Origin of the sequence: Pantoea sp. RIT413 (assembly GCF_003057675.2) — a bacterium.
Lineage (GTDB): Bacteria > Pseudomonadota > Gammaproteobacteria > Enterobacterales > Enterobacteriaceae > Pantoea > Pantoea eucrina.
Genome location: NZ_QBJB02000001.1, coordinates 516,434 through 628,853 on the forward strand (window position 1 = coordinate 516,434; position 112,420 = coordinate 628,853).

The 112,420-nt window shown below is 56.5% G+C and carries 120 protein-coding genes (1 of these 120 only partly in view); 52 read left to right on the top strand and 68 right to left on the bottom strand.

The features are described 5' to 3' along the window. The 6 genes from motB to otsB form a co-directional block, all read right to left on the bottom strand. Positions 1 to 72: the 5' end (the start) of a flagellar motor protein MotB gene (gene motB, locus DBY66_RS02370; RefSeq protein ID WP_039383998.1), read on the bottom strand. The gene continues 945 nt to the left of window position 1, outside the view; the window shows 72 of its 1,017 coding nt (coding positions 1–72); the start codon lies at positions 70 to 72; its stop codon lies off the left edge, out of view. Next, positions 69 to 956 carry a flagellar motor stator protein MotA gene (gene motA / locus DBY66_RS02375; RefSeq protein WP_039383995.1) on the bottom strand — a complete coding sequence of 296 codons (888 nt, stop codon included), beginning with the start codon at positions 954 to 956 and terminating at the stop codon, positions 69 to 71. The genes motB and motA overlap by 4 nt, the downstream gene beginning before the upstream one ends. Before the next feature lie 133 nt (positions 957 to 1,089). Then, positions 1,090 to 1,668: a flagellar transcriptional regulator FlhC gene (gene flhC, locus DBY66_RS02380; RefSeq protein ID WP_071668763.1), complete on the bottom strand. Its 579-nt coding sequence runs from the start codon at positions 1,666 to 1,668 to the stop codon at positions 1,090 to 1,092. Next, a complete protein-coding gene (flhD, locus tag DBY66_RS02385; protein ID WP_065649518.1) occupies positions 1,668 to 2,018 on the bottom strand; it encodes a flagellar transcriptional regulator FlhD in 351 nt (116 codons plus the stop codon). The genes flhC and flhD overlap by 1 nt, the downstream gene beginning before the upstream one ends. A gap of 1,081 nt (positions 2,019 to 3,099) precedes the next feature. Then, complete coding sequence (otsA, locus tag DBY66_RS02390; protein ID WP_108569269.1) at positions 3,100 to 4,536, bottom strand: alpha,alpha-trehalose-phosphate synthase; 1,437 nt, start codon at positions 4,534 to 4,536, stop codon at positions 3,100 to 3,102. Next, positions 4,533 to 5,321 (bottom strand): trehalose-phosphatase, encoded by a 789-nt coding sequence (otsB, locus tag DBY66_RS02395; RefSeq protein WP_108569268.1) that lies wholly within the window; start codon positions 5,319 to 5,321, stop codon positions 4,533 to 4,535. Before otsB ends, otsA begins: the two co-directional genes overlap by 4 nt. Before the next feature lie 530 nt (positions 5,322 to 5,851). On the opposite strand from otsB, the gene DBY66_RS02400 reads away from it, so the two are divergent. The 5 genes from DBY66_RS02400 (at position 5,852) to DBY66_RS02420 (ending at position 8,677) form a co-directional block, all read left to right on the top strand. Continuing rightward, positions 5,852 to 6,142: a DUF2913 family protein gene (locus DBY66_RS02400; protein ID WP_039383983.1), complete on the top strand. Its 291-nt coding sequence runs from the start codon at positions 5,852 to 5,854 to the stop codon at positions 6,140 to 6,142. Positions 6,143 to 6,475: 333 nt separating this feature from the next. Continuing rightward, positions 6,476 to 6,988, top strand: a complete 513-nt coding sequence (locus DBY66_RS02405) for a GNAT family N-acetyltransferase (RefSeq protein WP_094111794.1) — start codon at positions 6,476 to 6,478, stop codon at positions 6,986 to 6,988. Positions 6,989 to 7,329: 341 nt separating this feature from the next. Continuing rightward, positions 7,330 to 7,509: a KGG domain-containing protein gene (locus DBY66_RS02410; RefSeq protein ID WP_039383978.1), complete on the top strand. Its 180-nt coding sequence runs from the start codon at positions 7,330 to 7,332 to the stop codon at positions 7,507 to 7,509. 178 nt (positions 7,510 to 7,687) lie between these two features. Continuing rightward, positions 7,688 to 7,885 (top strand): hypothetical protein, encoded by a 198-nt coding sequence (locus tag DBY66_RS02415; protein ID WP_039383975.1) that lies wholly within the window; start codon positions 7,688 to 7,690, stop codon positions 7,883 to 7,885. Next, on the top strand, positions 7,886 to 8,677 hold the full coding sequence (locus DBY66_RS02420; protein WP_108569267.1) for a hypothetical protein: 792 nt from the start codon (positions 7,886 to 7,888) through the stop codon (positions 8,675 to 8,677). It abuts the gene before it with no gap. Here DBY66_RS02420 and DBY66_RS02425 read toward each other — a convergent pair. After that, on the bottom strand, positions 8,664 to 11,048 hold the full coding sequence (locus tag DBY66_RS02425; protein WP_108569266.1) for a phosphoketolase family protein: 2,385 nt from the start codon (positions 11,046 to 11,048) through the stop codon (positions 8,664 to 8,666). The genes DBY66_RS02420 and DBY66_RS02425 overlap by 14 nt on opposite strands. Positions 11,049 to 11,377: 329 nt before the next feature. On the opposite strand from DBY66_RS02425, the gene DBY66_RS02430 reads away from it, so the two are divergent. From DBY66_RS02430 to DBY66_RS02445, 4 genes are all read left to right on the top strand, one after another. Beyond that, entirely contained in the window at positions 11,378 to 11,545 is a 168-nt protein-coding gene (locus DBY66_RS02430; protein WP_108569265.1) for a general stress protein, read from the top strand. 165 nt (positions 11,546 to 11,710) lie between these two features. After that, positions 11,711 to 12,184 (top strand): ferritin-like domain-containing protein, encoded by a 474-nt coding sequence (locus tag DBY66_RS02435; RefSeq protein ID WP_039383968.1) that lies wholly within the window; start codon positions 11,711 to 11,713, stop codon positions 12,182 to 12,184. 54 nt (positions 12,185 to 12,238) lie between these two features. After that, on the top strand, positions 12,239 to 13,111 hold the full coding sequence (locus tag DBY66_RS02440; protein ID WP_039383967.1) for a manganese catalase family protein: 873 nt from the start codon (positions 12,239 to 12,241) through the stop codon (positions 13,109 to 13,111). 377 nt (positions 13,112 to 13,488) lie between these two features. Continuing rightward, positions 13,489 to 13,782: a hypothetical protein gene (locus DBY66_RS02445; protein ID WP_052246483.1), complete on the top strand. Its 294-nt coding sequence runs from the start codon at positions 13,489 to 13,491 to the stop codon at positions 13,780 to 13,782. A 191-nt stretch (positions 13,783 to 13,973) separates the two neighbouring features. On the opposite strand, the gene DBY66_RS02450 is transcribed toward DBY66_RS02445, so the two are convergent. The 4 genes from DBY66_RS02450 to DBY66_RS02465 form a co-directional block, all read right to left on the bottom strand. Beyond that, a complete protein-coding gene (locus DBY66_RS02450) occupies positions 13,974 to 14,240 on the bottom strand; it encodes a biofilm development regulator YmgB/AriR family protein (protein ID WP_039383965.1) in 267 nt (88 codons plus the stop codon). A gap of 54 nt (positions 14,241 to 14,294) precedes the next feature. After that, the gene (locus tag DBY66_RS02455) at positions 14,295 to 14,582 is read right to left on the bottom strand and encodes a hypothetical protein (protein ID WP_108569264.1); all 288 of its coding nucleotides are present in this window, start codon (positions 14,580 to 14,582) and stop codon (positions 14,295 to 14,297) included. A 157-nt stretch (positions 14,583 to 14,739) separates the two neighbouring features. Continuing rightward, on the bottom strand, positions 14,740 to 14,985 hold the full coding sequence (gene ycgZ / locus DBY66_RS02460; RefSeq protein WP_039383960.1) for a regulatory protein YcgZ: 246 nt from the start codon (positions 14,983 to 14,985) through the stop codon (positions 14,740 to 14,742). A gap of 226 nt (positions 14,986 to 15,211) precedes the next feature. Then, entirely contained in the window at positions 15,212 to 15,487 is a 276-nt protein-coding gene (locus DBY66_RS02465; protein ID WP_104084789.1) for a hypothetical protein, read from the bottom strand. A 389-nt stretch (positions 15,488 to 15,876) separates the two neighbouring features. Between DBY66_RS02465 and DBY66_RS02470 the strand changes: the two genes are divergently transcribed. From DBY66_RS02470 to dcuR, 4 genes are all read left to right on the top strand, one after another. After that, on the top strand, positions 15,877 to 16,392 hold the full coding sequence (locus DBY66_RS02470) for a nicotinamide-nucleotide amidohydrolase family protein (protein WP_104084788.1): 516 nt from the start codon (positions 15,877 to 15,879) through the stop codon (positions 16,390 to 16,392). A gap of 102 nt (positions 16,393 to 16,494) precedes the next feature. Then, positions 16,495 to 17,031: a peptide-methionine (S)-S-oxide reductase MsrA gene (gene msrA, locus DBY66_RS02475; protein WP_039383953.1), complete on the top strand. Its 537-nt coding sequence runs from the start codon at positions 16,495 to 16,497 to the stop codon at positions 17,029 to 17,031. A 158-nt stretch (positions 17,032 to 17,189) separates the two neighbouring features. Then, complete coding sequence (locus DBY66_RS02480) at positions 17,190 to 18,773, top strand: sensor histidine kinase (RefSeq protein ID WP_211049170.1); 1,584 nt, start codon at positions 17,190 to 17,192, stop codon at positions 18,771 to 18,773. Positions 18,774 to 18,778: 5 nt separating this feature from the next. Then, positions 18,779 to 19,498 (top strand): two-component system response regulator DcuR, encoded by a 720-nt coding sequence (gene dcuR, locus DBY66_RS02485; protein ID WP_039383949.1) that lies wholly within the window; start codon positions 18,779 to 18,781, stop codon positions 19,496 to 19,498. Here the strand turns inward: dcuR and DBY66_RS02490 are convergent. Together DBY66_RS02490 and DBY66_RS02495 are read right to left on the bottom strand one after the other, a co-directional pair. After that, complete coding sequence (locus DBY66_RS02490; RefSeq protein WP_104084786.1) at positions 19,492 to 20,457, bottom strand: FAD:protein FMN transferase; 966 nt, start codon at positions 20,455 to 20,457, stop codon at positions 19,492 to 19,494. The genes dcuR and DBY66_RS02490 overlap by 7 nt on opposite strands. Positions 20,458 to 20,505: 48 nt before the next feature. Then, positions 20,506 to 23,286, bottom strand: a complete 2,781-nt coding sequence (locus tag DBY66_RS02495) for a flavocytochrome c (protein WP_108569263.1) — start codon at positions 23,284 to 23,286, stop codon at positions 20,506 to 20,508. Positions 23,287 to 23,874: 588 nt separating this feature from the next. Here DBY66_RS02495 and DBY66_RS02500 point away from each other — a divergent pair. Both DBY66_RS02500 and fumA read left to right on the top strand, forming a co-directional pair. Beyond that, positions 23,875 to 25,386 carry an anion permease gene (locus tag DBY66_RS02500; RefSeq protein WP_039383942.1) on the top strand — a complete coding sequence of 504 codons (1,512 nt, stop codon included), beginning with the start codon at positions 23,875 to 23,877 and terminating at the stop codon, positions 25,384 to 25,386. A 165-nt stretch (positions 25,387 to 25,551) separates the two neighbouring features. Continuing rightward, positions 25,552 to 27,195, top strand: coding sequence for a class I fumarate hydratase FumA (gene fumA / locus DBY66_RS02505; RefSeq protein ID WP_071668755.1), 1,644 nt, complete (start codon positions 25,552 to 25,554; stop codon positions 27,193 to 27,195). A gap of 79 nt (positions 27,196 to 27,274) precedes the next feature. Here the strand turns inward: fumA and DBY66_RS17840 are convergent, their stop codons facing one another. Continuing rightward, positions 27,275 to 27,436, bottom strand: a complete 162-nt coding sequence (locus tag DBY66_RS17840) for a hypothetical protein (protein WP_158086449.1) — start codon at positions 27,434 to 27,436, stop codon at positions 27,275 to 27,277. Positions 27,437 to 27,533: 97 nt separating this feature from the next. Next, positions 27,534 to 29,054, bottom strand: coding sequence for an aldehyde dehydrogenase family protein (locus DBY66_RS02510; RefSeq protein WP_039383936.1), 1,521 nt, complete (start codon positions 29,052 to 29,054; stop codon positions 27,534 to 27,536). Positions 29,055 to 29,302: 248 nt separating this feature from the next. On the opposite strand from DBY66_RS02510, the gene DBY66_RS02515 reads away from it, so the two are divergent. Beyond that, on the top strand, positions 29,303 to 29,866 hold the full coding sequence (locus DBY66_RS02515; protein WP_039383934.1) for a methyltransferase domain-containing protein: 564 nt from the start codon (positions 29,303 to 29,305) through the stop codon (positions 29,864 to 29,866). On the opposite strand, the gene DBY66_RS02520 is transcribed toward DBY66_RS02515, so the two are convergent. Further along, on the bottom strand, positions 29,845 to 30,558 hold the full coding sequence (locus DBY66_RS02520) for a glutamine amidotransferase (RefSeq protein ID WP_039385809.1): 714 nt from the start codon (positions 30,556 to 30,558) through the stop codon (positions 29,845 to 29,847). The two genes, DBY66_RS02515 and DBY66_RS02520, sit on opposite strands and share 22 nt — an antisense overlap. 251 nt (positions 30,559 to 30,809) lie before the next feature. On the opposite strand from DBY66_RS02520, the gene DBY66_RS02525 reads away from it, so the two are divergent. Further along, positions 30,810 to 31,694, top strand: coding sequence for an EamA family transporter (locus tag DBY66_RS02525; protein ID WP_039385807.1), 885 nt, complete (start codon positions 30,810 to 30,812; stop codon positions 31,692 to 31,694). A gap of 114 nt (positions 31,695 to 31,808) precedes the next feature. Here the strand turns inward: DBY66_RS02525 and DBY66_RS02530 are convergent, their stop codons facing one another. From DBY66_RS02530 to ghrA, 3 genes are read right to left on the bottom strand one after another with little or no spacing between them, the layout of a single operon-like run. Then, on the bottom strand, positions 31,809 to 32,369 hold the full coding sequence (locus DBY66_RS02530; RefSeq protein ID WP_039383933.1) for a molecular chaperone: 561 nt from the start codon (positions 32,367 to 32,369) through the stop codon (positions 31,809 to 31,811). A 24-nt stretch (positions 32,370 to 32,393) separates the two neighbouring features. Continuing rightward, entirely contained in the window at positions 32,394 to 33,131 is a 738-nt protein-coding gene (locus DBY66_RS02535; RefSeq protein ID WP_094111804.1) for a phosphatase, read from the bottom strand. A 21-nt stretch (positions 33,132 to 33,152) separates the two neighbouring features. Next, entirely contained in the window at positions 33,153 to 34,091 is a 939-nt protein-coding gene (gene ghrA / locus DBY66_RS02540; protein WP_108569262.1) for a glyoxylate/hydroxypyruvate reductase GhrA, read from the bottom strand. A gap of 204 nt (positions 34,092 to 34,295) precedes the next feature. Between ghrA and treA the strand changes: the two genes are divergently transcribed. Beyond that, the gene (gene treA / locus DBY66_RS02545; RefSeq protein WP_108569261.1) at positions 34,296 to 35,975 is read left to right on the top strand and encodes an alpha,alpha-trehalase TreA; all 1,680 of its coding nucleotides are present in this window, start codon (positions 34,296 to 34,298) and stop codon (positions 35,973 to 35,975) included. A gap of 68 nt (positions 35,976 to 36,043) precedes the next feature. On the opposite strand, the gene DBY66_RS02550 is transcribed toward treA, so the two are convergent. After that, the gene (locus DBY66_RS02550; RefSeq protein WP_039383925.1) at positions 36,044 to 36,292 is read right to left on the bottom strand and encodes a GlsB/YeaQ/YmgE family stress response membrane protein; all 249 of its coding nucleotides are present in this window, start codon (positions 36,290 to 36,292) and stop codon (positions 36,044 to 36,046) included. A 171-nt stretch (positions 36,293 to 36,463) separates the two neighbouring features. Here DBY66_RS02550 and DBY66_RS02555 point away from each other — a divergent pair, with 171 nt between their 5' ends. Both DBY66_RS02555 and DBY66_RS02560 read left to right on the top strand, forming a co-directional pair. Beyond that, a complete protein-coding gene (locus tag DBY66_RS02555; RefSeq protein WP_071668912.1) occupies positions 36,464 to 37,195 on the top strand; it encodes a flagellar brake protein in 732 nt (243 codons plus the stop codon). Between the two features lie 89 nt (positions 37,196 to 37,284). Next, entirely contained in the window at positions 37,285 to 38,412 is a 1,128-nt protein-coding gene (locus tag DBY66_RS02560; protein ID WP_039383923.1) for a mechanosensitive ion channel family protein, read from the top strand. A gap of 15 nt (positions 38,413 to 38,427) precedes the next feature. On the opposite strand, the gene emtA is transcribed toward DBY66_RS02560, so the two are convergent. Then, positions 38,428 to 39,057 (bottom strand): membrane-bound lytic murein transglycosylase EmtA, encoded by a 630-nt coding sequence (gene emtA / locus DBY66_RS02565; RefSeq protein ID WP_082032656.1) that lies wholly within the window; start codon positions 39,055 to 39,057, stop codon positions 38,428 to 38,430. 164 nt (positions 39,058 to 39,221) lie between these two features. On the opposite strand from emtA, the gene ldcA reads away from it, so the two are divergent. Together ldcA and DBY66_RS02575 are read left to right on the top strand one after the other, a co-directional pair. Next, complete coding sequence (gene ldcA / locus DBY66_RS02570) at positions 39,222 to 40,145, top strand: muramoyltetrapeptide carboxypeptidase (protein ID WP_104084781.1); 924 nt, start codon at positions 39,222 to 39,224, stop codon at positions 40,143 to 40,145. A 23-nt stretch (positions 40,146 to 40,168) separates the two neighbouring features. Beyond that, complete coding sequence (locus DBY66_RS02575) at positions 40,169 to 40,831, top strand: MBL fold metallo-hydrolase (protein ID WP_094111809.1); 663 nt, start codon at positions 40,169 to 40,171, stop codon at positions 40,829 to 40,831. On the opposite strand, the gene DBY66_RS02580 is transcribed toward DBY66_RS02575, so the two are convergent. From DBY66_RS02580 to DBY66_RS02590, 3 genes are all read right to left on the bottom strand, one after another. Then, the gene (locus tag DBY66_RS02580) at positions 40,832 to 41,245 is read right to left on the bottom strand and encodes a GNAT family N-acetyltransferase (protein ID WP_108569260.1); all 414 of its coding nucleotides are present in this window, start codon (positions 41,243 to 41,245) and stop codon (positions 40,832 to 40,834) included. Positions 41,246 to 41,264: 19 nt separating this feature from the next. After that, positions 41,265 to 41,648, bottom strand: coding sequence for a hypothetical protein (locus DBY66_RS02585; RefSeq protein WP_039383917.1), 384 nt, complete (start codon positions 41,646 to 41,648; stop codon positions 41,265 to 41,267). A 152-nt stretch (positions 41,649 to 41,800) separates the two neighbouring features. Then, positions 41,801 to 41,980, bottom strand: a complete 180-nt coding sequence (locus tag DBY66_RS02590; protein WP_094111811.1) for a hypothetical protein — start codon at positions 41,978 to 41,980, stop codon at positions 41,801 to 41,803. 204 nt (positions 41,981 to 42,184) lie between these two features. Between DBY66_RS02590 and DBY66_RS02595 the strand changes: the two genes are divergently transcribed. The 3 genes from DBY66_RS02595 (at position 42,185) to DBY66_RS02605 (ending at position 43,499) form a co-directional block, all read left to right on the top strand. Next, complete coding sequence (locus DBY66_RS02595; RefSeq protein WP_039383913.1) at positions 42,185 to 42,514, top strand: hypothetical protein; 330 nt, start codon at positions 42,185 to 42,187, stop codon at positions 42,512 to 42,514. Positions 42,515 to 42,576: 62 nt separating this feature from the next. Then, a complete protein-coding gene (locus DBY66_RS02600) occupies positions 42,577 to 43,128 on the top strand; it encodes a hypothetical protein (protein ID WP_071668751.1) in 552 nt (183 codons plus the stop codon). A gap of 122 nt (positions 43,129 to 43,250) precedes the next feature. Next, positions 43,251 to 43,499, top strand: a complete 249-nt coding sequence (locus tag DBY66_RS02605) for a CsbD family protein (RefSeq protein WP_065649559.1) — start codon at positions 43,251 to 43,253, stop codon at positions 43,497 to 43,499. Between the two features lie 39 nt (positions 43,500 to 43,538). Here the strand turns inward: DBY66_RS02605 and DBY66_RS02610 are convergent, their stop codons facing one another. Next, positions 43,539 to 43,736: a DUF6404 family protein gene (locus DBY66_RS02610; protein ID WP_039383907.1), complete on the bottom strand. Its 198-nt coding sequence runs from the start codon at positions 43,734 to 43,736 to the stop codon at positions 43,539 to 43,541. Positions 43,737 to 44,029: 293 nt separating this feature from the next. Between DBY66_RS02610 and DBY66_RS02615 the strand changes: the two genes are divergently transcribed. Continuing rightward, positions 44,030 to 45,286 carry a mechanosensitive ion channel domain-containing protein gene (locus DBY66_RS02615; RefSeq protein WP_039383905.1) on the top strand — a complete coding sequence of 419 codons (1,257 nt, stop codon included), beginning with the start codon at positions 44,030 to 44,032 and terminating at the stop codon, positions 45,284 to 45,286. Positions 45,287 to 45,332: 46 nt separating this feature from the next. Here the strand turns inward: DBY66_RS02615 and icd are convergent, their stop codons facing one another. Next, positions 45,333 to 46,583, bottom strand: a complete 1,251-nt coding sequence (gene icd / locus DBY66_RS02620; protein WP_039383903.1) for an NADP-dependent isocitrate dehydrogenase — start codon at positions 46,581 to 46,583, stop codon at positions 45,333 to 45,335. Between the two features lie 110 nt (positions 46,584 to 46,693). Between icd and rluE the strand changes: the two genes are divergently transcribed. From rluE to DBY66_RS02660, 8 genes are all read left to right on the top strand, one after another. Further along, positions 46,694 to 47,353, top strand: coding sequence for a 23S rRNA pseudouridine(2457) synthase RluE (rluE, locus tag DBY66_RS02625; RefSeq protein WP_113049438.1), 660 nt, complete (start codon positions 46,694 to 46,696; stop codon positions 47,351 to 47,353). 27 nt (positions 47,354 to 47,380) lie between these two features. Beyond that, complete coding sequence (locus DBY66_RS02630; RefSeq protein WP_039383899.1) at positions 47,381 to 47,854, top strand: NUDIX hydrolase; 474 nt, start codon at positions 47,381 to 47,383, stop codon at positions 47,852 to 47,854. A 40-nt stretch (positions 47,855 to 47,894) separates the two neighbouring features. Beyond that, entirely contained in the window at positions 47,895 to 49,007 is a 1,113-nt protein-coding gene (mnmA, locus tag DBY66_RS02635) for a tRNA 2-thiouridine(34) synthase MnmA (protein ID WP_039385800.1), read from the top strand. A 34-nt stretch (positions 49,008 to 49,041) separates the two neighbouring features. Then, positions 49,042 to 49,683: a high frequency lysogenization protein HflD gene (gene hflD / locus DBY66_RS02640; protein WP_108569259.1), complete on the top strand. Its 642-nt coding sequence runs from the start codon at positions 49,042 to 49,044 to the stop codon at positions 49,681 to 49,683. Between the two features lie 44 nt (positions 49,684 to 49,727). After that, positions 49,728 to 51,098 (top strand): adenylosuccinate lyase, encoded by a 1,371-nt coding sequence (gene purB, locus DBY66_RS02645; RefSeq protein WP_039383895.1) that lies wholly within the window; start codon positions 49,728 to 49,730, stop codon positions 51,096 to 51,098. A gap of 108 nt (positions 51,099 to 51,206) precedes the next feature. Further along, positions 51,207 to 51,875 carry a two-component system response regulator PhoP gene (phoP, locus tag DBY66_RS02650; protein WP_039383893.1) on the top strand — a complete coding sequence of 223 codons (669 nt, stop codon included), beginning with the start codon at positions 51,207 to 51,209 and terminating at the stop codon, positions 51,873 to 51,875. 4 nt (positions 51,876 to 51,879) lie between these two features. Beyond that, positions 51,880 to 53,340, top strand: a complete 1,461-nt coding sequence (gene phoQ, locus DBY66_RS02655) for a two-component system sensor histidine kinase PhoQ (RefSeq protein ID WP_071668747.1) — start codon at positions 51,880 to 51,882, stop codon at positions 53,338 to 53,340. Between the two features lie 58 nt (positions 53,341 to 53,398). Then, entirely contained in the window at positions 53,399 to 54,520 is a 1,122-nt protein-coding gene (locus DBY66_RS02660; RefSeq protein WP_094112135.1) for a cupin domain-containing protein, read from the top strand. Positions 54,521 to 54,563: 43 nt separating this feature from the next. Here the strand turns inward: DBY66_RS02660 and pepT are convergent, their stop codons facing one another. Then, positions 54,564 to 55,793, bottom strand: a complete 1,230-nt coding sequence (gene pepT, locus DBY66_RS02665; protein WP_108569258.1) for a peptidase T — start codon at positions 55,791 to 55,793, stop codon at positions 54,564 to 54,566. Positions 55,794 to 56,079: 286 nt separating this feature from the next. Between pepT and potA the strand changes: the two genes are divergently transcribed. Genes potA through potD form a run of 4 tightly spaced genes read left to right on the top strand, consistent with a single transcriptional unit; the run spans position 56,080 to position 59,860 of the window. Next, positions 56,080 to 57,195: a spermidine/putrescine ABC transporter ATP-binding protein PotA gene (potA, locus tag DBY66_RS02670; protein WP_039383885.1), complete on the top strand. Its 1,116-nt coding sequence runs from the start codon at positions 56,080 to 56,082 to the stop codon at positions 57,193 to 57,195. After that, positions 57,179 to 58,039 (top strand): spermidine/putrescine ABC transporter permease PotB, encoded by an 861-nt coding sequence (potB, locus tag DBY66_RS02675; protein ID WP_108569257.1) that lies wholly within the window; start codon positions 57,179 to 57,181, stop codon positions 58,037 to 58,039. Before potA ends, potB begins: the two co-directional genes overlap by 17 nt. Further along, complete coding sequence (gene potC / locus DBY66_RS02680; RefSeq protein WP_108569256.1) at positions 58,036 to 58,809, top strand: spermidine/putrescine ABC transporter permease PotC; 774 nt, start codon at positions 58,036 to 58,038, stop codon at positions 58,807 to 58,809. The genes potB and potC overlap by 4 nt, the downstream gene beginning before the upstream one ends. 10 nt (positions 58,810 to 58,819) lie before the next feature. Further along, complete coding sequence (gene potD / locus DBY66_RS02685) at positions 58,820 to 59,860, top strand: spermidine/putrescine ABC transporter substrate-binding protein PotD (protein WP_071668744.1); 1,041 nt, start codon at positions 58,820 to 58,822, stop codon at positions 59,858 to 59,860. Positions 59,861 to 59,892: 32 nt separating this feature from the next. Here potD and cobB read toward each other — a convergent pair whose 3' ends face one another. The 4 genes from cobB to lolC form a co-directional block, all read right to left on the bottom strand. Further along, positions 59,893 to 60,726: a Sir2 family NAD+-dependent deacetylase gene (gene cobB, locus DBY66_RS02690; RefSeq protein ID WP_071668743.1), complete on the bottom strand. Its 834-nt coding sequence runs from the start codon at positions 60,724 to 60,726 to the stop codon at positions 59,893 to 59,895. A gap of 147 nt (positions 60,727 to 60,873) precedes the next feature. Next, the gene (gene lolE, locus DBY66_RS02695) at positions 60,874 to 62,118 is read right to left on the bottom strand and encodes a lipoprotein-releasing ABC transporter permease subunit LolE (protein ID WP_039383878.1); all 1,245 of its coding nucleotides are present in this window, start codon (positions 62,116 to 62,118) and stop codon (positions 60,874 to 60,876) included. Further along, positions 62,115 to 62,819, bottom strand: a complete 705-nt coding sequence (gene lolD, locus DBY66_RS02700) for a lipoprotein-releasing ABC transporter ATP-binding protein LolD (RefSeq protein WP_039383877.1) — start codon at positions 62,817 to 62,819, stop codon at positions 62,115 to 62,117. The genes lolE and lolD overlap by 4 nt, the downstream gene beginning before the upstream one ends. Beyond that, positions 62,812 to 64,011: a lipoprotein-releasing ABC transporter permease subunit LolC gene (lolC, locus tag DBY66_RS02705; protein WP_039383875.1), complete on the bottom strand. Its 1,200-nt coding sequence runs from the start codon at positions 64,009 to 64,011 to the stop codon at positions 62,812 to 62,814. Before lolC ends, lolD begins: the two co-directional genes overlap by 8 nt. Before the next feature lie 378 nt (positions 64,012 to 64,389). On the opposite strand from lolC, the gene mfd reads away from it, so the two are divergent. After that, positions 64,390 to 67,842 (top strand): transcription-repair coupling factor, encoded by a 3,453-nt coding sequence (gene mfd, locus DBY66_RS02710; RefSeq protein ID WP_108569255.1) that lies wholly within the window; start codon positions 64,390 to 64,392, stop codon positions 67,840 to 67,842. A gap of 65 nt (positions 67,843 to 67,907) precedes the next feature. On the opposite strand, the gene DBY66_RS02715 is transcribed toward mfd, so the two are convergent. The 21 genes from DBY66_RS02715 to yceD form a co-directional block, all read right to left on the bottom strand. Further along, complete coding sequence (locus tag DBY66_RS02715) at positions 67,908 to 68,450, bottom strand: glycine zipper 2TM domain-containing protein (protein ID WP_039383872.1); 543 nt, start codon at positions 68,448 to 68,450, stop codon at positions 67,908 to 67,910. Between the two features lie 289 nt (positions 68,451 to 68,739). Further along, entirely contained in the window at positions 68,740 to 70,044 is a 1,305-nt protein-coding gene (locus tag DBY66_RS02720) for an NAD(P)/FAD-dependent oxidoreductase (RefSeq protein WP_071668742.1), read from the bottom strand. 243 nt (positions 70,045 to 70,287) lie between these two features. Further along, on the bottom strand, positions 70,288 to 71,328 hold the full coding sequence (gene nagZ, locus DBY66_RS02725) for a beta-N-acetylhexosaminidase (protein WP_108569254.1): 1,041 nt from the start codon (positions 71,326 to 71,328) through the stop codon (positions 70,288 to 70,290). A 15-nt stretch (positions 71,329 to 71,343) separates the two neighbouring features. Next, positions 71,344 to 72,165 carry a thiamine kinase gene (gene thiK / locus DBY66_RS02730; protein WP_108569253.1) on the bottom strand — a complete coding sequence of 274 codons (822 nt, stop codon included), beginning with the start codon at positions 72,163 to 72,165 and terminating at the stop codon, positions 71,344 to 71,346. Next, on the bottom strand, positions 72,146 to 72,733 hold the full coding sequence (lpoB, locus tag DBY66_RS02735) for a penicillin-binding protein activator LpoB (protein ID WP_108569252.1): 588 nt from the start codon (positions 72,731 to 72,733) through the stop codon (positions 72,146 to 72,148). Before lpoB ends, thiK begins: the two co-directional genes overlap by 20 nt. Before the next feature lie 11 nt (positions 72,734 to 72,744). Continuing rightward, on the bottom strand, positions 72,745 to 73,110 hold the full coding sequence (locus DBY66_RS02740; protein WP_039383863.1) for a YcfL family protein: 366 nt from the start codon (positions 73,108 to 73,110) through the stop codon (positions 72,745 to 72,747). A 17-nt stretch (positions 73,111 to 73,127) separates the two neighbouring features. Beyond that, positions 73,128 to 73,478 carry a purine nucleoside phosphoramidase gene (gene hinT / locus DBY66_RS02745; RefSeq protein WP_039383861.1) on the bottom strand — a complete coding sequence of 117 codons (351 nt, stop codon included), beginning with the start codon at positions 73,476 to 73,478 and terminating at the stop codon, positions 73,128 to 73,130. 179 nt (positions 73,479 to 73,657) lie between these two features. Beyond that, complete coding sequence (gene ptsG, locus DBY66_RS02750; protein ID WP_039383858.1) at positions 73,658 to 75,091, bottom strand: PTS glucose transporter subunit IIBC; 1,434 nt, start codon at positions 75,089 to 75,091, stop codon at positions 73,658 to 73,660. A 280-nt stretch (positions 75,092 to 75,371) separates the two neighbouring features. Further along, positions 75,372 to 76,163 carry a metal-dependent hydrolase gene (locus DBY66_RS02755; protein WP_108569251.1) on the bottom strand — a complete coding sequence of 264 codons (792 nt, stop codon included), beginning with the start codon at positions 76,161 to 76,163 and terminating at the stop codon, positions 75,372 to 75,374. A 15-nt stretch (positions 76,164 to 76,178) separates the two neighbouring features. Beyond that, entirely contained in the window at positions 76,179 to 77,171 is a 993-nt protein-coding gene (holB, locus tag DBY66_RS02760) for a DNA polymerase III subunit delta' (RefSeq protein ID WP_108569250.1), read from the bottom strand. Beyond that, positions 77,168 to 77,803, bottom strand: coding sequence for a dTMP kinase (gene tmk / locus DBY66_RS02765; protein WP_039383850.1), 636 nt, complete (start codon positions 77,801 to 77,803; stop codon positions 77,168 to 77,170). The genes holB and tmk overlap by 4 nt, the downstream gene beginning before the upstream one ends. Next, positions 77,793 to 78,812: an endolytic transglycosylase MltG gene (gene mltG, locus DBY66_RS02770; protein ID WP_104084773.1), complete on the bottom strand. Its 1,020-nt coding sequence runs from the start codon at positions 78,810 to 78,812 to the stop codon at positions 77,793 to 77,795. The genes tmk and mltG overlap by 11 nt, the downstream gene beginning before the upstream one ends. Next, positions 78,809 to 79,621: an aminodeoxychorismate lyase gene (gene pabC, locus DBY66_RS02775; RefSeq protein ID WP_094111376.1), complete on the bottom strand. Its 813-nt coding sequence runs from the start codon at positions 79,619 to 79,621 to the stop codon at positions 78,809 to 78,811. Before pabC ends, mltG begins: the two co-directional genes overlap by 4 nt. Before the next feature lie 115 nt (positions 79,622 to 79,736). After that, complete coding sequence (fabF, locus tag DBY66_RS02780) at positions 79,737 to 80,978, bottom strand: beta-ketoacyl-ACP synthase II (RefSeq protein ID WP_039383844.1); 1,242 nt, start codon at positions 80,976 to 80,978, stop codon at positions 79,737 to 79,739. 84 nt (positions 80,979 to 81,062) lie between these two features. Then, the gene (gene acpP, locus DBY66_RS02785) at positions 81,063 to 81,299 is read right to left on the bottom strand and encodes an acyl carrier protein (protein ID WP_039383843.1); all 237 of its coding nucleotides are present in this window, start codon (positions 81,297 to 81,299) and stop codon (positions 81,063 to 81,065) included. Between the two features lie 153 nt (positions 81,300 to 81,452). Continuing rightward, on the bottom strand, positions 81,453 to 82,187 hold the full coding sequence (gene fabG, locus DBY66_RS02790; RefSeq protein ID WP_039383840.1) for a 3-oxoacyl-ACP reductase FabG: 735 nt from the start codon (positions 82,185 to 82,187) through the stop codon (positions 81,453 to 81,455). A 10-nt stretch (positions 82,188 to 82,197) separates the two neighbouring features. Continuing rightward, positions 82,198 to 83,130 carry an ACP S-malonyltransferase gene (gene fabD, locus DBY66_RS02795; protein WP_071668737.1) on the bottom strand — a complete coding sequence of 311 codons (933 nt, stop codon included), beginning with the start codon at positions 83,128 to 83,130 and terminating at the stop codon, positions 82,198 to 82,200. A 16-nt stretch (positions 83,131 to 83,146) separates the two neighbouring features. Continuing rightward, a complete protein-coding gene (locus tag DBY66_RS02800; RefSeq protein ID WP_039383834.1) occupies positions 83,147 to 84,100 on the bottom strand; it encodes a beta-ketoacyl-ACP synthase III in 954 nt (317 codons plus the stop codon). After that, a complete protein-coding gene (gene plsX, locus DBY66_RS02805; protein WP_108569249.1) occupies positions 84,101 to 85,147 on the bottom strand; it encodes a phosphate acyltransferase PlsX in 1,047 nt (348 codons plus the stop codon). Positions 85,148 to 85,174: 27 nt separating this feature from the next. Then, positions 85,175 to 85,345: a 50S ribosomal protein L32 gene (gene rpmF, locus DBY66_RS02810; protein ID WP_007885783.1), complete on the bottom strand. Its 171-nt coding sequence runs from the start codon at positions 85,343 to 85,345 to the stop codon at positions 85,175 to 85,177. A 14-nt stretch (positions 85,346 to 85,359) separates the two neighbouring features. Continuing rightward, entirely contained in the window at positions 85,360 to 85,881 is a 522-nt protein-coding gene (gene yceD, locus DBY66_RS02815) for a 23S rRNA accumulation protein YceD (protein ID WP_039383829.1), read from the bottom strand. Positions 85,882 to 86,021: 140 nt separating this feature from the next. Here yceD and DBY66_RS02820 point away from each other — a divergent pair, with 140 nt between their 5' ends. Further along, a complete protein-coding gene (locus tag DBY66_RS02820; RefSeq protein ID WP_039383826.1) occupies positions 86,022 to 86,606 on the top strand; it encodes a nucleoside triphosphate pyrophosphatase in 585 nt (194 codons plus the stop codon). Between the two features lie 11 nt (positions 86,607 to 86,617). On the opposite strand, the gene rluC is transcribed toward DBY66_RS02820, so the two are convergent. Further along, the gene (gene rluC, locus DBY66_RS02825; RefSeq protein ID WP_104084769.1) at positions 86,618 to 87,574 is read right to left on the bottom strand and encodes a 23S rRNA pseudouridine(955/2504/2580) synthase RluC; all 957 of its coding nucleotides are present in this window, start codon (positions 87,572 to 87,574) and stop codon (positions 86,618 to 86,620) included. A 299-nt stretch (positions 87,575 to 87,873) separates the two neighbouring features. Here rluC and DBY66_RS17780 point away from each other — a divergent pair, with 299 nt between their 5' ends. After that, a complete protein-coding gene (locus DBY66_RS17780) occupies positions 87,874 to 88,083 on the top strand; it encodes a hypothetical protein (RefSeq protein ID WP_139074200.1) in 210 nt (69 codons plus the stop codon). A 64-nt stretch (positions 88,084 to 88,147) separates the two neighbouring features. After that, on the top strand, positions 88,148 to 91,489 hold the full coding sequence (gene rne / locus DBY66_RS02835; protein WP_108569248.1) for a ribonuclease E: 3,342 nt from the start codon (positions 88,148 to 88,150) through the stop codon (positions 91,487 to 91,489). Positions 91,490 to 91,650: 161 nt separating this feature from the next. On the opposite strand, the gene flgL is transcribed toward rne, so the two are convergent. The 11 genes from flgL to flgB form a co-directional block, all read right to left on the bottom strand. Continuing rightward, positions 91,651 to 92,613 (bottom strand): flagellar hook-associated protein FlgL, encoded by a 963-nt coding sequence (gene flgL, locus DBY66_RS02840; protein WP_039383815.1) that lies wholly within the window; start codon positions 92,611 to 92,613, stop codon positions 91,651 to 91,653. A gap of 17 nt (positions 92,614 to 92,630) precedes the next feature. Beyond that, a complete protein-coding gene (flgK, locus tag DBY66_RS02845) occupies positions 92,631 to 94,265 on the bottom strand; it encodes a flagellar hook-associated protein FlgK (protein ID WP_108569247.1) in 1,635 nt (544 codons plus the stop codon). A 120-nt stretch (positions 94,266 to 94,385) separates the two neighbouring features. Then, positions 94,386 to 95,333, bottom strand: coding sequence for a flagellar assembly peptidoglycan hydrolase FlgJ (gene flgJ / locus DBY66_RS02850; protein WP_108569246.1), 948 nt, complete (start codon positions 95,331 to 95,333; stop codon positions 94,386 to 94,388). Continuing rightward, positions 95,333 to 96,382: a flagellar basal body P-ring protein FlgI gene (locus DBY66_RS02855; RefSeq protein ID WP_233499559.1), complete on the bottom strand. Its 1,050-nt coding sequence runs from the start codon at positions 96,380 to 96,382 to the stop codon at positions 95,333 to 95,335. Before DBY66_RS02855 ends, flgJ begins: the two co-directional genes overlap by 1 nt. A 69-nt stretch (positions 96,383 to 96,451) precedes the next feature. Next, positions 96,452 to 97,162 carry a flagellar basal body L-ring protein FlgH gene (locus DBY66_RS02860; RefSeq protein WP_039383804.1) on the bottom strand — a complete coding sequence of 237 codons (711 nt, stop codon included), beginning with the start codon at positions 97,160 to 97,162 and terminating at the stop codon, positions 96,452 to 96,454. A gap of 61 nt (positions 97,163 to 97,223) precedes the next feature. Then, positions 97,224 to 98,006 (bottom strand): flagellar basal-body rod protein FlgG, encoded by a 783-nt coding sequence (gene flgG, locus DBY66_RS02865; RefSeq protein ID WP_039383803.1) that lies wholly within the window; start codon positions 98,004 to 98,006, stop codon positions 97,224 to 97,226. A gap of 17 nt (positions 98,007 to 98,023) precedes the next feature. After that, positions 98,024 to 98,782, bottom strand: coding sequence for a flagellar basal body rod protein FlgF (locus DBY66_RS02870; RefSeq protein WP_108569244.1), 759 nt, complete (start codon positions 98,780 to 98,782; stop codon positions 98,024 to 98,026). 20 nt (positions 98,783 to 98,802) lie between these two features. Then, positions 98,803 to 100,005 carry a flagellar hook protein FlgE gene (gene flgE / locus DBY66_RS02875; protein ID WP_039383799.1) on the bottom strand — a complete coding sequence of 401 codons (1,203 nt, stop codon included), beginning with the start codon at positions 100,003 to 100,005 and terminating at the stop codon, positions 98,803 to 98,805. Between the two features lie 25 nt (positions 100,006 to 100,030). Then, complete coding sequence (gene flgD / locus DBY66_RS02880) at positions 100,031 to 100,702, bottom strand: flagellar hook assembly protein FlgD (protein WP_071668728.1); 672 nt, start codon at positions 100,700 to 100,702, stop codon at positions 100,031 to 100,033. Positions 100,703 to 100,714: 12 nt separating this feature from the next. Then, a complete protein-coding gene (gene flgC, locus DBY66_RS02885) occupies positions 100,715 to 101,119 on the bottom strand; it encodes a flagellar basal body rod protein FlgC (RefSeq protein ID WP_108569243.1) in 405 nt (134 codons plus the stop codon). Positions 101,120 to 101,121: 2 nt separating this feature from the next. After that, the gene (gene flgB, locus DBY66_RS02890; RefSeq protein ID WP_039383791.1) at positions 101,122 to 101,535 is read right to left on the bottom strand and encodes a flagellar basal body rod protein FlgB; all 414 of its coding nucleotides are present in this window, start codon (positions 101,533 to 101,535) and stop codon (positions 101,122 to 101,124) included. Between the two features lie 152 nt (positions 101,536 to 101,687). Between flgB and flgA the strand changes: the two genes are divergently transcribed. The 3 genes from flgA (at position 101,688) to flgN (ending at position 103,193) form a co-directional block, all read left to right on the top strand. Beyond that, entirely contained in the window at positions 101,688 to 102,347 is a 660-nt protein-coding gene (gene flgA / locus DBY66_RS02895) for a flagellar basal body P-ring formation chaperone FlgA (RefSeq protein ID WP_039383788.1), read from the top strand. Positions 102,348 to 102,450: 103 nt separating this feature from the next. Beyond that, the gene (gene flgM, locus DBY66_RS02900; RefSeq protein ID WP_108569242.1) at positions 102,451 to 102,756 is read left to right on the top strand and encodes a flagellar biosynthesis anti-sigma factor FlgM; all 306 of its coding nucleotides are present in this window, start codon (positions 102,451 to 102,453) and stop codon (positions 102,754 to 102,756) included. 5 nt (positions 102,757 to 102,761) lie between these two features. Continuing rightward, a complete protein-coding gene (gene flgN, locus DBY66_RS02905) occupies positions 102,762 to 103,193 on the top strand; it encodes a flagellar export chaperone FlgN (protein WP_108569241.1) in 432 nt (143 codons plus the stop codon). Positions 103,194 to 103,240: 47 nt separating this feature from the next. On the opposite strand, the gene murJ is transcribed toward flgN, so the two are convergent. The 4 genes from murJ to rimJ form a co-directional block, all read right to left on the bottom strand. Then, on the bottom strand, positions 103,241 to 104,779 hold the full coding sequence (gene murJ, locus DBY66_RS02910; protein WP_108569240.1) for a murein biosynthesis integral membrane protein MurJ: 1,539 nt from the start codon (positions 104,777 to 104,779) through the stop codon (positions 103,241 to 103,243). A gap of 118 nt (positions 104,780 to 104,897) precedes the next feature. Beyond that, positions 104,898 to 105,818: a Gfo/Idh/MocA family oxidoreductase gene (locus DBY66_RS02915; protein ID WP_108569239.1), complete on the bottom strand. Its 921-nt coding sequence runs from the start codon at positions 105,816 to 105,818 to the stop codon at positions 104,898 to 104,900. A gap of 1 nt (position 105,819) precedes the next feature. Beyond that, on the bottom strand, positions 105,820 to 106,455 hold the full coding sequence (locus DBY66_RS02920; protein ID WP_108569238.1) for a DUF480 domain-containing protein: 636 nt from the start codon (positions 106,453 to 106,455) through the stop codon (positions 105,820 to 105,822). Between the two features lie 14 nt (positions 106,456 to 106,469). After that, positions 106,470 to 107,066, bottom strand: a complete 597-nt coding sequence (rimJ, locus tag DBY66_RS02925; RefSeq protein ID WP_108569237.1) for a ribosomal protein S5-alanine N-acetyltransferase — start codon at positions 107,064 to 107,066, stop codon at positions 106,470 to 106,472. Between the two features lie 194 nt (positions 107,067 to 107,260). Between rimJ and grxB the strand changes: the two genes are divergently transcribed. The 7 genes from grxB to solA all read left to right on the top strand — a co-directional run bounded on the left by grxB (position 107,261) and on the right by solA (position 112,261). Next, positions 107,261 to 107,908: a glutaredoxin 2 gene (gene grxB / locus DBY66_RS02930; protein WP_108569236.1), complete on the top strand. Its 648-nt coding sequence runs from the start codon at positions 107,261 to 107,263 to the stop codon at positions 107,906 to 107,908. A 108-nt stretch (positions 107,909 to 108,016) separates the two neighbouring features. After that, positions 108,017 to 108,580, top strand: coding sequence for a lipoprotein (locus tag DBY66_RS02935; RefSeq protein ID WP_108569235.1), 564 nt, complete (start codon positions 108,017 to 108,019; stop codon positions 108,578 to 108,580). Between the two features lie 147 nt (positions 108,581 to 108,727). Continuing rightward, on the top strand, positions 108,728 to 109,774 hold the full coding sequence (gene pyrC, locus DBY66_RS02940; protein ID WP_108569234.1) for a dihydroorotase: 1,047 nt from the start codon (positions 108,728 to 108,730) through the stop codon (positions 109,772 to 109,774). 68 nt (positions 109,775 to 109,842) lie between these two features. Next, on the top strand, positions 109,843 to 110,088 hold the full coding sequence (gene dinI, locus DBY66_RS02945; protein WP_039383767.1) for a DNA damage-inducible protein I: 246 nt from the start codon (positions 109,843 to 109,845) through the stop codon (positions 110,086 to 110,088). Between the two features lie 142 nt (positions 110,089 to 110,230). After that, positions 110,231 to 110,500, top strand: a complete 270-nt coding sequence (locus DBY66_RS02950) for a hypothetical protein (protein WP_108569233.1) — start codon at positions 110,231 to 110,233, stop codon at positions 110,498 to 110,500. A gap of 283 nt (positions 110,501 to 110,783) precedes the next feature. Further along, a complete protein-coding gene (gene bssS, locus DBY66_RS02955; RefSeq protein ID WP_039383762.1) occupies positions 110,784 to 111,038 on the top strand; it encodes a biofilm formation regulator BssS in 255 nt (84 codons plus the stop codon). A 107-nt stretch (positions 111,039 to 111,145) separates the two neighbouring features. Continuing rightward, a complete protein-coding gene (gene solA, locus DBY66_RS02960; RefSeq protein ID WP_039383761.1) occupies positions 111,146 to 112,261 on the top strand; it encodes an N-methyl-L-tryptophan oxidase in 1,116 nt (371 codons plus the stop codon). Positions 112,262 to 112,420: the final 159 nt, after the last annotated feature.

The following is a 112,420-nucleotide window of genomic DNA, read 5'->3' on the forward strand; positions in this document are numbered from 1 at the left end:
GCCGTGGCTGCCTTCATGCTTTTTATGTTTGCGCCGTTTAACCAGCACAATCGGGCGATTGTCGTGCTTCATGAACTCTGGTCCGAAGTCTGTTTAGCCGGGTTTTTAGCGTTGCGCACGTGCTCTTCCAGTTCAGTAAACGAAGGACGCTCTGTGGAATAAAGCGTTTTACGTCCAAACTCGACGGCGATCTGCGGGGCATACCCGTTCAGGCTGGAAAGCAGCGTAACCTTCACGCACTGCATCATCTTGGTGGTCTCGGCGCACTTCTGACGCAATACCGACGCGAGCGGTGAAATAAAGCCGTAGGCCAGCAGGATGCCGAGGAAGGTGCCCACCATGGCGTGCGCAATTAGCGCGCCCAGCTCTGCCGCCGGACGATCGGCTGACGCCAGCGCATGCACGACCCCCATTACCGCTGCAACAATGCCGAATGCCGGCAAGCCATCGCCGATGGCAGATAAACTTTGCGCGGGTACTTCGCACTCATGCTCATAGGTCTCGATCTCTTCATCCATCAGCGCTTCAATTTCAAAGGCATTCATGTTTCCGCTGACCATCAGACGCAAATAGTCGGTAATAAAATCCACTAACTGTTTATCGGTTAAAATACGCGGATAATTAGCAAAAATTTCGCTCTGCGAGGGATCTTCAATATCGCGTTCCAGCGACAGCATGCCCTGCTGACGGGATTTCGCCATCAGCCGATAAAGCAGCGCCATCAAATCCATATAGACCGCTTTATTATATTTAGAGCCGCGCATCAGCAGCGGCAGCGCCTTAAGCGTCTTCTTAATAGACTTACCGTTATTACCGACCAGAAATGCGCCGATCCCTGCCCCGCCAATGATCAGCAGTTCAGATGGCTGATAAAGCGCCCCTAAATGGCCGCCGACCATCAGATAACCGCCCAGCACGGAACCAAGGACCACGATATAACCCAGAATAATCAGCACAAAAACATCCTTACGTCCGTAACGTGTTGGTGGAAGTTAAGCCAGAGGGCCGCAGGCGATATTCACAAATCGGAGGCAAAAAAAAGCAGCGGGGGTAACCCGCTGCTGGATGGCTTCCACAATGCGAACATACTTAAACGGCGCGTTTAACCTGTTCATCCAGCAGTTGTGGAAAGGTATCGGCAGTATCTGCAGAAAGTTTACGTCTTTTTACGGCACGTGAAGGCGGCTGGCACAGGCTGCAGACAAAGCTGCCCGCGGGCTGATGTGCATGATTGATAAAGCTGCCGTGACAGCTTTTGCAGTCAGAGAGTTCCAGCATCCCACTTTCAACGAATCGCACCAGGGTCCAGGCGCGCGTCAGCGCCAACAGCGGGCCCTCGTCCGATTGCGGACACTGCTCAAGGTAGAGACGGTAGGCCTGGATAACAGCCTCCACGCCGCTGCTTAAGCCGGTTTTGAGTAAAAACTGCCAGGCGTTACAGAACATCGAGGCGTGAATATTCTGTTCCCACGTCATGAACCAGTCGGTAGAGAATGGCAGCATACCTTTTGGCGGCGGCGCACCGCGCAGCTCTTTATATAATTTAATTAAGCGACCACGACTTAATTGCGTTTCACTCTCCAGCATCTGCAGACGGGCACCCAGCGTGATCAGCTCCATAGCCAGCTGAATATCACGCGCTTCCTGAACGATACTTTTATCGCTCATTATACTGCCCTCTTTTTGGTGCTGGTTTCAGTTTTTGAAACGCTGCGCAGCAGACGGCTGGATAACAGGATCCCGGTGTGAATTTGCTGCAGATCGTCGACACGTGATTCCTGCGTGAGACGATTAATTAAATTGTGATCGGTAAAGCGGAACTGACATACCAGCTGATTCGTTTCAGCCAGCTTTACCATTTCAGGTAAGGTTAACTGAGCGAGTGCATCTGCCATTGCTTCATCAATACCCAGACGAAACATAGCTGAAGGTTTTTCCTGGTTAATTAAGCGCTGCGCGAGCAGTAAATATGACAGATTGATGTCATATATATGTTTTAGTAATTCTGATGTTCCCATTTTTTCCATCCTGATAGACGCGGCATATATACGGCCACAGAATTTAATCTCTATGGTTCGGGTTGCTGGTTGGTAAATCTAAAGATGGCAAAAAATAAAATCAGGCATAAGCCAACATATATTTAATTGTTTCATTTCCTACCGGGACATTCAGTAGTAGCAGTCAAAATTCCAGGCCATTTTTTCCTGAGTCTTAACCTTCTTCCCTGATGTCTTTTTATCGTTTTTTAAGACTAATCTGAAAACAACGCAAATCTATATGGTCTCCATCCGACATACAACGTGACCGGACCGGAATTTTAGATAAAGTGTGATCTGAGTCACACTTTTAAGGCAAATTTTTTAACCGAAGCTTCAGGGATGCTTGCGTTTTGTCTGTTTTTTGCTCAATTTTCAAATTTTCCGCTAATATTTCCTAAGGAATTTCTCATATTTCCGTTTAGTCGACACAAGTCACGTTATGCCGATCCTTTTGTTGCCATGTTGCGGTTATCTCATCACAACCCACTACGCCGGACCTCTGTTGCAGCACAAAACACCAGAAACACCCTTATTTTATAAGTTTTAAATTAATCACTTACAGGGAATATTGCCGGGAGGCATCACTCCCGCATCGTAAACAGCATGTAAAACGTGATGGCGCCTGACAAATGAAGTGTCAAGACAACGTCAGCAAAGGTGAGAAAACGGGTATGGATGTAACTGGCTGTTACATTAGCAAAATGAATGGGTGGTACAGAAAACGCACTGATGTATAACTATCATCGGCATGACCAGAGAAAACTTTAGCTCTGATAACAAAACTTACAAAATCACGGCTGTTTTTGCGCCAGATCCCGCATATTGCTCGCTCATCAACCGGTTAGCGGCATGACGTATGAAATCGATTTCTTCTCAATTGCCGCTTCGGTTTCATCGCTTTTTACCGGAGCGCATGCGGATAAGCCGATCGGTAACAGTGAACGGGATGACAAATATGCTTAGCCGGGTTTCTCTTTTTAATAACGCTTTTTGGCGGGCGCACGGCAATAAAAAAGGGAGTGCATTAATGCACTCCCCCATAATCGCTTTCAGCTACCGGTTATGCCAGCTTCTGAAACGTGGCAACTTTATTTGCCGTCCCGTGATCGTCGCCGCGCGCGGGCAGCGCATTGAGATCGTGCAGGAACGTTTCGCGCCAGTGTGAAATATCCTGTTTACGCAGCACCGCCATCATATCGTTATAGCGGGTAATGCGTTCCGTACGTGACATGGTGAGCGCCTTATCCAGCGCCGCAGCCACTTCGTCACGATCGTAAGGATTCACAATAAGCGCCGAGGTCAGCTCGTTCGCTGCACCGGCAAAGCGTGACAGAACCAGCACGCCCGGGTCATCCGGATCCTGTGCCGCCACATACTCTTTCGCAACCAGATTCATCCCGTCACGCAGAGGTGTCACGAGGCCGACATCGGTGAGACGGAAAATTTTCATCAGCAGACGGCGATCAAAATGCTGGTTGAGATAGTAGAGAGGCGTCCACCCCAGCGTGCCATATTTACCGTTGATGCGGCCCGCTTCGGTCTCCAGCTGGTGGCGGATATCCTGGTAGGCCTGCACATCGCCGCGTGAAGTTGGTGCAATCTGCGAGTAGCGTATTTTCCCGCGATGCTGCGGGAAGTTCTCCAGCAGCGCTTCATATGCCAGAAAACGCTCGGGCAGGCCTTTGGAATAATCGAGGCGCTCACAGGCGATGATGTTTTTGGCATCGCCCAGTTCACGCTTCATCGCAGCCATCTTAGGCGGCAGCGGCCCTTCCGCCATCTCTTTGATCGCGTCAGGTTCAATACCGATCGGATAGACTTCGGTCATAAAGGTGTTGCCGAAAGCCCGATGCTTTTTCTCGCCTTTGTTTTGCAGCTGCGTCTGCTGACTGAGGCTGTCGAGAAACGCAACCCGGTCAGATTCGGTCTGGAAGCCCAGCAGATCGTAATCGCTCAGCATCTCCAGCAGTTCCTGATGCGGCGGCAGCGCATTGAAGATTTCCGGCGTCGGGAAAGGAATATGTAAAAAGAAACCGATTCTGTTCGTCACGCCCAGCTTGCGCAGCTCGGCGGCAAACGGCAGCAGATGATAATCATGGATCCACAGCACGTCGTCAGACTGAATCAGCGGTTTGAGACGATGAGCCAGCGCCGTATTTACCCGGCAGTACCCTTCCCACGCTTCACGCTGGTATTGCACCAGATCGAGCCGGTAGTGGAAAGCGGGCCAGATCACTGTGTTAGAGAACTGGCAGTAGTATTGATCGTAATCGTTCTGGTTGAGCGGGAATGAAGCGTAGGTGATCCCGTCGTGCTCCAGTTTTGCCAGCGGCTCTTCCTCTTCACCCGAATATTCGCTGATCTCTCCGTTCCAGCCAAACCATAAACCCCCGGTGTTTTTTAGCGCATCAAGAATACCCACGGCCAGGCCGCCTGCGCTGCTTTTGCTTCCGTCGGGGATAGCAATACGGTTAGATACCACGACTAAACGACTCATAACCTGAACTCCTTACCAATATTGTCATGCTCTAATTGTAATAATAGTTGCTCCAGCCACTGCCAGACAGCGTCGGTGTCCGGCAGCCGGTAGCGCGCTTCACTGGGGCCCTCGCCAACTTTGACAGAGATGCCCTGTAGCGCGTTTACCGCAAGAAAGCCTTTTTCATCGGTGAGATCGTCACCCACAAACACCGGAATACGTCCTGCAAAAGGCGCTTCCTGCATAAAGGTGTTGATGGCCGCACCCTTATCGATTCCCTGAGGTTTGATTTCGACCACGCATTTGCCCGGCTGCAGCGTGAGCTCAGGGAAGCGGCTAACAATCTGTTCCGCCAGCTGCATAATCGCCTGTTCATGCTCAGGGGCGTTGCGGAAATGCAGCGCAAACGCCATGCCTTTTGCCTCCAGCACTGCCCCTGGCCACTGGCTGAATGCCTGTTCCAGCTCATCATGCAGCGCTGAGGCAACCATATCCGGCAACGCATGACGATGAATCTGACCGGTTGCATCGCGGCGTTCTGCGCCGTGCACGCCCGCCGCCGGTGCTTCAAGCGGCGCTGCCAGTTTATCCAGCTGGGATATTGGTCGTCCGGAGACCAGCGCCAGCGCACCGTGGCTGAGATTAGAGATCTGCTGCAGATGCTGACGAACGCGGGCGGGAATGGTGACCTGATCGGGCTGTGCTTCAATGGCTGCCAGCGTGCCGTCAACGTCAAAAAAGAAGGCGTAAAGGCCGCCGCTTAACGACGGCAGGGTATTGATCTCGCTTACCACAGATGTCACGTCTCCTCCTTTTAAGGGTAAAAATCAGGATGTTCAGAGGCGTGCTGCAGATAAAACGCTTAGGGTAAACCACTAATAAATGCGCAACCTTTCCGGGTTAACGCCATGTATAACTGCATAACCTGACGCACAATGAACATCGGCAGCAATAAGTGTAGACCTTATTACGCTTTTTGCCATAAAAGTTGCTGGCCGGAGAAAATAGCATCCGGTTTACCGCTCTGCCCTGCATTTTAATAATCAAAGAAACGATAATAAAAAAATAATAAATGTGTACAGCAGCGGTAAATATGTATGACTTTTTCCTCTTCACTAATTCAGATTATTCCTGTAGCCAGCAGCGGCGTCCTGTAAAAATTAAAACAAGAATGAATCCCGGAATGAGAACCGCTTCATCCCGCATAAAGAAATTCTTAAAAAGAGCTGCGCGTCCCGTTTTTTTACCGCTTCAGTTGCAGCGGAATTGACCTGAATGATGCATTTATGCACACTGACGCGGGTCAACGATATCGATGATAAAGAGCGATATAATGGTGCAAAACTACAGTCAGCGCGTCCATTTTTACTACTGCATTCTGGTTGCGCTTAAAATCCATGCTCAATCCAAAAAAAGCGCGCATCTGCGGGGGAAAAATAATTTCCTGCTGAAGTGGCTGCGTAATGCGCAGAACAATACGATTTTCCATCCGGATATTACCAGCGAAATTGAGTGGCTGCGTAGCAAGATCATCAGCGCCGGACCCGATGCCGATCTGGAGCCGATGCTGCAATACGTATATGAAACGGCGAAACGCGCGGAAAGTTTACGTTACGGCCTCTGAGGCCGCCTCCGGCCTGCGTTAAGATAGACGCAATTTAATGAGTTTATTTGCCTGCAGAAGCTTATTCACCCGCGATAAAAACGCAGGCGAATAAAAGCGGTTTCAATATTTACGTCACTCCCTGTTTTGCGCTACCGCAGCGCTGACCAGCTACTCCTGCCAGTCATTATTTTCAGCCTGCCGTCGTGCAAAAAGTGATACCGCTTAAACCCTTATTGCGCGGTTTCAGCAGATCGCTATCACATCCCGCACGCCATTCGCGTATTATCGCCCGTCAGGAGTGTGTACCACTCTGCGTCGCACGTGGCGCAGACTTCATGGAGAATCCGCATAATGGCATTGACTATTCGCCACGCCCGGCCGGAAGACGCCGGCTTACTGCAGCAGCTGGGGCGTATGACCTACAGCGCGCACTTTAAACACCTGTGGGTCTCTGCAGATGAAATGGATGCGTTTATCAGCAAAGAGTACGGCATGGATGCGCTTGCCAGCAGCCTGACCGATGCCAGTGAAAGCTGGCTGATTGCTGAGTCAGCGCAGCCTATCGGTTTTGCCAAAGTAAAGTGGAGTGTGCCGGTGCCCGATTCCGGGATGCGGGGTGCTCAGCTTTGCAAGCTCTATCTCGATCCGCAGGAAACAGGCAAAAACGTCGGAAGACGGATGTTTGAGAGCATCATTGCCAGCGCGCGCAGCCGGCAGGAAGGCTACCTGTGGCTGGAAGTGATGGACGCTAATGTCAGAGCCAGAAAATTCTATGAGGCGTTTGGCATGCAGCATATTAAAGATATTCCTTTTGTCACCGCCTCACAGCAGAGCGTGCTGCAGATTCTGGGGATGCTGATTTGATCCGCCTGCCCTGCGTATCTGACTCAGGGCGAAAAGCCTCTCTGGCTCACATATCTGATTAATTTTGCCAATTATTCCGGATAACCGCCTTAAACCGCTCCGACATCACTGGCCTGTTTAATTCGCTATGCTGCTAATTTAATGACGCTTTTTAATTCTGGCTGCAGCTTTTATATTTTGTGCGCCATAAAAAAATCTTTAAAAGTGCTTTAAAACAATTACTTAATTATATTTTCCGCTTCGCTTGCAGAGACTGCATTCACCATTATTCTTTAAAACGTACCACGCACATAACTGCAATGATTCATCATGTTATTAAACACTCTTCAAGAGGCTATATCATGACTCAGCACAGAGGCGGTTCAGGTAACTTCGCAGACGATAAGCAGAAAGCATCTGACGCGGGCAAAAAAGGTGGACAGAAAAGCGGCAGCGGAAGCGGCGGCAGCTTTAAAGATGACCCTAAAAAAGCATCTGAAGCAGGCAAAAAAGGTGGCCAGAGCAGCCGTAAAGGTTCCTGATTAGCCAGCAGCACAGGGATGTGCTGCAGTTCATCTCTTCGTTCTCTTTTCCCTCTCCTCGCTTTAATCTGCCGTTACGCTTGCTGTTTCTCCTGCCGCAGACAACTCTTAAAGTCGTTTTACTTTCCCGGTTTTGCTCCAGACTTAACTTTTAATACTGAAAGGATTTACGCCCGTCATGAAACGTTTTTTATGCTCGCTGTTCAGCAGCCCTGAATCCTTACTGCAGGTCATGACACAACAGGATGTCACTGAGTCGATGGAGGATGGTGACAGAATTATCATCGATGAAGATGGCAACGCCTCGGTCAACCCGCTCAGTCCTGAAGTCCATAAAGATTTTGCTGAACACGTTTCAACTCTGAAGGAAATTTAAATGGGCACGGCGATTTTCATGGTTCTCATGGTATGCGGTTACTGGTATACCAGCCGCGATATGTCCAGCCGGCTAAAAATAAAGCGCTCATTCGGCTGGGACGTCTATTTTCTGATTGCCCTTTACGGCTGCATTTTTGTTGTACAAGGGGTGCTGGCAACGGCTATTGTCTGGCTCCTGCTGCTGGGCGCCTCGTTTGCGAATAACACGTTCGGCCTGAGTGCTGAACATCATGTTAACTGGCACGTCGATTTCATGACCTGGAGCTTTCTGGGCATCCAGGCGCCAGTGGTCATTATGCTGACCTTTGCGGTGATGTTTTGTGTTTACCGCTCCAACTGGGCCGGCAGCGCCCGCCTGACACCCGGCAGCCGCAAAGAGTTATATCAGCGCCTCTCGCGTTCTAACGGTATTGAACAGCTGCTGCTGCACTGCATGGAAGAGGGTGAACTGGCATGGGTTACGCTGAAGTCCCGCCGGATTTACATTGGCATGATCCACGCCGCCACGTTTGAATTTCCCGGCACGGCAAATATCGTGATGATCCCGATGCTGAGCGGCTATCGCGATGCGCGCACGCTGAATCTGGCGATTGAGCACAACTATAGCCGCTGGTATCACGAGCATGAGATCAGTTTCCTCTCCTCACCGAAAAGCGCCCTCGATTTTCGTAAGGTGCTGATGGTTGATCAGATTGAGAGCCTCTCCCTGTTCGATCCGGCCAGCGCTTCCGCGCTGGCTCTGGGGAAAAAACGTTATCAGCGCCGCCGTATGCCGCCTAAACACCCCTGAGAGATGAAGCTGAGGACGCAGCGGCCCGCCAGCGCCAGTTGCGTACCTCAGGCACATCTTCACCATACTCCCGCACCCAGGCGTGATGCGCCGCAAGACGCGCCTGCAGATCGTCCAGCAGATCCGGATGATCTTCAGCCACGCCGGGCACATGCAGCAGCGCAGCCTGCGCCAGATGATAGCGATCGAGCCGGTTCAGCACGGTCATATCAAAAGGCGTGGTGGTGGTGCCCTCTTCGTTGAATCCATGCACGTGAAAATTACGATGGTTATTACGCTGATAAGTCAGACGATGGATCAGCCCCGGATAGCCGTGGAAGGCAAAGATAACCGGCTTGTCAGCGGTAAACAGGTGCTCAAACTCCGCCTCGCTTTTGCCATGCGGATGCTGCTCATCACTCTGCAGCGCCATCAGATCAACAACGTTTACTACGCGCACGCGCAGCGACGGCAGTAACTCCCGCAGCAGATCGACCGCCGCCAGCGTTTCCATAGTCGGTACATCGCCTGCACACGCCATCACCACGTCAGGTTCATCTGTGCAGCTGGCCCACTGCCAGATGCCCATGCCCGCTTCACAGTGCGCAATCGCGCTATCGATATCGAGCCACTGTGGTGAGGGCTGCTTACCCGCCACGATGACATTGATGCGATCCCAGGTGCGCAGACAGTGATCGCCCGTCCAGAGCAGGCAGTTGGCATCAGGCGGCAGCCAGACGCGCACTATGTCTGCCTTTTTGTTCACAACGTGATCGAGAAAACCAGGGTCCTGATGGCTGTAGCCGTTATGATCCTGACGCCAGACGTGAGACGAAAGCAGATAATTCAGGGAAGAGACTGGCTGCCGCCACGGCAGTTTGCGCGACACTTTCAGCCATTTAGCGTGCTGGTTAAACATGGAGTCGACAATATGAATAAACGCTTCATAGCAGTTGAACAGGCCGTGACGCCCGGTAAGCAGATAGCCCTCCAGCCAGCCCTGACACTGATGCTCGCTCAGAATCTCCATCACGCGTCCGTCGCGTCCCAGCTGTTCATCCCACGGCTCCAGCGGCGCCATCCAGCTGCGGCTGGTGGCGTCAAATACCGGCGACAACCGGTTTGAAGCGGTCTCATCCGGACCAAAAAGACGGAAATTATCGCTATTGAGGCGAAAAATTTCGCGCAGATAGAGGCCAAACTGATGCGTCGCTTCGCCCTGCTCTGCACCCGGTGTGCTGAGCCCGAGCGCAAACTGCCGGATATCAGGCGTGGCAAGCGGCCGCCGCAGCCGCCCGCCGTTGGCGTAAGGGGTCGCACTCATCCGTTTATCACCCGCCGGAGCCAGCGCCCGTAGTTCAGCGTTTAAACGTCCACTGGCGTCAAACAGCGTTTCAGGCTGATAACTGCGCAGCCACGCTTCGAGGATCTGCCTGTGCGCCTCATCCTCGCGGCATCCGGCGACCGGCACCTGATGCGCGCGCCAGAATCCTTCGACCCTTTTGCCATCAACCTCTTTAGGTCCTGTCCAGCCTTTTGGCGTGCGCAGCACGATCATCGGCCAGCGCGGTATCTCTTCACTATGGGTGCCACTGCGCGCCCGCTGCTGGATGGATGCGATAGTATCAAAAGCGCGATCCAGCGTAGTGGCCATCTCCTGATGCATGCGCTGTGGATCATCGCCACAGACAAAGAGCGGCTCATAGCCATACCCGCTGAAGAGCTGCTGCAAATCTTCGTCGCTGGTGCGCCCCAGCAGCGTCGGATTAGCGATCTTGTAGCCATTGAGGTGAAGAACAGGCAATACGGCCCCGTCACGCTGCGGATTAAGAAAATGGATCCCGTGCCAGCTGGCGGCCAGCGGACCGGTCTCTGCTTCACCGTCACCAATAACGCAGGGCACAATTAAATCCGGATGATCGAATGCGGCGCCAAAAGCGTGCGAGAGCGAATAGCCCAGCTCTCCCCCTTCATTGATTGAGCCTGGCGTTTCAGGCGCCGCATGGCTCGGAATGCCGCCGGGAAAAGAGAACTGTTTGAACAGACGCTGCATACCCTGCTCATCTTCACTGACCTGCGGGTAGATTTCACTGTAGGTTCCCTCCAGCCAGCTATTGGCCACCATACCGGGGCCGCCATGCCCGGGGCCGCAGACGTAAAGCAGGTCAGCGTTGCGCTGGCGAATAACGCGGTTGAGGTGTGCATAGATAAAGTTGAGTCCGGGCGTGGTCCCCCAGTGTCCCAGCAATCTTGGTTTAATGTGCTCAGGCAGCAACGTTTCACGCAGCAGCGGATTCGCCATCAGGTAGATTTGGCCCACAGACAGATAGTTCGCTGCTCGCCAGTAGCGATCAAGCAGTTCCAGTTCAGCCGTAGTCACAGAGTCGGTCATCACCTCTTCTCCTCGTTACAGGGTAATAACTAACCTTAATCGAGAAAACAACATGCTGCGAATCAGCCCGCCGACAATATTCATCTGATGCTTCAATAAATTAATTGTTAACCGAAGCGCATAATTATATTTAAACGATGCGGTAATTGTCGCTGCGCTTAAATATAATAAAGACTACAAAATCAGACTCTGCAGATAATTCTTATAAGCACATAATCAAACCGTCCCGCTTGCAGATTAAAGAAACGCGATTACTATTAAATACGCAGCTCGCACATGATTGGTCATTCCGATCATGTCATTATCAACTCATGAAGAGGAAATATATTATGACTCAACATCGAGGCGGTTCAGGTAATTTCGCAGACGACAAACAGCGGGCATCTGAAGCGGGTAAAAAAGGCGGACAGAATAGCGGCGGAAGTTTCAGCAACGACCGTGAAAAGGCGTCTGACGCTGGCAAAAAAGGGGGTCAGAGCGGCAATCGCGGCGCCTGACAGCTTATTTCAGGGATAAACTCTGCGGCGCAGTGATTGCGCGTTTAATGACTATTCTGCATCAGAGAACGCTAACCTCTGCTGTCTGAAATCTCATATTAATGAATAAACTGCATACGTCATTTGACGTCTGCTTTGCTGTTTATTACTGCATGGAGAACGCTTATGAAAGTTGAATCTTTGCTCGACCTTTTTATTCACGATCTTTCAGATGTTTATAGTGCAGAAAAACAGATTACCCGCGCGCTGCCCAAAATGGCGCGTGCAGCTTCTGATGAAACGCTTAAAGCAGCTTTTAAACAACATCTGGAAGAGACCCAGGGACAAATTGATCGTCTTGATCAGGCAGTGGAAGCGCACGAAGAATTACGCATTAAACGCATGAAGTGCCATGCGCTGGAAGGTCTGGTAGAGGAAGCGCAGGAGCTGATTGACGCGACCGAAGCGGGCCCGGTGCGTGATGCTGGCCTGATAGGCGCGGCGCAGAAAGTTGAACACTACGAAATTGCCACCTACGGCACGCTGGTGGCCATGGCCAAAAAGCTGGGCCTCGATCAGGCCGCCAGTCTGCTGGCAGAAACGCTGGCTGAAGAAAAATCTACCGATGAAAAACTCACAACCATTGCGGAACAGCAGTAACGCATTATTACAAAGGCCAGCCTATCGGCCTGACTGTTAACACTGAGGTGAGCCATGTTTCGACACGTTAAAAAATTGCAGTACACCGTCAGGGTAAGTGAACCGAATCCCGGACTGGCCAATCTGCTTCTGGAGCAGTTTGGCGGCCCGCAGGGCGAACTGGCAGCTGCCATGCGCTATTTTACTCAGGGTCTGGGAGATGACGATCTCGGACGCCGTGACATGCTGATGGACATTGCGACCGAAGAGCTGAGCCATCTTGAAATTATCGGTTCGCTGGTAGGTATGCTTAATAAAGGGGCCAAAGGCAAGCTGGCTGAAGGCACGGAAGCGGAGGGCGAACTTTATCGCTCTATTACCGGTGCGGGTAATGACAGTCATCTTACCTCTATTCTCTATGGTGGCGGCCCGCCGCTGACAAACTCAGGTGGCGTGCCATGGACCGCAGCGTATATCGATACTATTGGCGAAGTGACGGCGGATTTGCGCTCCAATATCGCCGCGGAGTCACGCGCTAAGATTATTTATGAACGCCTGATTAATGTGACTGATGACGTCGGCGTAAAAGATGCGCTGGGCTTTCTGATGACGCGTGAAGCCGCCCACCAGCTCTCTTTTGAAAAGGCGCTCTACTCTATCCGCAATAACTTTCCGCCGGGTAAACTGCCGCCAATCGAAGAGTATGCGCATACTTATTTCAGTATGTCTGACGGGGATGATGTACGCGGCAGCTGGAATTCAGATGAGAACTTCAACTATGTCGCCGATCCTCAGCCTGCCGTAGATGGCGGCGATGGTCACGCCTCAGTGGTGCTCTCTGCGGATGAAGCGGCAGCGCTGAAGGCTATGGCCACCAGAACCGCCTCGAATCCTGATGTTAATCCGGAAACCGGTGCTGAACTGGGCAGTGAAAAGCCACAGACGTAACCCGTAAGGAGAGATCAATGCATCATAAACCTGTACAGCATGCTCACGCAGGTTATCAGCCTGATAAAGATGAGCCTGAACTGCCTGATGATGATGCGGGCAGTGCGCCAGAATCGGGTGATAAGCAGCCTGAATAGACGCCCCTCCTTCTGACCGCCTTCGGGCGGTTTTTTCATCATAAAAGTAATTTTTTTATTGGCGTAAGCCAGCCTGAGGCGCAGAAAAAATAAGCGAGACGGTAAAAGCACGTTAATTAACGCAGCAAACTCAGCACGTTAAAATTTTTATTTTTTTATTCTGGCGTTTTTCTGATTCTGGTCTATGTTCCTTTAGTCACGTTAGTACCAATAATCACTATAAGAAGTTAAGGAACTTTTATGGATTTCGCTCGATTTAAAACACGGTTACAGCAATGGGAGCATTTGCACTTTACCAGCGTAGAATTACAGCAGCGCGATGGCCGCTTTGAAATCTACGCTACTGCAGCAGAGCATCAGACGCTCAGCCAGCTCTTTATCTGCAATGTCAGCAATGAATCTGCCGCGCAGGAAGAGATAAAACAGCTGCAAAGCTGGCTGCAAAAAATTAAGTCTGGCAGAAGTAAGCGTCTGAATGCGCGCCCGGTTCGTCAGGTCACGGTAAATGTCCCTGGAGTGAGCCTGAGCCGTTAAGCAACCGAATAGCTATTTCAGCGTTAATCAGGCAGATGTACAACTTTAAACTGAATGACGTTAATTAAGTGCGCTGCCTTTAATTAACTGTACAAATCAGCTAAAAGTGTACAGAAAAGAAAGAAACGCCTGAGCAGGATTGAAAGGAAAATGGGAGAAGCTCTTCACGGATGGAAGAGCAGAAAGCGTGGTCAGGCATCATCTGGCGTATAGCCAACAACAATTTCCAGTGTGCGACGCAGAACGTCAGCTTCAGCGCTGCCACTGGCCGATTCCAGCGCCATAATCAGGTAAAGAATAATCGACTTATTAGTCACTCGTCCCTCAGTAGCAAGGATGCTGCGTATTACCCCATCCAGCACCTGTGACTCATCGCTTAACGCATGGCCGGCATCGCGAAAATGCGCAGCCAGCTCATTATCAGGCAGCACATTGTATAAGTTTTGAAAATCTGCCATTTTTCCGTCTCAAACTGTTAAAGATAAGGCCGCAGTATACCTTATCGGGCTGGATTAATGTTTACGGCTATTGCCGGATGACTGGTCATTGCCAAACAGGGGATGAACGTTATCTTTTTCCGGTTCGTTTCGTTGTTGCTGACCAAGAGAAATGCTGGTCCGGACCTCTTTCAGGGCCATGCTGATTGCGGTGCGATACTCTTCATCGGCGGCCTGCATCTGCATATTCTGCAGCTCTGCCATCAGCGCGTGGGTATTAACAGGCCCGGAGCGCTGAAGCAGCGTCAGGGCAGCTTCACCGATGATTTCGTCTATACTCTTCTGGTGTTTGCTCATCTTCATAGTGAATCTCTGTTTGCCGCCACTTCAAGATGAAGTACGACAGTAAAACAGCGCCACGCAGTGCGTGGCGCGATACAGCTGGTCACAGGTTATACATGAGGTTGTGCACTCTTCCCTGTTTACTTAGTCTGAATATAACCCGGTCGTAAATCTGGTATTAGCTTTCCCGCTCAAACAGCAAGCCGATAAGCTGATGATAATGCTGCTCTTCTTCTGCTTCTGTTGCCAGTTCAAGGCGACGTAACAGCTTAGTGCAAATGGATTTGCGATTCAGGTTGCGGCCTTCACGCAGAATCTCCACGACAATCTGTCCCAGCGTTTCCTGCTGAGACGGCAGCGATGCTTTGCTAAAGTAGTTGGCAATCGCCTCAACTGAGTTCGGAGCATATCCGTTCTGGCGCATAAGTGACTCCCGTAAAATGTTAAAATTAACAATAAAAAAGTGGAAATCTAACCTGTTGTACAGGATTCCCAAAAAACTTGTACAGAGAATAATGAATGGTGAGGTAAGTTTTTTTTGCAAAAAGTGCTATCAGATGAGGATTGAGGCAAATTTACGCACATTTTCAGACGGGAGATCAGCGGGAAGTGCGCTCATCGCCGCCACAGGCTGACGATGAGCAGGGAGCTTAATGGCGGCGTGCACCGGTGCCGGCAACGGTAACGCTATCCGATCGCTCTGACAACGCTTTTAACGGCGAATCAGAACGACGGTCGGCCTGCTCTGTAGAGCGATAGTCCAGCAGCCACTGCTGCGCCTCATGGATCTGGCTGTCGCGCACCGCATCTGTTTCGCGGCAAGCCATCTGATGCAGTTCAGCCGTGAGGGATGCCAGAGTCACATCTGCACGGCGCATCATTAACGCCCAGGCGGCTTCCCCAATAACCGGATACTCATTTTTCATACTTTACCTCCTGAGAATGTGAGCTTGCGCCAGGTTCTCAGGTTTCAGTATAGACCACTACTGGCAAATGTCGTCCGTTATAGCTACACGCCCGGCGGCATTGCGCCATACGATATTTATCCCTTTGCCAGATCTGTTATTTATCGCCCTGCCCTTGCCCCGCTACGCTTATATTTCCATGCAGAATCTGTAATTACCATACGACAGAACCCCTGCCTGATTAATAATCAATCCCTTCGGATTGACCCGCCCCGCTTAATATATTCTTCTGCTGAGTTCATATTAACCAGATAAAACGGACTCACCATCTATAATAATTATCATCCGGCAACGTTTGTTTAATCGAAGCGTGGCTGACTGACATTTTAATAATAAATCGGGATGCATATATGGATCGGAAATTAATCGAAACGGCAACTATTCTGGGCGATCTTCTGCTTGAAAGAAAACTGACTGTCACCACCGCAGAATCCTGTACTTCAGGCTGGGTCGGCTCTACCCTCGCGGCCGTCGGCCAGAGCAGCCAGTTTTACAGCAGCGGCTTTATTACTTATACCGATCAGGCGAAACATCGGGTGCTGAACGTCAGTGAAGAGACGCTGGCACGTGACAGCGCCGTCAGCGAAGCCGCCGTGCGTGAAATGGCTGCAGGCGCAAAAGCGCTTTCCGGCGACGATAGCAGCATTGCAGTGAGCGGTTATGCCGGACCAGATGGCGGTGAGGATGGTACACCAGCCGGCACCGTCTGGTTTGCCTGGGGCCTGCCTGATGGCACTATTCAGACCTGTTGTCAGCGTTTTTCCGGCGAAAGCGAAGAGGTCGTCCGGCAGGCAACAAAATATAGTCTTGAGCAGCTGACGGCACGACTCCAGGCTCTGCTCAGCCAGTCCGCCCCGGACAGCTGAGTACGTTTTACCTGAACAGCCTGTGCGGTCTGCGATTATCGGGTTGAATTCCGCTCCGTTCACCCGCACTCTTAAGCTTTCGACCTGACAGGAGTAAATGTAATGGCAACCGAATATGCGATCGTTGCGGGCGGCTGTTTCTGGTGTACCGAAGCCGTTTTTAAAGATGTAATTGGTGTTGAATCGGTTGAAAGCGGCTATACCGGCGGGGAGCGCCCTGATCCGACTTATGAGCAGGTATGCAGCGGGGCAACCGGTCATGCTGAAGCTATCCGTATCGGGTTTGATCCGGCGCAGATAAGCTACGGCGATCTGCTGGATATCAGTTTTGCCACGCACGATCCTACCCAGCTTAATCGTCAGGGAAATGATATCGGAACGCAGTACCGCTCAGCGATTTTCCCTGCTAATGCTGAACAGGAAGCAGAAGCGATTGCAGCCATTGCGCGCGCGCAGGAAGATCATGATGTGCCGGTGGTGACAACCGTAGAACCGCTCAAAACCTGGTATCCGGCGGAAGCCTACCATCAGGACTACTGGGAAGGTGCGGGTCAGCGCAACGGCTACTGCATGGCAGTCATCCCGCCTAAACTGCAGAAGCTGCGTAAAAGCTTCGCCAGTCGTGTGAAAACCGCTTAAGTTCTGCATACCGTCTTATCTGCAGGCCATTATTCAGGGTGGCCTGTTATATTTTCCGCAACCGCGCCGCCATTATCCGTCATAATAGGCCCCTTTTCCGCTAAGTGAACGCCACCATGACGCCTTCAGTCCCTGCTACGCCGATGCGCCGGCGGACAATGAAACTTAATACGCTGGTCACGCTGATGCTGAGCGCCGTGATTGTCCTGGTGCTGTGTACCGTGCATATGTTCTATTTCTTTCAGATTGGTGCCTCTACCCGGTCACAGCTGGAAGATAAAGCGATGGCCGTCGCGCGTACGCTGGCCACATCGCCAGATGTTCAGCGAGCGCTGCTGCTCTCCCCCGCTGAAGCTCATCTGCAGCCGGTCGCAAAAGCGGTTGAGACCAGCAATAATCTGCTGTTTATCACGATCACTAATATGGCGGGCATACGCTACTCCCATCGTAATCCGGAACTGGTTGGTCAGCATTTCATCGGCAACGATATTCAGCCTGCGCTGCGCGGTCAGGAAAATGTCTCTGTCAATCAGGGCTCCCTGGTTCGGGCACTGCGTGTTTTTACCCCGGTGTTCAATGCCCAGCATCAGCAGATTGGGGTGGTGGCTATCGGTATCTCACTGGATGCCGTCACCGATCAGATTAACCAGAGCCGCTGGATCATCCTCTGGACTATTCTTATCGGCGCGCTGGCGGGCGCGCTGGGTACGCTGATCCTGGTGCGCGTGCTGAAACGTATTCTGTTCGGGCTGGAACCTTATGAGATTTCTACCCTGTTTGAGCAGCGTCAGGCCATTCTCAATTCCGTCAAAGAGGGCGTGGTGGCGATGGACGATCGGCATGAAGTGACGCTGATCAATCAGGCTGCCTGCCATCTGCTGAGCGACGCAGCACAGACGCAGCGCGCGCCTGATGAAAGCTGGCGCGCTGACACCACCGCCGTCGAACCGCAGCTGCGCAGCGTGCTGCAGAGCGGACGGGCGCGGCGCGATGAGGAGATTAACGTGAATGGCCGACTGCTGCTGACCAATACCGTTCCGGTACGCACGGCGGAGCGGATTATTGGCGCGGTCTGTACGTTCAGGGATAAAACCGAGATCAGCCAGCTGATGCAGCGCTTAAGCGGCATGGTAAACTATGTCGACGCCCTGCGTGAACGCTCGCACGAGTTTATGAACAAGCTGCATGTGATCCTCGGCCTGCTGCATATGAAAAACTATGCGCAGGTTGAAGCGTATATCCTGAAAACCGCCAATAACTATCAGACAGAGATCGGCTTTTTGCTGGATAAGATCAAATCCCCGGTGATTGCGGGGATCCTGTTAAGTAAAATCAATCGCGCCTCAGACTGCGGGCACCGGCTCACTATCAGCGACGCCAGCTACCTGCCAGACAGCGGCAGCGAAGCGCAGATGGCGGCGCTGATTACCGTAACCGGCAATCTGGTCGAGAACGCGCTTGATGCGCTGCGCGAGCAGACCGAAGGAGAGATCCACCTGATGCTCCATTATCAAAACGGCTGGCTGACCTGCGAAGTGAGCGACGACGGACCGGGCATTGATGCTGCGCATCTGGCGACCATTTTTGATAAAGGTTTCTCCACCAAAGGCGAAAACCGCGGAGTCGGACTGTTTCTGCTTAAGCAGCAGGTGGAAAGCCTTGGCGGCAGCGTCAGCGCAGAGTCTGAGCCCGGCGTATTCACGCAATTTTTAGTCCAGCTACCCTGGGATAAAGGAAATTAAACCGCATGATTAATGTTTTAGTGGTTGACGATGATGCCATGGTTGCCGAACTCAACCGCAGTTTTATCGGTCAGGTACCCGGTTTTAACTGCTGTGGTACGGCGGCAACGCTGCAGCAGGCGCGCGATTTTTTATTCAATAGCGACACGCCGATCGATCTGCTGCTGCTGGATATCTATATGCAGCAGGAGAATGGCCTGGATCTGCTGCCTGAGCTGCGAAAAGCGCAAAGCCCGACAGAAGTGATTATTATCTCCTCTGCGGCTGATGCAGAAAATATCAAAACATCGCTGCACTACGGGGTGGTGGATTATCTTATTAAGCCGTTTCAGTTTCCGCGTTTTGAAGAGGCGCTGACCAGCTGGCAGCAGAAAAAATCGCTGATGGATAACCACCAGCACTATCAGCAATCTGACGTCGATCTGCTGATCCACGGCAATCCGGCAACGCATCACGACAATAAGCGTCTGCCCAAAGGCCTGACGCCACAAACGCTGCGCACGCTCTGTCAGTGGATAGATGCGCACCCCGCACAGGAATTCTCGACCGATGAGCTGGCTGCAGAGGTGAATATTTCACGCGTCTCCTGCCGCAAATATCTCATCTGGCTGGCGCAGATCAATATTCTGTTTACCAGCATTCACTATGGCGCCACCGGACGTCCGGTCTATCGCTATCGTCTGCAGCCGGAATATCGCTCGCTGCTGCAGCAATATTGTCAGTAGTGCAGTTTCCACGTGGTATCAGCTGGCCGGAATCGGTAGTGACGCGGTGAAGAGCAGACGATCTGCCGATCGCGGGTGACAAAAATGGCATCGATGTCGGACTGGCTGGCGAGCCAGTTCAGTCCCTGTTCTGTGCCCATGCCATACAGTAGCGTGGTATAGATGTCGCCATCCAGCGAGCGGTCACTTATCACCGTCACGCTTAACAGTTCATTATCCAGCGGATAGCCGGTACGCGGGTCAAAAATATGGTGCCAGCAGCGCCCCTGCTGTTCAAAGTAACGCTCATAGATCCCGGACGTGACGACTGATTTCTCCCGCACCTCGATTACGCCGAGTAACGCGTTATCGTCAGCAAAGGGCTTTTTCAGCCCAATTTGCCACCCCTGCGGTTCATGCAGGGGCGCACCCAGCGTCTGCACATTGCCGCCAAGATTGATCAGCGCCTGCGTCACTCCCTGCTGACGCAGCCACTGCTGCACCCGATCGGCAATATAGCCTTTGGCTATGGCACCGAGATCGATCTCCATACCGCGCTGCGGCAGATAAACCGACTGCGCCGCAGCGTCCAGCACGACCTGATGCGGGTTGGTAAGGGGCAACAGCGCGGTGATGTCAGCGGCAGCGGGCACGCTGTTGCCCTGAAAACCAATTTTCCAGCGCTTAACTATCGGACCAATGGCGAAGTTGAACGCGCTGTCCGGCAGCGTGCTGACCGTATGGGCCACCTGAATCAGATTAAACACTGCGGGACTGACCGCCACCGGTCGCTCGCCAGCGGCATGGTTAATTGCCATGACCTCTGACTGCACCCGGTTGACGGTAAACAGATTCTCCTGCTGTGCAATCAGGCGAAACACCTGCTGTGCCAGCGCGGCGTTATTTTCAAAGAGTTTCAGCAGCACAGGCGATCCCATCTGAACGGCTGAATAGCTGTAGACACCTGCCTCGTTAGCCATAGTTGCCTCATTACTACCGGTGCCCGCGCAGACGGGCACCGGTGCAGGTTAATTACCTAAGGCGAGTTTAGCGGCGTTATGCCCCGCTTTGATACCAAAGATGATGATATCCGCTACGGCATTCCCGCCGATGCGGTTGGCGCCGTGAATACCGCCGACCACTTCCCCGGCAGCCCAGGCGCCGGTGATCGCCTGGTTCTGCGCATTCAGCACTGCGGTTTCCGTGTTGATGGTGACGCCACCCATGGTGTGATGAACGCCAGGCGCCACGCGAATAGCGTAGTAAGGCCCCTGATTCAGCGGATGGCGCAGCGCCGTTTTGCGGCCAAAATCTTCGTCATGCTGGTTAATCACACACTCATTGTAGCGACCCAGCGTACTCTGCAGTGATTCCTGGTCCATATTGAGCTTAACCGCCAGCTCGTGCGGCGTGGGTGCGCTGATGACAAATCCTTTGGCGATATATTCATCAGCGGCTTTGTTATTACGGCGCACCTGCTCATCGAAGATGATCCAGGCACTTTTCTCCGGCAGCGCAATAATCTCCGCAGAGACTTTATCGCGCGTCTCCATTTCGTTATAGAAACGCTTGCCCGCCTGGCTTACCAGAATTGCCCCGCCGCCGCGCATCGCTTCTGAAATCAGATAGGAGGTGGTCTGTTCAACCGTGGGATGGATCTGAATCTCGCCCATATCAACCGTACCGGCGCCAATATGCTGCAGCATCGCAATGCCGCTGCCGGTGGCGCCGGCGTGGTTAGTCGTGACAAAGCCATCCAGTTCCGGGCGATATTTCACTACCATCTCCCGGTTGGCGCTGAAGCCGCCGGTGGCAACAATCACACTTTTTGCGTTGAGAATGCGGCTGTCGTTATACTCATCCACCACCTTAACCCCGGTTACCACGCCGTTTTCACACAGAATTTCAGCGACTGAGGTCTCAAGCAGCACCTCAATGTTGCGCTGGTTAACATTTTTCACCAGCCCGCTGATCAGGAAGCCCCCTACCGCTGAGCGATCTTCAGGCCGGTGCGTACGGTCAATGCTCATTCCGCCCGTGATAGTGATATCGCTGAGCTCAATCTGCTTCGCTGCCAGCCACTCAATGGCTTCCGGCGCGCGTTCGACAAACTCATGCAGCAGCTGCGGATTATTTTTACCTTTACCGCCTTTCAGCGTCTCTTCATAAAACAGCGCTTTGCTGTCTTCAATGCCTTTCAGCCTCTGATAGCGCGTCTCGGCGGCGTTCATCCCCACTGACGCCTTAATGGTATTTCCGCCAATGGTGGGCATTTTTTCAATCAGTACCACGCGGGCGCCGTCGTCATGTGCCTGAATAGCCGCCGCGAGACCTGCGCCGCCGGTGCCGATGACCACAACATCGTAATTGACCGGCGCGTTCGGGTTGCCCCCTTCCTCAATCACATACTCTTTGCTGGAGGTTGCCAGCGCACGCGATACCGCTTTTTTCAGCGCCTCGCTTTGCGTAGTGGCCCCGGTAACCGCATCGACGTGCGGACTGTTTGCAACCAGAATGCGCTCGCGCAGGCTTTCAAACGTACTGGTGAAGTCAACATCCAGCGCCGGATCCGGCACCAGTTCGATGTCGGTAATACGATCGGTATCCAGCGTGACGTTGATTTTCAGCTTCAGCGCTTCCGCCTCTACCTTCGCCTGATACACACCGGCTTTATATTTGCGATGGCCGTCGCTGACGTCGCGGATCATGGCGTCCACCAGCGAGAAGCGCCAGAGCGGCTCCGGAATTGTCAGCTCCTCGCGTTTGGTACTGTCGATGTAGAGTTCAAGGTGCTCATTGTTAATAACGCGATCCGCCCAGTTGGGCCAGGCGATACAGGCTTTCCCGACGGCAACCAGATCGAAGCCCGATTCCAGCGCCAGTTCGGCATCCTCTTTATTCACCACGCCGCCGACGCCAATAACCGGAATGCGGGCCAGCTGTGCTGAACGCTGCGCAATGTATTTGGTAATCAGAGGCGTGGGATCGCTGGTGTCAACAATGGAAGGACGCAGCAGCTGACCGACGGAGAAGTGCACGTAATCAAGGCCGCGCGCGGCGAGCTTCTCCAGCAGATAGAGGGTGTCATCCCAGCGGATACCGGGCACTTCAATCTCTTCCGGTGAAAAGCGATAGCCGATAATAAAGTCTGCGGCAGCAAAGCGATCGGCCATCTGATGCGTGATTTCCAGGACCTCCAGCGGAAAGCGCGCCCGGTTATCGCGACTGCCGCCCCATTTGTCGCTGCGCTGGTTGGAGTTAGGCGAATAGAACTGCTGGATCAGATAGGTATTGGCACCGTGAATTTCCACGCCATCAAAACCCGCTTTGATGGCACGGTTCACCGCATCACCAAACTTTTTGATCATGACATCGACTTCATCTGCGGTCAGCGCCTGCGGTGTGGTGGCCCCTTCGCGCGGCGCCGCGATGGCGCTGGGCGCGACAGGCGTTTTCCCGCCAATCAGCGCCGGCTCAACCATGCGGCCACCGTGGTAAATCTGCAGGATAGCTTTAGAACCCTGAGATTTGATCGCATGCGCTATTCTGGCCAGTCCCGGGATCTTGTTGTCGCTGTCGATGGCGATGGCGCCAGGAAATGCCGGACCACGGTTATCGATAAACGCACACTCTACGATGACGGTGCCGATTGTGCCGGCACGCACCCGATAGTAGTCAACCAGATCGCTGGTGACGCCACCGTCGTAATAGCCGGTACAGGTTGTCATGGGTGCCATCACCAGACGATTTTTCAGCACGGCACCTTTAGGCAAGGTAAGGGGTTTTAGCAGCGGGGTAAGCGTGTTCATGATAAGCGACTCCGAAAATCAAAAATGAAATTCAATTCCTGGCAGTGTGACCGGTTAAATAATTAAAGTGGTCCGACTTCATGCTGTAAATATAACATTTAATTTAGTTACATAACTTATATCATTAGTTATATAAAATACCGATAAGGAAAACCTATTTTCAGCAGGGAAGGAGCGTAACGCGTTCCGCTAAGTTTCGTTCAAAACTTGATTAAAATCAAAGTTAATTCAAATCACAAAAATAAACTATATATTTCATTGAGTTAAAAATCACACGCCTGCCAGATATTGGAAAGAAAGCGCTTCACATCCTGCATTATATCGTGAGGCACGCCCTGAATAAGCGTCATAACACACTGAAAATAACGCAGATAAAAATAAGCGCTCTATTTTATTGATCTGGATCAAAATAGGTATTTTAATTAATCGCATCATAACGGCATAAATTAGATAATTCGCGAAACAAAATTGCTTTCTGCTTTAACACAAGCGTCATGAACTTCCTGTACTGATGCCGCAAAATGGATCATCCAGGTATAAAGGCACTGGTACTGATATCGCATTCTTCTCAACGTGCAGACAAAAACTATGAACCTATCAACGCAATCGCATGAACCCACCAAAGCGCCGCCTGCGGCGCCGGGTAAAAAAAATCGCCTGCTGATGCTCTGCCTGCCGGTACTGGTTGCACTTCTATTGCTGCTGGTGCCGACACCTGCCGGACTGGAGCCCTACGCCTGGCACTTCTTCGCCATTTTTGTCGGTGTTATTGTCGGCCTGATTTTTGAGCCGCTGCCGGGCGCCGTGATTGGGCTTACCGGCGTGGTGGTCATCGCGCTGTTTAGCCAGTGGGTGCTGTTTAGCCCGGCAGAGCTGGCCGACCCGGCATTTAAAACGGCAGCGCAGTCGTTCAAATGGGCAGTCAGCGGCTTCGGCAACTCTACGGTCTGGCTGATTTTTGGCGCCTTTATGTTTGCAGCCGGCTACGATAAAACGCAGTTTGGCCGCCGGCTGGCGCTGATTCTGGTAAAATATCTCGGTCGCCGCAGTCTGACGCTGGGCTACGCGATTACTTTCGCTGACCTGCTGCTGGCGCCGTTTACGCCGTCTAACACCGCCCGCAGCGGCGGGACTATCTATCCGATTATTGCCAACCTGCCGCCGCTCTATGGCTCTAAGCCTAATGACCCCAGCGCCCGCAAAATCGGCTCTTATCTGATGTGGGTGGCGATTACCGCAGCCTGTATCACCAGCTCGATGTTTCTCTCTGCGCTGGCCCCTAACCTGCTCGCACTGGCCCTGGTTAAGAGCGTTATTGGTTTCGATATCAGCTGGGGGATGTGGTTCCTCGCTTTCCTGCCGCTGGGGATTCTGCTGATTCTCACCATGCCGCTGCTGGCTTACTGGCTCTATCCGCCGGAAGTCAAAGTCAATGATGAGGTACCGCGCTGGGCGACCGCCGAGCTGGAAAAGCTGGGCCGCCTGTCGCGCAATGAGATCCTGCTGCTGCTGTTTGTCGTCGCGGCGCTGATGATGTGGATTTTCGCAACGGCATGGATCGAGCCCGCTATGGCCGCGCTGCTGGTGATTGTGCTGATGCTCTGGACCGGCGTACTTAACTGGAGTGATATCACCAGCAATAAAGCCGCCTGGAATACCTTTGCCTGGTTTGCCACGCTGGTTGCGCTGGCCGATGGTCTGGCACGCGTCGGTTTTATTGCCTGGCTGGGCAAAGAGGGGGCGGTGCTGCTACAGGGTTACGATCCTCAGGTCTCCGCAGTGGTGCTGCTGATTGCCTTTTATCTGCTGCACTATCTGTTTGCCAGCACCACGGCGCATACCACCGCCCTGCTGCCCGCCATGCTGACTATTGCCGCCTCAATTCCAGGCATTAATATGCCGGTGTTCTGCCTGATGATGTGTACCTCGCTGGGTGTGATGGGCATTATCACCCCTTACGGTACCGGCCCAAGCCCTATCTATTACGGCAGCGGCTATCTGCCGACCAAAGATTACTGGCGGCTTGGCACCATCTTTGGCGCCCTCTTCCTGGTGGCGCTGATGGTTATCGCTTATCCCTGGATGGTCATGATGTTCTGATGATGTTGCTTTGATGTTAAAAAACGCAGCCGCGTCAGCCTGTTTCAGTGTTACTATGCTCGCCAGTCAGCTCCTGATACGGGCTGGCGAGAGAAAATAGCACCACAGATCGCCTAATTTGCCGCCCGCCGCGCAGGCGGGCAACACGAAGCTAAGTGAGCCAACATGTCGAACAAACCCTTCTATTACCAGAACCCCTTTCCTCTCGCCAAAGATGATACTGAATATTACCTGCTGAGCCGCGAGCACGTTTCGGTCGCCAGCTTTGAGGGCGAGGAGGTGCTGAAAGTCGCACCAGAAGCGCTGACGCTGCTGGCGCAGCAGGCGTTTCATGACGCCTCTTTTATGCTGCGCGCCTCACACCAGCAGCAGGTTGCCGCTATTCTGGCGGATGATGAAGCGAGTCAGAATGACAAGTATGTCGCGCTGCAGTTTCTGCGTAACTCAGAAATCGCTGCTAAAGGCGTACTGCCAACCTGCCAGGATACCGGCACCGCGATTATCATGGGTAAAAAAGGCCAGCGCGTCTGGACCGGCGGCGGCGATGAAGCGGCGCTGTCGCAGGGCGTCTATAACACCTATATCGAAGATAATCTGCGCTACTCGCAGAACGCCCCGCTGGATATGTACAAAGAGGTCAATACCGGCACCAACCTGCCGGCCCAGATCGATCTCTACAGCGTGGATGGCGATGAGTATAAGTTCCTCTGCATCGCTAAAGGCGGTGGTTCAGCGAACAAGACCTACCTCTATCAGGAAACCAAAGCGTTAATCACGCCGGCAAAATTAAAAAACTACCTGATTGATAAAATGATGTCGCTCGGCACCGCTGCCTGTCCGCCCTACCATATTGCATTTGTGATCGGTGGTACCTCTGCGGAGAGCACGCTAAAAACGGTTAAGCTCGCCTCAACGCATTACTATGACTCGCTGCCAACGGAAGGCAACGAGCACGGTCAGGCGTTTCGCGATATCGTGCTGGAGCAGGAACTGCTGGAAGCGTCGCAGCAGCTCGGACTGGGCGCGCAGTTTGGCGGTAAATATTTCGCTCACGACATTCGCGTGGTCAGACTGCCGCGTCACGGTGCCTCCTGCCCGGTAGGCATGGGCGTCTCCTGTTCTGCTGACCGTAACATCAAAGCTAAAATCAACCGCGATGGCATCTGGATTGAGAAGCTGGAAGATAATCCGGGACGCTATATTCCGGAAGCGCTGCGCCAGCAGGGCGAAGGCGAAGTGGTGCAGGTAGATCTTAATCGCCCGATGCAGGATATTCTGGCCCAGCTCTCCGCTTATCCGGTGGCTACCCGCCTGTCGCTGAACGGCACCATTATTGTGGCGCGCGACATCGCTCACGCCAAACTCAAAGAGCGTATCGATAATGGTGAAGGGCTGCCGCAGTACATTAAAGATCATCCGGTCTACTATGCCGGTCCGGCCAAAACGCCGGAAGGACACGCGTCCGGTTCCCTCGGCCCTACCACCGCAGGCCGGATGGACTCTTATGTCGATCTGCTGCAGTCGCACGGCGGCAGCATGGTAATGCTGGCCAAAGGTAACCGCAGCAAACAGGTGACTGACGCCTGCCATAAGCATGGCGGATTCTACCTGGGCAGTATTGGCGGCCCGGCAGCGGTACTGGCGCAGCAGAGTATTAAAAGCCTTGAGTGCGTTGAGTATGCCGAACTGGGCATGGAGGCGATCTGGAAAATTGAAGTGGAAAATTTCCCGGCGTTTATTCTGGTCGATGACAAAGGTAACGATTTCTTCCAGCAGATCCACAATCAGTGCTCTGCCTGCGTAAAGTAAAGCGCTGAAGCAGACCCTGTAAAAAATCCGCGGCACCAGACCAGGCTGCGGATTTTTTTATTAATCTGAGAGCGCTTTCTTATGCGCGCAGCGACATTTCCCGCGCGGCGTCGCGCTCGGCACTCTGCTGGCGCGCATGCTGCAACGCATCATAAGTGGGCAGATTGACGCTGATAATGTCCTGTTCGACCGCATCCAGCACCTCATCGTGCTGCTCCATATAATCATATCCTGCGTTCATGATCTCTCCTTTGCGCAGAGGCGTTTCTCATATCCTGTCCTGCAAAGATGACAGGTTTATGAAAATATAGCCTCTGCAGCGACCGCCGGTACGAAAATCAGAAGAACCCGAGCGGCTGTGTGCTGTAGCTCACCAGCAGATTTTTAGTTTGCTGATAGTGATCCAGCATCATTTTATGCGTCTCCCGCCCGATGCCCGATTTCTTATAGCCGCCAAACGCAGCGTGAGCCGGATAGAGATGGTAGCAGTTAGTCCAGACGCGTCCGGCTTTGATTGCTCTCCCCATACGGTATGCGCGGTTGATATCCCGCGTCCAGACGCCAGCGCCAAGCCCGTAAATCGAATCATTAGCAATGGCCAGCGCCTCCGCTTCATCTTTAAACGTCAGTACGCCGACCACCGGTCCGAAAATCTCTTCCTGAAATACGCGCATGCTGTTGTTGCCTTTCAGCAGCGTGGGCTGAATATAGTAGCCGCCGCTGAAGGCTTCGCCAATCTGCTCAACGTTACCACCGTGCAGCACTTCCGCCCCTTCCTGCTGCGCAATCTCAAGATAAGAGAGGATCTTATCAAACTGCTGCTGCGACGCCTGAGCGCCAATCATGGTTTCCGTATCCAGCGGATCGCCACGTTTAATGGTTTTGATGCGCTTCATCACGGCCGCCATAAAGGGCTCAAAAATCGATTCCTGCACCAGCGCGCGCGACGGACAGGTACAGACCTCACCCTGGTTCAGGAAGCCGAGCACAACCCCCTCGGCCGCTTTCTCAATAAAGCTCTCCTCCGCCTGCATGATATCTTCGAAAAAGATATTTGGTGATTTTCCGCCCAGCTCCACCGTGGACGGGATCAGGCTTTTTGCCGCCAGCTCCAGAATATGGCCGCCGGTCGCTGTTGAGCCGGTAAACGCGATCTTGGCAATGCCCGGATGCGATGCCAGCGCTTCGCCCGCCTCTTTGCCGTAGCCGTGCACCACGTTAATGACGCCGGGCGGGACCAGATCTTTGATCAACTCAACAAACAGCGTGATGGAAAGCGGCGTCTGCTCGGCTGGTTTCAGCACCACGCAGTTACCTGCGCCCAGCGCCGGTGCCAGCTTCCAGGCGGCCATTAGCAGCGGGAAGTTCCACGGAATGATCTGCCCCACCACGCCCAGCGGTTCATGGAAGTGATAGGCGGCCGTGAACTCATCGATTTCGGCGGCGCTGCCTTCCTGCGCCCGGACACAGCCGGCAAAATAGCGGAAATGGTCCACCGCCAGCGGCAGGTCAGCGGCCAGCGTTTCGCGTACCGGCTTGCCGTTATCCCAGGTTTCATTAACGGCGATATATTCCAGATTTTGCTCCAGGCGGTCAGCAATCTTCAGTAACACCAGCGAGCGCGCCTGCGGTGAGGTCTTGCCCCACTGCTCTGCCGCCGCCTGGGCCGCCGCGACCGCATTATCAACATCTGCCCGATCGGAACGCGGGAATTCGCCAATTGCGCTGCCATTAACCGGTGAGGTGTTGGTAAAATAGTGACCGTTAACCGGCGCAGTAAACTCGCCGTTGATAAAGTTGCCATACTGCGATTGCAGAGTGATCAGAGAACCCTGTTCTCCCGGAGCAGCGTAACGCATGGTATTTCCCCTTACAGAGCGAATGGAAGTTAACAACTTTTAAACTGTTGATTAACATTGCGCGATCGTTTTTAGCCTGTCAGGTCTGCAGGCGGGAAACTGTGAGCCGACGCGGGAAATCGGTGTTAAAGCGGGACAGAATCATTTGTGCCGGAATGTTCTGAGTTTGGCTTTTTTGCCGCGCTAAAGCGAAACCTGAGCGTTATCTGTGGTCAATACCCTGCAGACCACAGATTCAGGAGAGAAAGATGCTGGCTTCAGCCATGATGCTAATGCGGGCCAAAGCGAACTTTGTACAGCAGTTTATTCGCGATCCGCGCACAATCGGCAGCGTCACCCCTTCATCAGCGGCGTTATGCCGCTGTATGTGCAATGCGGTAGAGTGGGATAGCAGCCTGCGGGTGGCTGAACTGGGCGCCGGCGATGGCGTGCTGACCCGCCAGCTGCTGTCGCGTATGGTACCGGCCGCGCAGCTTGACGTGTTTGAAATTAATCCGCAGCTGGCAGCAGAACTGCGTCAGTGGCACGATCCGCGCATGCAGGTCCAGGCACACTCAGCGGAGCTGCTGCAGGGTGAATATGACGCTATTTTTTCCGGCCTGCCGCTGCTGTCGCTGCCTGCGGCCACGCGTCACACCATTCTGAGCGCGGTGCATAATGCGCTGGCGCCCCAGGGCGTATTTGTCCAGTTTCAGTACACCTCGCTCACCCGGCACGATCTGTCGCGCTATTTTGTCTGGCAGCGGCAGCGGGTGCTGAAAAACATGCCGCCCGCCTGGGTCTATCGCTGTCAGCGCTGCGACGCTTCCTGATCCCGGGGCCGTACCTGCTGCCAGAAGCGCTGCAGCAGTGTACGCGCCCAGTCAGTATCCCCCATTACCGCGCTATCCGGCTGTACGTCAGCCGGTGTACAGGCCGTCATGATCTCGCGACTGAACTCCGGATGAAACTGAACGGAAAATGCCTGCGGCGAGTAGCGTAACACCTGACACGCATCCAGCGCTGAGCGCGCCAGAACCGTGGCCTGCGGCGGCGGGGCCAGTACCGACTGCCGGTGCGACAGCCAGGCGGAAAAGTGCGCCGGCAGTCCGTTCAGCCAGGCATCCGAAGCGGTCCGCGTCACGGTCTGCAGCCCGCGCTCCCAGCCGCGGGGATTATCGCCCACCTCACCCCCCAGCGCATACGCCATCAGCTGATGGCCGTAGCAGACGCCAAGCAGCGGCAGCTGCGCCTCTATTGCGCCGCGTATCCAGGCCGCAGTGCGCTCACTCCATCCTGCGTGGTCGGTTACCATCGCCCAGGAGCCGCTGAGGATCGCCCCGCTAATCTCCTGCCAGCCGGGAAGCGCGTCACCCCGGTGCGGACGCACGATAATATAGTCATCCGCCTGCAGCTGCAGCGCGTCAATAAACCACGCAGGCTGTTCGCCAATTTTCGCCACCACCTGCGGGGGCGGAACTTCAAGCTGTATTAATGCCAGGGGTAAAGTATAACGCTCCGTCATTGCCGGCATGCTCCTCTGCTGCGTCCGCTGTTAAGCTCTACTGTGACAGCAATTGCCAGCCGTGTCTTATGTTATTCCGCAACATGCTTATGCAGAAGCGGATGTCAGGATAGCGCTCAGATAATAGTATGTTGTAATTATAAAGTGGCGATTTTGCTGTTGAGTGCTAAACCGCCAGGTTGATGTGTCCTGTGCGGCAGGCTTCATGCCATTATTAAGCGTAAGTTCATTTTTCTGTGAAGGATAACAGCGTGGCCGTACGGCATTTTTTTCTGATTCTGTTTGTGGTTTCAATCTGGGCGTTTAACAACGTGGCGGTTAAATGGGGCCTTCTGGAGCTGCCGCCGCTGTTTCTGACGTGGATGCGCTTTGTCGTGGTCGCTCTGATCCTGGTGCCCTTTTGCCGTGTCACGCGCGCGCAGCTGCCGTGGCTCATCACCCTCGCGTTTACCTTTGGCTTTATGCATTTCTCGCTGCTGTTTGTCGGCATGCGCTATACCGATGCCGGTACGGCGGCTATCGTTGTACAGCTGGGCACACCCATTGCGATGCTGCTGGCGATGGCGATCCTGAAAGAGAAGCTGCGGCTGGTGCAGCTGTGCGGCATCGCTATCTCTCTGAGCGGCGTGGCCGTGCTCTCCGGCAGCCCGACTATCCCCGCCTGGTGGGTACTCTGTATCCTGCTGTGCAGCGCGTTTGGCTGGGCGGTCAGCAACATGATTGTCAAAAAGTCGCCGCCTATCAGTCCGCTGACGCTGACCGGCTGGATCTCATTCCTCGCCGTGCCGCTGGTTGGCGCTGCCTCATGGCTGACAGAGTCGAATCAGTTCAGCGCCCTGCAGGCGGCGGGCTGGCACGGCTGGTTCGGCATTCTTTACAGCGCTATCGCTTCTTCGATTGTTGCCTATACGCTGTGGTACGCCCTGCTGAAAAAATATAATGTTAATCTGATCATGCCCTATTCGCTACTGACGCCGGTGCTGGCTGTCATCATGGGCGTGACGGTGCTGGGCGACAGCATGAACAGTTTCAAAGTCTTTGGCGCATCGCTGGTGGTGCTGGGCACCGCCATTGCCGTGCTCAACCTGCGCAATCTGCGCATGCACGCACGTTTTCCGCGTCTGCGCCGGCGTTAGTCTCTCTTCGCTTAACCTGCATCCGCCGGAGTCTGCAGGCTTCAGCCGCACGTCACTGCTTGTTGTGCAGCTGCAGCGAACGCCTCCGGCAGCAGCTCCCCCTGCGGGGAGCGATTACGCCTGCGGCGTATCGTCTTCGCTCAGCTCATCATACATCGTCTGGATCGCCTCGCGGCTCAGCTCAGCCAGCGTACGATAAAACGCCGTGGTGGCGTGCGCTTCAACTTTGCCGAGGAACGCACCGCACCACGGCAGCAGATAAGATTCAAACAGCGCGCGCTGCGCGTCTGATTCATCTTCTGCAGACTGATCTTCCAGCCACGACGCCGCCAGCAGCAGTACGCCAAAGTGATCGGCAGGCGCGTCACTGAGCGGCATGCCGCGCGCGCTGAGAAACGCCCGGATCTCCGCTTCCGGCGCGCCTTCCGGCCACTGTGACGCGTAAGGCGGCACGCTGCACTCCTGACCGACAAACAGCGCGTTGTAATCCGCTGCCAGCGCCTGCGGATCGCTGCTCTGCTGCAGACGCGTCAGCAGCGCATCCTGCTCCAGCGGCCACTGTGCCTGCATTTTGCCTTCGCGCAGCAGCGTAAACAGCGGCATCAGCAGCGGATCCTGGGGCTGACGGTTAAACAGGGAGCCGATCACCCGGCAAAGCATAGAAAATTCATTCATCTGGCAGCATTCCTCACTACAACATTAAAAATCCAGTAATTCCGCGATCCGTTTACCGCTGCGCTGCTCCAGAAAATCGAGCAGGCGGCGCGGCGTGACATTTAACACCCGATCTTCAGGGAAATCCACCTCGCGCGTAATGCGCAGGCAGTGCTCAAAATGCCCCAGCGTAAAGGCGGTATGGGAATCGGAGCCAAATGCCAGCTGTCCGCCCGCGTCACGCACCGCCTCCGCAATCGCGCGGCAGTTAGGTTCACTGCCCGGACGCGAATGGGTAAACGAGGAGTTATTGATCTCCAGCGCCACGTTGTAGTGGGCTGCGGCTTCGGCAATGGCGCGAATATCCACCGGGAATTTGGGATTGCCCGGATGGCTGATGATATGCACCAGCCCGCCTGCCATCGCGGCGATCATCGCCTCAGTATGGTGCGCTTTGTCGCGCGGCGTGTAGACCGGCTCGTGAAACCCCGCCACGATCAGATCCAGGGCATCCAGCATCGGCCCGCTGCAGTCGATCTCGCCCTGCTGATTTTTAATGTTCGCTTCAATTCCGCGCAGGATCCCCACGCCGTCAATAACCCGCGGCCAGATACGCATATTAATGAAATGCCAGTGATGCGGCGCATCCGCCATATCGGGGCCGTGGTCGGTAATGGCAAATAGCTTCAGGCCGTTCTGTTTCGCCTGGGCGACATAGTCATGCAGCGTGCTGTAGGCGTGCGTACTGGCTACGGTGTGCATATGCAGGTCAACGGGATACATATTTTGCTCCTCTGAGATAAATTAATAGCCGCGCTGGCGATCCACGCGCCCCGGGGGCTGCTGCCCTTTTTCCAGCTGCTGAATGGCGCTGGCGATGGCGTCCATCGCCTGCTCCGGCAGCGTAATGGCGGCACTGTGTGGCGTGAGGGTAACGTGCGGATGCTGCCAGAGCGCATTTTCCGCCGGCAGCGGCTCCTGCTGAAAGACATCCAGCGCGGCGGCGGCAAGTTGCCCGCTGTTAAGCGCTGCCAGCAGGTCCGCTTCAACCACGTGCGCGCCGCGCGCCAGGTTAAGAAAGTATGCGCCGTGCGGCAGCGCGCGCAGGAAATCAGCGTTGATAAGATCGGTGGTTTCCGGCGTGGCGGGCAGCAGATCAATCACGACCTGGCAGCCGGCAAGGAAGTCGTGCAGCGCGGCGGCACCGTGGAAGGCGTGCACGCCAGGCAGGCTCTTCGGCGTGCGACTCCAGCAGCGCAGCGGGAATCCCCACTGCTGCAGGCTCTCCAGCACGCTGCGGCCCAGTACGCCCGCGCCAAGCACGCCAATGGTGAAGGCGTCGCGCGCCGGCAGCGGCAGCGGCTGCCAGCAGTGCGCCTGCTGCTGGCGCTGATAGTCAGCAAAGCGGCGATACCAGCCCAGCACGCACCAGTTCGCGTACTCCTGCATCTGCTGTGCCATGCCGGTATCCTCGAGGCGATACAGCGGCACCTGGGCGCTGAGCCTGTCAGGGTGCTGACGCTGCTGCTGCAGAAGTTCATCGACGCCCGCACCCATCGCGAACACTCCCTTCAGGCTTCGCTGCGCCAGCATCTCCACCGGCGGCGAACGTACAACGGCATAATCTGCACGGCCATTATCGCCTGGCTGCCACAGCCGGATTTCCGCGTCCGGCAGCCGCCGGCCGAGGCCCGTGAGCCAGCGCTGCGCGTCCATTGACGGGTGATACCAGATAATCTTCATACGCCTCCTTATTTTCTTTCAGCCTCCGGTAAACCGCGCGGCGGAGCAAGTAAAAACCGTCAGCGGCAACAATTTCCCACGTAATTACCCGGCAGCGCTTCACATTTCCATCGCCCTGCAGCGCCAGCCAGCACGATAGCGACTAAAGTTGGTTGAGTGGTCAATACGTTAGCGCACCACGTTTTCGGACAAGGAGAAAAACCGATGAGAAAAAATGTCATATTGATGCCCGCGCGCCTCTCTCTGCTGCTTACCACTGCCCTGCTGGCAACCAGCACGCTGGCCCATGCTGAAACCGGAAGCCGGATGCTGAGCCAGCCGCCGCAGCCGCCCGATGTACGCCTGGGGCCGCTCTTCAGCGCCGTGCAGAAAGCGCAGTTCTATCCCGATCAGAAAACCTTTGCTGACGCGATCCCGAAATACGATCCCGCCTCGATTCTCGCTGACTGGCAGATGCAAAAGAAGCAGCGCAATTTCGATCTCAAACGCTTCGTTGACATGAACTTTACCCTGCCCAAAGAGCAGGATAAATATGTACCGCCCGCCGGGCAGAGCCTGCGTGAGCATATCAACGGTCTGTGGCCGGTGCTGACGCGCAGCACGCCTGATGCCAGCCAGTATGATTCACTGCTGCCGCTGCCGAAACCTTACGTTGTGCCGGGCGGGCGTTTCCGCGAGGTCTATTACTGGGACAGCTATTTCACCATGCTGGGCCTGGCGGAAAGCGGTAACTGGGACCGCGTGCAGGATATGGTCGATAACTTTGCCACCGAACTCGATCGCTACGGGCATATCCCTAACGGCAACCGCAGCTATTATCTCAGCCGGTCACAGCCGCCGTTCTTTAGCCTGATGGTGGACCTGCTGGCCACGCATAAAGGCGATGAGGTTTACCGGCACTATCAGCCGCAGCTGCAGAAAGAGTATGACTACTGGATGGCTGACAGCGACAGCGTGGCGGCCGGTCACGCCAGCAAGCGGGTGGTAAAGCTCTCCGATGGCACCCTGCTTAATCGCTACTGGGACGCACGCGACGTGCCGCGTACAGAATCCTGGCTGGACGATGTGAAGACGGCAGAAAAAACCCCGGAACGAGACAAACCGCAGCTCTGGCGCGATCTGCGCGCCGGCGCGGCGTCGGGCTGGGATTTCAGCTCGCGCTGGTTTACCGATGCGCATAATCTCGCTTCGATCCGCACCACAGCGCTGGTGCCGGTCGATCTCAACAGCCTGCTGTTTCATCTGGAGCAGACGCTGTCAAAATCAGCCAGGCTGGCAAAACAGGATGACCAGGCAAAAGCCTTTGCCGCGGCGGCAGAAAAACGCCAGGCCGCAATCAATCGTTATCTGTGGGATGAGAAACAGGGCTGGTATGCTGATTACGATTTCAGTAAAAAACAGGTTCACAACCAGCTAACGGCGGCCGCTCTTTTCCCGCTCTATATGCAGCTGGCCGGAGATAAACAGGCTGAACGTACCGCCTCTGCAGTTGAAAAACAGCTGCTTAAACCTGGTGGTCTGGTGACAACCACGGTCAATAATGGCCAGCAGTGGGATGCACCTAATGGCTGGGCTCCGCTGCAGTGGGTAGCGGTAGAGGGGCTGGAGCATTATAACCAGCCGCAGCTGGCACGACAGATTGGCCAGCGCTTTCTGCAAAACGTCCAGCAGACCTATGACAAAGAGCATAAGCTGGTAGAAAAATATGTGGTTGAGGGCGCGCAGCTGGGCGGTGGCGGTGGCGGCGAATATCCGCTGCAGGATGGCTTTGGCTGGACCAACGGCGTGACGCTGATGCTGCTGGATAAATATTGCCCGAAAGAAAAAACCTGTAACAGCGCCAGTGATATCCCTGATATGCCGGCGCTGCAGCGCGCGAATTAATTTCGCACCGGCTACAGCCGAAAAAAAACCGCAGCCCCGGGGCCGCGGTTTTTTTTATGCGGGCAGAATTAACTGCGCACTTTACGGTAGATAAACAGCACGACAATGGCGCCGATCACCGCGACAACAAAGCTGCCGAAGTTGAACCCGTCAACTCTGCCAAAACCAAACAGGGTACTGATCCAGCCGCCGACAACCGCACCGATAATACCCAGTACCACGGTCAGGATAAAGCCGCCGCCATCTTTACCTGGCATAATCCACTTAGCGAGAATACCGGCGATCAGACCAAAAATAATCCATGAAAGAATACCCATTTGTTGCTCCTTACGTTATGAATCAAGGTGTTCACTGCGATAAGTATAGACGGGATTTTTTTCCCTGCAGCGCGACTGCCGCTTTAATCATCACCCAGCCGCTAAAGCTTCAGAGCGTTACGCCGATAATCGTCGCATAACGATGATAAGCGCAGCAGCGGGGAGCAGGATGTGAAAGATGCCGATAACGAACAGTATCTCAAGCGGGGTACGTTAGCGGTCTTGAATGTGATGAGGGATCTGTCGCGCTACCAAACTCCGCTAATGGTGACCTTTAATCGCGGGCAGTTTATCAGCCGCCTGCTGGTTGCCGATGAGGAGTGCATCATTTTCGATCTGGGCAGCAATGCGCTGAGCAATGAGTGGGTGCTGGAGAGTCCCGACTTCAGCGTCTGCGCCGAAACCTACGGCGCCAAAATTGAGTTCACCCTCGCTGCCCTGACGCTGGTTGAATATGAAGGCTTACCCGCATTCAGCGCACCGCTGCCGGCGTGCGCCTGGCAAATCCAGCGCCGCGAATTTTTCCGTATCAACGCCCCGCTGGAGCCGGTTTTCTGGTGTTACACCCGGTGGCCGGACGGCAGCCCGGCGCGCTTTCGCCTGCAGGATCTTTCGCTGGGCGGGGTCGGGGTATTGCCGGAAGGGCCGCTGCCGGAGGGCCTTACCCGGGGGGATAAGTTCAGCCAGCTGCGGGTTGAGCTGGGTGAATTTGGTCAGTTTGAGGTCACCGCAGAGCTGCTGCATATTGGCGAGCGCAGCGTAGTCCGTAAAGGCGAAGCCTGCGTAATACCGCGGCTGAGCTTTCGTTTCACTGCCATTGAGCCCGTGCAGGAGCGCCAGCTGCAGCAGGTGATCTTCGCGCTTGAACGGCTGGCACGCGATAAGGCGAGCCGCTTTCAGTAACTGCCGTTACGCCTGCAGGATATCTCAGACAGGCTATGCTTCTCCTTGCCCTTTATTTTAACCAGCGCCCGGCAAGGAGAAACTCCCCCATGGAAAACTGGCTTTCAGCCTCTGGCTGGCAACGCATTTTTCTTAATCAAACCGTCTGGATCAACAGCGCCATCATCCTCTTTGGCACCCTTATCGTCTGGTGGCTGTTGCGCACCGCTATCCGCTTTGTTTCGAATCGTATCGCCCGCTACAGCGAACAGCGCCATGTGCGCTTCACCGCCATTCTTGTTGAGATCCTGCGCAGCACCAGCCAGTCGCTGCTGCTGATCTTCTCACTGCTGATTTCGCTGAAGTTTGCGGACCTGCCGGCCAACTGGAGCGTGGCGATTGCCCACAGCTGGTTCCTCGCGCTGATTTTGCAGTTCACCCTCTGGATCGACTGCGGCATCCGTTTATGGCTGAAAAGCATGCTGCGCGATCCGCTGCACGTGCGTAATCCGGTCACCACCGTGATCCTCGGCATTCTGCTGCGAGTGGTGGTATGGGTAATGATGCTGCTGGCGATCCTCTCCAACATGGGGATCGACATTACCGCACTGGTGGCCAGTTTAGGCGTCGGCGGTATCGCCATTGCGCTGGCGATTCAGACCGTGCTGAGCGATGTGTTTGCGTCGCTGGCGATCGGCTTTGATAAACCGTTTGAGCACGGTGATTTTATAGTTTTCGGCGATATCGCGGGTTCCATTGAGCACATCGGCCTGAAAACCACGCGTCTGCGCAGCCTCGGCGGCGAACAGATTGTCTGCTCAAACACCATTCTGTTACAGCAGACGATCCACAACTACAAACGGATGCAGCAGCGGCGCATCGTGTTTAAGTTCGGCATTAACTACGGTACGCCGGCGGAGAAAGTGCGGCAGATTGGCGGCATGGTGAAAACGATTATCGAAGGCGTGCCCGACACCCGTTTTGACCGGGCGCACTTTCTCTCGTTTGATGAGTCGCAGCTGACGTTCGAAGTGGTCTATTTCGTGCTGAGCGCGGATTACAATGTTTATATGGATATTCAGCAGGAGATTAACCTGCAGCTGATGGCGCAGCTGGAGCAGAAGCAGATCCGCTTCGCCTTCCCGATGCGCCGCGTCGAGTTTACCGGTGGGGTACTGCCGCGTATCAATCTCAGCGATGCGTCCAACGAAGCACCGGCACAGAGTGCGCAGCGCTAAGCTGCGCACCGCGCGCTAGCCAATTGTGCGGTAGGCGGTGGTCACTTTCCACAGATAGCGCGGTGCCTGCGCGGCCGGATGTTTGTTTTGCACGTGCTGGTAAAACTCATCCGGCGACATCGCGTTAATCATCGCAATGGCGCGGTCGCGGTCGCGTGAGAAGGTGCGCAGTAGCGCACCGGCTCCATTGGCATAGGAGACAATGGTGGCGTAGCGCAGCGTCAGCGGATCGCGGATACCGGCCAGCGCCGACTCCTGCAGAATACGCAGATAGGCGACCCCGATATCGATGTTTTTAGCCGGATCGCGCAGCTCGGCCGTTGAGGGCTGCCCGTGACGGCCCTGCACGCGATAGACTTCGCGCCCCGCCGTCGAGGCTTTGATCTGCATCAGACCCACCGCGTTAGAGCGGCTTACTGCAGCAGGATTACCGCCCGATTCGACACTGATAATGGCGCTGATTAACTTCTCATCAACGCCATAATGAGTGGCAGCATCTTCTGTAAACAGCGCCCAGGCATCATTAATTTTTGAGGGCGGAGCCTGAGTGAGAGGCGTATTGCGCTCAGGCACTCTGGGTTTTTCCGGTTCACTGGCACAGCCTGCCAGCAGTAAAGCAGAGAGCATAAGTAGTCGAAATTTCACTGTTTTTCAGGTTCCGCTATAAGAGAGGCGCAGGCTATCATAGCCATGACGGCCGGCAGTAAAATTACCGTTATTCTGAAAATGACAAAATTCATTTTGCTGTCGTGACGCCGTTCACGCAGTTTGTCACTATGCACACTTAAGCAGAGAGCAGGAAAAGCGCAATGCACCCAGCCCGTTCCTTTCGTTTAATCGCCCCTTCTGGCTATTGCCACAACCAGGATGCTGCCCGGCGCGGCATTGAGCGGCTTCAGCATGCAGGCCACCGGGTGGAGAATGGCGCAGTGGTTGCCCGCCGCTTTCAGCGCTTTGCCGGTACGGACGCAGAACGTCTGGCGGATATCAATGCGCTGGCTGCATCAGACCCGCTGCCGGACATTATTCTGGCAGTGCGCGGTGGCTACGGTGCGACCCGCCTGCTGGACAAGCTGGATTACCGCGGTATCGCGCAGCGTCTCAGCAGTGAGCCAGTCGCGCTGTGCGGCCACAGTGACTTTACCGCTATTCAGCTGGCGCTGCTGGCGCAGACCGGCCTGATAAGCTTCAGCGGCCCGATGCTGGCCGGTAATTTCGGCGCGGATCCCGTTTCAGCGTTTACCGAACACCATTTCTGGCAGGCCATTTCCTCTCCGGAACTGAGAGTAAACTGGCAGAGTGAAAGCCCGGACTGCGGCAGCTGGCAGGGCCGCCTGTGGGGCGGTAACCTGGCGATGATCTGCGCGCTGGTTGGTACGCCGTGGCTGCCGCAGATTGAAGGCGGCATTCTGGTGATTGAAGATGTCAATGAACATCCGTTTCGCATCGAGCGCATGCTGCTGCAGCTGCAGCAGTGCGGCATTCTGGCGCGTCAGCAGGCGATTATTACCGGTAGTTTTACCAGTACCTCCCTCAGCGCCTATGATAACGGCTTCGGTTTCGACACTGTCTGGCAGCGCCTGCGCGATGAGTATCAGCTGCCGGTGATAAGCGATCTGGCGTTTGGACATGCGCCTGATACCGTCACGCTGCCGCTGGGTGCGCATGCTACGCTTGATATGAGTGCCGGCAACGCGCGGCTCAGCATCACCGGACATCCGGTGCTGCGATAATATGACATGCAGGAGATCGCCCTCTGAAGCCGCTTTATGAAGACTTATGGATCTCCACACCGGAATTTCCCGCTGAAGAGACCGCTAATGACCTGATGATGCATGGCTTTATGCTGCGGCATCCGCGCGGCAACCTGCTGATTGGCCGGGTTGAGAATCCGCTTGATCATGAGTTTCTGGCAGAGGCGGGTGGCGTTATTCGTCACTATCTTACGCACTGGCATGAGGCGGCGCCGGGAGCACGGCTTATTCAGCAGCGCTTCAGCAGTGCGCTTTACTGCCACAGCCGCTCGCTGGGGCCGGTTAGCCTGGTGGTTGAGCCGGATGAAACCTTTACCCGCAGGGAGGTGCATTTTGGCGACTTCCATCTGCTGCCAACGCCCGGCCATACGCCGGGCAGCAGCAGCTATCTTTACCACTCTCCGCTCGGGCAGACCTATCTGTTTGTCGGCGACACCCTCACCTGCGACTACAACCGCTGGATCAGCGTGCTCAAGCCTGACAGTAATCCTGCCGAGCTGCAGCAGTCGCTGGAACTCTACCGCACGCTGCGACCCGATGTGGTGCTGATGAGCACCACGCGGGGTCACCTTTCATGGGTAAAGACTGATCTGTCCGGCTGGCTGGCAGCGATTGACGAAGCGGAGCAGTCGCCACTGGATCTGCGACAGCAGCCGCTGCTGTAGTCAGAGAGCTTTGGTGAGATAGTGGCGCTGATGATGGCGCGGATAGTTATTCAGGCTGAACCGGAGCTGATAACCCTGTTTTTCATAGAACGGACGCGCCTGAAAGCTTGCCGTATCCACCTGCGCATAGACGCAACCCCGCGCCCGCGCTTCGTTCTCTGCTGCCGTTATCAGCCGGGTGCCGGCCCCCTGCCCGCGCAGCGCGTCACTGACCCACAGCATGTCGATACGCAGCCAGTTACCGCAGGTTGATCCTGTCAGGCCTGCTATTTTTCCGCCGTCTGCATCATTAATAAACACGCCCAGCACTTTGATCTCGCTGACGTCAATAAAGCGGCTGTTGAACGCGTTAAGACCCTGTCTGATATCGTCGAGATCCTGCGCAGTAACGCTGTCGGTAACGCTGAGTGACATGGTGTTGTTCCTGTCGGTGTTAAGAAGAGGCGTGCTGACGATCGTCATAACGATCGAGAGAGACGATGGCGGCATCGCGCTTCACTGAACGCTGACAGGGGACCAGTTTGTCGCTCTGCGCATAAACAAAAAAGGTTTCACCGCTCTCTTTATTGATGACCAGCCGGTCGCCGTTGCGGAACCGCGTGATGGCCACGCTGTCGCCCCCTTCAAGGTGGAAACGCTGTTGTCCGGCGGCCACCTGAAAATGCCGCTTCGGCCACATCAGCGTGCTGAGCCCGTAACTGGCGCGGGATACCGTCATCGTGGCCCGCCCCGGACAGGTGATCTGAAATTCACTTTCGCTCCATGCCGGCGCAATCTGACAGGCCAGCAGGCCCGCGGCTATAACCAGAATTTTCATGCTGTTTTTCGCCTGAGTGTGATGTAAAGGCTCGCAGGGTAACATAGCGGGAAGCAGATTAATGCATGGCGTGCCGTGCATCAGAGCGGGCGCGCCGAACATCTACATAGTAATAAAGCAGAAACAAAGCCGATATTGCATCGGCCTGAAGCTTACTCTGCGGCCACCTGAGCGGCCACCAGCATCAATGCCAGTCCGGCATCTTCTGGATCGAATTTATGCATCACATCGTGGATCGCCGTAACACAGTTTATGACCTGTTTTTTCTTATCGGCGTCCAGCTGATCTATCGCCTGCTGAAGAATCATTAAGCTGGCTTCTTCTTCTCTCATTCAATTACCCTGTCTTTTTCCTGTCTGGTGCACTGCGCTGGCAAGAATACCGTTTATCTGCTACCAAAGTCACCCCCTTACCTGCTTACCGCTTAACAGTTAAACAAAATGCAAATGGGAAGTGCAGCCAGACCTGCTATGCTCATATAAGCGATACGCGTTATCGTGCCACTGTCAGACAGGGAAAGAACCAGGAACAGGACCATGTTAAGACTGACTTATTTCATCATTATTATTGCGCTGACAGGCTGCAGCTCGACGCCAAAAGGGGTGGATTGTCCCGGTGAGGTGACCACGATTTATGGTCAGTCGCTGGGAAACACTCACGCCTGGATTTTTGATTTGGCGACCGCTTTCTCCGTCAGACGTGACAACGTCACGGTAAGCAGTGGCCCGCTCCACTCGACCGATCGCTTCCGCTATATCCCCTCTGCCATTACGACCGAAGGTTTTTATGCCCAGCGCCTGAGCGATAAACAGTTCCGGCTTATCAATCCTTACGAAAACACCATGATCACCTGGCAGTGTCCATAGCCCGTGCACCCCGCCGCGGGATAGTTTATTGTCAGGGTTTACGCTTGCGGCAGATACCGATAATGGAAAAGAGTCTCGATAATAACGGCTACATCGATTTCCCCTTCCCGGCCACCACCAATGAAGATGGCTCAGTGAATCCCTGCGGGTTTGATCTGACGCAGCAGCCCGAGCGGATCGACGAAATTAAAGCGGGTAATGATTCTGAAAATATGCGCCGGCTGCTGGAAGAGGTGAATCTGCAGGAGGGACTCTTTATGACGCTCGCCTGCGATCGTCAGCAGCGTGAAGACAGCGTCTGCGGATTTATCGACATCGCTTTTCGTCCGGATGTACTGCATACGCATGATGAAGCTGAACAGCTGGAAGCACGCTTTGAGCACTACCTCGGCTGTCAGGAGAGTCAGCATGAGATGCCTGCCGGCTCGCTGGTCAACTATGCGCGCGCCGTGCTGGACTGGGGCTGGTCGCCGCTGCACCTGCGTCAGCAGCGCTATGAAAAAGTGACCGTCCGGTTTTACTGCCAGCAGCCCGAGGATGCTGAGTGGTGTTTTGATCATTTACGCCACTTCCTGGTGAGCTGGTACCCCTCCTGGCGCTGCCGTCAGGGGTAAACCGTTCCTGAACAAGCGTCGTTAAACAGAGATTGTTACATAACCTTTACCGCTGTCGGGTTGCCGGTCCGCCATTCTCTGACTACGCTGAAAGTGACATTCACCACTATCAGGGAGTCAACATGACTGACAAAGCGGAAGCAAAATTGAATGAAGCAGCAGGTGCAGTTCAGGAGAAATTTGGCGAACTGACGGGTTCTTCCCGTCATCAGGCAAAAGGTGCAGCACGGCGCTATCCGGCGCAGGCGAGCTATGCCGTACAGGATGCAGCTGATTGCGTGGTGAGGTCGGTCCGTGATAACCCGACTACGGGTCTGGCCGTGGCTGCCAGCATCGGCGTGATCGTCGGTTTCCTGCTGGGCCGCAAATAATCTGGTCAGCGGGGCCAGCCGGCCCCGCTGTTCCTGCGCTTACGCCGCCGCGCGTCGTGCTTTATAGCGCGCTACCATGGTACGCAGCGCCTGATAGATTAATCCCGCATACAGGCTCATTACCACTGCCATGCCCGGCTCTTTTCCCTGCGCCTGCCAGGAGACAAACCACATAAACACGCCCCACAGCAGTGAAAAAAGTAGCCAGCCTTTCACAAACTTCACGATACCCTGCATAGTCTCTCCCCCGATACTGAGCGCTGACGATAGCGGCTTCTGCTGCAAAAGGCACGGCTATCCGGTTCAGGATGTTAACTGCTTCAAACTATGAGACTAGCCAGCGCGCAGATGGCACGGGTAATTATCTGATGCCGCTCGTCAGTCAGGCGGGCTTAGTGGTATAACTGCAGCCGGCAGTCAGCGGTGCTGAACTATTTTCTGACTGACACCGCAATTGCGCACGCGTCGCTTATCGCCCCGTACGGCTTTATGCTTGAATTCCCGCCACCCCGGACCGGCTACTGATTAACATGAGCTACTTCTATACATTCCAGAATTTTCTTGCCGGTGACACGGCGCTTGCGGCAACGGTCAGCCTGCTGCTGCTGGTCGCGGCGGCGATGATTGCGCACTTTATCTGTAAATTTTTTGTGGTAAAGGTGGTGCGTAAAGTCTTTTTCAGCGCGCATAAAAATCAGGTACCGCTGGATAAAGATGTCCGCCTGTCGGAAAAACTCTCTAATTTTATTCCGGTCATTATCGTCTACTATCTGCTGCAGTTTATGCCGGGTCTGCCGCAGCATCTGCAGATTGCGGTCAAGACCATCTGCGGCATTCTGTTTTTTATCTATCTTTCGCTGTTCTTTACGGAAGTGCTGGAGATCATCAACATCTCCTATACCAAAAAGTCGCGGCGTAAAAATCACTCGATTAAAGGCTATATCCAGATCGGTAAGATTCTGGTGCACATCCTCTCTGCGATCATGATCCTGGCAATTATGTCGAATAAGTCGCCGGTGATTATTATTTCCAGTCTGGGTGCGGTGGCGGCCGTTCTCATGCTGGTATTTCAGCACACGCTGCTGTCGCTGGTGGCCAACATTCAGGTTTCATCCAATGATGTGCTGCAGCTCGGTGACTGGATTGAGATGCCGGATAACGGCATCAGTGGTGAGGTCATCGATATTGCGCTGCACACCATTACTATTCGCAACTGGGACAACACGCTGTCGCGCATTCCCACGAAGAATTTTCTGACCGAAACCTATACCAACTGGCAGGCAATGTTCTCCTCCGGTGCGCGGCGTATCATGCGCAGCTTCTATCTTGACCAGACCTCAATTCGCTTTCTGGACTATGAGCTGGTGCAGCAGATGATGCAGATACGCGGGGTCAGTGAGCAGCTTTCCGTGCTGATGGATGGACGTGAACCCAGCGCGCCAGGCGACCGCTGGTTTGCCGAAAATGGCCTGACTAATCTGACCATATTTCGTAAATATCTGACCGCCTGGCTGACGCAGCGCGATGATATTAAGAAAGATATGTATATCGTGGTACGGGCACTCAAACCCTCACCCGAAGGGCTACCGGTTGAGGTCTACTGCTTTACCTCTTCCGTCATGTGGGCTGATTACGAAGATTCACAGTCAGCGATATTTGAGTATATCTATGCCATCGTCGGACAGTTCGCTCTGCGGATTTATCAGCATCCGGGCGGCCACGATTTCTGGCGCCTGTCGCAGGCGCGCGATGAGACGCTGCGTCAGAGCGATACAGCAGGCGAATAAAAAACGGGAGCCAGTGGCTCCCGTTTTGCACTCTGCCTGAAGCAGATTACATGTTGCTGATGATCGCGTCGCCAAACTCTGAACATTTCAGCAATTTAGCGCCATCCATCAGACGTTCGAAGTCATAGGTCACGGTTTTAGCCGCAATTGCGCCTTCCATACCTTTGACAATCAGATCAGCCGCTTCAAACCACTCCATGTGACGCAGCATCATCTCAGCAGACAGGATCACTGAACCCGGGTTCACTTTATCCTGACCCGCATATTTTGGTGCAGTCCCGTGCGTGGCTTCAAACAGCGCGCACTCGTCACCGATGTTTGCGCCAGGTGCGATACCGATACCACCAACCTGTGCCGCCAGGGCGTCAGAGATGTAGTCGCCGTTCAGGTTCATACAGGCAATAACGTCATACTCTGCCGGACGCAGCAGGATCTGCTGCAGGAAAGCATCTGCAATCACATCCTTGACGATGATCTCTTTGCCGGTATTTGGATTGTTGAATTTCATCCACGGGCCACCGTCAATCAGCTCACCACCAAACTCCTCTTTCACCAGCTGGTAGCCCCAGTCCTTGAAAGAACCTTCGGTGAACTTCATGATGTTGCCTTTATGAACCAGCGTCAGCGAATCACGATCGTTAGTGATGGTGTATTCTAGCGCCGCACGGACCAGGCGTTTGGTACCCTCTTCCGAGCACGGCTTCACGCCGATACCGCACTGCTGCGGGAAGCGAATTTTCTTCACGCCCATCTCTTCACGCAGGAATTTGATCACTTTATCCGCTTCCGGCGTACCCGCTTTCCATTCGATACCGGCATAGATATCTTCGGAGTTCTCACGGAAGATCACCATATCGGTCTCTTCCGGACGTTTGACCGGGCTTGGCGTGCCTTTGTAGTAGCGTACCGGACGCAGGCAGACGTAAAGGTCCAGCTCCTGACGCAGTGCCACGTTCAGCGAGCGAATACCGCCGCCAACCGGGGTGGTCAGTGGGCCTTTGATGGCAACGCGGTACTCTTTGATTAAATCCAGGGTTTCCTGCGGCAGCCAGACATCCTGGCCGTAAAGTTCTGTTGATTTCTCACCAGTAAAGATTTCCATCCAGGAAATTTTACGCTCGCCGTTGTAGGCTTTCTTCACGGCAGCATCAACCACTTTCAGCATGACCGGGGAAACGTCAACGCCGATACCATCACCCTCAATGTAAGGAATGATTGGGTTATGCGGGACATTCAGTTTGCCCTGATCAAGGGTGATTTTCTGACCTTCTGCCGGAACAACTACTTTGCTTTCCATTAACCTCTCCTTCGAGCGATTTTTTGTTAATGATTTGTAAGATGCGGGTCAATACTACTTGAATATTTCCCCTACGCCAATCACCGTAATTTCGCGTTATAATGCGCCGATTGTTACTTACTGCAAAGCTCATGCGAAAAACATCTCAGAAAATTCACCCACCTAAACGCACCGCGGCGTCACGCCACGCTGCGCGCCGCCCGGCACGTCCGGCCGGCCCGCGCCGCGTGATTTTATTTAACAAACCCTTTGATGTGCTGCCGCAATTCAGCGACGACGCCGGGCGCCGCACGCTGAAAGACTTTATTCCGGTCAGCGACGTCTACGCGGCAGGCCGTCTGGATCGCGACAGTGAGGGGCTGATGCTGCTGACCAACGATGGCGCGCTGCAGGCGCAGCTTACTCAGCCCGGCAGGCGCACGGGGAAAATTTACTTTGTTCAGGTCGAGGGCGTGCCGCAGGAATCAGATTTATCCCGGCTGCGCAGCGGCGTTGAGCTTAACGACGGCATAACGCTGCCGGCGGGTATCGAAGCGGTCAGTGAGCCGGAGTGGCTATGGCCGCGCACGCCACCAGTGCGCGAACGCAAAACCATCCCCACCAGCTGGCTGAAAATCACCCTGTATGAAGGGCGCAACCGGCAGGTACGACGCATGACGGCGCATATCGGTTTCCCGACCCTGCGCCTGATTCGCTTTGCGCTGGGAGAGCATCAGCTTAATGGGCTTGCTCCCGGCGAGTGGCGCGATATCAGCGCTGAGTTTCAATAACCGCAGGTTAATCAGAGCGAGCGAACGATGTTTAAACCTCATGTAACCGTCGCCTGTCTGGTACAGGCGCAGGGTAAACTGCTGGTGGTTGAGGAGCGTGTCGCCGGACGCGTGACCTGGAATCAGCCAGCGGGCCATCTCGAAGCGGATGAGACGCTGCAGGAAGCGGCGCTGCGCGAGCTGTATGAAGAGACCGGCATCCACGCAGAGCTGCACTATTTTCTTGGCGTGCAGCAGTGGATTGCGCCGGATAATACACCTTTTGTGCGGTTTCTCTTTGGTGTTGATCTGCCAGCGCCGTGCGTGACCACGCCGCTCGACAGCGATATCGATTGCTGCTGGTGGCTAACACCCGAGCAAATTCTTACGTCCGATCAGCTACGTTCGCCGCTGGTCGCGGAGAGCGTGCGGCTGTGGCAACAGGGCGTGCGCTACCCGCTACAGCTGGTGGCGCCGTTTAACTGGCCGTTTCACAAGGGTGCGCATACCGTGACTCCATGATAGAATGCGCCGCCTGTTTTACTGTAATCAAGAGTGCGTCATGTCTGACAACAGCCAGAAAAAAGTAATCGTCGGAATGTCCGGCGGCGTCGATTCTTCCGTTTCCGCGTGGCTACTGCAGCAGCAGGGCTACCAGGTTGAAGGCCTGTTCATGAAGAACTGGGAGGAGGATGACGGCGAGGAGTATTGCACCGCTGCAGACGATCTGGCTGATGCACAAGCCGTGTGTGACAAGCTCGGCATAAAACTGCACAAAATTAATTTTGCCGCTGAGTACTGGGACAATGTGTTCGAGCATTTTCTCGACGAATATAAGGCGGGGCGCACGCCTAATCCCGATATTCTCTGCAATAAAGAGATCAAATTTAAAGCCTTTCTTGAGTTCGCTGCTGAAGACCTCGGCGCAGATTATATCGCGACCGGCCACTATGTGCGTCGGGCCGACGTGGCGGGCAAAAGCCAGCTGCTGCGCGGACTCGATGGCAATAAAGATCAGAGCTATTTCCTCTACACCCTGAGCCACCAGCAGATCGCCCAGAGCCTGTTTCCGGTCGGTGAACTGGAGAAGCCGGAAGTGCGCCGCATTGCCGAAGAGCTGGATCTGATTACCGCAAAGAAAAAAGATTCTACCGGCATCTGCTTTATCGGCGAGCGCAAGTTTCGCGATTTCCTCGGCCGTTACCTGCCTGCGCAACCGGGCGAAATTGAGACGGTCGAGGGTGAAATTGTCGGTGAGCATCAGGGGCTGATGTACCATACGCTCGGTCAGCGCAAAGGTCTGGGCATTGGCGGCCGCAAAGAGAGCAATGACGATCCCTGGTACGTGGTGGACAAAGATGTCGCACGTAACCGGCTGATTGTCGCCCAGGGCGGCGACCATCCGCGCCTGATGTCTGTGGGCCTGATTGCCCAGCAACTGCACTGGGTCGATCGTCAGCCGGTGACCTCCCCGCTGCGCTGCACGGTTAAAACCCGCTACCGCCAGAGTGACATCCCGTGTGAAATCCTGCCGCTTGGCGACGATCGCATCGAGGTGCGTTTCGATGAAGCGGTTGCAGCGGTGACGCCGGGCCAGTCTGCGGTGTTCTATCTGGATGACGTCTGTCTCGGTGGCGGTATTATTGAGCAGCGTCTGCCGCTGCCTGAGGCGTAAAACAGCGCCGCTGATTTTTCTGCAGGAGTAGAGCGTGGCTAAAAATTTTTATGATATTACGCTGGCGCTGGCGGGCATTTGCCAGGCCACACAGCTGACGCAGCAGCTGGCGCATCAGGGCCAGTGCGACAGCGCGGCGCTGCAGGTATCCATACGCAGCCTGCTTGATCTCAATCCCGCCTCCACGCTGGCGGTATATGGTAATGACGAAGCCAATCTGCGCCCCGGTCTGGAGACCTTAATGGCGGTGCTGAACAGCGGCAGCCGTCAGGGTGCCAGTGCGGAAGTGACGCGCTACACGCTGGGTCTGATGGTGCTGGAGCGCAAGCTCAGCGGCAACAAAACCGCACTGGCGGCGCTGGCACAGCGTATCGGCCAGCTCGACCGTCAGCTGGCGCACTACGGCCCCGAATCCGACACCCTTACCAGCGCCATGGCGGGCATCTATGTCGATATCATCAGCCCGCTGGGCCCGCGCATTCAGGTTACCGGCTCACCGCAGGTGCTGCAAAATACTCAGGTACAGAACAAAGTCCGCGCGGCGCTGCTGGCGGGGATCCGTTCAGCGGTGCTCTGGCAGCAGTGTGGCGGTGGCCGCCTGCAGCTGATGTTTTCGCGTCAGCGCCTGCTGAATGAAGCCAAAGCTATTTTATCCCGGCTGGGTCCGGCGTATTAAACGCTGCCCTGCCCTCATCTGTTAACGTTTCAGGAGTTGCACTGATGGAATTATCCTCTCTGACCGCCGTCTCACCCGTTGATGGCCGTTACGGCGATAAAGTCAGCCCGCTGCGCGCCATTTTCAGTGAGTTTGGTTTACTGAAATTCCGCGTGGAAGTGGAAGTTCGCTGGTTACAGAAACTGGCTGCGACCGCAGAGATCAGGGAAGTTCCTGCATTTGATGCTGACGCAAACGCTTTCCTTGACGCGATTGTCAGCAATTTTGATGAAACTGACGCTGCACGCATCAAAACCATAGAGCGCACTACGAATCACGATGTCAAAGCGGTTGAATACTTTCTGAAAGAGAAAGTGGCTGATGTGCCTGCGCTGCAGGCGGTCTCTGAGTTTATCCACTTCGCCTGCACCTCTGAAGATATCAATAACCTCTCCCATGCGCTGATGCTGGAAACCGCACGCCGCGACGTTATCACGCCCTACTGGCAGAAAATCATCGCTGCGGTGAAGGGACTGGCGCAGGAGTATCGCGATATTCCGCTGCTCTCCCGTACGCACGGCCAGCCCGCTACCCCTTCAACCATGGGCAAAGAGATGGCCAACGTCGCCTACCGCATGGAGCGGCAGCTGCGTCAGCTGGGCAACATTGAGGTGCTGGGCAAAATCAACGGCGCCGTCGGCAACTACAACGCGCACATCGCTGCTTATCCGGAAGCGGACTGGCATCAGATCAGCGAAGAGTTTGTCACCTCGCTTGGCATTACCTGGAACCCCTACACCACGCAGATTGAGCCGCACGACTACATTGCAGAGCTGTTTGACTGTATCGCGCGTTTCAACACTATCCTGATCGATTTTGATCGCGATATCTGGGGCTACGTTGCACTGAACCACTTCAAACAGAAAACCATCGCGGGCGAAATTGGCTCCTCAACGATGCCGCACAAGGTCAACCCTATCGACTTTGAAAACTCTGAGGGTAATTTAGGTCTGGCAAACGCGGTACTGCAGCACCTCGCCAGCAAGCTCCCGGTGTCACGCTGGCAGCGCGATCTCACCGACTCAACCGTTCTGCGCAACCTCGGCGTCGGCGTCGGCTATGCCCTGATTGCCTATCAGTCCACGCTGAAGGGCATCTCAAAACTGGAGGTGAATCGCGATCGCCTGCTGGATGAGCTGGATCACAACTGGGAAGTGCTTGCCGAGCCGATTCAGACCGTGATGCGCCGTTACGGGATTGAAAAACCCTACGAAAAGCTTAAAGAGCTGACGCGCGGCAAGCGCGTGGATGCGGCGGGCATGCAGGCCTTTATCGACAGCCTGGCGCTGCCGGAAGAGGAGAAAGTGCGCCTGAAGCAGATGACCCCGGCTAACTATCTGGGCCGCGCGGTGCAAATGGTCGATGACCTGAAGTAATTCCGCCTGCACAGGCGCGCACCGCGCGCCTGTTGCGTTGTTCTCTGGTTTAGCTCCCTTCACGTATACTCACTTTATTATCACTGAGTTTGCAGGTAAGGAAAAAGTATGCGTGTTCTGGTTGTGGAAGATAATGCTCTGCTGCGCCACCATCTCGCCGTTCAGCTGCGTGATATGGGGCATCAGGTTGATGCCGCTGAAGATGCGAAAGAAGCTGACTACTTTCTTCAGGAACATCTGCCTGACATTGCGCTGGTTGATCTTGGCCTGCCCGACGAAGATGGCATGTCGCTGATTCGCCGCTGGCGCAGCGACGCGGTGCGCCAGCCGATCCTGGTACTGACCGCACGCGAAGGCTGGCAGGCAAAAGTTGAAGCCCTGGAAGCTGGCGCGGACGACTACGTTACCAAGCCTTTTCATATTGAGGAGGTTGCTGCCCGCCTGCAGGCGCTGATGCGCCGCAATAGCGGCCACGCATCGCAGATCATCTCCCTGCCGCCGTTTCAGGTCGACCTGTCACGTCGCGAGCTGGCGGTGAACGACGTGCCGGTGAAGCTGACAGCATTTGAATATACGATTGCGGAAACGCTGATCCGCAACGCGGGTAAAGTGGTCAGCAAAGATTCGCTGATGCTGCAGCTCTATCCTGACGCTGAACTGCGCGAAAGCCATACCATCGATGTGCTGATGGGCCGCCTGCGCAAGAAAATCCTTGCACTGCATCCGACCGAAGTGATCAACACGGTACGCGGTCAGGGCTACCGTTTCGATCTCTGACGCCATGAACTGGTTTCGCCAGCTGCGCCCGCTCTCGCTCCGTACCCGCTTTCTGCTGGCGACCGCCGCCGTGGTCCTGTTTATCTCTCTCTCCTATGGCATGGTCGCGGTTATCGGCTATGTCGTGAGTTTCGATAAAAATACCTACCGCGTGCTGCGCGGTGAAAGTAACCTCTTTTTCACTCTGGCGCAGTGGCAGGATAACAAACTCACCATCGCGCAGCCGGAGCGCATGACGCTGAATTTCCCGACGCTGGTCTTTATCTACGATGAGCGCGGCAAGCTGCTGTGGCAGCAGCGCGACGTGCCGGAGATCCGGGAAAAAATTCAGCCCGAGTGGCTGCTGAAGCCTGACTTTTATGAAATTGACACCAGCAACCGCACCAGCCTGACGGCATTAGGCGATAACATTCAGGCGCAGCAGCAGCTGCACGCGCTGGACAGCAACAGTAACGACACCTTTACCCATTCGGTTGCGGTGAATCGCTACGATGCGACAGTCAACCTGCCGGCGATGACCATTGTGGTGGTGGATTCCATCCCGCAAGAGCTGCAGCACTCAGACGTAGTCTGGTCATGGTTCAGCTATGTGCTGGCGGCTAACCTGCTGCTGGTGATCCCGCTGCTCTGGCTGGCCGCTCACTGGAGCCTGCGCCCGATTGGCGATCTCACCGCGCAGGTGCGCGAGCTGGAGACCGGTCAGCGGGAAAACCTGGGCGACAACCCGCCGCAGGAGCTGAAAAGCCTGGTGCGCAACCTTAACCTGCTGCTGACCAACGAGCGTCAGCGCTATACCCGCTACCGCACCACGCTCTCAGATTTAACCCACAGCCTGAAAACACCGCTGGCAGTGCTGCAGAGTACGCTGCGATCGCTGCGCAACGGCAAATCACTCACCATCGAACAGGCGGAGCCGGTGATGCTGGAGCAGATCAGCCGTATTTCACAGCAGACGGGTTACTATCTGCATCGCGCCAGCATGCAGGCCGACCACAATCCGCTGCAGCGTGATTTTCACTCGGTTTCCGCCCTGCTCGACAGCCTCTGCTCTGCGCTCAACAAGGTTTACCAGCGCAAGGGCGTGGAGATCACGCTCGACATTCCCCCCGAGCTGGTGTTTGTCGGCGATCAGAACGATTTTATGGAAGTGCTCGGCAACGTACTCGATAACGCCTGTAAATATTGCCTGGAGTTTATTGAAGTCAGCACGCGCCAGACTGACCAGGCGCTGCATCTGTTTATCGATGATGACGGGCCGGGTATTCCTGAAAGCAAGCGCGATCTGATTTTTGTCCGCGGCCAGCGGGCCGATACGCTGCGGCCGGGACAGGGGCTGGGGCTGGCGGTGGTGCGGGATATTCTTGAACAGTATGCCGGAACCGTCAGCGCCTCTGCCAGCCCGCTGGGCGGCACGCGCATGGAAGTGGTGTTCAGGCGGCAGGAAGTTACACATCACCGCGAGTAGAACCGGCTGCGGACTGTTATACTTGCCAGCAATTATTGCTCCAACCGGAACGCTTCGTATGGATTATCAGCTCGATATCAACCAGACCGACTTTATTCAGCGCTACTGGCAGAAACGCCCGGTCGTGCTTAAGCGCGGCTTCAAAAATTTCGTGGATCCCCTCTCGCCGGATGAGCTGGCGGGACTGGCGATGGAAAATGAGGTGGACAGCCGCCTCGTCAGCCACCATAACGACAAATGGCAGGTCAGCCACGGCCCGTTTGAGAGCTATGACCATCTGGGTGAAAGCAACTGGTCGCTGCTGGTTCAGGCGGTTAACCACTGGCATGAGGGCTCTGCTGCCCTGATGCGCCCGTTCCGCTTTCTGCCCGACTGGCGCATCGACGATCTGATGATCTCGTTTTCAGTCCCGGGCGGCGGCGTGGGTCCGCATTTCGACCAGTATGATGTCTTTATCATTCAGGGTACCGGCCGCCGGCGCTGGCGCGTGGGTGAAAAGGTCCCGATGAAACAGCACTGCCCGCATCCCGATTTGCTGCAGGTTGCGCCGTTTGACGCCATTATCGATGAAGAGCTGGAGCCGGGCGATATTCTCTACATTCCGCCGGGCTTCCCGCACGAGGGCTACTCGCTGGAAAATGCGCTCAACTATTCAGTCGGGTTCCGGGCGCCAAATGGCCGCGAGCTGATCAGCGGCTTTGCTGATTATATGCTGGCTCATGAGCTGGGCAGCTATCGCTACAGCGATCCGGAAGTACCTTCACGCAGCTGCCCGTCGCAGATCCTGCCTTCTGAAGTTGAAGGCATTCGTCAGGTTATGCTGGATGTGATCAACCAGCCGGAGCAGTTCAGCCAGTGGTTTGGCGAATTTATTTCGCAGTCGCGCCATGAGCTGGACGTGGCGCCACCGGAGCCGCCGTATCAGCCGGATGAGATTTACGATGCGCTGCAGCAGGGTGACACGCTGACGCGGCTTGGCGGCCTGCGTGTACTGACGCTGGGTGATGCCGTCTATGTTAATGGCGAGCAGATCACCAGCCAGCATCCGCAGGTACTGGCCGCGCTGGCGCACCAGCATGAACTTGCTCTGGCAGATTTTGGTGACGCGCTGGATGACCCGTCACTGCTGGCGCAGCTGGCCGGTCTGGTAAACAGCGGCTACTGGTTCTTTGCTGATTAAAACCATGCGCCTCTCCCGCTTCCGGGAGAGGCGCTCTTCTGCGTTATGTCCGCTTCTCTGCCGCCAGCGCAGAGAGCCGCACAATCACTTCTGTCGCTTTTTGCATCACATTCAGTGAGGCAAACTCATGTTTGCCGTGGTAGTTATAGCCACCGGTAAAGATATTCGGACAGGGCAGCCCTTTCCACGACAGCGCGGAACCGTCAGTGCCGCCACGGATCGGCTTCACGTCAGGCTCAATGCCGCAGTCGCGCATCGCCTGCAGCGCCAGCTCAATAATATGCGGATACGGCTCCACTTTTTCGCGCATATTGCGATAGCTGTCGCTGATCTCGACTTTAACCGAACATTCGCTCTGCAGCCCTTTGCCCACCCGCTGTCCGATGTTCTCCAGCAGCTGTTTGCGCTGTTCATAGCTGTCTGCATCAAAATCGCGGATCAGATACATCAGCTCAGCGTGCTCCACCGTGCCTTTGATAGAGTGCAGATGGAAAAAGCCTTCGTAGCCGTCGGTAAACTGCGGCTTCTCCTGAGCAGGCAGCTCGGCGTGGAAGCGCATCGCCAGATCCAGCGCATTCACCATGACATTCTTTGCGCTGCCGGGATGAACGTTATTCCCGGTGATATAGACCATCGCAGTTGCGGCGTTGAAGTTCTCAAACTCAAACTCGCCGAGACCGCTGCCATCCATGGTGTAAGCCCAGTCAGCCGCAAACCCTTCCACGTCGAAGTGCGACGTGCCGCGGCCGATCTCCTCATCCGGCGTAAAGGCAACCCGGATAGCGCCGTGCGGCACGTCACCCTTTGCCAGCTCCGCCATCGCCGTCATAATCTCCGCAATGCCCGCTTTATCATCCGCACCCAGCAGCGTTTTGCCGTCGGTCGTGATCAACGTATGTCCGGTCAGCTTATGCAGCACCGGGAACATCACCGGCGACAGCACTTCATCCCCGTTACCCAGCGCAATGTCGCCGCCGCGATAGTTCTCCACGATCTGCGGATTGACGTTTTTCGCCGTGTAGTCGGGCGAGGTATCCATATGAGAAATAAAGCCGATAACCGGCACTGGCCAGTCGACGTTGGCCGGCAGCGTACCCATTACGCAGCAGTGGTCGCTCAGCGATACATCGACAAAGCCCAGTGCAATCAGCTCTTCCTGCAGCTGACGCGCCAGGATCCACTGCCCCTCACTGCTCGGCACCTGCCGCGCCTGCGGTTTAGCCTGCGTCTCTATCGCTACGTAGCGCAGAAAGCGTTCCAGTAACTGTTCCATCCGTTATCCCCCTGTTTAAGCCGGTGTTATTATTGCGGCGGCAGCTGCCCGCCGTGTTGCGCGATATCACTCTTCTTTAGGTTAGCCTGCCTGCCATAGCGTGTACCAGGTAAATTATTGCCGGCTGGCCTGTCACGCACAGTTCGGTAGTTTGCCCTCTTTTCCAGGTAATTCAGCGGTAAATTATGGCATTAGATAAATTTTCAGGTATTATCCCGCCTTCACTACGGCTCGCTGTCGCCGGCAGCGAGCCGCTATCCTGATCCCTTCAGACTGAGTGACTAAAATGACGCAAACATGCGCACAACAGGCGCTGGTTACGCTTTCTGGCATCAGTAAAGCTTTCGATGGGAAAACCATCATCTCTGATTTCAACCTGCATATCGGACACGGAGAGTTTATTACTCTGCTGGGCCCGTCAGGCTGCGGGAAAACCACCATTCTGCGCCTGCTTGCCGGACTGGAAACCACCGACAGCGGCCGCATCACGCTGGATGGCAGCGATATTACCGATACGCCCGCCGAGCAGCGTCATATCAATACTGTGTTTCAGAGCTACGCGCTGTTTCCGCATATGTCCGTGTTTGAGAACGTCGCATTCGGTCTGCGCATGCAGAAGCGCCCCGCCGGTGAGATCGTTCAGCGCGTTAATGAAGCGCTGGCCATGGTGCAGCTGGAGAGTTTCGCCGACCGGCGCCCGCATCAGCTTTCAGGGGGACAGCAGCAGCGGGTCGCTATCGCCCGCGCCGTGGTTAACCAGCCAAAAGTCCTGCTGCTGGATGAGTCTCTCTCGGCGCTGGATTATAAGCTGCGTCGTCAGATGCAGAACGAGCTGAAAGCGCTGCAGCGCAAACTGGGCATCACCTTTGTTTTTGTCACCCACGATCAGGAAGAGGCGCTCTCTATGTCAGATCGTATCGTGGTGATGCGCGACGGTCGCATTGAGCAGGATGGCACGCCGCGTGAAATTTATGAAGAGCCGGGCAACCTGTTTGTGGCGCGTTTTATCGGTGAAATCAACGTCTTTGACGCCGAGGTGATCGCGTGCGACCGCGCGCCCACCATCCGCGCGCGCGTTGAAGGCATCGCCTGCGATCTGCACTGCCCGTTTCCGGTAGCGCCCGGTGATAAACTGCACGTGCTGCTGCGCCCGGAAGATCTGCGCGTTGAAGAGATTGCTCATGACAGCCGCAGCGAGTATCTGACCGGTTTTGTTCGCGACCGCAGCTATAAAGGCATGACCCTGGAGTCCTCGGTGGAGCTGGAGAACGGCAAGCTGCTGACGGTCAGTGAATTCTTCAACGAAGATGACCCCGATTTTGACCACTCGCTGAATCAAAAAATGGCCATCCGCTGGGTGCCGGACTGGGAGGTGGTACTGCCCTATGAAACTGATGCGTAATCGTCTGCAGAAAGCGATTGTTACCCTGATTGTCAGCTGGCTGACGCTGTTTGTGCTGCTGCCCAATCTGATGATTATCGTCACCAGCTTTCTGACGCGCGATGATGCGCACTTTGTCAGCATGGTACTGACCTTTGATAACTACCGCCGCCTGCTCGACCCGCTCTATGCCAGCGTGCTGCTGCATTCACTGAATATGGCGTTTATCGCCACCCTGTGCTGTCTGCTGCTGGGCTATCCGTTTGCCTGGTGCCTGACCCGCCTCTCGCCGCGGCTGCGTCCGCTGATGCTGTTTTTGCTGATTGTCCCCTTCTGGACCAACTCGCTGATCCGCATCTATGGGCTGAAGATCTTTCTCAGCACCCGCGGCTGGCTGAACGACTTTCTGCTCTGGCTCGGCGTAACAGATAAGCCCTTTCGCATCATGTTCACCTCTGAAGCGGTGATTCTGGGGTTAATCTATATCCTGCTGCCGTTTATGGTACTGCCGCTTTACTCCAGCCTGGAGAAGCTTGACCGATCGTATCTTGAAGCGGCGCGCGATCTCGGTGCCAGTAAGCTGCAGACGTTTGTACGCATTATTCTGCCGCTGACTCTGCCCGGCATTGTCGCGGGCTCCCTGCTGGTATTTATCCCGGCGATGGGCATGTTTTACGTTGCCGACCTTATGGGCGGCGCCAGAAACCTGCTGATCGGAAATATTATCAAAAGCCAGTTCCTGAACATTCGCGACTGGCCCTCTGGCGCAGCCACCAGCGTGGTGATGACGCTGCTGATGGGCATTATGCTGCTGTTTTACTGGCGGGCGGCGCGGCTGCTGAATAACCGTATGGATCTCTCATGATGGCGCGTCTGCTACGCGGCGGCTTTATGGCCGCAATCTATGCCTGGTTCTATATTCCGATGATTATCCTGATCGTGAACTCCTTCAACGCCTCGCGCTTTGGCATTAACTGGCAGGGATTCAGCACGCGCTGGTATCAGCTGCTGCTGAACAACGACAGTCTGATTCAGGCAGCGCAGCACTCACTTATCATGGGTGTGATCTCCGCAACCTGCGCCACGCTGATTGGCGCGCTTACGGCCGTCGCGCTCTACCGTTACCGTTTTCGCGGTAAGCCCTTTGTCAGCGGGATGCTGTTTGTGGTGATGATGTCGCCGGATATTGTTATGGCGATCTCCCTGCTGGTGCTGTTTATGCTGCTGGGGATCTCGCTCGGCTTCTGGTCGCTGCTGTTTTCGCATATCACCTTCTGCCTGCCTTTTGTGGTGATCACCGTTTACTCGCGGCTGAAAGGGTTTGATGTGCGCATGCTGGAGGCGGCAAAAGATCTCGGTGCCAGTGAAGTGACGATTCTGCGTAAAATTCTGCTGCCGCTGGCGATGCCGGCCGTGGCAGCGGGCTGGCTGCTGAGTTTTACCCTCTCTATGGATGATGTGGTGGTCTCATCATTCGTTACCGGGCCGGGTTTCGAAATCCTGCCGCTGAAGATCTACTCCATGGTGAAAGTTGGTGTTTCACCCGAGGTGAACGCGCTGGCGACGATCCTGCTGCTGCTGTCGCTGCTGCTGGTGGCGATCAGTCAGCTACTGCTCCGTGATAAAACCCAATAGAGGATACCCCATGAAAAAACACGCTTGCTGGCTGATAGCGGGAGCGATGGCGCTGTGTATGCAGAGCGCGCAGGCTGACAATAAAACGCTCTACTTCTATAACTGGACAGAGTATGTGCCGCCGGGTCTGCTGGAGCAGTTTACCAAAGAGACCGGGATCAAAGTGATCTACTCCACCTATGAATCCAATGAGAGCATGTACGCCAAGCTGAAAACCTGGAAAGATGGCGCTTACGATCTGGTGGTGCCTTCGACCTATTTTGTCGCCAAAATGCGCAATGAGGGGATGCTGCAGAAGATCGATAAATCGCAGCTGAGCAACTTTAAGAATCTCGATCCCGACCTGCTCAACAAGCCGTTCGATCCCGATAACGACTACTCCATTCCCTATATCTGGGGCGCGACCGCTATCGGTGTCAACAGCGATGAGATCGATCCTAAAACGATCACCCGCTGGGCCGACCTCTGGAAGCCGGAATATAAGCAGAGTCTGCTGCTGACGGACGATGCGCGCGAAGTGTTCCAGGTGGCGCTGCGCAAGCTCGGTTATTCCGGCAACACGCAGGACCCGGCGCAGATCGCTGCCGCGTCAGAAGAGCTGAAAAAGCTGATGCCGAACGTGCTGGCGTTTAACTCCGATAATCCGGGCAACCCGTTTATGGAGGGCGAAGTCAACGTCGGTATGATCTGGAACGGCTCCGCTTACGTGGCGCGTCAGGCGGGCACGCCGCTGAGCATTGTCTGGCCGGAAGAAGGCGGCATTTTCTGGATGGATAACCTGGCGATCCCGGCCAATGCGAAAAACCGGGAGGGGGCGCTGAAGCTGATTAACTTCCTGCTGCGCCCCGATGTGGCAGCTCAGGTGGCGGAAACCATCGGTTACCCGACGCCAAATCTGGCGGCAAAAAAGCTGCTGCCTGCGGCCGTTGCGCAGGATCCGTCACTCTATCCGCCTGCTGACGTCATCAGAAAAGGCGAGTGGCAGAATGATGTCGGAGCCGCCAGCATACAGTATGAAACGCTGTTTCAGCAGCTGAAAGCGGGCCGCTGAAAGGCGTAACGGGCGCCGCACAGGCGCCCGGTTTAGTGCTCCAGGCTCTGCAGCAGGCGCTGCACAAACGCCGGTACCTCTTCGCTCGCCAGGCCATATTTTCCTTCGGCAAACTCATTGCCCACCTGACTTGGCTCCAGGTTCAGCTCAACCGTATGCGCGCCCTGCAGCGTGGCTTCATGTACAAATCCGGCGGCAGGATAGACATGGCCTGAGGTGCCGATGGCGATAAACAGATCCACCTGCTGCATCGCCTCATAGATCTCTTCCATGCCGAGCGGCATTTCGCCGAACCACACCACGTGCGGCCGCAGCCGCGCCGGAAACTGGCAGCAGGTGCAGCGATCGTCGGCGGTCACGTCGCGATGCCACGCCACCACCTGGCCACTCTCCTCACAGCGCACTTTCAGCAGTTCGCCATGCATATGCAGCACGCGCTGGCTGCCGGCACGCTCGTGCAGATTATCGATGTTCTGTGTGACCAGCAGAAAGTTATCGCCCAGCGCCTGTTCCAGCTCTGCCAGCGCCAGATGTGCGGCGTTAGGCTGGATCTCCGGCTGCTGCAGCTGCTGGCGGCGGATATTATAAAAGCGCTGCACCAGCGCCGGATCGCGGCGAAAGCCCTCCGGCGTAGCAACATCTTCAATACGATGTTCTTCCCACAGGCCGTCGGAGGCGCGAAAAGTACGAATGCCCGATTCAGCAGAGATGCCGGCACCGGTCAGTACCACCACGCGCGGCAGCGGATGCGCGGCGAGTTCAGCGCTGCGATCGCGCTCAAAGATGCGCTGGCGAAAGCGCTGATGCACTTTACGGCGGTTTTTCCGGTCGCGGGCGAGCCTCAGGCGGCGGCGCTGTATGCGCATAAAAACTCCTTGATCTGCGGCGCAGTACGCCGTGTTTCGGGTGTTGTAGTGGGCAATGCTGTCCCGGTAATAGCGACTGCGTGGCGACACCGCCGTACGCAGGCGCTGAAACCGGACGCAGCCGCCGGAGCGGCTGCGTCAGGGCGGTTACTGACCGCTCAGCACGCGGGCCGGATCGAGGCGGCTGGCGCGTCGCGCCGGGTACCAGCTGGCGATCAGGCTCAGCACGATAGCGGTTACCAGTACAATGACAACATCCAGCCAGTGCAGTTCCGACGGCAGAAAGTCGATAAAATAGATATCGCCTGCCAGCAGCGTATGCCCGGTCAGATGTTCGATGCCGCGCATCACCGGCGTCAGGTTCAGCGCCACCAGCACACCGGTGACAACGCCGCTGACGCTGCCCAGCAGGCCCGCCAGCAGCCCGTACCAGATAAAGATAGCGCGGATAAGCCCATCTTTCGCCCCCAGGGTACGCAGTACGGCAATGTCTGCGCTCTTATCTTTAACTGCCATCACCAGCGTGGAAACGATATTGAAACAGGCGACGCCAATCACCAGCACCATCGCCAGATACATAATGGCGCGGATCATCTGGATATCGCGATACATATAGCCGTAGGTGCCAATCCAGCTTTTGATATAAACATAGGCGTGGGCTACCTCACCGGCCGTGCGCACCAGCTTTTGCGCCTGAAACGGATCGCTCATCTTCAGTGCGATACCGCTGACGCTGTCGCCCAGGCCCAGATAGCGCTGCGCATCCGCCAGCGGAACCAGCGCCAGGCTGTGATCGAGCATGCCGCTCAGCTGAAGAATACCGCTGACCTGCAGCCGGATGCGCTTTGGCTGCTGCAGCTTATTATCCGCGCTGCTGTTAGGGATCATGATGGTGATCCAGCTGCCCTGCTTCACGTTCAGTGATTTGGCGATACCGCCGCCCAAAATAATCTGCTGCCTGCCGGCGGCAAACTGTGCCCAGGCGTCGCCGGCGACAAACTGCGGCAGTGCGCTGAGACGCGACTCCTGCTGCGGATCAACCCCTTTGACCTGCAGCGCCTGTAGCCTGGCGCCGCTCTCAATCAATCCGGTAAAATTAACGTAGGGGGCCGCCGCCGCGATGCCGGGCACCTGCTCCATCGGGGCGATCAGAGATTGCCAGTCGCGCAGCGGCCCTTCGACCGGCTCAATTTCACCATGCGGAACGACAGCCAGAATGCGGTTATTCAGCTCACGCTCAAAACCGTTCATGGCGCTGAGGCCGATGATCAGTACCGCCACGCCCAGCGCAATTCCCACGGTGGAGATCACTGAAATCAGCGATACCATGCCGCCGCGCCGCCGGCCCCGGCTGAAACGCAGCCCCAGCAACAGCGAGAGTGAAGAGGTCATGCCTCTGCTCCCAGCGTCAGGCGATCGCTCAGCTGTCCGTCACGCATCTCCATCTGCCGCGTCAGCCGTTTTGCCAGCTGCAGATCGTGAGTCACCACCAGAAACGCCGTGCCCTGACGCACGTTAAGCTCGCCCAGCAGTTCAAATATCGCGTCGGCGTTGCGCGCATCGAGATTGCCGGTGGGCTCATCCGCCATCACCAGACGTGGACGGTTAACCAGCGCCCGGGCAATCGCCACGCGCTGACGCTCGCCGCCTGAGAGCTCAGAAGGACGATGCGCGGCGCGCTTCTCCAGCCCGACCGCCGCCAGCATTTCGCGGGCGCGACTCTCAGCTTCCGCTTTGGCGGTTTTGCCAATCAGCAGCGGCATCGCCACGTTCTCCAGCGCGCTGAAGTCAGGCAGCAGGTGATGGAACTGATAGATAAAGCCCAGTTCGCGGTTGCGCAGCTCCGCTTTTGCGGCGGCGCTCATGCCATTAAGCGAGCGGCCATCAAACACCACGTCGCCCGAGGTCGGCGCATCCAGCCCGCCCAGCAGATGCAGGAGCGTACTTTTACCAGAGCCGGAGCTGCCGACAATCGCCGCCAGCTCGCCGGGCTGCAGGCTGAAAGCCACGTTGCGCAGCACGTCGGTCTGCACGCTGCCTTCCTGATAGCGTTTGCACAGGTCGCGACACTGCAACAAAGGGGTATTACTCATAACGTAAAGCCTCAGCGGGTTGAACGGCGGCAGCGCGCCAGGAGGGGTAAAGGGTTGAGAGCAGCGCAACCGTCATTGAAATCAGGGCGATCATCACCACCTGCCAGGGATTGATGTCCACCGGCAGCGCCGCGCCATCGAGAAACAGGCCGATGACCGGCATCAGCGTGTTCAGCTGGCTGGCAAGCAGCACGCCAAGCAGCGCACCCAGCAGCGCGCCAATAATACCGGCACTCGCGCCCTGCACCATAAAGACCGCGACAATCTGCCGCCGGGTTAAGCCCTGCGTCTGCAGAATCGCCACTTCGCCCTGCTTCTCCATAATCAGCAGACCCAGCGAGGTGATGATATTGAACGCCGCTACGGCGATAATCAGACTCAGCAGCAGCCCCATCATATTTTTTTCCATGCGTACGGCCTGGAAAAGATCGCCTTTGCGCTCGCGCCAGTCTTTCCACACCGTGCCCTGCGGCAGCGGCTGGGTACTCAGCGTATCCACGCTCAGCGGCTTTTCCAGCCAGAGCCGCCAGCCGGTGATGCTGCCTGCCGGATAGCGCATAACGCGCGATGCATCCTGCTGATTAACGAGGATCTGGTAACCATCTACCTCACTATTTGCCGCGTAAGTCCCGGCAACGGTAAAGATGCGCTGGCTGGGCAGGCGCCCGACCGGCGTAAACTGGCTGACCGAAGGCACCATCAGACGCAGCGCGTCGCCCCGCTTCACGCCGAGCTGTGCGGCGAGCTGCTCACCGAGGATCACATTATATTTGCCCGCCTGCAGCACCTGCTGCTGCGTGTTAACCAGGTAAGGCGTGAGCGGATCGGGTTCGTCCGGATTAACCCCCAGCATCACGCCGACCGAGACGTTGTGCGCACTCTGCAGCACCACATCGGCCGTGGTCAGGGGAGCAACGCGCGTGACGCCCTGCAGCTTCAGGCTGTCAGCCGGCAGCTGCTGCGGATCGATACTGCCTTTGTCACTGGTAATGAGCGCCTGCGGCATCAGCCCCAGGATATTCCCCTCCAGCTCACGCTCAAAGCCGTTCATCACCGACAGCACGGTCACCAGCGCCATTACGCCCAGGGTAATACCGATAGTTGAGAGCCAGGAGACGAAGCGACCGAAGCGGTCTGAAGCCCGTCCACGCATGTAGCGTAAACCGATAAATAGCGCAACTGGTTGATACATGAGTTCCGTTCTGGCCATTGCCTGATAATAAGGTAGAGGGATGATAATGGAGCCGCCTGCTTTATGAAACCTCTAACCCACTGAGTGATGAGCGAAGTTGCATCAAAATGCGTCCCTGCCGCGCCACAGGAGAGATTTCTTTCGCCGCAACGGTTCTGCCCCGCCGTGCGGCCGGATAAAAGCTGTACGAACGGTTGCCGCTGGCGGCGCGCGCATACCATCACTGGCATATCGGGACTATTATATCTGTCAGGCTGATAGCGCGGAGTCGCTGTCGCTCCCTTCCGGCCTGCCTGCGGGCACAATGGAGAGATGATCATCAGGGCGGTTTATGGAATGATGACGCCCTGAAATACAAGGAGAGCACGTCGAGACCCTATGTCGGAACAGCATCGTTATACCCTGCCTGCCAAAGCAGGAGACCATCGTCAGCTCGGCCAGCTGGTCGGCGCCGCGCAGGCGGTTGAGTGCGCCAGTATCACCGAACGCCATCAGGGTCCGGTGTTGATGATCACCCCGGATATGCAGTCCGCGCTGCGGCTGCAGGAGGAGATCCGTCAGTTTACCGACCTGCCGGTGATTAATCTGCCGGACTGGGAAACGCTGCCCTACGACAGCTTTTCGCCCCATCAGGATATTATTTCAGCGCGCCTCTCTACGCTTTACCAGCTGCCGATGCTGGCTCGCGGCATGCTGATTCTGCCGGTCAATACGCTGATGCAGCGCGTCTGCCCGCACAGCTTCCTGCACGGGCACGCGCTGGTGATGCAGCAGGGACAAAAACTGTCCCGCGACGCGCTGCGCGATCAGCTGGAACAGGCGGGTTACCGCCACGTCGATCAGGTGATGGAGCATGGCGAATATGCCACGCGCGGTGCCCTGCTCGATCTCTTCCCGATGGGCAGCGACCAGCCCTATCGCATCGACTTTTTTGATGATGAAATTGACAGCCTGCGCCTGTTCGACGTCGACAGCCAGCGCACGCTGGAGTCAGTGGATGCGATTAATCTCCTGCCGGCGCACGAATTTCCTACGGACAAAGCGGCGATTGAGCTGTTTCGCACCCGCTGGCGCGAGATTTTCGACGTGCGCCGCGAGCCGGAGCATATCTATCAGCAGGTCAGTAAAGGCACGCTGCCCTCCGGCATCGAATACTGGCAGCCGCTGTTTTTTGAGCAGCCGCTGCCCACGCTGTTCAGCTACCTGCCCGCCAGCACGCTGGTGCTGAACTGCGGCGATCTGGCTGGCAGCGCAGAGCGCTTCTGGCAGGATGCGCACGCACGCTTTGAAAACCGGCGCATCGACCCGATGCGCCCGCTGCTGGAGCCGGCCACGCTCTGGCTGCGGCCCGATGCGCTGCTCAGCGAACTGAAAGCCTGGCCGCGCATGCAGCTCACTGCAGAAACGCTGCCGGAAAAAGCCGCCAATACCAACCTGGCCTATGAACCGCTGCCGGAACTGACCGTGCAGGCCCAGGCGAAAGCACCACTCGACCTGCTGCGCCAGTTTCTGGAGCAGTTTAGCGGCCAGGTTATTTTCTCGGTAGAGAGCGAAGGCCGCCGGGAAAGTCTGCAGGAGCTGCTGGCGCGCATTAAGCTACGCCCTCAGCCGGTTGAACACTTCAGCGAAGCGGCGGCTCAGCCTTACAGCCTGATGATTGGCGCCAGCGAGCGTGGCTTTATCGATACGCTGCGCAATCGCGCGCTGATCTGTGAAAGCGACCTGCTGGGCGAGCGCGTCAGCCGTCGCCGGCAGGATAATCGCCGCACCATCAATCCGGACGTGCTGATCCGCAACCTGGCGGAGCTGCATCCGGGGCAGCCGGTGGTGCATCTGGAGCACGGCGTCGGACGTTATATCGGACTCACCACACTGGAGGCTGGCGGGATTGTGGCGGAGTACCTGATGCTCTCCTACGCCGGCGACGCCAAGCTTTATGTACCGGTCTCCTCACTGCATCTGATCAGCCGCTACGCCGGTGGCGCCGATGAAAATGCGCCGCTGCACAAGCTGGGCAGCGACGCCTGGTCACGCGCGCGGCAGAAAGCGGCGGAAAAGGTACGCGACGTGGCGGCGGAGCTGCTGGATATCTACGCCCAGCGTGCTGCGAAAAGCGGCTACGCCTTTAAGCACGATCGCGAGCAGTATCGGCTGTTCTGCGAGGGCTTCCCGTTTGAAACCACGCCGGATCAGGCGCAGGCAATTAACGCCGTGCTGAGTGATATGTGCCAGCCGCTGGCCATGGATCGCCTGGTGTGTGGCGACGTGGGCTTTGGTAAAACGGAAGTGGCGATGCGCGCGGCGTTTCTGGCCGTGGAGAACACCAAGCAGGTGGCGGTACTGGTTCCCACCACCCTGCTGGCGCAGCAGCACTATGACAACTTCCGCGATCGCTTTGCCAACTGGCCGGTGCGTATCGAGATGCTGTCACGCTTCCGCAGCGCGAAAGAGCAGGCACAGGTGCTGGAGCAGGCGAGCGAAGGCAAAATCGATATTCTGATCGGCACGCACAAACTGCTGATGAGCGATCTCAAATGGCGCGACCTCGGGCTGCTGATTGTGGATGAAGAGCACCGCTTTGGCGTGCGGCACAAAGAGCGCATCAAGGCGATGCGCGCCGACGTCGATATCCTGACGCTGACCGCTACGCCTATTCCGCGTACGCTGAATATGGCGATGAGCGGCATGCGCGATCTGTCGATTATCGCCACGCCGCCTGCCCGTCGCCTGGCGGTGAAAACCTTTGTGCGCGAATATGACAGCCTGGTGGTGCGCGAAGCGATTCTGCGCGAGGTGCTGCGCGGTGGTCAGGTTTACTACCTCTATAACGACGTGGAAAACATTGAGAAAGCGGCGCAGCGGCTGGCGGATCTGGTGCCGGAAGCGCGTATCGCGATTGGTCACGGCCAGATGCGCGAGCGCGATCTGGAGCGGGTAATGAACGATTTCCATCATCAGCGTTTTAATGTACTGGTCTGTACCACCATCATTGAAACCGGTATCGATGTACCCAGCGCCAACACCATCATCATTGAACGTGCCGATCACTTTGGTCTGGCGCAGCTGCACCAGCTGCGCGGGCGCGTTGGCCGCTCGCACCATCAGGCCTACGCCTGGCTGCTGACACCGCACCCGAAAGCGATGACCACCGATGCCCAGAAGCGGCTGGAGGCGATCGCCTCGCTGGAAGATTTAGGCGCCGGCTTTGCGCTGGCGACGCACGATCTTGAAATCCGCGGCGCCGGTGAGCTGCTGGGCGAGGATCAGAGCGGTCAGATGGAGAGCATCGGCTTTACGCTCTATATGGAGCTGCTGGAAAATGCGGTGGATGCTCTGAAAGCGGGAAGCGAGCCGTCGCTGGAAGATCTCACCAGCAATCAGACCGAGATTGAACTGCGGATGCCGGCGCTGCTGCCCGACGATTTCATTCCCGATGTCAGCACCCGTCTTTCACTCTATAAGCGGGTTGCCAGCGCCGCCGACGAGCAGGATCTGGCTGAACTGCGGGTAGAGATGATTGACCGCTTTGGCAAACTGCCTGACGCCGCGCGCAATCTGCTGGATATCGCCGCGCTGCGCCTGGCCGCGCGCGAGCTGGGCGTGCGCAAAATTGAAGCCAGTGACAAAGGCGGCTTCTTTGAGTTTGCCCCGCAGAACCAGATCGATCCCGGCTGGCTGATTAGCCTGCTGCAGAAAGATCCGGCACAGTGGAAGCTGGATGGCCCGACGCGGCTGCGCTTCACGCGCGATCTGGCTGAACGCAAGCTGCGCATGGAGTGGGTTCAGGAGTTTATCACCGAACTGGCAAAGCACCGGCTGCCGGCGGGCTGATGCAAAAGAAAAAAGCGCCTTACGGCGCTTTTTTATCTGGTTTGCTGTGAAATAGCTTTGCCCAATCAGGCCTGATTCGAATTCAGGATGAGCTGACCGTTGCGATCAAGCGGGATGCGGGTGCCAGGGTCATTCTCCATACGGATTTTGCCCTGCTGGTCGCCTATTTTATAGGTCACATCATAACCCAGCATCTTTTCCTGTTTACTGTATACCGTTCTGCAGCGCTGTTCGCTGGTGGTGTAGGTGTCCCGCTCCTGCAGAGCGCCCTGCACCTGATTACCGCCGTAGCCGCCGGCCAGCGCACCCGCTACGGTAGCCACATCGCGACCGCGACCGCCGCCGAACTGATGACCCAGCACGCCGCCCGCGACGGCACCCAGCACCGAACCGGCAATGCGGTTCTCATCCTGTACCGGACGACGGTGCGTCAGCGTAACGTTACGGCACTCCTGACGCGGCTGTTTAATACTCTCTTTAATCGGGGTGGCTGACAGCACCTGAGCAAATTGCGGACCGCGATCAAACACGTTCATGCTGGCGACCGCCGCCACGCCCAGCGCTGCTGCTACGCCGATTCCGATACCCGCAAGCATTGATTTATTCACAGGAATATCCTCCTGACAGTGTTACCGCGCATTCCCGTCGCTACAGGCTGTAGCGGAGGCATAACCGGCGTGCGCGCCGCGCCGTGTTCCTGAAGATAAGTTTTGCAGATGGTCCGGAATTGCAACATCAGATTAATGGAGGAAACGCAGCGTAAGCGCAGCAGGGCCAGCTTTTAGGAGAGTTCCGAGCCGCGGATTCGGGGCGGGTAATGTTGCGGTGAACTGATGATTATCAGCAGCTTATTGCGGGCAAAACGGGCGCGGGCGACACTGTGTCGCCCGCTATTGATTAGTGCAGTTTAAGTCGCGGACGCAGTACGCGGTTCAGACTGCCAACCAGCATCATCAGGCCGGTCTTGAAGTATCCATGGAGCGCAATCTGGTGCATACGATACAGAGAGATGTAGACAAAGCGCGCAATGCGCCCTTCCACCATCATTGAGCCGCGCATCAGGTTACCCATCAGACTGCCCACGGTGGTAAAGCGCGACAGCGAAACCAGCGAGCCGTGATCTTTATAAACGTACGCTTTCAGCGGCTTGCCTTTACGCTGTGCGAGGATGTTATCCAGCACCCGTGACGCCATCTGATGCGCCGACTGCGCGCGCGGCGGCACGAAGCCGCCACCTGGCAGCGCACAGGAGGCGCAGTCGCCGAGCGCGTAGATATTTTCATCGCGCGTGGTCTGCAGCGTCTCTTTAACCACCAGCTGGTTAATGCGGTTGGTCTCCAGGCCGCCGATCTCTTTCATAAAGTCAGGCGCTTTGATGCCTGCTGCCCACACCATCAGATCGGCAGCAATATACTCACCCTCTTTGGTGTTAAGCCCTTTCGCATCGGCGCTGGTCACCATGGTCTGCGTCAGAACGCGTACGCCCAGTTTGGTCAGCTCCTGATGGGCCGCCGCAGAGATGCGCGGTGGCAGCGCAGGCAGAATGCGCTCACCCGCTTCCACCAGCGTGACGTTGAGCGCGCTGCTGTCGAGACCTTTGTAGCCGTAGCTGTGCAGCTGCTTCACCGCATTGTAGAGTTCAGCGGAGAGCTCCACGCCGGTGGCGCCGCCGCCAACAATGGCGATATTCACTTTCTGCAATTCGCCTTCGCTGGCGGAAAAACGCAGGAACTGATTCAGCATCTCATTATGGAAGCGACGCGCCTGATGCGGATTGTCGAGGAAGATGCAGTGATCTTTCACGCCCGGCGTACCAAAATCGTTGGACGTACTGCCCAGCGCCACCACCAGACGATCCCACGCCAGCTCACGCTGCGGCACCAGAATCTCACCCTGAGCGTCGCGGATTTCTGCCAGTTCAATGGTTTTGCGGTCGCGGTGGATCTGCGTCAGCGATCCCAGCTGAAACTGAAAGCCGTGGTTACGGGCGTGAGCCAGATAGCTCAGCGCGTCAATGCCCTCATCCATAGAGCCAGTCGCCACCTCATGCAGCAGCGGTTTCCAGAGATGACTGTGGTTGCGGTCAACCAGAATAATCTCCGCTTTTTTGCTGCGCCCCAGCTTATGCCCCAGCTGCGTTGCCAGCTCCAGGCCACCGGCGCCTCCGCCAATAATGACGATCTTTTCCATGGTTGTAGTCAATGCAGACCCCCTCAAAGTTGTAAACCAAAAGTTAATTAATGGTTAAATAAAACCTTAATAAACATAGGGTTGGCGATGTTTAATCGCGCGCTGAGGGCAGAATATCACGCCGGTCTAACCAGATCATAAGGAAATTGATGCAGATCAATCTTTCGCGGGGATTATCAGAATGTTACACGTTTTGTGAATAGCATCACACGACAAACGCCGCATTCCCCCAGGGAACGCGGCGCTTCGCAACGCTTACTGCTGTGCGTTATGCGCCAGCCAGCGCGCCTGCAGATCGCTGAGCTGACGCTGATTCTGCCGCCAGCGCGCGCTGCTCTGCAGCTCATCCAGCGTATGCTGCCCGCGATGCCAGAGCCGTGCAATACGTTCTGCCGGACCCGCCTGCAGATTATCCAGCACGCTAATGGCGCCCGCCCGCTGGTTGCAGACCAGAATCATATCGCAACCGGCATCCAGCGACTGCTGCGCCCGTTCGGCGTAGCTGCCCATCACGGCGGCGCCCTCCATTGAGAGATCGTCGGAGAAGATCACGCCGTCAAAGGCGAGCTCCTGACGCAGCACTTGCTGCAGCCAGTAAGGCGAGCCGCTGGCGGGCAGCGGATCGACCTGGGTGTAGATAACGTGGGCCGGCATCACCGCATCCAGCAGCTGTTCACTGATGAGCTGCTGAAAAATAGCCATATCGTGCTGGCGCAGCGTGGCGGCGTCGCGCGTATCACGCGGTGTCTCTTTATGCGAATCCGCGCTGACCGCGCCGTGGCCGGGAAAATGTTTACCGGTGGTTTTCATACCGGCTTCGCGCATGCCGTTAATAAAGCGCCGCGCGATCTGCAGCGCAATGGCCGGATCGGCATGAAACGCCCGATCGCCGATTGCGGCGCTGATGTGGCCGATATCGAGCACCGGTGCAAAGCTGATATCGATATCGAGCCCGGTGATCTCCGCCGCCATCTGCCAGCCCGCCTGCTGCGCCAGCTCGCCTGCCGCAGTCAAATCGTGCAGGGCAGCAAAAGACTGCATTGCCGGCAGCTGCGTGAAGCCTTCGCGGAAACGCTGCACGCGCCCGCCTTCCTGATCCACCGCCACCACCAGCCGGTTACGGGAAGCGGCGCGGATCTGACGCACCAGCTCGCGGAGCTGAGCAACGTCATGAAAGTTGCGCGTAAACAGAATAAGTCCGCCCACCAGCGGGTGCTGCAATATCTCGCGCTCTTCTGCGTCCAGCGTATAGCCCGCCACGTCCAGCATCAGCGGGCCGGGTGCATTGATTGTCATAGCTCAGTTCCTGAATTAAATATCCTGCCAGCTGGTCTGCGCCAGCTGCTGTAAAGTTGCCTCGCCGCTCTGCTCGGCGCGCAGCTGATACCAGCTCGCCATCAGCAGCTGCAGCCACGGCTGCCAGCGCGCGATCTGACGCGCCAGCACGGCCGCATCCATGTGCGTCCGTGCGGCATACTCTTCTGTCCACGCCGCTGCCTGCGCCGGCGCCCATGCACAGATGGCAGCCAGCTCCAGCGCCACGTCGCCATCGGCTGCATACTCCCAGTCAATCAGCCTCAGCCCGGCTGGCGTCGCGATCACATTGCCCGGATGGACATCCATATGCAGCGGCGCAAGGCGCAGCGGGCGCGGTTCCCCCTGTCGCTGCAGCCGCTGCAGGCGCGCCAGCCAGCGCCAGTGCCGCTGGCGGCAGCGCTGCCAGTAGAGCTGCAACAGCGGCAGCAGCCGCAGGGGATAGCCGGTCAGCGGCTGCCGGTGCAGCGTGCTTACCAGCGCCACTATTGCGCTGCGCTGTGCGTCAAAGGCGGCAGGCGTCAGCGCCTCACCCGGCAGCCAGCGCTGCAGCAGCCACGGGGAGCGCCAGCTGAGCGGCTCCGGCCCCAGGCCGGCGTTACGCAGCTGGCGTAAAATACGGTATTCGCGCTGCCGGTTAACAAAAGGAATCGGCTGCAGAGGCGTGCGCCGGACCAGCAGCGTCTCCTGCCCGCCCGCAATCTGAAAACTGTTGCCGCTCAGACCCGGCAGCGCGAAAAAATAGCCGGCGGCGGGTGCCGTCGGCCACTGTTGCTGCACCAGGTCAACCAGTGCGGGATCAGGGTTGTGTTGCACCATTACCTGACCAGATGATTTCGCCGGTCTGCACCAGCATCAGCTGCATCTGCAGCGTGGGTGACTTCACCTCGCCTTTCGCATTGCTGTAAAGCACATACTGCGCGTTTACGATGCGCGCCAGTCCAATCGCTTTGCTGCGCGAGTTCAGACTATCTTCCGGTGAGAGGCCCAGCGTCTGGCGAGCCTGATTCAGCTGATCATCAGATACCAGGGTAAACTTGCCGTTGTTCGCCAGCGCGCTCTGAATGGCACTGGTGGCTTTTTCGGTCTGCAGCGCGCCGTTGGTGCTGTTTTTAAGGCGATCGACCAGCAGCACGCTGCCCGGATTCACCCCGGCAGACTGCACCATATTGGCCACCAGCGGTGAGACGCTGGCGCTCCAGTTAATGGTCTTTAGCTTAGGCGGCTGCGGCACATTTTGTGGCGGCGGCACGGGTTGCGGCTCCGGCTGAACCGGGGTCGTCGGCTGCGTCGGTTCGACCGGCGCCGGCGTCTGCTGTTTTACCACACAGCCGGTAAGCATCAGCGCAAACAGTAGCGCGCCAGAACGTTGAACACTGCGGATCACGGGGTTACTCCTTAGAGATAAAGATAAAGCCGCACTTTGCTGGCGGTAAGATTGCCCATTTGCGAAGCCACCATCACGCTGCCGTGTGCGGGAACAGTTTGCGTCTGTGCCGGCTCCTGCGGCTCAATTTCCAGTCCCTTATCGTCATACCAGTAGAAACGATAATGAACCGTAACAGGCGCTTCACGCAGATTCTGCAGCGTGCTGGCCGCCTGCAGCTGACCGTCGCGGCTGGTAAGCTGTGGCTCGTCAGTAATAATCCCCGCTGACAGCACGGATGACTCCATCACCAGCGATTGCGAGGTATTAATCATCGGTTTATCACTACTGCAGCCTGCCAGAGTCAATAATAGCAGGCCGCTCAGCCATCGACGCATATCAGGTCCGCCTGAGGTTAATAAGCAAGCATCGGGCCCAGGGGTTCACCACCCACCAGGTGCATGTGTATATGATAGACCTCCTGACCGCCGTGGCGATTGCAGTTCATGATCAGGCGATAGCCATCTTCAGCAATGCCTTCATCGCGGGCAATTTTCGCCGCCACGGTGATCATCCGCCCGAGCGCATGTTCATGCGCAGGCTTAACGTCGTTCGTCGTAGGGATCAGGACATTAGGGATAATCAGCACGTGAGTGGGCGCTTTGGGTGCAATATCACGAAAGGCGGTGACCAGTTCATCCTGGTAGATAATATCGGCCGGAATTTCACGGCGAATGATTTTACTGAAAATAGTCTCTTCAGCCATGGTGCGGTTCCTTTTTACCTGAGTCAGTCTGGCAGTATGCGCGAGAAAATCCGCTTCTTTCAACCTTCTCCCGGCTTTTCTTCGCTGACTGGCTGCTTTTACAGCGTCGCGCAGACAAACAAAAACCCCCTCACGGGAGGGGGTTTTCAGTAACGGTGCACAATCTTGCTGCAAAGGCGTTACATGCTGCGGATGTAATCATCCATTTCCGTTTTCAGATTATCTGATTTAGTGCCAAAGATAGCCTGTACACCGGAACCGGCAACCACAACGCCGCGGGCGCCCAGGTTTTTCAGCTCAGCCTGATCAACCTTTGCCACATCGGCCACGCTGACGCGCAGACGGGTAATACAGGCATCCAGATTGGTGATGTTCTCTTTGCCGCCAAAGGCGCTGACCAGCTTGCCCGCCATTTCACTGCCGGTGACGCTGCTCTGCTCAATCGCGGTATCTTCACGACCTGGCGTTTTCAGATTCAGTTTTACAATCAGCACGCGGAAAACGGTGTAGTAAACCAGGCCGTAGATGATGCCAACAATCGGGAACAGCCAGATTTTGCTGCTGTTACCGCTCAGGACGATAAAATCGATCAGGCCGTGCGAGAAGCTGGTACCGTCACGCATACCCAGCAGGATACAGATAGGGAACGCCAGACCTGCCAGAATCGCGTGGATCACGTAGAGGATCGGTGCCACGAACATGAAAGAGAACTCAATCGGTTCGGTAATACCGGTCAGGAACGAGGTCAGCGCGGCAGAGATCATGATACCGCCAACTTTGGCACGGTTCTCAGGCTTCGCCGAATGCCAGATAGCAATAGCAGCAGCCGGCAGACCATACATTTTAAACAGGAAGCCGCCTGAGAGTTTACCGGCAGTCGGGTCTCCCGCCATGTAACGCGGGATATCGCCGTGGAATACCTGGCCGGCCGCATTGGTGAACTCACCAATCTGCATCTGGAAAGGAACGTTCCAGATATGATGCAGGCCGAAAGGCACCAGCGCACGCTCAATCACGCCGTAGATGCCAAAAGCGACAACCGGGTTCTGATACGCAGCCCACTGGGAGAAATCCTGAATTGCCGTACCCACCGGTGGCCAGATAAACGACAGCACAATACCGGTAAAGATAGCGGTCAGACCGGAAATAATCGGAACAAAGCGTTTACCGGCAAAGAAGCCGAGGTACTCCGGCAGCTTGATACGGTAAAAGCGGTTAAACATATAGGCAGCAATCGCACCGGCAATGATCCCGCCCAGTACGCCGGTGTCCGCCAGATGCTTCGCTTCAATCTCTGCGGCTGGCAGATGCAGTACCAGCGGCGCCACGACCGCCAGCGTTTTAACCATAATGCCGTAAGCGACAACCGCCGCCAGTGCTGACACGCCGTCGTTATTGGTAAAGCCCAGCGCCACACCGATCGCAAAAATCAGCGGCATATTGGCGAACACCGATCCGCCCGCCTCGGCCATGACGTGGGAGACCACGGCCGGCAGCCAGCTGAAGTTTGCAGAACCAACACCTAACAAAATACCGGCAATCGGCAGAACCGATACCGGCAACATCAGCGATTTACCTACTTTCTGCAGGTTCGCAAATGCGTTCTTGAACATAGAAGCTCCTGAGTATGAGTGCATAGTTGCGCGATGCGCGTGGCAGCGGGGGAGGTTCCGCAGCCGGGTGACGCTGAGCGTCTTTTGATTTATTACGAAGAGTAAAATAAATGGGGGCGCGTTACTTTGACGGCTATCACGTTTCCTCAATGAGAGCCGGCAGCTTTCAGCACTTTCTGACTGACCTGCCGGATAATAGCGCAATAAAACACTGCCTGCGTCGGAAATAACCTGACGCAGGCAGTTCATTACGGATTAATTACAGCGTTTGAAATAAAGCTCAGGCGCCCAGACGCGTCATAGGAATGTGAAACAGGCGTGAGAAATTCTCCGTAGTCGTCGCGGCCAGGGTCTCGATATCCACCCCTTTCAGCACCGCCATATAATCGGCCACGTCGCGGGTAAATGCAGGCTGGTTCTCTTTACCGCGATGCGGCACCGGCGCGAGATAGGGAGAATCTGTCTCTACCAGCATCCGATCCAGTGGCACAAAGCGCGCGGCATCGCGGATCTGCTCCGCATTACGGAACGTCAGAATACCGGAGAAGGAGATATAAAAGCCGAGATCCAGAAGCTTAGCTGCGGTTGCGCGATCTTCGGTAAAACAGTGCAGCACGCCGCCGCACTTTTCGACCTGCTCTTCACGCAGGATCGCCAGCGTATCGTCACGGGCGTCCCGGGTATGCACGATGATCGGCTTATTCAGCGCAATACCGGTGCGAATATGTTCGCGGAAAGCGGCCTGCTGCTGCGCTTTGGTCTCCTGCTGATAGAAGTAGTCGAGGCCGGTTTCACCCAGCGCTACCACCTGCTCTTCCGCTGCCAGGCGACGAAACTCCGCCACATCCCAGGGTTCATCCTGGTTCAGCGGGTGAACGCCGCAGGCCAGCGCAATATTCTGTCGCTCGCCGACCAGCGCTTTGATGCGATAGTAGTCTGGCAGCGTGGTGGCAATTGCCAGCATAAATTTTACGTCGCGCGCGGCGGCTTTGGCGATAACGTCATCCAGGTCGCGGTGCTGGTTTTCATAGTCAAGGCCATCGAGGTGGCAATGGGAATCAACAATAAACATAATTTTCTCGGATAATTACGGGCTGATGACAGGCGGTGCCAGTAAACGGCTCCACGCCAGCAGCCGGTCGGTCAGAATAAGTTCGCGGTTAAGCGATGCAACGTGCAGCAGCTGTTCGCGACAGGCTATCCACTGCTGCACACTGCTGTTCAGGGCGTTGCTGTTCAGCTGCCGGGCCAGCGCGGTCACAACATCAGGCCGATCGCCATTACTCAGCCACGCCGCAGCACCCTGCTGCATTTTCATGGCGTCCACCAGCAGCGAGATAAGCCAGCTGAGGCGATCGGCCACGTCATCACTGTTCAGCGCAGGCAGCAGCTGCAGAATGTCATCATTCAGCACCGCGATCAGCGTATCGCACAGTGCCTGACGCGTCTGCCAGCGCGCGGGCTGCAGCAGCGCCAGCGCTGCGGCGGGCGCACCGCTGCTCAGACGCAGCGCAGCGCGCAGCGCCGCTTCTGGCTGTGTTACTTCACGGCCCAGCCAGGCGAGGCTCTGCGACTCCTCCGGCGGAATTAGCGGCCAGCTGAGACAGCGGCTGCGCAGCGTAGCCAGCAACCGGGAGGACTCACGCACGCTGAGAAAGAACCAGCAGTTTGCGGGTGGCTCCTCCAGCGTTTTCAGCAGCGCATTGGCAGCCGCTTCCGTCAGCTGCGCGGCGTCCGGCAGCCAGACCACTTTCGCACCGCCCTGCTGCGCAAAATGATAGAGCTTTTCCGTGACGTCGCGCACAGCATCCACGCCCAGCGACGCCTTTCCTTTTTCTGCTTCCAGCCGATACCAGTCCGGATGCGTATGCGCCTGCATCAGTTCACAGCCGTGGCACGTGCCGCAGCTTTTAGCGCCTTCCCGCCGCTGACACATCAGCCAGCGGCTAACGCCCCACACCAGCGCGTCATCCCCCATACCTTCAGCTGCCTGCAGCAGCAGCGCATGATGCGCTGCGCCCTCCTGGTGACGGGCAATAATTTGCCGGTAGGGCTGGTTCAGCCAGGGATACCAGTTCATGGGCGCTGCCCGGCCAGCCAGCGATGCAGGGCCGCTTTAAGTGACGTTGTCACCTCATCGATAGCCTGCGTTGCATCAACAGTGACGATGCTGGCGTCCGCCTGCGCCAGCGCAAGGTAGCGCGCGCGGGTCCGCTCGAAAAAGCGCAGCGACTCCTGCTCAATGCGGTCCAGCGCGCCGCGCGCACGGGCGCGCTGCAAGCCGATTTCCGGCGTCACATCGAGATAAAGCGTGAGGTCGGGGCGAAAATCGCCCAGCACCGCATCGCGCAGCGTGGTCATCAGCGCGGCATCCATTTCACGGCCACCGCCCTGATAAGCCTGCGAGGAGAGATCGTGACGATCGCCCACTACCCACGCGCCGCGCGCCAGCGCCGGCTTGATCACGTTTTCTACCAGCTGCACCCGGGCGGCGTAGAGCATCAGCAGCTCCGCTTTGTCGGTAACCTGTTCACCTTCAATACCCTGCTTTACCAGCACCCGCAGCTGTTCCGCCAGCGGTGTGCCGCCCGGCTCACGGGTAAAGACGATGTCGTGGATACCGTGCTGCTGCAAAACTTCCACCACCGCCTCGCGCGCCGTGGTTTTGCCGGCGCCTTCCAGCCCCTCAATGACAATAAACTTACTCTTCATTTTTTTCCTTCAGCGCCTGACGATAAGCCTGTACCGCCCGGTTATGGCTGGCAAGGTTGGTGGTAAAGGTATGCCCGCCTTTGCCATCCGCAACAAAATAGAGATAGCTGCTCTTTTCCGGATGCGCAGCGGCTTCCAGCGAGGCGCGTCCGGGCATCGCAATCGGTCCCGGCGGCAGGCCGCTGATGCTGTAGGTATTATAGGCGGTCGGCGTGTCGAGATCGCTGCGCGTCAGCGTGCCGTTATAGCGCTCACCCATCCCGTAGATAACGGTGGGATCGGTCTGGAGCTTCATTCCGGTCCGCAGACGATTAATAAATACTGACGCTACCCGCGCGCGCTCCTCGCTTACGCCGGTCTCTTTCTCGATGATTGACGCCATCGTCACCAGATCCCGCGGCGCTTTGTAGGGCAGATTCGCCATGCGCGTCTGCCAGACCTCATCGACCAGCTTGTTCATGCGGAGATGCGCCCGCGTCAGCACCGCCACATCCGTAGTATTGGCAGTATAGAGATAGGTGTCGGGATAGAAGCTGCCTTCAAGCTGTGCCGCGTCCAGCTTCAGCGCCGCCGCTACGCTGGTAAAGCTGTCGTCCGGCAGCGTATGCTTCAGATAAGGCGCTTTGCGCAGCTCGCTCAGCCACTCGCTGAGGCGTGAGCCCTCGATAAAACGAAGCGGAAACTGCGCCTCTTTACCGCTGGCCAGCAGCTGCAGCAGCTGACGTACGGTCATGCCCTGTTCCAGCCGGTAGGTACCCGCTTTAAACTCCGCCAGCTCCGGCTGCAGCCTGAGCAACGGCCCAAACCAGATAGTGTGCGGAATAATATGCTGGCTCTCCAGCTGCGCTTCCAGCACAACGCGTCCGCTACCCGCCGGCAGCGTATAGAGCGTTTCCTGGTGAATGGTCAGCGGCGTATCTGCCAGGCGCTCTGTCTGCCAGTAGCTAAACGCGGCAGCGGCGGCAGCGATGACTGCCGCGCCCGCAATAATTTTTTTGATTCGACTCATGTTACGTCCATTTTCTGGCAACAGGTAAAAAGTTGCTGGTACAGCGTGCGTTCACTGAAAATAATGTTATCGATTTGCCGCACCGGCAGCACCGGCATCAGTGCATTACAGATCACGACTTCATCAGCGCCAAGTACGCTTTCGCGCGGCGCGCTGATTTCCTGACAAGCCTGGCCGCTGGCCGCCAGCTGCGCCATCAGAAAACGTCGCATAATGCCGTTTACGCCCGCCTGGCCAAGGTGAGGCGTAAAAATCTGGTTGCCGCGGCGCCAGAAGAGATTGGCAGCGCAGCATTCTACCACGCATCCCGCGGTGTCCAGTACCAGCGCCTCATCAGCATCCGTCTCATCAAGGTGGTGGCGAATCATCACCTGCTCCAGCCGGTTGAGATGTTTGATGCCCGCCAGCAGCGGATTGCGCGCCAGCGGCACCGGGCTGGTAATCAGCCTCACCCCCTGCTGCTGCAGCGCGGCGTAATGGTGCGGCCAGGGGGAGAGCGAGAGGATGCGCACCGGGTCCTGACAGCCGCGCCGGCTGTAGCCGCGTCCGCCAGCTCCCGGCGTCAGGATGATCTTCATCACTGCCCGGTCGTGCCCCTGCGCAATGCAACGCATTTCATCTGCCAGCAGCGTCAGGTCGGGCAGCGGCAGCAGAAGCTGCCTGCACCCCTGCTCCAGGCGCTGCAGATGCGCCTCAGCCATCACGACGCTGCCGTTACGCACGGCGGCCGTGGTGAAACAGCCGTCGCCAAACTGGACAGCTCGATCGCTGGCCGGCAGCATTGTTTGCGGGATACCGTTAATCCACACCGCGCGCTCCTCAGGCAGTCAGCCCTGAAATGATCTCACCTGCCCGGACAGTTGTGCTGAAGAGCAGATCAGAAAAAAGGCCCGCATTGCGGGCCTCTGTTCGGCAGAATAGCGATTATACCTTGCGGAAGATCAGCGAGCCGTTGGTGCCGCCAAATCCAAAGGAGTTACATAGTGTATACTCCAGACCGCTAACCTGACGCGCCGTATGCGGCACAAAGTCCAGATCGCAACCCTCATCCGGATTATCCAGATTGATGGTTGGCGGTACAACCTGGTCGCGCAGCGCCAGAACCGAATAGATCGCTTCTACGGCACCGGCAGCACCCAGCAGGTGACCCGTCATCGATTTGGTCGAGCTGACCATAACGCTGTGCGCTGACGCGCCAAATACGGATTTCACCGCCTGCGCTTCAGCTTTATCACCGGCTGGCGTAGAGGTGCCGTGCGCGTTAACATAGCCGATCTGAGCCGGGTCGAGTCGGGCATCACGCAGCGCGTTGACCATCGCTGCAGCGGCGCCTGAGCCATCTTCCGGCGGTGACGTCATGTGGTAAGCATCGCTGCTCATGCCAAAACCAACGATTTCAGCATAGATTTTCGCACCGCGCTTTTTGGCGTGCTCATACTCTTCCAGAACCACAATACCGGCGCCGTCACCCAGTACAAACCCGTCACGATCTTTATCCCACGGACGGCTGGCCGCCTGCGGATTGTCGTTTCGTGTTGAGAGCGCACGCGCCGCGCCAAAGCCGCCAACGCCCAGAGGCGTACTGGCTTTCTCTGCGCCACCCGCCAGCATCACATCAGCATCATCGTAAGCAATGATACGTGCAGCGTGGCCGATGTTATGTACGCCTGAGGTGCAGGCCGTTGCAATCGAAATACTCGGGCCTTTCAGGCCATACATAATAGTGAGATGACCGGCGACCATATTAACAATGGTAGAAGGTACGAAGAACGGGCTGATTTTGCGCGGGCCGCCTTTAACCAGCGAGCTGTGGTTCTCTTCGATCAGACCCAGTCCGCCAATACCTGAACCAATAGCCGCGCCGATACGTCCGGCATTCTCATCAGTTACGACCAGACCGGAGTCCGCCATAGCCTGAATGCCAGCCGCGATACCATACTGGATGAAATCGTCCATCTTGCGCTGATCTTTCCGCGAGATGTACTCATCACAATTAAAATCTTTCACCAGGCCCGCAAAACGCGTTGCATAAGCACTGGCATCAAAATGGTCGATCAGGGTAATGCCGCTCTGACCGGCAAGGAGAGCACTCCAGGTAGACTCTACGGTATTGCCGACAGGAGACAACATGCCAAGACCGGTCACAACTACACGACGCTTAGACACGTTCGTCCTCCAGGGAGGGAAAAATAACGCTATGTGGGGCAAACATAAAACTCAGGCGGTCATATGACCGCCTGAAGATATTCATTAGCCTTGATGGCTAGTGACGTAATCGATCGCTGCCTGAACGGTAGTGATTTTCTCAGCTTCTTCGTCTGGAATTTCAGTATCAAACTCTTCTTCCAGAGCCATTACCAGCTCAACGGTGTCAAGAGAATCTGCACCCAGGTCTTCAACGAAAGAAGCAGTGTTAACCACTTCGTCTTCTTTAACGCCCAGCTGCTCAGCTACGATTTTCTTAACGCGTTGTTCGATATCGCTCATACTATTTAATTTCCTATCAAAACTCGCTTTCGCGATGGTTTTCGTAGTGTATAAAATGGTGAAAAAGATGCAACAAAATCCCGGCTGGTCGAACCACGATTTTGCGCTATTCTGCGGTGTTTACCGCAAATAATGCAAATGATTTCGTGATTATCAGACCATGTACATGCCGCCATTGACGTGCAGCGTTTCACCTGTGATGTAGGCTGCTTCGTCAGAGGCTAAGAATGCAACAGCATTGGCAATTTCCTGCGGGTCGCCTAAACGGCCTGCAGGCACTTCTGCCAGAATGCCCGAGCGCTGATCTTCATTCAGTGCACGCGTCATGTCCGTCTCAATAAAGCCCGGAGCCACGACGTTTACGGTAATGCCACGTGACGCGACTTCACGCGCCAGTGATTTGCTAAAGCCAATTAAACCCGCCTTTGCTGCAGCGTAGTTAGCCTGGCCCGCGTTACCCATGGTCCCAACTACAGAACCGATGGTAATGATACGGCCCACACGTTTTTTCATCATGGCACGCATGACCGCCTTGGAGAGGCGGAAAACTGATGTCAGGTTGGTATTAAGAATATCATCCCACTCATCATCTTTCATGCGCATCAGCAGATTGTCACGCGTGATGCCTGCATTATTGACTAAAATATCCACTTCGCCAAATTCAGCGCGCACTTTTGCCAGCACGTCGTCGATAGAGGCTGCATCCGTCACATTCAGCGCCAGGCCTTTGCCGTTGTCGCCAAGATAGGCGCTGATGGCTTCAGCTCCGCTTTCGCTGGTTGCTGTGCCGATAACTTTTGCACCGCGCGCCGCCAGTGTCTCTGCAATGGCCCGGCCAATACCGCGGCTTGCGCCCGTTACCAGCGCAACTTTACCTTCAAAATTCATGATTTTCCTCTTATTCCTGAGAGAGAGCCGCAGAAAGCGACGCAGGATCGTTCACGGCAGTAGCCGTCAGGTTATCAGCAATCCGTTTGGTCAGACCGGTCAGGACTTTGCCCGGACCCATCTCCAGCAGCTGAGTCACACCCTGTTCTGCAATAAATTGTACTGATTCGGTCCAGCGTACCGGGCTATAAAGCTGACGTACCAGCGCGTTGCGGATAGCCGCAGCATCGTTTTCGCATTTGACATCAACGTTATTCACTACCGGCACATCTGGCGCATTAAAGGCGATCTCTTCAAGCGCAACAGCAAGCTTAACTGCAGCAGGCTTCATCAGCGCACAGTGCGATGGCACGCTGACCGGCAGTGGCAGCGCACGTTTCGCGCCGGCCGCTTTACAGGCAGCGCCAGCACGCTCAACGGCGTCTTTGTTACCGGCAATCACCACCTGGCCTGGCGAGTTGAAATTCACCGGCGAGACCACTTCACCCTGCGCACTCTCTTCACAGGCTTTACGAATCGCCTCATCATCGAGACCGATAATTGCCTGCATAGCTCCCGTCCCTTCCGGAACCGCCTCCTGCATCAGCTTGCCGCGCAGTTCTACCAGCTTAATGGCATCTGCAAACGCCAGCACGCCTGCGCAAACCAGCGCCGAGTACTCACCCAGGCTGTGGCCTGCCAGCAGCACCGGCTGAGCGCCCTGTTTCTGCTGCCAGACGCGATAGATAGCGACTGAAGCTGCCAGCAAAGCGGGCTGCGTCTGCCAGGTTTTGTTCAGCTCTTCAGCCGGCCCCTGCTGAACCAGCTGCCACAGATCGTAGCCCAGCGCATCAGACGCTTCGCGAAACGTCGCTTCAACCTGAGGGTTGTCAGCAGCGAGTTCAGCCAGCATGCCAACGGTCTGAGATCCCTGTCCCGGGAAAACAAAAGCTAATTGCGTCATCTGTCCTTCCTGTCAATCAAAAGCGTACCAGCGCAGAACCCCAGGTAAAACCACCACCAAAGGCTTCCAGCAAAATCAGTTGTCCCGGCTTGATGCGGCCATCACGCACTGCTTCATCCAGCGCGCTCGGCACCGAAGCCGCAGAGGTGTTTCCGTGACGATCGAGCGTGACCACAACTTTGTCCAGGCCCATGCCGAGTTTACGGGCAGTTGCGCTGATAATGCGCAGATTTGCCTGATGCGGCACCAGCCAGTCGAGCGCGCTGCGATCGAGATTATTCGCCTGCAGCGTCTCATCAACGATATGCGCCAGCTCGGTTACCGCAACTTTAAAGACTTCATTACCCGCCATGGTCAGGTAGGCAGGTTCATCCTGACGCGCGCGATCCTGATAAGGCAGGGTCAGCAGCTGGCCATAGCGGCCATCGGCATGCAGATGGGTCGAGAGGATACCCGGCTCGCTGCTCTGGCCCAGTACCACGGCGCCCGCGCCGTCGCCAAACAGAATAATTGTCCCGCGATCGCTGGGATCAAGCGTACGCGCCAGGACATCAGCACCAATCACCAGCGCGTGTTTAACCGCCCCGTTTTTAATATATTGATCGGCAACGCTCAGCGCATAGGTAAAGCCGGCACAGGCGGCGCCAAGATCGAAGGCTGCGCAGTCGTTTATCTCCAGCATCTGCTGAATCATGCATGCGGAGCTGGGGAACGCGTGGCTGGATGAAGTTGTGGCGACGATAATCAGACCAATGTCGCTGGCGGCAACGCCGGCCATTTCCAGCGCGCGCTGTGCGGCGTTAAAGCCCATGCTGGCAACCGTTTCATCCGGTGCAGCAATACGGCGCTCGCGAATACCGGTACGGGTGACAATCCACTCGTCTGAGGTTTCCACCATTTTTTCCAGATCGGCATTGGTGCGGATCTGTTCAGGCAGATAGCTGCCTGTTCCGATAATTTTGGTATACATCTACGCTTTGTCACTCCTGGCTAATACAGCGTCAAGGCGCGCGGCAATTCTTTCGGGAACTTGCTTACGCACCGCCTGCTCTGCCTGTTCTATCGCCACAGCGAATGCCTGAATATTGGCCGCGCCGTGGCTTTTGATCACTGTTCCGCGCAATCCTAACAGACAAGCGCCGTTATACTGGTCGGGGTTTAGATGACCGAAACGCCTGATCATACGCTTTTTCAGCCAGCGTCCCAGCAGTTTCAGCCACCAGGTCCCTTTACCTTTATTACCTTCGCCTGACGATTTCAGCAGCGACAGAAACAGCCGCACCACACCTTCCATCGTTTTCAGCGTTACATTACCGGCAAAGCCATCGCACACCAGCACATCTGTTTTGCCGGTCAGCAGGTCGTTACCTTCAAGATAACCAATATAGTTGATCTGAGGGCTTGCCCGCAGAACCGCAGATGCGGCGCGAATCGACTCAAGCCCTTTGGTCTCTTCCTGACCAATATTGAGCAGCGCAACGCGCGGTTGCCGGATCTCCAGCACCTCTTCCGCCATGACAGCTCCCATGATGGCAAACTGCACCAGCATATCGCTGTCAGAGTCGACGTTAGCCCCCAGATCAAGAATGACCGTTTTGCCCTGCTGCTGATGGGGCAGAACGGTCATCAGTGCCGGACGTGCAATGCCGTCCAGCGGTTTTAACAGGAGTTTAGCCAGCCCCATCAGCGCACCGGTATTACCGGCACTGATACAGGCCTGCGCCTTACCGGCCACAACCAGATCCAGCGCCACGCGCATAGAACTGCCACGGCTCTGACGGATGGCCTGCGAAGGCTTCGCATCACTTGCAATAACCGATTCGGCAGGGATAACCTGCACACGCCTCAAAAGTGAGGAATCCGCTTTGGCAAGAAATGACGAGATTGTGTCGGGATCGCCGACCAGAAGAAGAACCAGCTGCGAATGAGAGGCCAGTGCCTGCAAGGCTGCAGGCACTGTCACGCAGGGACCGAAGTCCCCGCCCATGGCATCAACTGCCAGGGTCAAACGTGTCAAGGTATCGCCTTGCGTAACCGCAAAGAATTACTTGGTGATAACCTTGCGACCGCGGTAGTAACCATCCGCAGTGATATGGTGACGCAGATGAGTTTCGCCAGAAACTTTATCTACTGACAGAGCGGCAGTGGTCAGGGCATCGTGCGAACGACGCATGCCACGCTTGGAACGGGTTGGTTTATTCTGTTGTACGGCCATGGACCTTACTCCTATTACTTACGCTTTAAACTGGCTAATACGGCAAATGGATTTGGTTTTTCTGCCTCTTCAGGCAGCTTACCAAAGACCATGTCCGCGTCGGACACTTCACAGTGTTCAGAATCATGCACCGGAACCACCGGCAGTGCGAGGATGAGCTCATCTTCTATCACTGCCAGCAGGTCGATCTCACCAAAATCGTTGACATCAACCGGCTCGTAGGCTTCCGGTAGTGCCTCAGCCTGGTCGTCAGAAGAGACCGGACTAAAGCAATAGCTTACGTGTACAGCTTGCGGAAATGGCTGGTTGCAGCGTTGACACATTAACGTCACCTGCACATCCGCCGTTCCTTGCAGAACCGCGAGGCGCTGGTTGTCAACCGCAAACGACATGGTACATTCCACATCACTGTCCACACTCACGACCGTTTCGGCCAGACGCGCCACCAATTCAGGTGCATAAACACCATGATAATCCAGGCGTTTTTGCGCGGCGCGGACCGGATCGAGCGTCAGGGGTAATTTTACCTTTTGCATAGGGCGCGCATATTAACTTTGTAACGTCTTAGAGTCAAAGAAAAAGGCCGTTTTACGGCATCTTTCACCTGCTATTCGCATCCAGTGCGGCGCATAGTTTAAAATGCCCGTCATGTTTACGCTATCTATTCTGTAAAAAAATGATGATGCCACTGGTTTTAGCCTCAACCTCCCCGTTTCGTCAGGCGCTGCTCAGCAAGCTTGGCGTACCGTTTGTGACTGCTGCGCCTGACTGCGATGAGACCCCGCAGCCCGAAGAGAGTGCGCCTGAACTGGTGCAGCGCCTGGCGCTGGCCAAAGCGCAGGCGCTGGCTGCGCAGTTTCCGGATCGCTGGATTATCGGCTCCGACCAGGTGTGCGTACTGGAGGGCGCTATCGCCGGCAAGCCGCACACCCGCGAAAACGCCTGCCGCCAGCTGGCTCAGGCGAGCGGAAAAGCGATTGTGTTTTATACCGGGCTGGCGCTGCTGCAGCCCGCCAGCCGGCAGCAGTTTGTGCTATATGAGCCCTTTACAGTGCACTTCCGCACGCTGAGCAGTCAGGAGATAGCGCGCTACGTTGAGCTGGAGCAGCCGCTGGCGTGCGCCGGCAGCTTTAAAAGCGAAGGACTTGGCATTTGTCTGTTCGACAGGCTGGAGGGGCGCGACCCGAATACGCTGGTCGGGCTGCCGCTGATTGCACTTAATCAGCTGCTGATTAAGGCCGGCATCAACCCGCTGGGCTGATGCCGGTATCGTCAGCTTTTTTTCTGCCGCAGTCTGGTCAGGCAGTGTCTGAGTGCCGCATCCAGCGGCGCCTCCATGCGTAATGTTTCGCCGGTGGCAGGATGCGTAAACGTCAGCGCTGCCGCGTGCAGAAACAGGCGCGATAACCCCGTGCCAGCCAGCTGACGATCAAATTCGCGATCGCCATAGCGATCGTCAAAGGCGATCGGATGGCCACCATGCAGGGTATGCACGCGGATCTGATGCGTGCGCCCGGTCACCGGGCTGGCTTTAACCAGCGTCGCCAGCCCAAAACGCTCTTCTACTTTGAACCGGGTTTCTGAAGGCTTGCCTTCTGCGCTGACGCGCACTACCCGCTCTCCGCTCTGCAGAATGTTTTTCAGCAGCGGAGCCTGCACCACTTTCAGATGAGAAGGCCAGTCGCCGCGTACCAGCGCCAGATAATCTTTCTGCATCCCCTTTTCACGCAGCTGCTCATGCAATGAGCGCAGCGCCGAACGCTTCTTAGCCACCAGCAATACGCCTGAGGTGTCGCGATCCAGCCGGTGTACCAGCTCCAGAAAACGCGCCTCCGGACGCAGTGCCCGCAGCCCTTCAATAACCCCAAAGCTCAGGCCGCTGCCGCCGTGTACTGCCGTACCGGACGGCTTATTCAGCACCAGCAGATGATCGTCCTCATACAGAATGGCATCCGCTAACGCCGCGACTTTATCAAGCTTTGGCGACACGGCCTGCTCTTCCCGCTCTGCGACCCGCACCGGTGGTACGCGGACTTCATCGCCATCCTCAAGCTTATATTCAGGCTTCACGCGTTTTTTATTTACCCGCACTTCGCCTTTCCGCAGAATGCGATAAATCATGCTCTTTGGCACCCCTTTGAGCTGGGTGCGCAAAAAGTTGTCTATACGTTGTCCGGCATTTTCAGCCGTGATGGCGACAAAATGTACGCCGGGATTCTCTGTTTTCATGCCGGCGATTCTAAATAGTGTCCCCTGATAGCGCCACCCCTTTTTCTGTGCTTAACTCTCTCTGGTTTCAGGCTTCTGACCGCTCAAAACGGTGGCTTTTTCGGCAAACTGCCGATTAGCCCCGCAAATGAACAGGTTAAGAGTCTACAAACTTCACAGCTCGACAAAAGTCGCCTTGCTATATGCGGGTGAGCAGTGGAATAATGCTGCTGTTTCTGCACCAGAAAGATTCGGGCAGAAAAAGAGCGAAATTAAGGTAATTTGCCGGATAAAACGAGCACGCTGCAATGGCGTAAGACGTGATGCTTTATCAGGCACTTAGCGGGCTGCGGGTTGCGGCCTGGACAACAGACTGGGATGTGTGGATTTTCAAAAATTTTGTATTATTTCCACCTTCAGGCGCTGGTTTTCCTTATGAAAAGCAGGCCACCGACAAGATTTGCGCCCCTTTAGCCGCCGACAACCGTGAGGTTGACGTCAGTGCATGCAGACACGGGGCCATCGGTTGATTCTCGTCCAGGGTAACGATGCCCGCAGCTTTATCACTCATGTGAGAATAACGAGTAAGTCACGATGAAAAGAATGTTAATTAACGCAACTCAGCAGGAGGAGTTGCGCGTTGCCCTTGTTGACGGTCAGCGTCTGTACGATCTGGATATCGAAAGCCCCGGACACGAGCAGAAAAAAGCCAATATCTACAAAGGTAAAATCACCCGCGTTGAACCCAGCCTTGAAGCGGCATTTGTCGATTATGGCGCTGAGCGTCACGGTTTCCTCCCTCTGAAAGAAATTTCCCGCGAATACTTCCCAGCTAACTACAACGCGCACGGCCGTCCTAACATCAAAGATGTGCTGCGTGAAGGCCAGGAAGTGATCGTTCAGATTGATAAAGAAGAGCGCGGTAATAAAGGCGCTGCACTTACTACCTTTATCTCTCTCGCAGGCAGCTACCTGGTTCTGATGCCTAACAACCCGCGCGCCGGAGGCATCTCCCGCCGGATTGAAGGCGATGACCGCACTGAACTGAAAGAGGCACTTTCCGCGCTGGAATTGCCGGAAGGCATGGGCCTGATTGTACGCACCGCAGGCGTGGGAAAATCAGCTGAGTCGCTGCAGTGGGATCTGAGCTTCCGTCTCAAGCACTGGGAAGCGATCAAAAAAGCGGCAGAGAGCCGTCCTGCACCCTTCCTGATCCATCAGGAAAGCAACGTCATTGTGCGCGCTTTCCGCGACTACCTGCGTCAGGACATTGGTGAAATTCTTATCGATAATCCTAAAGTGCTGGAGCTGGCGCGTCAGCATATCGCTGCGCTGGGCCGCCCTGACTTTAGCAGCAAGATCAAACTCTACACCGGTGAAATTCCGCTGTTCAGCCACTACCAGATTGAGTCGCAGATCGAGTCCGCCTTCCAGCGTGAAGTCCGTCTGCCTTCTGGCGGCTCAATTGTTATCGACAGCACCGAAGCGTTAACCGCGATCGATATCAACTCCGCTCGTGCAACCCGCGGCGGCGACATCGAAGAAACGGCCTTCAATACTAACCTTGAAGCAGCCGATGAGATTGCCCGCCAGCTGCGCCTGCGCGACCTCGGTGGCCTGATCGTTATCGACTTTATCGATATGACGCCGGTCCGTCATCAGCGCGCCGTAGAGAACCGGCTGCGCGAAGCGGTACGTCAGGATCGTGCACGCATTCAGATTAGCCATATCTCCCGTTTTGGTCTGCTGGAGATGTCGCGTCAGCGTCTCAGCCCGTCACTGGGTGAGTCGAGCCATCACGTCTGCCCGCGCTGTAGCGGTACGGGTACCATCCGCGATAACGAATCACTGTCACTCTCTATTCTGCGTCTGATTGAAGAAGAAGCGCTGAAAGATAACACCAAAGAAGTACACGCCATTGTGCCGGTGCCGGTTGCCTCCTACCTGCTGAACGAAAAACGTGAAGCGGTGAGTGCGATCGAGAAGCGTCAGGGTGGCGTACGCGCCATTATCGTGCCTAACGATCAAATGGAAACGCCGCACTACTCCGTGCTGCGCGTGCGCAAAGGTGAAGAGACACAAACGCTCTCTTATCATCTGCCGAAGCTGCACGAAGCTGAAATGGCGCTGCCATCAGAAGAGGATCACGCCGAGCGCCGTCGTCCGGAACAGCCTGCACTGGCCGCCTTTGTGATGCCAGATGCCCCGCCTGCACCGGTTGAAGTCACTGCCGAAAAACCTGCAGCGAAAAGCGAGCCAACCGCACAGGCTACAGCGCGTCCTGCGGCTGCGGCTGCCACCGTCAGTACGGGTCTTGTGAGTCGTCTGCTTAACGGTCTGAAAAAGCTGTTTGCAGGTGATACTCCGGCAGCAGCCCCGGCGGAAGCACAGCCTCAGCAGGCGAGTAAGCCGGCAGAAGAAGAGAGCAGCACGCAGCAGCGTGGTGAACGCCGTAACCGTCGCAACAATAATCGTCGCGATCGCACGCCGCGTAATGGCGAGCAGGCTCAGAACCGTGAGCCGCGTGAAGCGCGCGAGCCACGGGAAGCCCGTGAGCCCCGTGAAGCGCGCGAGCCGCGTGAAGCCCGTGAGCCACGTGAAAATCGTGAACCGCGTGACAATCAGGAGAATCGTCGCAACAAGCGTCCGAACGAGCCGCGTGCCGAGCGCCCGGTCCTGACTGAAGAGCAGCAGCAGCAGCGCGATGAACAGCAGCAGCAACGTCGCGAACAGCGTGCCGAGCGTCAGCGTCGTCGTCAGGAAGAGAAGCGTGCTCAGCAGCAGGAAGAGAAAGCCGTTGAGTCCGTTACAACCGAAGAGATCCCTGCAGTTGACGCAGCGGTACAGGAAGAAGAGCGCGTTCAGGTCATGCCACGTCGCAAGCCGCGTCAGCTGACTCAGCGTATCCGCAGTGGCGAGGTTATGGAAGCATCACCAGCCGCAGCGCAGCCAGAGGCAGCAGCGGAGATTGCACCGCCGGTTAACACCGCTGAGCAGCCGGAAATGAGTGATGAGCAGGATGATAACGAGAACCGTGAAGGCGCGAACATGCCACGCCGTTCACGTCGTTCTCCGCGTCATCTGCGCGTCAGTGGTCAGCGCCGCCGTCGCTATCGCGATGAGCGTTATCCGCTGCAGTCGCCGATGCCGCTTGAAGCTGCAGCCGCCTCGCCAGAGATGGCATCAGGTAAAGTCTGGGTTTCCTATCCGGTTACGCAGACGCACGAGCAGTTCACCTCTCAGGCGCCGCTGAACGAAATGACCGAATATGGTTATCAGGATGCAGCAGACGCGCTGCCGGTGGCTGCCGAAGCCGCCTCAGCGGGCGTGCCGCAGCCTGAAACGTCAGAGGTTGTACATCAGGCTGAACCGCAGGCGCACACCGAAGTGCCAGTGGTAAACACCGATGACCTGACACCTGTTGCCGCGCCGGTTGATCATGAGCCTGCCGTTATCTCTGCCGCCGATGAAGCGGTGGCGCAGGAGACGGCTGCGGAAGCCGAGCCTGCGATCGTAACTGAGAACGTGTCAGAAGAAGCGCCACAGCCTGCTGTGCAGGATGCGGTACAGCCAACTGTGACCGAAGCCGCTGCCGCAGCAGAACAGGCACCGGCGGATGTGACTCCTGCTGTTGAAACGCAGGTTGAAGAGGTGCTGTCAGCGCCAGTCGCGGCGGAAGCCCCTGCTGCGCCAGTGGCTGAACCTCATGCGCCGGTTCCGGCACGCGATGTGTCAGTTGAGCAGTCAGAGTCACGCTTTAAGCTGCACGCCACGGCACCAATGACCCGCGCGCCAGCACCGGCCTGGGAACCAGAGCCGGCACGTCACAGCGACTGGGTACGTCCGCCGTTCAGCTTTGAAGGCCGCGGCTCTGCCGGTGGTCACAGCGCGACGCATCAGGCTACCGCACCGGCAACCCGTCCGGACAGCGTGTAACTCTGCGCGGATAAAAAAACAAAACCCCGGCTGGTCCGGGGTTTTTTATTGCCTGCTGTTTACCGGGAGCGGCCTGAACCGCAGCCAAAAAAAACCCACCGCCCGCGAAGGCGATGGGAAAAACAAGCGCACCCGGTTAAGTACGCTGAATGTCAGGTCAGTTACGAATTAAGCTGGAACAGCGACATCTTTGACATATCGCTAAAGGTTTTATACGACGCCTGCAGGGCTGTCTGCTGCATGGTGTAGCTGGAGATCGCCTGGGTGTAGTCAACCTGTACCAGATCGCTCATCTGCGTGGTCATGATGGTATTGCGATCGTCACCCTGCTGATTGAGCGCACTCACCTCAGCCATCTGGATCCCCACAGCAGAACGTACCGTCAGCACGTTATTAAGTGAGTTGCTCAGCCCGCGGTTGGTTTTATCCATTGCGGCCTGAAACGCCTGCTTTGTGGCGTCGTCCGCGTTATCCTGCGGCGTTTTCAGCGCGGCAATTGCGCTGTCGAGCATGCTGAACAGGCTGGTCTCGCTGGTGCCGTTATCAGGCTCTGGCTTTGCATTGCTGGTGATCGCCATAAACACGGACTTACCGGTGCTGCCCACCTGCATGGTGCGGCTTTCATCGACTTTCTGCGTAATCGGCTCATCCCCGCCCACATAGGCCACGCCGGTGCTGCTATCGCTAAACGGCGGCGCATCGGTCTTATAGCCGGCAAAAATATAGCGCCCGTTACCATCCTGACTGTTTGCCTGGTTCAGCAACTGCGCGCGCAGCCCTTCCAGCTGCGTAGCCAGGGAGCCACGATCTTCATCACTCAGGGTGCCGGTGGAGGCATTTACGATGGTGGTCTGCGCATCCTGTATGGTACTGACCACGCTGGAGAGCGCATTCTCTTCCATCGAGAGGCTCTGATTAGCAAAACTGCGTGCCGTGGCATACTGGCTGCTTTTTACCTGCGACTGTGACAGCACCACCGCGCGTGAGGCTGCGATAGGATCGTCAGAGGGATTACTGACCCGCAGCCCGGTTGCCAGCTGCTGGCCTACCTTCAGCCAGGATGATTGCGAGTCGGTGATCCCGCGCACCTGCTGGTCAAAAATCATACTTGAGCTAAGACGCACTTTCTTCTCTCCTCTGCTTAGCTGCGAATGCCCATCAGCGCATTAAACACCGCGCTGGCGGTCTGCAATACCTGCGCATTCGCCATATAAAACTGCTGATACTTCGTCAGGTTGGCGTACTCTTCATCAAGGTTAACGCCGGAGACGGACTGCTGCCGGTTGTTCAGCTGCGTGACCACGTTTTTCTGCGTGGTGCTGGCGGTTTCCAGCGAGTTGGTTTTATTACCTACGCTGCTGACAAGGCTGGCATAAGCCTGCGCAATCGTTGCATTTCCGTTAACCAGCTTGCTGTCCTGCAGATCGAGCAGCTTCTGTGCGTTGCGGTTGTCGCTTTCGCCGCTGCCTTTCGCTGCTGCTGCTGCGATCTCTGACTCGCTGGTGATGGCAACCGACATGCCGCCAATCACGTTCTGTACCGGCTTAACCAGAAAACTGTCACCGCTCTTCGCGCTGCCGCTGACCGTCAGCTGCAGACCATCAAAATTCAGCGTGCCGTCGGCCGCCGGCGCTACGTCAAAACGCACGTTATCGGCAGCACGGGTAACGGACCAGGTGCCGCTCTCATAGCTAACGGTATAGTTGGACGCTTTCAGGGCGCTGGCGTCACTCCAGCTGGCGCTGACCGATGCCGTTGAGGTGTTTTTCAGGTTGCTGACCACATCCGGACTGCCGATAGTAAAGAACGCTTTTCCTGCGTTGCCTTCGCTGTCAAAACCGCCCTGATGCACGTCGTTAAATGCGGTGGTAAACGCTGCGGCCAGCTGGCCCAGCTGGTTCTGGGCGCCGTCCAGATCCTGCGTACGAAACGCCAGCAATCCACCCAGCGAGCCGGTGGTCAGCGTTTTTTCCGGGATCGCTACGTTACCGGCCTGTTTGTCGCTGTAGCCAACGGTAAGGCGCGTAGAGTCGGCGCCCGAAGGCATCGCCACCAGGCTGGTCGCATTACGACCGTTAACCAGGGTGATATTGCCTGCTGAGACGATATAGCTGCCATCCTGCTGCGCAACTTTCACGCCCACCACGTTGTTCAGACTATTGACCAGCTGATCGCGCTGATCCAGCAGATCGTTAGGCGCAGCGCCACCGCCGGTGGTGAGCTTTGCAATCTGCGTATTGAGGTCGGCAATCTGGCGTGTAAAGGTATTGACCTGATCGACGCTGGCAGCGATATCGGTATTCACGCTGGTCTGCATGTTATTAAGGTATTGCGCCGTGGTCTGGAACTGATTAACCAGCCCCTGGGCATAACTCAGCATCGACTGACGCGCTGACGGATCGTTGGCGTTACTGACCACGTTCTGTACGTTGGTAAAAAAGCTCTGAATCGATGTTGAGAGGCTGGTGGTAGACGTAGAGAGCAGATCGTCGATATTGGAGATCTGATTATGCTGGGTATTGACCGCGCTGTAGCTGGCGCTGGAGCCACGCAGCTGCGTCGTGATGAACTCATCATACTCACGCTGTACGCCGCTGACATTCGCGCCGTTGCCATAATAGCTGTTGCCCTGCAGCGTGCTGTTAGCCTGCGACAGCAGAATAGTCTGCCGCGAGTAGCCCGCCACTGTATAGTTACTGATGTTGTTACTGGTGGTGCTTAATGCGGCCTGTGCGGCGCTCAGCCCGCTCATTGCGGAGTTAATTATACTGGACATCTCGGTTCCTTTCTTTCCCGTTAACCGGGCTGGCAGTCATCAGTGCAGTTGTGCGGACGGCAGGCGCCCGCAACATATGAAGGTTATCGGCGTGCTTAAGGGAAACTTGAGGCTAAGACGTCAGAACAGATCGGTGATATCCTGGCCGTAAGCTTTTACGACTTTTTCGCCCATGTTTTTGAATTGCTGAATCATTCCCACCAGTTTTTGCGCATATTTCGGATCGGTAGCGTAACCCGCCGCCTGCAGCGCGCGCGCGCCCTGTTCAGCACTCGGCGCGCTGGTGACCGCCGCATAGCGCGGATTTTTCGACAGCAGGCGCACATAGTCGGTCAGCGCCTCCAGGTAGGAGCCATAGACGCGGAAGCTGGCGCGCACTTTCTTCGCCTCACCCGCCTCATACTCGGTGGTCATGATATCCGTGGTTTCGCCTTTCCAGTCGCCGCTCGCCTTGATACCAAACACGTTATAGCTCGGCTTGCCGTCGCGGGTCAGGATCTGACGTTGACCCCAGCCCGACTCCAGCGCCGCCTGCGCCAGAATCAGGTGGTGCGGTATACCGCTCTGCTGGCTGGCGAGTTTCGCCGGCTGCGCCAGCTGGGCGATAAACTCACTGCTGTCAGAAGGCGGGTTCGCAGGCGTTACCGGCAGACGCGGTACCGCTTTGCGCACAATCTGTTCCAGCTGCATTGGCACGCTGTTGCTGCTGCTGTAGATAAAGCTGTTATCCAGCTTCATCGGCAGCGTGCCGGCCCGCTCATCCGGTGCCTGCGCGGGCTGCATCTGTTTGACAATCGTGTCAGCCAGACCCAGTCCGCGTTTGCCTATATCCTGCGCAATCTGCTGATCGTAGAGCGAGGTGTAGAGTCGCGTCTGGTCGTTGCTCAGCGCGCCATCCTGCGGCAGCGCGTCGCGCATGCTTTTCAGCATCATCTGCACAAACATGCCCTCTACCTGTTTCGCCACCTGCAGCGCTTTTCCTTTGGGATCGGCAGCGGCCTGGCGTTTCAGCTCGTTCAGCGAGCGGCTGTCATACGCCGCATTGTTCAGCGATTGCATATCGGTCATCAGATGATTTCCAGCTTCGCGCGCAGACAGCCTGCGCTCTCCATCGATTGCAGAATCGACATCAGCTCTATCGGCGTTGCACCCAGCGCATTCAGGGCACGCACCACATTGTTCAGATTTGCGCTGGCGTTGACGCGCTGCAGTGCGCCACCGCTCTGCCGCAGATCGATCTGCGTCTGCGTTGTCGCCACCGTCTGCCCGCCGGCCAGCGGCGTATCAGGCTGACTGACGTTCTGCTGCTGATTCACCGTCACCGACAGATTCCCCTGCGCCACTGCACAGGTGTTCAGCGTAACCTCGCGGTTCATCACCACCGTGCCGGTGCGTGAGTTGACGATCACTTTGGCATCTTCCAGTGGCACAGAGACATCGATGTTCTGGATCTCCGCCAGCGCCCGCACCTGAGAGCTGTTGTTGGGTGAGACGCGGATCTGCACGGTGCGTGCATCCAGCGGCAGTGCCGACCCGACGCCGCGGCTGTTGATGGCATCCGCAATGCGCTGCGCCATGGTGAAATCTTCATTATTCAGCTGCAGGTTAATGGTGTTCTGGCTGCCAAAGTTGCTCTGCAGCTCGCGTTCAACGGTCGCGCCGCTGGTGATACGGCCGCCGTTAAGCTGGTTAACCTGTACGCTGCTGCCGCCGGCCGACGCGCCCGCGCCGCCGACCAGAATATTTCCCTGCGCCAGCGCATACACCTGATTATCCACCCCTTTCATCGGCGTCATCAGCAGCGTACCGCCGCGCAGGCTTTTGGCGTTACCCAGCGAAGAGACCACGACGTCCAGCGTCTGTCCCTGACGGGCAAACGAAGGCAGCTTCGCTGTCACCATTACTGCCGCCACGTTTTTCAGCTGCATATTGGTGCCAGCCGGCACGGTGATCCCCAGCTGGGAGAGCATGTTGCTGACCGTCTGGGTGGTGAACGGTGTCTGGGTGGTCTGATCTCCGGTACCGTCCAGTCCCACCACCAGCCCATAGCCAATCAGCTGGTTTTCACGTACGCCCTGAATGCTGGTCAAATCGCGAATACGATCTGCCTGCGCCATCAGACTGCTGACAGCGAGCAGTAAACCGAGGCCCGCGCGCAGCAAAATACTTTTTTTCATCATGACCTCTTACATCGGCGAGATGTTCAGGAAGAAGCGCTGGAACCAGCCCATAGTCTGCGCCTCATTGATATAACCGTTACCTACGTACTCAATGCGCGCATCGGCCACCTGAGTAGAGAGTACGGCGTTGCTGGCACTGATGGTGCGCGGATTGACCACGCCAGAGAAACGAATAAATTCGGTGCCCTGATTAATCTCAATCTGTTTCTCACCCACGACGCGCAGGTTGCCGTTAGAGAGCACCTGATTCACGGTCACGGTGATGGTACCGGTAAAGGTGTTGTTGGCGGTGGCGCCCCCTTTACCTGCAAAATCATTTTTGCCGCCGGCACTCAGTGCGGCTTTCTCACCGCCTGCGCCCAGCAGGCCTTCCAGCCCGGTCGGCACGCCGGTTACGCCAAAGCTGTTGCTGCCATTGCGGTTAGCGCTGGCGGAGGAGCTTTTGCTCGCGCTGACGTTCTCCTGCAGCGTGATGGTCAGCGTGTCACCAATATTGCGTGGACGACGATCCTCAAACAGCGGCTGGTAGCCGTAGTTCAGCGGCGCAACGCCCTGAAAAATAGAGCCGTTCACCACCGGTGGCGCAGACGGCGTAGGTTCTGCCGTGGTTACCCCTTGTACCAGTGGCGTGCGCGGCACCAGCGCACAACCGTTGAGCGTCAGTAGCAGCGTCGCTACTAACCAATGACCAGGCTTGAGAATCGCTTGCTTCGCCACGGAGTTCTGACCTTCTGTATGTTCTTAATCGGGCCAGCGGAGTGGCCCAACGATCCCGGCGTTAAAGCTGGGTGAGTTTCTGCAGCATCTGATCGGAGGTACTGATCGCCTTGCTGTTAATTTCATACGCGCGCTGCGTCTGGATCATGGTCACCAGCTCTTCCGCCACGTTGACGTTTGAGGTTTCCACATATCCCTGATAGAGCAGGCCTGCGCCGTTCTGACCAGGCGTGCTCTCAGTAGGCGCGCCAGATGCCTGCGTCTCCTGATAGAGGTTCTCGCCGACGCTGTCGAGACCGGCATCGTTCATAAAGGTGCTCAGCGTGAGCTGGCCCACCTGTGCGGGCTGCGCCTGCCCCTGCTGCGTCACCGTAACCACACCGTCGCGGGCAATCGTGATGCTGGTGGCGTTTGCCGGGATCGTGATACCCGGCTGTACCGGGAACCCGGCGTTGGTCACCAGCTGACCATTCTGATCCACCTGGAAAGAGCCATCACGCGTATAGGCAGAGGTGCCATCCGGCATCTGCACCTGAAAATAACCCTGTCCGTTTACCGCCACATCTTTTGAGTTGCTGGTCTGCGACAGGTTGCCCTGGTTATGCAGACGCTCAGTGGTAACCGGGCGTACACCGGTACCGATCTGCAGACCAGACGGCAGCGTAGTCTGCTCAGAGGATTGCGCACCAGGCTGACGCAGCGTCTGATACATCAGATCTTCGAAGACCGCGCGCGAACGCTTAAAGCCGTTGGTGCTGACGTTTGCCAGGTTGTTGGCAATGACGTCCATATTGGTTTGCTGTGCGTCAAGACCGGTTTTCGCGATCCATAAAGAACGAATCATTCTGTTTTCCTTACGCCTTAGCTGCTCATATTGAGCAGCTGATTAGCGCGCTGTTCGTTTTCATCAACGTTTGAGATCACTTTCATCTGCATCTCAAACCGTCGGGCGTTGGCGATCATATCGACCATGGTTTCAACCGGCTTGACGTTGCTGCCTTCCAGCACGCCCGGCATCACCTGCACCGTCGCGTCGTTAGCCAGCGCAGCACCGCGCTGCGCCTGGGTCGCCGCGCTGGGGCGAAACATGCCGTCGTCACCGCGCGTCAGCTCCTGCCCGGTGGCGCGCACCAGCTTGAGCCGGCCGAGCTGAACCGTGGCGTTAGGCGCATCGCCCGCATTGAGTGCGGTGATCGAGCCATCTGCCGCGATGGTGAGCTGGGCACCCTGCGGCACCGCAATCGGTCCGCCGTCACCCATGACGGGATTGCCCTGAATGGTCAGCTGACCGGTGGGACTGATCTGCATATTCCCGTTACGGGTATAGGCTTCACTGCCATCCGCGGTGCGTACGGCCAGCCAGCCCTCCTGCTGTACCGCTACATCCAGCGGACGCTCGGTGTAGTCGAGCGAACCCTGCGTCATATCGGCACCCGGCGTTGAGGCGGCTACCAGCGTGCGCGTTGGCAGAGACCAGCCGCTGACCGGCACCGCGCGCAGCGCATTCAGCTGCGCCCGGAAGCCCGGTGTCGAAGCATTGGCGAGGTTGCTGGCGGTAACAGACTGCTGCTCCATCGTCTGACTGGCCGCGCCCATCGCGGTATATATTGCGTGATCCATAAAGCAATCCCGTTAGCGTATTAACGAAGGTTAACCAGGGTGTTAAGGATCTGATCCTGGGTTTTAATGGTCTGGCTATTCGCCTGGTAGTTACGCTGTGCCACGATCATATTCACCAGCTCTTTACTCAGATCGACGTTGGAGGCTTCCAGCGCACCAGAGGTCAGGCTGCCGTAGGTGCCGGTACCGGCCAGACCGATAGCCGCCTGCCCGGATGAGCTGGAGGCGGACCAGACGTTATCCCCTTCTGACTTCAGCCCTTCCGGGTTAGAGAAGCTGGCCAGCACGATCTGACCCAGCAGCTGGGTTTTACGGTTGGAGTAAGTCCCGCTGATGGTGCCGTCATCGTTAATGGTGTAGCCGGTGAGGTCGCCAGGCGCATAGCCATCCTGCGTCGGGTTACCAAAGTTAGTCGCGCCGGTGTTCTGCTGCAGGCTGCCCAGCACGCTCAGTGCAATCGGCTGGCCCGCTGCGGCGCCGTTAGAGCCGTCAATGGTCAGGCCGATGGTGTTAGCGGAGGTCAGCTTGCCGCTGGTGTCAAAGGTCATCGTAAAGTTACCGGCGGTTTTACCGGTGGTAGAGTCGATCGCGTGCACCGCCCAGGTATTATCCGCGCTCTTGGCGTAGTAGAGATCCAGCGCGTGATCGTTACCCTGCGAGTCATACACGGTCACGGTGCTTTTCGCGTTATAGCTGTCCACTTTGCTGGTATCAAACGGCGTGACGGTCGGGATCGCATCGGTTGAGTTCAGGTTAGACACCAGCGTCGCGCTGCTGGTGGCGCGCGCTGACATCTGCGTGGTGGGAATGCTCAGCGCAATCGGGTTCGCACCGTTCTGGATGGTTGGCGGGGTGCCGTTTGCCGGATAGCCGGTCACTTTCATCCCCTGGGTGTTCACCAGGTTACGGTTCTCATCCAGCGTAAACTGACCGTTGCGTGAATAGAACACGCCGCCGCTGGCGTCGGTCATACGGAAGAAGCCGTTACCGCTCAGCGCCACATCCAGCCCGCGGCTGGTTGAGGTGGTGGTGCCGTCATTGAAGTTCTGGATCACCGCCGCCACTTTGGTTCCCATACCGACGTTAGAGCCTGCGAACATATCGGCAAAGGCGATGGTGCTCGACTTAAAGCCCGCCGTGGCGGAGTTGGCGATGTTGTTACCAATGACATCAAGGTTGCTGGAAGCAGCACCCAGGCCGCTCACCGCTTGTGAAAAAGACATGTAATCTCTCCTGCTAAGGGGTTAGTCAGAGAATCTGACGAATTTCATCGAGGGTCGCGGAGCCCATGGTGCCGAGATCCAGTTTCGCGGTGTTGTTCACGGTGCTGACGCCATTGACATAGGCGTAGTTCAGCGGCTGTGCCACCAGCTGTGTGCTGCCATTGCTGGCGGCGAGTGCTACAGAATATTTGCCATCCGGCGCGACGCTGCCGTCATCGAGCTTGCCATCCCAGGAGAAGGTGTGTACCCCTGCGGTCAGGCCGCCCAGATCGATGTTACGCACCACGTTGCCGTTGGCATCTTTGATGGTCACGCCGGTGCCGGTTGACGCCGTGCCCAGCTCCACACCAAACGGCGTCGTGGTGCCTTTACCGACCAGCACCTGATCGCCTTTGACCATCACGCCATGCCCAATCAGCGTTGAGCTCTGCAGTGACTGGCTGGTGCTGATCTGGCCGGAAATCGATCCCAGCGTGGTGTTCAGCTTCTCAATCCCGCTCAGGGTGTTGATCTGCGCCAGCTGCGTGGTGAGCTGGCTGTTATCCATCGGATTGGTCGGATCCTGGTTCTGCATCTGCGTCACCAGCATGTTCAGAAACTGGTTCTGCAGCTCCTGTGCGCTGTTACCGGTGCCGGCCGAGCCGGAACTCAGGATCGTCGGGTCGAGATTGTCTTTAATGCCTACGGTTAAGCTCATCGTATCTCTCCGTTACTGCCCGATGGTGAGCGTTTTCATCATCATCGACTTCACTGTGTTCAGGACTTCGACATTGGCCTGATAGCTGCGCGACGCAGACATGGTGTTGACCGTTTCAGCGACCACATCCACATTGGGCATTTTGACGTAGCCTTTCTGATCGGCCATCGGATTGCCCGGGTCATAGACCAGTTTTGCGGGCGTGGGATCGTTGACCACGCCCGCCACTTTAACGCCGCCGGTGGCCGCGCCCTGGGCGGCATTGGTCTGGAAAATCACCTGCTTCGCCACGTAAGGCTGTTCATCCGGTCCGGTTACGCTGTCGGCGTTGGCCAGGTTACTGGCGCTGACGTTAAGCCGCTGCGACTGCGCGGTCATCGCCGAGCCGGCGATATCAAATATATTCAGCAATGCCATGCTTATTGCCCCTGCAGTACGCTCATCATGCCTTTAATCTGGCTGCTGATGAGGGTGAGATCGGTTTGATACTTCAGGCTGTTATCGGCGAACTGCGTACGCTCGCGATCCATATCGACCGTGTTGCCATCTGCAGCGGGCTGGTCGGGAATGCGATACAGCAGATCCATCGCGGGCTGCGCCTGCGTTTGTGCTTCAATATGGCGCGATGAGGTCACATTCAGCGCCAGACCGCTGCCCTGCGCGCGGCCGTTCTGCATCACTTTGTTCAGCTGGCTGGCAAAGTCGATATCGCGCGCCTGATACCCGGGGGTATCCGCATTAGCAATATTTGACGCCAGAATCTCCTGACGCTGTGCACGCAGGTTTAACGCTTCGGTACCGAATCGCAGTGCGGCATCGAGTTTGTCGAGCATGCTTCCTCCGCGAATGAAAATTTTGAGCTGACAGCTTAATCGGGGGATTGCAAGGGCGATCGTCTGAATAACAGCAAAAACCACGGCTATTTTTACCCTTGATTTTTTTTTGCAGCGGGTAGACTCATCAGCAACTTTCAGTGGGAGGCGTTATGCGCAGAGCATCACAAGGGCTGTTTCTGGCGGTACTGCTGCTGGCGCTGCCAGGCTATGCGGCCGATCTGAACGCGCAGCTGACATCCTATTTTAAAGCGCGCGATCCGCAGCACGCCGCTGGCATGGTGGTTATTGTTCGTACCCCATCCGCACAGTGGCCCGCCTGTGAGACGCCGCAGCTGCAGCTGCCCGGTAACAGCCGTCAGTGGGGTAATCTGAGCATTGCCGCCAGCTGCGGACAAAATCGCCGCTATCTGCAGGTGCAGGTGCAGGTGACCGGTGACTATCTGGTCGCGAATCACCAGCTCACGCGCGGCACTGCCGTCAGCGCGGCTGATTTCAGAACGGAAACGGGCCGGCTCGATACGCTGCCGGCTCGCGCGCTGGTTGACGGCACGCATCTCGCAGAGGCGATTGCCCTGCGGGATATACCGCCCGGGCAGCCGGTTACCGCCTCAATGCTGCGCCAGCCGTGGCGGGTTAAAACCGGTCAGTCGGTGATGGTCACGGCGAGCGGCGACGGCTTTAATGCCAGCAGCGAAGGCCGCGCGCTGAGCAATGCCGGCGTCGCGCAGACGGTGCGGGTACGTATGGGAAATGGTCAGGTGGTAAGCGGTCGCGTCGGCGAGGATGGGAATATTCTGATATCACTCTAAAGCGCTAAAGAACAGAGGTGTTCAGCCGATAGAGATAACAGCTAAAATATAACCCTATGCCGATTCAGTGGGCGCATTCCACTGTACTTACAGGAGCCAAGCCATGAACGTCGACAAAACCGAACCGTCAAAACCGGTCAGCACGGTACAACCCCGCGACGCCAGCGACAACGCAGGCAGAGTCCGTCAGAACACCGCGCCGGCCGCCTCTGCTGTCAGTGAAAAGAGTGCTGAAGTCAGTCTGAGCTCGCTTCAGGCGCAGCTGAAGGAGCCCGGCAGTCGCGATATTAATACCGCTCGTGTTGAGCAGTTAAAAACCGCCATCCGCAATGGCGATCTGAAAATGGATACCGGCAAAATTGCGGATGCATTAATTGCCGATACCCGGAAATATTTAGAAGGCAACTGATCCCGATGGATAATCTGCTGACGACCCTGGATAAAATGCAGGATGTACTGGCTTCACTGACTCAGATCATTGAGGAGGAGCAGCAGCAGCTCGCAGCCGGGCAGGTTAACGGCAACCTGCTGCAGCGCATTACTGAAGATAAAGCCGCGCTGCTGACAACCTTAAATTATCTGGATGAGATGCGCCATAATACGGAGAAAACGCTCGGTATAGCGGCGCCCTATCGCGGTCAGCAGGATATCGCCCGGCGCTGGGCCACTATCGCGCGCGTCACGCAGCAGCTGCGCGACGCCAATCAGCATAACGGACTGCTATTGCAGCATCAGGTCGCATTTACCCGCGATGCGCTGCAGGTGCTGAAGCCGCATCAGACCCAGGCATTTTATGGCCCGGACGGACGCGGACTGGGCCAGGCCACGCTGCGCAGCAAAGGCTGACGCCTTAGCCGCGACCAGGGCAGCCGGACTGCCCTGGCAATGCGCATTCAGGCGACGGTGCGGCGGGCAAAATCGCGCGGCCGGAACCCGAGCACGCCGAGCACCACAAAATAGGCTCCCCCGCCGACGGCACAGACCGCCGCCAGGCGCACCAGCCGCCAGCCCATCTCGCCCTGTTCCCATGCAGGCATCACCTGCAGCATGCCCAGCAGCGCGGCGGCCATGACCGCGACCGCGATAAACAGGCGTAATAAAAAACCCATCCAGCCTGGCTGTGGCTGAAAAATATCCTGTTTGCGCAGCTGCCAGTAGAGCAGCGCAGCGTTGAGGCAGGCCGCCAGCCCAATCGACAGCGACAGCCCCGCGTGCTTCAGCGGACCGATAAACGCCAGATTCATCAGCTGCGTCATAATCAGCGTCACTATCGCTATCTTCACCGGCGTTTTAATATCCTGCCGCGAGTAGAATCCTGGCGCCAGCACCTTGACCACAATCAGCCCCATCAGGCCAACGGAATAGGCAATCAGTGCGCGCTGCGTCATTGCCGCATCAAACGCGGTAAATTTACCGTACTGAAACAGCGCTACCGTCAGCGGTCCGGCCAGAATGCCCAGCGCCACCGCGCAGGGCAGCGCCAGCAGAAAACAGAGGCGCAATCCCCAGTCCATCAGCCGTGAATACTCGCCCTGGTTGCCGCTGGAGAAGCTCTTCGCCAGCGACGGCAGCAGAATGGTCCCCAGCGCTACGCCCAGCACGCCGGAGGGGAACTCCATCAGGCGGTCAGCGTAGTACATCCAGGAGACGGAACCTGACACCAGAAAGGAGGCGAAAATAGTATTGATGATGAGCGAGATCTGGCTGACTGATACGCCGAGGATCGCCGGTCCCATCTGGCGCATCACGCGCCAGACGCCGGCATCGCGCAGATTAATGCGCGGCAGTACCAGCATACCTATCTTCTTCAGGTGCGGCAGCTGGTAGCCAAGCTGCAGCACGCCGCCCACCACCACCGCCCACGCCAGCGCCATAATCGGCGGATTAAAGTGCGGTGCGGCAAACAGCGCAAAGCCGAGCATGCTGATATTCAGCAGCGTGGGCGCAAACGCCGGAACCGAAAAGCGATTCCAGGTATTGAGGATCGCCCCCGCCAGCGACGCCAGCGAGATCAGCATAATATAGGGGAACGTCACCCGCAGCAGCGCGCTGGTAAGTGCAAATTTATCGGCGGTATCCGCAAAGCCGGGGGCTGTGATCATAATCACCCAGGGCGCGGCGAGCATGCCCAGTACCGTCACCACAGCCAGCGCCAGCGTCAGCAGGCCTGACACATACGCCACAAAAACCTGCGTCGCCTCTTCACCCTGCTTCGCTTTGTACTCCGCCAGAATCGGGACAAACGCCTGTGAGAACGCGCCCTCGGCAAAAATCCGGCGCAGCAGGTTGGGCAGCTTAAACGCTACAAAAAACGCATCCGTCGCCATCCCGGCGCCAAATACGCGCGCCACAATGGCATCGCGGGCAAAGCCCAGCACGCGGGAAAACAGGGTCATCGAACTGACCGCAGCCAGCGATTTTAGCAAATTCATAATGAAGGGTGCGTCCTGAAAAAGTCGGAAAAAGCGCCATGCAGCACGGGCATCCACGATGCCCGGCGTTAGTCTACTGAGGTCGCGGCAAATGACCAGCATCGAATGTTACAAGGCGTTATTCCCGCTCCACCTCGCGGATCAGTTTTTCTGTCAGACGCTGCGCCACCAGCGCCTGCTCGCCGCTGGTTTCAGGCATAGTCTGATTTTCCACGCAGCGGATAAAGTGATGCGCCGCGCCGGTAAAACCGCGCTGCGTCAGATGGCTTTGCCACGCAGGCGGCATCTCACGCAGCAGCCCGCGGCTGTTCTCCTGCTGCCAGTCGCGCATCTCCTCAATCTGGTAGTAGTCTCCGTCGCAGACCGCGGTGACCACCTCCCGCTGCGTGCCGGCGCGCCGGTGCATGCTGGTAGAGACCTGCAGCCCGCCGGCGCTGAAATGGTGCTCTGCGTAGAGCAGTGCGCCTTCATCTGTGGTCCGGATATGGCCATCACCCGGCTGCAGTTTGCCCCCCGCCAGCCACAGGGCGGTATCCACCACGTGCAGATAATCATCCAGCAGCGTAAAGCGCAGCCCCTGCGGCCCCACGCTATCCATGCGATGCTTTTCGATGCACAGCGAGGCGGCGCGCGGCATTTCCTGCTTCAGCTGCTGATAGCGCGGGGCAAAGCGCCGGTTAAACGCTACCATGAGTTTGCGCTGGCGCTTTTCCGCCAGCGCGACCAGCGCTTCAGCCTGCTGCAGCGTCTCTGCCAGCGGCTTATCCACACAGACATCTTTGCCCGCCAGCAGCAGGGCCTGAACCACGTCAAAATGTGAGGCGGTGCTGCTGTGCACGAACACGGCGTCGCAGGCGGCAGCCAGGGCGTCAAGCCGGTTAAAACAGGGAATCCGATAGCGAGCGCATACCGCCTCCGCCTTAACCTGATTGGGTGAAAATGCCCCCACCAGCTGCCAGCTTTCTGCCTGCGAGAGCACCGGCAGCCAGGCTTTCTGTGCAATTCCGCCTAAACCGGCAATACCAATTCGCAGCGTCATCTTAATGCTCCTGTGCCAGCAGCAGAGTCAGTTGCATCTGCAGTTCAGCCACCTGCTGCTCCAGCGCGGCAACCCGATCGCTGAGCTCCGCTTCACCAGCGGCGGGAGACGGCGAGCAGGCCGTCTCCTCTGCGGCCAGCAGGTGCCGGTAGCGACATTCGCGGCGGCCTGGCTCACGTGCCATTCTTGCCACCAGCGGTCCCTCCTGCCGGCTCATCAGCCCCTCCAGCGTCTGCTCGGCCTCACTGACATCGCTGAACTCATACAGCCTGCCGCTGCGGGTACGCAGCTCGCCTGGCGTTTGCGCCCCGCGCAGCAGCAGCAGGGTCATCACGGCGACTTCAGCGGCGCTGAGCTGCAGCTGACCAAACGCAGAGTTACAGAAGCGCTGCGCATATTTGCTGACCCGCTGGCTGGCGCCGCTGGTAGCGGTGACCAGATGTTTTTTAACCAGCTCATCCAGCTGCGCCTGCACCTCCTCTTCGCTGAGCGTCATAACCGGCTCACGGTTCGATTTCTGATTACAGGCGGCTACCACGCCGTTCAGCGACAGAGGGTAATATTCAGGCGTAGCGATCTGCTTTTCCAGCAGCGCACCCAGCACGCGTTGCGCCTGGGAAGAGAGCGCGATTTTCATGGATCCGTTTCCTTTTAAAATTGAGTGCGCTTGTCCGGCGTCCACGCATGCCAGGTCAGCGCCGTCAGTACGTGATCCTGCCAGCGGCCATCAATGAGCAGATAGTTTTTTGCATAGCCTTCCTGCTCGAAGCCGAGCCGTGCCAGCAGATCGCCGCTGCGCTGATTGTGCGGCATATAGTTAGCCATAATGCGGTGCATGCGCTGCTGTCGCTGCATATAGCGAATTGCCGATTGCAGCGCTTCAAACATCATGCCCTGCCCCTGCCACTTTTCGCCCAGCGAATAGCCGAGATAGCAGGCGTGAAAGGAGCCACGCAGAACATTGCTGAAATTTGCCACGCCGCGGATCTCATGCTCGTCGGGGTCCATCAGCACAAAGTAGAAAGCGGAGCCCTGCTTATGCAGATCGCCAATCAGGCCGAGCCGCGCCTGCCAGCCGGAGGGATAACAGTGGCTGTCATCGCGCACCGGCTCCCACGGCTTGAGGAACGCGCGGTTTTCTGCGTAATAGTCTGCCAGCCGCCAGGCGTCGCGTTCATGCACCAGACGCACCACCAGACGATCGGTCGTAAGCCGCACGCGCGGGCCTGCAGAGCGATAGCCAAACATCAAATCTCCTGAAATCCTTAGCGAAAGAGAGTGAAACGCCGCTGGCGTTTTCTTCACTATAACCGCCCCGCAGGCTGCGACACAACGTTGCTGAACAGGGGCAGGGTTTGCCCCTTCCACGGTTCTCTTCCATACTTCCGGCAGGATCGGAAAAAGGGTGAATCCCTCACCCGGAAAACCACAGGAGAAACGGGATGAAACTTTACATCTACGATCACTGCCCCTTCTGCGTCAAAGCGCGCATGATTTTTGGCTTAAAGAATCTGCCGGTAGAACTGGTGGTTATGCTCAATGATGACGAGGCGACACCGGTAAAATTAATCGGCCAGAAAATGGCGCCGGTATTGCAAAAAGCGGATGGCAGCGCCATGCCGGAGAGCATGGATATTGTGCATTGGGTAGACAAACAGGATGGCGAACCGCTGCTGACCGGCAGAACCAATCCCGCTATCGCCGACTGGCTGCGCCACGTCAACGGCTATATTAATAAGCTTTTAATTCCGCGTATCGCCGATGCTGCTTTTGCTGAATTTGCCACCCCGGAAGCGCGACGCTATTTTCACGATAAAAAAGAGGCGAGCCTCGGTGATTTCGACGAGCTGCGTAAACACGCGCCCGGCCTGATCAAGAAGATCAGTGACGATCTGCGCCAGCTGGATCGCCTGATTGTGAAGCCCAACGCCGTTAACGGCGAGCTGTCAGAGGATGATATCAACCTCTTCCCGCTGCTGCGCTCGCTGACGCTGGTGTCCGGTATCGACTGGCCAAGCCGCGTCACTGATTACCGCGATAACATGGCGAAACAGACGCAGGTTAATCTGCTCTCTTCTATCGCCGCCTGAATGTTAAACCGGGAGGAACCCGTTCGCGGGTTTCTCATCTTATCTGATGACACCTCGCGCCGATTCAGGCAGGCTTAGCGCTGTTTGCCACACCGGAACGAGGATGCAATGAAAAAGAAATTTTATGGGATCGCGGCACTGTTCGGCATGCTGCTGCTCAGCGGCTGTAATCAGCTGACGCAATACACCATCACGGAACAGGAAGTGAATCAGGCGCTGCAAAAGCGCAACAATTTTGAAAAAGAGATCGGCGTATCCGGCCTTATTAATGCGCATATCGTGCTCAGCGATCTCAGCAGCGAAATCGGACGTGAAGAACCTGACCGCGTCACCCTCTCCGGTAAAGCGAAAATTGATGTCACCTCACTGTTTGGCCCGCAGCAGGCTGAAATGCTGCTGAAAATGAAGGCGCAGCCGGTTTATAACGCGCAGGAAGGCGCCATCTACCTGCACAACCTGTCGATTGTTGATGCGCAGGTGGAGCCAGAAAAAATGGCGTCGATTGTGAAAACGCTGACCCCCTATCTCAATCAGTCCCTGCAGCACTATTTCAATGAACGGCCAGCCTATCTGCTGAGCGCTGACCGCAGTAAAGGCGAAGCGCTGGCGAAAAAGCTGGCAAAAGGACTGGAAGTCAAACCGGGCCAGCTGGTGATCCCTTTCACCGACTGACACCGTCCCGTGCGGCCAGCGTTTATCTGGCCGCACGGGTCATCACTTTCCGGTGATAAAAAGCCGTGCAAACGGTTGCCTGCCCGCTTAAGATATCGCCCCGGCCTGAATGCGCCATTCTGTTTTCACTTAAGCCGGAGCCTGACCATGACCTCTCAACCTCAGCACATCACCATTTGCCGCCCTGATGACTGGCATATCCACCTGCGCGACGGCGTGATGCTTGAAAGCGTACTGCCCTATACCAGCGCCGTGAATGGCCGGGCGATTGTCATGCCAAATCTGGTGCCGCCGGTCACCAGCGTGGCGGCGGCCCGTGAGTATCGCGCGCGCATTCTTGCCGCCCTGCCCGCTGCGCACAATTTTACGCCGCTGATGACCTGCTATCTGACCGATTCACTCGAACCCGATGAGATTGAAGCGGGGTTTCGCGCGGGCGTGTTCACCGCTGCCAAGCTCTATCCGGCACACGCTACCACTAACTCAAGCCACGGCGTAACAAACACCTCGGCGATTGCTGCGGTGCTGGATCGCATGCAGCAGATTGGTATGCCGATGCTGGTGCATGGTGAAGTCACTGATTCCCACATTGATATTTTTGATCGCGAAGCGCGCTTTATTGAGACCGTACTGCATCCGCTGCGCCAGCAGTTTCCCGGCCTGAAAGTAGTCATGGAGCACATCACCACAAAAGAGGCCGCTGACTATGTGGCTGAGGGCAACGCGCTGCTGGGCGCAACCATCACGCCGCAGCATCTGATGTTTAACCGTAACCATATGCTGGTGGGCGGGATCCGTCCTCATCTTTATTGCCTGCCTGTTCTGAAGCGCAACACACATCAGCAGGCGCTGCGTCAGCTGGTAGCCAGCGGCCATCCGCGCGTTTTCCTTGGCACCGATACTGCGCCCCACCTGCGGCATGCCAAAGAAGCAAGCTGCGGCTGTGCGGGCGTCTTCAACGCGCCGACCTCTCTGCCTGCCTACCTTACCGTGTTTGAAGAGCTTAACGCCCTGCAGCACTTTGAAGCGTTCTGCTCAGAAAACGGTCCGAATTTTTACGGCCTGCCGCTTAACGAGGGAACGCTGACGCTGGTCCGCGAACCCTGGCAGGTGGCTGAAAGCGTCACCGCAGGCGACGATACGCTGGTGCCATTTCTTGCCGGCGAAACGCTGAACTGGCGCATTAAAGAATAAGCGATAACTGCTTGCCTTCGGCATTAATATACTGTACAAATAACCAGTATATTAAACCGGAGGCGTCTATGCGTATCGATATTACCGTAGCGAAAAACCGCCCGCTGCCCGCAGGTGCACTCGATGCGCTTAGCGCGGAGCTTTCCCGTCGTATTGCACACGATTTTCCTGAAGGCGAGCACCACGTTAATGTGCGCTATGCCACCGGGAATCAGCTGAGCGTGACCGGCGGCTGTAAAACTTCACGCGACCGCATTACCGATCTCCTGCAGGAAACCTGGGAAAGCGCCGACGACTGGTTTACTCACGATTAACCGCCAATGTGCCGTTTTTGCCGGGTTTCGCCCCGGCTTTTTTTGTTTCATTTCCCCTCGCCAGAAAAACAGCCGCCATCTAGACTCAGGTTTATCGATCCCCTATTCTTGCCTCGCCATGCTTACAGGAGGTGTTTGACAGATGATCACAGATAAACCCGAAGAGGCGATGACCTTTGGTGAACTGCTGGCGCTCATTGCCGAGCAGCAGCGCCGTTTAACCGTCCTTGAAACTGCCTTTACCAGTCTGACGCTTTCGCTCGATGCGCCCGCAGTCCAGCTGCTTGCCCAAAACCTGACGCAGGAAGCGCAGAACCAGCAGCACGATGCCTCGCTGCAGCAGCAATTTTTCCGCCTGGCGAAGACGCTCCGGCAGCGCACAGATCCGCTCTCTGCTGAAGCGCAGCCCTGATATTCCGCGACTGAGTCCGGCATGTTCCGCTGAAGTTTCTGTCGCTTTCGCCGATAAAACAGGTAATGTTGCCGGGCTGGTTACGTCTGTAGCAGGAAACCAGCCCGTCATCTTCCGGCGCTTTTACAGCATTTTCTGGTGCATTTCGCAGTCATATAGCCGCATTTCATCACTATTGACCTGTCTGACCGCTATTTCATGTTATAATTAGCTCGCTAGTGCATGTAGCAGCCGCATTGAACCTCAAGAAGCACTTCGTTTAACGAGTAATAAGGAGGTTATAATGGACAGTAATAAAGACGTCATCCAGACTCATCCCCTGATTGGATGGGACATCAGCACCGTTGACAGCTATGACGCCATGATGATACGCCTGCACTCGCTCTCCTCGCAGGATCAAAAAGAAGAAGAAGCTGACGTCGGTTTGACCTACTGGTTAACCACTGACGTTGCCAGACAGTTTATCTCTATACTGGAAGCTGGCATTGCTAAAATAGAATCTACTGAGCAAAACCTGCGCGATAGTCGCAAGCACTGATCGTTCCTGTTGCGCGAAAAAGGCACCCATCGGGTGCCTTTTTCATATCGCTCCCGCTTTTGGTATGCTGTTGAAAAATTTCGCCGTTTTGCAGGAGTGTTCGTGTCATGGTTTACGATCTGATTATCGTGGGCAGTGGGTCAGTCGGGGCCGCTGCGGGTTTCTACGCTACACAGGCTGGCTTATCGGTGCTAATGATCGACAGCGCGCATCCCCCGCATCAGCAGGGAACACATCACGGCGAGACCCGCCTGATTCGCCACGCCTATGGTGAAGGAGAGCGTTATGTGCCGCTGGTACTGCGCGCCCAGTCACTGTGGGATGCGCTGGAGCAGCAGAGCGGCGAGCGTATCATGCATCGCAGCGGCATTCTCAACCTGGCACCCGCTCATTCGCCATTCATTGAGAACGTTATTCACAGTGCGAAAACCTGGCAGCTGGATGTCCAGCTACTGCAGGCGGATGAGGTGCGACAGCGCTGGCCGCAGTTTACCGTGCCGGATGGCTACATCGGCGTCTTTGAGCCGAAGTCGGGCTATCTGAAATGTGAAGAGGCGGTGCGCAGCTGGATAAAACTGGCTGAACAGGCTGGTTGTGCACAGCTGTTTAATTGCCCGGTCAGCGATATCGGTCGCGACGGCGAGCTGCAGCAGGTCACCACGCTGGATGGGATCTATCGTGCGCGCAAGCTGCTGGTCAGCGCCGGTACCTGGGTCAGCGAGCTAATAGCCGATCTGCCGGTTACGCCAGTGCGTAAAGTGTTTGCCTGGTATCAGGCTGACGGCCGCTACAGTGAAAACAATCACTTTCCCGGTTTTACCGTAGAGACGCCAGACGGCAGTCACTTTTACGGGTTTCCGGCAGATAATAACGCTCTTAAAGTGGGCCGGCACGATGGTGGTCAGGTCATGCAGACCCCGCAGGATCGCAAACCTTTTGGTGCTGTGGCCTCAGATGGCAGCGAAGCGTTTCGCTTTTTGCGGCAGTTCCTGCCCGGCGTCGGCGTCTGTTTACACGGCGAGGCGTGCAGCTATGACAATACCCCTGATGAAGATTTTATTATCGATACCCTGCCGGATGAACCCAACCGCTTAATCATTACCGGCCTTAGCGGTCACGGTTTTAAATTTGCCAGCGTTCTGGGCGAGCTTGCCAGCGAATTTGCTCAGGATAAACCTTTCAGTTTCGATCTTACGCCCTTTTCTTTACGGCGATTTTCCTGATACTCAGGCTGGCAGCACCGCAGCTGCCAGCCCTCCCATTTACATTTGTTTACGCCCGACACTCAATAATGCCTCATCCTGTGTAGTAATTATATTTATTACCTTAAAATGCCCTGCTTTCAGTCAATATTACTGAAGCAGTAGCGCGCCGCTATTTTA

Coding starts and splice junctions, on each gene's coding strand:
- flhC (WP_071668763.1), bottom strand. CDS start 1,668: ATGAGCGATAAAAGTATCGTTCAGGAAGCGCGTGATATTCAGCTGGCT.
- flhD (WP_065649518.1), bottom strand. CDS start 2,018: ATGGGAACATCAGAATTACTAAAACATATATATGACATCAATCTGTCA.
- otsA (WP_108569269.1), bottom strand. CDS start 4,536: ATGAGTCGTTTAGTCGTGGTATCTAACCGTATTGCTATCCCCGACGGA.
- DBY66_RS02400 (WP_039383983.1), top strand. CDS start 5,852: ATGGTGCAAAACTACAGTCAGCGCGTCCATTTTTACTACTGCATTCTG.
- DBY66_RS02405 (WP_094111794.1), top strand. CDS start 6,476: ATGGCATTGACTATTCGCCACGCCCGGCCGGAAGACGCCGGCTTACTG.
- DBY66_RS02410 (WP_039383978.1), top strand. CDS start 7,330: ATGACTCAGCACAGAGGCGGTTCAGGTAACTTCGCAGACGATAAGCAG.
- DBY66_RS02415 (WP_039383975.1), top strand. CDS start 7,688: ATGAAACGTTTTTTATGCTCGCTGTTCAGCAGCCCTGAATCCTTACTG.
- DBY66_RS02420 (WP_108569267.1), top strand. CDS start 7,886: ATGGGCACGGCGATTTTCATGGTTCTCATGGTATGCGGTTACTGGTAT.
- DBY66_RS02425 (WP_108569266.1), bottom strand. CDS start 11,048: ATGACCGACTCTGTGACTACGGCTGAACTGGAACTGCTTGATCGCTAC.
- DBY66_RS02430 (WP_108569265.1), top strand. CDS start 11,378: ATGACTCAACATCGAGGCGGTTCAGGTAATTTCGCAGACGACAAACAG.
- DBY66_RS02435 (WP_039383968.1), top strand. CDS start 11,711: ATGAAAGTTGAATCTTTGCTCGACCTTTTTATTCACGATCTTTCAGAT.
- DBY66_RS02440 (WP_039383967.1), top strand. CDS start 12,239: ATGTTTCGACACGTTAAAAAATTGCAGTACACCGTCAGGGTAAGTGAA.
- DBY66_RS02445 (WP_052246483.1), top strand. CDS start 13,489: ATGGATTTCGCTCGATTTAAAACACGGTTACAGCAATGGGAGCATTTG.
- DBY66_RS02450 (WP_039383965.1), bottom strand. CDS start 14,240: ATGGCAGATTTTCAAAACTTATACAATGTGCTGCCTGATAATGAGCTG.
- DBY66_RS02455 (WP_108569264.1), bottom strand. CDS start 14,582: ATGAAGATGAGCAAACACCAGAAGAGTATAGACGAAATCATCGGTGAA.
- ycgZ (WP_039383960.1), bottom strand. CDS start 14,985: ATGCGCCAGAACGGATATGCTCCGAACTCAGTTGAGGCGATTGCCAAC.
- DBY66_RS02465 (WP_104084789.1), bottom strand. CDS start 15,487: ATGAAAAATGAGTATCCGGTTATTGGGGAAGCCGCCTGGGCGTTAATG.
- DBY66_RS02470 (WP_104084788.1), top strand. CDS start 15,877: ATGGATCGGAAATTAATCGAAACGGCAACTATTCTGGGCGATCTTCTG.
- msrA (WP_039383953.1), top strand. CDS start 16,495: ATGGCAACCGAATATGCGATCGTTGCGGGCGGCTGTTTCTGGTGTACC.
- DBY66_RS02480 (WP_211049170.1), top strand. CDS start 17,190: ATGAAACTTAATACGCTGGTCACGCTGATGCTGAGCGCCGTGATTGTC.
- dcuR (WP_039383949.1), top strand. CDS start 18,779: ATGATTAATGTTTTAGTGGTTGACGATGATGCCATGGTTGCCGAACTC.
- DBY66_RS02490 (WP_104084786.1), bottom strand. CDS start 20,457: ATGGCTAACGAGGCAGGTGTCTACAGCTATTCAGCCGTTCAGATGGGA.
- DBY66_RS02495 (WP_108569263.1), bottom strand. CDS start 23,286: ATGAACACGCTTACCCCGCTGCTAAAACCCCTTACCTTGCCTAAAGGT.
- DBY66_RS02500 (WP_039383942.1), top strand. CDS start 23,875: ATGAACCTATCAACGCAATCGCATGAACCCACCAAAGCGCCGCCTGCG.
- fumA (WP_071668755.1), top strand. CDS start 25,552: ATGTCGAACAAACCCTTCTATTACCAGAACCCCTTTCCTCTCGCCAAA.
- DBY66_RS17840 (WP_158086449.1), bottom strand. CDS start 27,436: ATGAACGCAGGATATGATTATATGGAGCAGCACGATGAGGTGCTGGAT.
- DBY66_RS02510 (WP_039383936.1), bottom strand. CDS start 29,054: ATGCGTTACGCTGCTCCGGGAGAACAGGGTTCTCTGATCACTCTGCAA.
- DBY66_RS02515 (WP_039383934.1), top strand. CDS start 29,303: ATGCTGGCTTCAGCCATGATGCTAATGCGGGCCAAAGCGAACTTTGTA.
- DBY66_RS02520 (WP_039385809.1), bottom strand. CDS start 30,558: ATGACGGAGCGTTATACTTTACCCCTGGCATTAATACAGCTTGAAGTT.
- DBY66_RS02530 (WP_039383933.1), bottom strand. CDS start 32,369: ATGAATGAATTTTCTATGCTTTGCCGGGTGATCGGCTCCCTGTTTAAC.
- DBY66_RS02535 (WP_094111804.1), bottom strand. CDS start 33,131: ATGTATCCCGTTGACCTGCATATGCACACCGTAGCCAGTACGCACGCC.
- ghrA (WP_108569262.1), bottom strand. CDS start 34,091: ATGAAGATTATCTGGTATCACCCGTCAATGGACGCGCAGCGCTGGCTC.
- treA (WP_108569261.1), top strand. CDS start 34,296: ATGAGAAAAAATGTCATATTGATGCCCGCGCGCCTCTCTCTGCTGCTT.
- DBY66_RS02550 (WP_039383925.1), bottom strand. CDS start 36,292: ATGGGTATTCTTTCATGGATTATTTTTGGTCTGATCGCCGGTATTCTC.
- DBY66_RS02560 (WP_039383923.1), top strand. CDS start 37,285: ATGGAAAACTGGCTTTCAGCCTCTGGCTGGCAACGCATTTTTCTTAAT.
- ldcA (WP_104084781.1), top strand. CDS start 39,222: ATGCACCCAGCCCGTTCCTTTCGTTTAATCGCCCCTTCTGGCTATTGC.
- DBY66_RS02580 (WP_108569260.1), bottom strand. CDS start 41,245: ATGTCACTCAGCGTTACCGACAGCGTTACTGCGCAGGATCTCGACGAT.
- DBY66_RS02585 (WP_039383917.1), bottom strand. CDS start 41,648: ATGAAAATTCTGGTTATAGCCGCGGGCCTGCTGGCCTGTCAGATTGCG.
- DBY66_RS02590 (WP_094111811.1), bottom strand. CDS start 41,980: ATGAGAGAAGAAGAAGCCAGCTTAATGATTCTTCAGCAGGCGATAGAT.
- DBY66_RS02595 (WP_039383913.1), top strand. CDS start 42,185: ATGTTAAGACTGACTTATTTCATCATTATTATTGCGCTGACAGGCTGC.
- DBY66_RS02600 (WP_071668751.1), top strand. CDS start 42,577: ATGGAAAAGAGTCTCGATAATAACGGCTACATCGATTTCCCCTTCCCG.
- DBY66_RS02605 (WP_065649559.1), top strand. CDS start 43,251: ATGACTGACAAAGCGGAAGCAAAATTGAATGAAGCAGCAGGTGCAGTT.
- DBY66_RS02610 (WP_039383907.1), bottom strand. CDS start 43,736: ATGCAGGGTATCGTGAAGTTTGTGAAAGGCTGGCTACTTTTTTCACTG.
- DBY66_RS02615 (WP_039383905.1), top strand. CDS start 44,030: ATGAGCTACTTCTATACATTCCAGAATTTTCTTGCCGGTGACACGGCG.
- icd (WP_039383903.1), bottom strand. CDS start 46,583: ATGGAAAGCAAAGTAGTTGTTCCGGCAGAAGGTCAGAAAATCACCCTT.
- DBY66_RS02630 (WP_039383899.1), top strand. CDS start 47,381: ATGTTTAAACCTCATGTAACCGTCGCCTGTCTGGTACAGGCGCAGGGT.
- mnmA (WP_039385800.1), top strand. CDS start 47,895: ATGTCTGACAACAGCCAGAAAAAAGTAATCGTCGGAATGTCCGGCGGC.
- purB (WP_039383895.1), top strand. CDS start 49,728: ATGGAATTATCCTCTCTGACCGCCGTCTCACCCGTTGATGGCCGTTAC.
- phoP (WP_039383893.1), top strand. CDS start 51,207: ATGCGTGTTCTGGTTGTGGAAGATAATGCTCTGCTGCGCCACCATCTC.
- phoQ (WP_071668747.1), top strand. CDS start 51,880: ATGAACTGGTTTCGCCAGCTGCGCCCGCTCTCGCTCCGTACCCGCTTT.
- DBY66_RS02660 (WP_094112135.1), top strand. CDS start 53,399: ATGGATTATCAGCTCGATATCAACCAGACCGACTTTATTCAGCGCTAC.
- pepT (WP_108569258.1), bottom strand. CDS start 55,793: ATGGAACAGTTACTGGAACGCTTTCTGCGCTACGTAGCGATAGAGACG.
- potA (WP_039383885.1), top strand. CDS start 56,080: ATGACGCAAACATGCGCACAACAGGCGCTGGTTACGCTTTCTGGCATC.
- potB (WP_108569257.1), top strand. CDS start 57,179: ATGAAACTGATGCGTAATCGTCTGCAGAAAGCGATTGTTACCCTGATT.
- potC (WP_108569256.1), top strand. CDS start 58,036: ATGATGGCGCGTCTGCTACGCGGCGGCTTTATGGCCGCAATCTATGCC.
- potD (WP_071668744.1), top strand. CDS start 58,820: ATGAAAAAACACGCTTGCTGGCTGATAGCGGGAGCGATGGCGCTGTGT.
- cobB (WP_071668743.1), bottom strand. CDS start 60,726: ATGCGCATACAGCGCCGCCGCCTGAGGCTCGCCCGCGACCGGAAAAAC.
- lolE (WP_039383878.1), bottom strand. CDS start 62,118: ATGACCTCTTCACTCTCGCTGTTGCTGGGGCTGCGTTTCAGCCGGGGC.
- lolD (WP_039383877.1), bottom strand. CDS start 62,819: ATGAGTAATACCCCTTTGTTGCAGTGTCGCGACCTGTGCAAACGCTAT.
- lolC (WP_039383875.1), bottom strand. CDS start 64,011: ATGTATCAACCAGTTGCGCTATTTATCGGTTTACGCTACATGCGTGGA.
- mfd (WP_108569255.1), top strand. CDS start 64,390: ATGTCGGAACAGCATCGTTATACCCTGCCTGCCAAAGCAGGAGACCAT.
- nagZ (WP_108569254.1), bottom strand. CDS start 71,328: ATGACAATCAATGCACCCGGCCCGCTGATGCTGGACGTGGCGGGCTAT.
- thiK (WP_108569253.1), bottom strand. CDS start 72,165: ATGGTGCAACACAACCCTGATCCCGCACTGGTTGACCTGGTGCAGCAA.
- DBY66_RS02740 (WP_039383863.1), bottom strand. CDS start 73,110: ATGCGTCGATGGCTGAGCGGCCTGCTATTATTGACTCTGGCAGGCTGC.
- hinT (WP_039383861.1), bottom strand. CDS start 73,478: ATGGCTGAAGAGACTATTTTCAGTAAAATCATTCGCCGTGAAATTCCG.
- ptsG (WP_039383858.1), bottom strand. CDS start 75,091: ATGTTCAAGAACGCATTTGCGAACCTGCAGAAAGTAGGTAAATCGCTG.
- DBY66_RS02755 (WP_108569251.1), bottom strand. CDS start 76,163: ATGTTTATTGTTGATTCCCATTGCCACCTCGATGGCCTTGACTATGAA.
- holB (WP_108569250.1), bottom strand. CDS start 77,171: ATGAACTGGTATCCCTGGCTGAACCAGCCCTACCGGCAAATTATTGCC.
- tmk (WP_039383850.1), bottom strand. CDS start 77,803: ATGAAGAGTAAGTTTATTGTCATTGAGGGGCTGGAAGGCGCCGGCAAA.
- mltG (WP_104084773.1), bottom strand. CDS start 78,812: ATGAGTCGAATCAAAAAAATTATTGCGGGCGCGGCAGTCATCGCTGCC.
- acpP (WP_039383843.1), bottom strand. CDS start 81,299: ATGAGCGATATCGAACAACGCGTTAAGAAAATCGTAGCTGAGCAGCTG.
- fabG (WP_039383840.1), bottom strand. CDS start 82,187: ATGAATTTTGAAGGTAAAGTTGCGCTGGTAACGGGCGCAAGCCGCGGT.
- fabD (WP_071668737.1), bottom strand. CDS start 83,130: ATGACGCAATTAGCTTTTGTTTTCCCGGGACAGGGATCTCAGACCGTT.
- DBY66_RS02800 (WP_039383834.1), bottom strand. CDS start 84,100: ATGTATACCAAAATTATCGGAACAGGCAGCTATCTGCCTGAACAGATC.
- rpmF (WP_007885783.1), bottom strand. CDS start 85,345: ATGGCCGTACAACAGAATAAACCAACCCGTTCCAAGCGTGGCATGCGT.
- yceD (WP_039383829.1), bottom strand. CDS start 85,881: ATGCAAAAGGTAAAATTACCCCTGACGCTCGATCCGGTCCGCGCCGCG.
- DBY66_RS02820 (WP_039383826.1), top strand. CDS start 86,022: ATGATGATGCCACTGGTTTTAGCCTCAACCTCCCCGTTTCGTCAGGCG.
- rluC (WP_104084769.1), bottom strand. CDS start 87,574: ATGAAAACAGAGAATCCCGGCGTACATTTTGTCGCCATCACGGCTGAA.
- rne (WP_108569248.1), top strand. CDS start 88,148: ATGAAAAGAATGTTAATTAACGCAACTCAGCAGGAGGAGTTGCGCGTT.
- flgK (WP_108569247.1), bottom strand. CDS start 94,265: ATGTCCAGTATAATTAACTCCGCAATGAGCGGGCTGAGCGCCGCACAG.
- flgJ (WP_108569246.1), bottom strand. CDS start 95,333: ATGACCGATATGCAATCGCTGAACAATGCGGCGTATGACAGCCGCTCG.
- DBY66_RS02855 (WP_233499559.1), bottom strand. CDS start 96,382: ATGGCGCAGGCAGATCGTATTCGCGATTTGACCAGCATTCAGGGCGTA.
- flgG (WP_039383803.1), bottom strand. CDS start 98,006: ATGATTCGTTCTTTATGGATCGCGAAAACCGGTCTTGACGCACAGCAA.
- DBY66_RS02870 (WP_108569244.1), bottom strand. CDS start 98,782: ATGGATCACGCAATATATACCGCGATGGGCGCGGCCAGTCAGACGATG.
- flgE (WP_039383799.1), bottom strand. CDS start 100,005: ATGTCTTTTTCACAAGCGGTGAGCGGCCTGGGTGCTGCTTCCAGCAAC.
- flgD (WP_071668728.1), bottom strand. CDS start 100,702: ATGAGCTTAACCGTAGGCATTAAAGACAATCTCGACCCGACGATCCTG.
- flgC (WP_108569243.1), bottom strand. CDS start 101,119: ATGGCATTGCTGAATATATTTGATATCGCCGGCTCGGCGATGACCGCG.
- flgB (WP_039383791.1), bottom strand. CDS start 101,535: ATGCTCGACAAACTCGATGCCGCACTGCGATTCGGTACCGAAGCGTTA.
- flgA (WP_039383788.1), top strand. CDS start 101,688: ATGCGCAGAGCATCACAAGGGCTGTTTCTGGCGGTACTGCTGCTGGCG.
- flgM (WP_108569242.1), top strand. CDS start 102,451: ATGAACGTCGACAAAACCGAACCGTCAAAACCGGTCAGCACGGTACAA.
- flgN (WP_108569241.1), top strand. CDS start 102,762: ATGGATAATCTGCTGACGACCCTGGATAAAATGCAGGATGTACTGGCT.
- murJ (WP_108569240.1), bottom strand. CDS start 104,779: ATGAATTTGCTAAAATCGCTGGCTGCGGTCAGTTCGATGACCCTGTTT.
- DBY66_RS02915 (WP_108569239.1), bottom strand. CDS start 105,818: ATGACGCTGCGAATTGGTATTGCCGGTTTAGGCGGAATTGCACAGAAA.
- DBY66_RS02920 (WP_108569238.1), bottom strand. CDS start 106,455: ATGAAAATCGCGCTCTCTTCCCAGGCGCAACGCGTGCTGGGTGCGCTG.
- rimJ (WP_108569237.1), bottom strand. CDS start 107,066: ATGTTTGGCTATCGCTCTGCAGGCCCGCGCGTGCGGCTTACGACCGAT.
- grxB (WP_108569236.1), top strand. CDS start 107,261: ATGAAACTTTACATCTACGATCACTGCCCCTTCTGCGTCAAAGCGCGC.
- DBY66_RS02935 (WP_108569235.1), top strand. CDS start 108,017: ATGAAAAAGAAATTTTATGGGATCGCGGCACTGTTCGGCATGCTGCTG.
- pyrC (WP_108569234.1), top strand. CDS start 108,728: ATGACCTCTCAACCTCAGCACATCACCATTTGCCGCCCTGATGACTGG.
- dinI (WP_039383767.1), top strand. CDS start 109,843: ATGCGTATCGATATTACCGTAGCGAAAAACCGCCCGCTGCCCGCAGGT.
- DBY66_RS02950 (WP_108569233.1), top strand. CDS start 110,231: ATGATCACAGATAAACCCGAAGAGGCGATGACCTTTGGTGAACTGCTG.
- bssS (WP_039383762.1), top strand. CDS start 110,784: ATGGACAGTAATAAAGACGTCATCCAGACTCATCCCCTGATTGGATGG.
- solA (WP_039383761.1), top strand. CDS start 111,146: ATGGTTTACGATCTGATTATCGTGGGCAGTGGGTCAGTCGGGGCCGCT.